Below are 104,034 nucleotides of genomic sequence, written 5' to 3' on the forward strand. Positions count from 1 at the left end.
CGCGTGGTCGGCCTGGTGGTCGAGATCCCCGGGCGCCGTCGCGTCTTCGTGTCGATCGGCCGGGTCACCAGCATCGGCAGCGGCCAGATCATCACCACCGGGCTCATCAACGTGCGCCGCTTCGAGCAGCGGGGCGGCGAGGTCCGCGTCATCGCCGAGCTCCTCGGCCGCCGGGTGAGCTTCGTGGACGGCTCCGGTGACGCGGTCGTCGAGGACGTCGCGATCGAGGAGGCCGCTCCCGGCGAGTGGGAGCTCGCGCAGCTCTTCGTCCGCCGGCCCAAGACCAGCCCCTCCCCCTTCGCCAAGGGCGCGACCGCCTTCGCCGGCTGGCGCGAGGTCCGCGAGAGCGTCTCGACCGAGGCCCAGTCCGCCGAGCAGTACGTCGCCAGCCTCTCCGAGCTCAAGCCCGCCGACCTCGCCAGCACCCTCCTCGACCTGCCGCAGCAGCGGATGCTCGAGGTCGCCGGCGAGCTCTCGGACGACCGCCTCGCGGACGTGCTCGAGGAGATGCCCGAGAGCGAGCAGGTCGAGATCCTCGGCCGGCTGGACGACGACCGTGCCGCCGACGTGCTCGACCAGATGCAGCCGGACGACGCGGCCGACCTGATCGCGCAGCTCTCGGAGGAGCGCGGCGAGGCGCTCCTGGAGCTGATGGAGCCCGAGGAGGCGGACGACGTCCGCATGCTCCTCACCTACGCTCCGGAGTCCGCCGGCGGTCTGATGACGACGGAGCCGATCATCGTCTCCTCCGAGGCGACCGTCGCCGAGGGGCTCGCCCTCATCCGCCGCCACGAGCTCGCCCCGGCCCTCGGGGCCGCCGTCTGCGTCACGCTGCCCCCCTACGAGCCGCCGACCGGCCGCTTCCTCGGGATGGTGCACTTCCAGCGGATGCTCCGCTACCCGCCGCACGAGCGCCTCGGCACCCTGCTCGACCAGAGCATGGACCCGATCACGCCCGAGACCTCGGCGGCCGAGGTCGCCCGGATCCTGGCCAGCTACAACCTCGTCTCGGTGCCGGTCGTCGACGCGTCCCACCGCCTCGTCGGCGTGGTGACCATCGACGACGTCCTCGACTACCTCCTCCCCGACGACTGGCGCAGCCACGGCGACGACGACGAACCGAGGAAGCCGGTGACGACGGCGACGCAGGGCGTCCCGCTCGTGCCGCCGGCACCCGCGGCGACAGGCAGGACACGACGGGGACGGAGGGGCGCGCGTGGCTAGGGACAGCAAGCAGGACCGGCGCCTGGACGCCCCGAAGGGGCTGCGCACCCGCGTCCTCTCGCGGCGGAACCGCCCGAGCAGCGACCGCTTCGGCCGGCTGACCGAGTCGTTCGCCCGCGGGATGGGCACGCCGTGGTTCCTGGTCGGGATGACGATCTTCTGCGTCTTCTGGCTGATGTTCAACACCTACGGGCCCGCGGACGCGCGCTTCGACTCGCAGGCCCTCGGCTTCACCGTGCTGACGCTGATCCTCTCGCTGCAGGCCTCCTACGCGGCGCCGCTGCTGCTGCTCGCGCAGAACCGCCAGGACGACCGCGACCGCGTGCAGATCGAGCAGGACCGGCAGCGGGCCGAGCGCAACCTCGCGGACACCGAGTACCTCGCGCGCGAGGTCGTGGCCCTGCGCCTGGCGATCCGCGACATGGCGAGCAAGGACTTCATCCGCTCGGAGCTGCGCGGCCTGCTCGAGGAGCTCGAGAAGGATCGGGCGCAGGCGCCCGAGCGGCGTGATGCCTGACGTCGCCGCGACCGAGACCGCCGTCAGGGCGGCTCTCGCGCGCGTCGTCGATCCGGAGATCCGGAAGCCCATCACCGAGCTCGACATGCTCGAGTCGGTCGAGGCGGCCGTCGACGGCGCGGTCCGCGTCGCGATCCGACTGACCATCGTCGGCTGCCCCGCCGCCTCCGCGATCGAGCGCGACGTCCGCGAGGCCGCGGCCTCGGCTCCCGGAGTCACGGCCGTCGACGTCGTGGTCGGAGTCATGACGCCGGCGCAGCGCACCGCCCTCACCGAGCGCCTCCAGGGCGGCCGCCGGAGCATGCCCTTCGGCCCGGACTCGCTCACTCGCGTCTACGCGGTCACCAGCGGCAAGGGCGGTGTCGGCAAGTCGACCGTCACCGCCAACCTCGCGGTCGCCCTCGCCCAGCGGGGGCTCGCGGTCGGCCTGGTGGACGCCGACGTGCACGGCTTCTCCATCCCCGGCCTGCTCGGGCTGATGCACGACGGGCGCGTCGCGGGGCCCACCCGCGTCGGCGAGCTGATGCTGCCGCCGGTGGCGCACGGCGTGAAGGTCATCTCGATCGGGATGTTCCTCGAGGGCGACACCCGAGGGGCCGCCGTCTCGTGGCGCGGGCCCATGCTGCACCGCACGATCTCCCAGTTCCTCACCGACGTGTACTTCGGCGACCTCGACGTGCTCCTGCTCGATCTGCCTCCGGGGACGGGGGACGTGGCGATCTCGATCGGGCAGCTGCTCCCGCACGCGGAGGTGCTGATCGTCACCACTCCGCAGCCGGCGGCCGCCGACGTGGCCGAGCGCAGCGGGGCGCTCGCCCGCCAGTCGGGTCAGCGCATCATCGGAGTGGTCGAGAACATGTCCGGGCTCCCCCAGCCCGACGGCTCGGTACTGGAGCTCTTCGGCAGCGGAGGCGGAGCCGAGGTCGCGCGTCGGCTCACCACGGCGGGCGACGAGGTGCCGCTGCTCGCGTCGCTGCCGATCTCCGTGGCGCTGCGGGCGCGGGGCGACGAGGGCGTGCCCGTCGTCGTCGGCGATCCGGAGGATCCTGCTGCCCGGGCGATCGACGCCCTGGCGGCGACGCTCGCCGCGCGGCCGCGAGGACTGACCGGCCGTCGGCTCCCGCTCGCCGTCGGCTGACTCCTCCGCACCCCTTCGTTCGGGCGGCGTCGGTCGAGACGCCTTCCCGGTGCTCCTCGCGGAGCAGGGGTCAGGTGGCTTCGGAGTCGATCGGCGGCGGAGCGACGCTCGAGAGCGTTCCGGACGAGACGGAGCGCTGCATCGTCGTGTAGTAGCTGTCCTGCGCCGAGCCGGTTCCGCCCGGCACGACCGGAGCGGCGACAGCGGTGGGCGGCTTCACCGTGGGGGCCGGATCGTCCTCGAGCAGGGCGTCGCGGATGATGCGGCGGGGATCGTACTGACGCGGGTCGAGCTTCTTCCAGTCGACGTCGTTGAACTCGTCGCCCATCTCGTCCTTGACGCGCTCCCTGGCCTGCGTGGCGAATCCGCGCACCTTGCGCACGAGCTGCCCGAGCTGGGCGGCGTAGTGCGGGAGGCGGTCGGGACCCAGCACGAAGACGGCGATGACCCCGATGATGAGGAGCTTGTCGAACGTCAGACCGAACACGAGGACAACACTAACCCGCCGCGCCTCCCTCGCGGAGCCCGCGCGCCACCGTACCCTGACGATGCCCGGGCGCGATCCGCCCGGTGCACCGATCAGAGGAGCGCCCCCGTGTCCGACAAGGATGCCAACTGGAAGTACGCCGAGGACGCGGTCGTCGAGTCGGAGGCCATCGCCTCGGCCCGCCGGCTCTCGGTCGAACTGGGCATCGACGCCGTCTCCCCCTCCATCGGCGCGCAGGCCGCGCTGGTCGCCGCGGCGGCCCGCGCGACCTCCATCATCGAGATCGGCACCGGCACCGGAGTGAGCGGCCTGTGGCTGCTCGACGGCGCCCCCGAGGCCATGCTCACCTCGATCGACTCCGAGGCGGTGCATCAGCAGCACGCGCGCGCGCAGTTCCACGAGGCGGGCATCTCGCCCAACCGGCTCCGGCTCATCCCGGGCCGCGCCCTCGAGGTGCTGCCGCGGATGAACGAGAACTCCTACGACATCGTCTTCGTCGACGGCGATCCGCTGCAGGTCATCGAGAACGTCGAGCACGCGCTGCGGCTCGTCCGCCCGGGCGGGACGGTCCTCGTCCCCCACGCGCTGTGGCGCGGACGCGTGGCCAACCCCGCTCAGCGCGACGAGATCGCGACCGCGTTCCGCACGCTGGTGGCCGAGGTCTGCGCCTCCCCCGCCGTGGTCAGCGTGCTCTCGCCGATCGGCGACGGCCTGCTGCAGGCCAACAAGCGCCGCGCCTGACGAGCGCTGCTCCCCCGAGACAGACGGAACGCCCGCCGCACGGTGTGCGACGGGCGTTCACGACGGTGCGGATCAGGCGGGAGACACCACCGACGCGAGCGCGTCGTGCAGCTCTTTCGCCTCTGCATCGTTGACCGAGACGACGAGGCGTCCGCCTCCTTCGAGCGGAACGCGCACGACGATGAGTCGGCCCTCCTTAACAGCCTCCATCGGTCCGTCTCCGGTCCTCGGCTTCATGGCCGCCATAGAGTTCCCCTTTCGTGACGTATCCCTCTATTATCGTGCATCCGCGGGGGTGATCCGAACCGCGCCCGGAAGTCGGGCGTCAGCCGATCACGGCGGAGACCAGTCGCCCGGGGTGAACACCCAGCACAGGAGCACCCAGACGATCTGCCCGACGATCGATGCGGCCACCACGAACACCCTCAGGAGGGTCGACCGCGGCACCGCGAGCGCCCCGGCCAGCGGGAACATCGGCATCAGGATGCGGAACGTGCTCGACTGCGGGTAGAAGAACGCGAAGAGGTAGATCGCGTAGCCGCCGACCCAGAGCCGCGAGAAGACGTCGAGGCTGCGCGTGGCCCGCGAGAACAGGATCGCCAGGAATCCGAGCACCACCACGACGGTGATGCCCATCCCCGTGATCGGCGAGCCGAACCAGAGGCCTCCCCACCAGCCTCCGCCGGCGAACCAGGAGGTGAACGGGATGAGCTCGCCCTCGCCGATGAAGACGCTGCGCCAGGCGAGCTCGGTGTCGGTGTATGCGGTGAAGGAGCCGGTGACCGCCCAGGCGATGAGAAGCCAGGCGAAGCCGACCGCGAGGGACCAGACCGTGAGGGACACCGTGAAGGCGAACTCCCGGCGGGCGAACGGCTCGGTGCCGCGCACGTGGCGCCAGACGCGGTAGAGGAAGTAGAGGCCCGTCATCGCCGCGATCGCGAGACCGCTCGGGCGCAGGAGCCCCACGACCAGCACGACGGGGAACGTCCAGATCCACTTGCGGCGCACCAGCAGGAGGAGCAGCACGGCCGTCAGGAGGATGCCGCCGGACTCCGCGTAGCCGATCTGCAGGATCGGCGACGTCGGAGCGACGCAGAAGAAGACGATCCCCATCAGCGCCTGGCCCTCGCTGAGCGAGACGCGGAACAGCCGGTAGATCACCAGGCACGCGGCTGCACTGCAGACCAGGGCGACGAGCACGGCCGCGTTCGCCCAGTCGAGCCCGGTGATGTTCATCAGGCCGCGGACGGTGAACGGGTAGACGGGCATGAACGCCCAGGGGTTCTGCTCGACGGCTCCGGACGGCGAGAGCGGCAGGACCGACGGGTACCCCGTCATCCCGATCCGCTCGTACCAGCCGCCGTCCCACGTCGTCGCGAACCGGACGTAGGTGTCGCGGAGTCCCGTCCACTCGACGCCCTGACGCACGGCGCCGACCCGGAGCATGATCACGGTCGTGACGACCCGGGACACGGCGAAGACCAGGAGCACCTGGATCCACCACGGGATCCTCCGGAGCACGGACCAGCGGGAGCGGGGCGGGGAGGCGCCCTCCGTCTCCGGCGCGATCGCGGTGGCGCTCACGCGAGCGGCCCGCGGTCCGTCGAGGAGGCGGAGGGAGTCGTCAGCGGGGGGCGGGCGGGAGTCGCCGCGGCTCGCCGGCGTGTCGGCCGAAGGAGGGGCGACGCGTGTCGCGGCTCACCGGCTGGCGTGAGGGGAGACATTCCGACGAGCATACCCGCGCGGGAGTCGGGAGTCCCCGGAGGGGCACCGCGCCGGCTGCACGCGCGGAGCGATCACGGCGGAGTCCAGTCCGATCCGGCGACGGCCCAGCACAGCGAGATCCAGACGATCTGGCCGCCGATCCCGAGCAGGACCAGCGCGACGCGGAAGACCGGCGAGCGCGGGACCGCCAGCGCTCCGACGAGCGGGAACATCGGGCCCAGCAGCCGGAAGGTGCTCGACTGCGGGAAGAAGAAGGCCAGCAGGTAGACGCCGTACCCGGCGACCCAGGCCCGGCTGAAGAGATCCAGCCTCCGCGTCCACGGTGCGGCGAGGACGCCGACGAACGCCGCCAGCAGGAGCATCACCAGCACGACGCCCACGGCCGGAGCCCCGAACCACCACGAGCCCCACCAGGCGCCGCCCTGGAACCACGGGGTCAGCGGGAGCAGCTCCTGGTAGCCGATGTAGACCGCGCGCCAGGCCAGCTCGGTGTCGGTGTACGCGGTCATCGACCCGGTGACGGCCCACGCCACGGCGGGCCAGAGGAAGCCGACCACGAGCCCCCACGCCGTCAGCCCCAGGGCCGGCAGCCACTCCGACCGCGGGAACGGCTCCGTGCGGCGCCGGACGGACCGGTAGACGACGTAGAGGCCGAGCGCGGCGGCGAAGGCGAGCCCGCTCGGCCGCGTCAGGCCCAGCAGCAGCACCACCGGCACGACCGCGAGCCAGCGGCGCCGCACCAGGAGGAGGAGCGTGATCGCGGTCAGGAGCATCGCCATCGACTCCGCGTAGGCGAGCTGCATCAGCGGCGAAGTCGGCGCCACGCAGAACAGCAGCACCGCCGTCAGCGACTGCGACTCGCCGAGGGAGTGCCGGAAGAGGCGATACAGGACGAGGCAGGTGCCGGCTCCGCAGAGCACGGAGACGGTGACGGCCGCCGGAGCCCAGGTGAGGCCCGTGACCGCCATCAGCACCTTCACGACACCGGGATAGAGAGGCATGAACGCCCAGGCGTTCTCCCCCACGTGCCCGTCCTGCGTGATCGGCAGGAAGCCGGGGTAGCCGGTGGCCGCGATGATCTCGTACCAGCGGCCGTCCCACATCGACGCGAACGCCGAGTAGGACGGGGAGGGCCCGGTCCACGGGTTCGCGAGCTGGTGCGCAGCGAACTGCAGCAGGATCACGGTCGTGATCACACGGGTCGCGACGTACACCAGGAGGACCCGCGCCCACCACGGGACCAGGCGCAGGCGGAGGCGGACGGGGACGGCCGTGGCGGTCGCGCTCACGAGGACGCTGTCAGCCAGCGACGCAGGCTCTCGGCGCACTCGGTGATCTCGTGCACCGCCACGCGCTCGTCGTCGGCGTGGGCGCGGAGCGGATCGCCGGGCCCGTAGTTGACCGCGGGGATGCCCAGGGCGGAGAACCGGGCGACGTCCGTCCAGCCGTACTTCGGCTTCGCCTCCGCTCCGACGGCCGCGAGGAAGGCCTGAGCGAGAGGCGCGTCCAGGCCCGGGCGGGCCCCCTCGGCCAGATCGTCCACCGTCACCTCGAAGCCCTCGAACAGCTCCTGCAGGTGGGCGAGCGCCTCCTCCCCGGAGCGGTCGGGCGCGAAGCGGTAGTTCACCTGCACCGTGCAGAGGTCGGGGATCACGTTGCCCGCGACCCCGGCGGTGATCCGGACGGCGTTGACACCCTCCCGGTACACCAGCCCCTCGACCTCGACCTCGCGCGGCTCGTAGGCGGCGAGGCGGTCCAGGACGGGTGCGGCGGCGTGGATCGCGTTCTCGCCGACCCAGCTGCGGGCGGAGTGGGCTCGGACGCCGCGGGTCACCACGTCGACCCGCAGGGTTCCGTTGCAGCCGCCCTCCACAGCGCCGCTCGTCGGCTCGCCGAGGACGGCGAAATCGGCGGAGAAGAGATCGGGGCGGTGGCGGGAGAGGCGGCCCAGTCCGTTGAGGTCCGCCGCCACCTCCTCGTTGTCGTACCACATCCAGGTGATGTCGACGGCCGGATCGGTGAGCTCGGCGGCGAGGACGAGCTGCACGGCCACTCCCGCCTTCATGTCGACGGTCCCGCGGCCGACGAGGTGCTCGACGCCGTCGATCGTCTCGGCGACGACCGGCAGGTTGCCGTTCACCGGCACGGTGTCGAGGTGCCCGGCGATCACGACACGCTGCGCGAGACCGAGATTCGTGCGCGCCACGACGGTGTGACCGTCGCGGATCACCTCGAGGTGGTCGTACTGCTCGAGCGCCCACTGCACCGCGTCCGCGATCTCGAGCTCATCGCCCGAGACGGACGGGATGTCGCAGAGGATCCGCGTCAGGGCGACCGGATCGGTGCGCAGATCGAGCGGAGGGGCGGTGGTCGCATCGGCCATGCGCCCCAGGGTAGCGGCCGCACGCTCCGCGCTACCCTGATCGGCATGACCCTCGAGCACTCCGCAGACTCCTCCGCGCCCGCCTCCGCCTGGGGATACGGGCTCGCCACCGTGGCCGCCGACGGCACCGTCCTCGACACCTGGTTCCCGGAGCCGCGCCTCGGCACCATCCCGGCGGGCCGCGACCCCTGGATCGTGCCGGCGGAGTTCGAGGAGCAGGCCGGCGAGGATCCGCGCCGCGAGGTCCGGATCGACGTGGTCACGCTGCAGATCGACGTGCAGGCGCCGCCCGCCTCCACGTCCGACGCCTACCTGCGTCTGCACCTGCTCTCGCACCTCCTGGTCCGCCCGAACGAGGTGAACCTGGACGGCGTCTTCGCCCACCTGCCGAACGTGGTGTGGACGAACGCCGGTCCGGTCTCGCCGGAGTCGTTCACCCGCCTGCGCCCCTCGCTCCGCCGCCACGGCATCCAGGCCACCGGGATCGACAAGTTCCCGCGGCTGACCGACTACGTCACCCCCGCGAAGGTGCGCATCGCGGACACCTCGCGCGTCCGGCTCGGGGCGCACCTGGCGCCCGGCACCACGGTCATGCACGAGGGCTTCGTCAACTTCAACGCCGGGACCCTCGGCAGCTCGATGGTCGAGGGGCGCATCTCGCAGGGCGTCGTGGTCGGCGACGGCTCGGACATCGGCGGCGGCGCCTCCATCATGGGCACTCTCTCGGGCGGAGGAGTGCAGCGCGTCTCGATCGGCGCGCGGGCGCTGCTGGGTGCGAACTCGGGCATCGGCATCTCCCTCGGCGACGACACCGTCGTCGAGGCCGGCCTCTACGTGACCGCCGGCACCAAGGTGGTCGTGGTCGGCGGAGCGCCGCACGCCGACGGCGCCCCGCAGACCGTGAAGGCCGTGCAGCTCTCGGGCGTGCCGAACCTGCTCTTCCGTCGCAACTCCCTCACCGGCGCCGTCGAGGTCCTCCCCCGCACCGGCGCCGGCATCGAGCTGAACGCCGCCCTGCACGCCTGACCCCGCCGGCGCGCGCCCGCCCGGCCACCCTGCAGGTCGACACCTTGCCGGTCGAGCAGCCGCCCCAGGCGCCCTTGCTGGTCGAGTAGCCGCCCCAGGCGGCGTATCGAGACCCACCCCCACCCCCACGCTCACTCGGAACCCTTGCTGGTCGAGTAGCCGCCGCAGGCGGCGTATCGAGACCCACCAATAAGCCGCCATTCGGTCGAGCATCGCCCTGAGCGGCGTATCGCCGTCTCCCACGCAGCGCGAGACGATCACTCCGCCTCATCGACCGGCGCCCGGGGCTCGAACCGCTTCTTCGCTGCACGACGCAACGCGGTGTAGTCGCCACGCATCAGGGCCTCCCGCTTGGCCCTGCTCCAGTTCTGGATCCGCTTCTCCCACCAGAACGCCTCGGCGATGTTCTCGAACTCCTCGTGCCAGAGGAGCCGGACCGGGAGTCGGGAGCGAGTGTAGGCAGCCCCGAGGCCCATCATGTGGGCGTCGACACGGTGGGCGAGAGTGCGAGTGCTTCCGACGTAGTAGCTGCCATCGGAGCATTCCGGGATGTAGACGGAAGGCATGAGCCCGAGCATGGCGATCGAGGTCGCCCACGTCCGTGTCTTCGGCGCCGATCGGGGAGAGGACGCAGGAGAGCGCGCCTGTGGAGGAGGTCTCGATACGTCCGCTGCGCGGACTACTCGACCAGCAAGGGACGGATCTGGTCCAGGCGGGAGCGGACGGGACCTCGCGAACAGCACGGACGCGAGGTCTCGATACGTCCGCTGCGCGGACTACTCGACCAGCAAAGGGCTGACAAGGTCCAGGCGGGAGCGGACGGGACCTCGCGAACAGGACGGACGCGAGGTCTCGATACGCGGTCAGCGGTCGGTCGGCCAGTGGCGCTCGGGCGAGCCCATGTAGAGCTGCTGCGGGCGGCCGATCTTGGTCTGCTTGTCGGTGTTCATCTCGCGCCAGTGCGCGATCCAGCCGGGCAGGCGGCCGATCGCGAAGAGCACGGTGAACATCCGGGTCGGGAAGCCCATCGCCTTGTAGATGACGCCCGTGTAGAAGTCGACGTTCGGGTAGAGGCGCCGCTCCTTGAAGTAGTCGTCCTCGAGCGCGAGGGCCTCGAGCTCCATCGCGATGTCGAGCAGCGGGTCCTTCACGCCGAGGGCCTGCAGGACCTCCGAGGCGCTCTCCTTGACCAGCTTCGCGCGCGGGTCGTAGTTCTTGTACACCCGGTGGCCGAAGCCCATCAGGCGCACGCCCTCCTCCTTGTTCTTCACCCGCTCGACGAAGGTCGACACGCTCTCGCCCGACTCGCGGATCCGGCCGAGCATGGTGAGCACCGCCTCGTTCGCTCCGCCGTGCAGCGGGCCGAACAGGGCGTTGATGCCGGCCGACACGGAGGCGTAGAGGTTCGCCTCGGTGGAGCCGACGAGGCGGACGGTCGACGTCGACGCGTTCTGCTCGTGGTCCTCGTGGAGGATCAGGAGGCGGTCGAGCGCCTTCGAGAGCACCGGGTCGACCTGGTACTGCTCGGCCATCGTGCCGAAGTTGAGGCGGAGGAAGTTGTCGACGAAGCTCAGCGAGTTGTCCGGGTAGAGGAACGCCTGGCCGATCGCCTTCTTGTGGGCGTACGCCGCCATCACGGGCAGCTTCGCCAGGAGGCGGATGGTGGTGAGCTCCACCGCCTCCGGGTCCTTCGGGTTGGAGCTGTCCTCGTAGTACGTCGACAGGGCCGACACTCCGGCCGAGAGCACCGACATGGGGTGCGCGCTGTGCGGGAGCGCGTCGAAGAAGCGCTTGAGGTCCTCGTGGAGGAGCGTGTGGCGGCGGATCCGCTCGTCGAAGCCCGCGAGCTCGTCGGCGGTCGGCAGCTCGCCGTAGATGAGGAGCCAGGCCACCTCGAGGTAGGTCGCACTGGTGGCCACCTCCTCGATCGGGTAGCCGCGGTAGCGGAGGATCCCCTGGTCGCCGTCGATGTAGGTGATCTGCGACTTGGTGGCCGCCGTGTTCACGAAGCCGTAGTCGAGCGACATGAGACCGGTCTGCTTCGACAGCGTCGAGAAGTCGATGCTCGAGGAGCCGTCGACGCTCCGCAGGACCGGGAAGTCCGCGGTGCGGTCGCCGAAGGTGAGCGTGACCTTCTCGGGGAGCTCCTGCTCCGCCGGCGCGGGAGGCGGCGTCGTGGCGCTCCCGGTCGCGGACTCCGTGGAGCCCACCGTCGCGGTTCCGTCGCTCTGCGTGCCGGATTCGGTCACAACGCCTCCCAGGTCGTCGCGGTCGCACCCCGGAAGCGCTCGCGCGGAGCGGGCGGCGCCGGGTCTGGATCGTGGTGCAGCCGGGGCCTCGCGAGGCGCCGTCGACCGAACCACATACAGCCTATGGGCAAAGCGGGGGCACTGTGACATCGCCCAGCGCTGGGCCCGGGGCCTTGTCGGAACCCGCCAGGATCGGGTGCGTCGAGCGCCTCAGAGGCCGCCGGACAGGCGCTCGACGGCCGCGTCGATCCGCTCGTCGGAGGCCGTCAGCGAGAGGCGGACGTGCTCGGGGAAGCCGTCGCCGTAGAAGACGCCGGGGCCCGCGAGGACGCCGAGGCGGGCGAGCCGGTCGATGGACTCCCAGGCCGGGCGGCCCTCGGTCGCCCACAGGTAGAGGCCGGCCTCGCTGCGGTCGATCCGGAAGCCCGCGGACTCGAGGGCGGGCCGGAGGCGGTCGCGGCGGGAGCGGTAGCGCTCCTTCTGCGCGGCGACGTGCTCGTCGTCGGCGAGGGCGACGATCATCGCCTCCTGCAGCGGACCGGGCACGATCATGCCCGCGTGCTTGCGGACGGTCACCAGGCGCGCGATCAGGGACGCGTCCCCGGCGACGAAGGCGGCGCGGTAGCCGGCGAGGTTCGACTGCTTGCTCAGCGAGTAGACGCCGAGGACCCCGGTGCGGTCCTCGCCCACGACGCGCGGGTCGAGGACGCTCGGGATCGGCTCGTCGGCCCAGCGGCCGTCCCAGCCGAGCTCGGCGTAGCACTCGTCCCCGGCGATCACGGCACCCAGCTCACGGGCCCGGGCGACGGCGCGCTGCAGGGCGGGCACGTCGAGCACGGCGCCGTCGGGGTTGCCGGGAGAGTTGAGCCAGACCAGGCGGGTCGTCCCGGGCCACTCGGCGGGGTCGTCGGAGGCGAGCGCCCCGGCCCCGGCGATCGCCGCGCCCATCGCGTACGTCGGGTAGGCGGCGCGCGGATGCACGACCACGTCCCCCTCCCCGAGCCCGAGGAGGAAGGGCAGCCAGGCGACGAGCTCTTTGGAGCCGATCGTCGGCAGGACCTCGTCGACCCCGAGGCCCTCGACCCCGCGGCGCCGCGCGTACCAGGCGGCGATCGCCTCGCGCAGAGCGGGGGTGCCCACGGTCGTGGGGTACGCGTGCGAGTCCGTCGCGCGGGCGAGCGCATCGCGGATGGGAGCGGGTGTCGGGTCCACCGGCGAGCCGATCGACAGGTCGACGATCCCGCCGGGGTGCTCCGCCGCGGTGCGGGCGAAGGGCGCCATCAGGTCCCAGGGGTAGTCGGGCAGCGCTCCGAGAGCCACGGGAGCGGCCTCAGTGGCTCTGCGGAGGCAGCGCCGCGACGACCGGGTGGTCCTTCGCGATCACCCCGACCTTGGCGGCTCCGCCCGGGGAGCCGATCTCGTCGAAGAACTCGACGTTGGCCTTGTAGTAGTCGGACCACTCCTCGGGGAGGTCGTCCTCGTAGTAGATCGCCTCCACGGGGCAGACCGGCTCGCAGGCACCGCAGTCGACGCACTCGTCCGGGTGGATGTAGAGCGAGCGCTCGCCTTCGTAGATGCAGTCGACCGGGCACTCGTCGATGCAGGCGCGGTCTTTGACATCGACGCACGGAAGTGCGATCACGTAGGTCACGGTGCTCCAGGTCCCTTCGAACAGTGTCTCTATCGTACGGGGGCCGACGGGGCGTCGGCGTCCGCGGGACGCGGGGCGGCGGCGGGAGCGGCCGCCCGCAGCCGCGGCCAGGCGATCACGACCAGGGCGATGAGGGCGGGCAGGAAGGTCCAGGCCACGCCGAGGCCGTTCGCCGGGACGAGGACGGAGCCGCCGGTGCTGCGCAGGGCGAGCAGCCCGATCGTCCCGAGCAGGCCCATCGCGGTGCAGAACGCGACGAACCGGTCGACGAGCACGAGGCGCAGCCCGAGCAGGAGCAGCAGCACCCCGGCGAGGGAGGCGGCCAGGCCGACGGGGAGGACGACTCCGCCGACCTGCACGGTGCTCTGGTGGGCGACCGTCGTGATCGCTCCGACCACCGCGCCGACCGCGACTCCGGCGACGCCCGAGAGCACGCGCGACCCGAGCGTCGGGTGCTCCTCCGGCAGCGGCGTCGGACGGCCCGCCTGCGCGACCGGGCGGAAGCGCTCGATGCGGCCGATGGGGAACGGCGGGCCGCTGGAGAGCCGCGCCTCGTCGCCGTGGACCACCAGCTGCGTCGCGTGCGCCTCGTGAGCGGCTCGCTTGCGGGCGTGGTCCTCCGCTGTCAGCTCGATCACGACGTCGCCGGGCAGGGGCGGCGCAGCTTCGGGCAGCACCGCGAGGAAGCGCAGTCCCAGCAGCTCGGCGGCGCGCTCGGCGACCCGGGCCGTGCGGACGTGGTCGGGGTGGCCGTAGCCGCCGCCCGCGTCGTAGGAGAGCACGACTCCCGCGTCGACCTGGCGGAGGACGGCGACGAGATCGGCCACCTCCTCGTCCTCGGACGCGGCGGTGAAGGAGGCGGGATCCACCGGCTCGAGCGGCACCGGGACGCGGCCGGGCCCCCACTGCATGCCGGAGTCCCGGTACACGCGCGGGGCGAGACCGGGGGCGCGGGCGCCCGCCTCGCCGAGGAAGCGGTGGTCGGCGACGCCGAGGGCCGTGAGCGCGACGACGAGCTCGGTCGTGCGGTGCGCGGCCAGCTCGGCCGAGCCCTCGAGCGGAGCGAGGTCCTCGGGGATGACCTCGCCGCACTCGCCCCGCGTGGCGGTGACGACGGTGACGGAGGCGCCCTTCGCCACCAGTCGCGCCAGGGTCCCGCCCATGGTGATCGTCTCGTCGTCGGGGTGGGCGTGCACCGCCACCACCCGCTCCGCTGCTGCGTCCCGGCCCGCGTCCACTCTCCGCCTCTCGTCCTGCGCGGCCTCCGCTGCGGGCGCTTCTGGACAGCGACCGGGCAGCGGACTACAGTCGACCCGGGTTAGGCAAGGCTTACCGAACAACGGGGCCTCGCCGACCGGATCGACTCGGGGCGGGAGTCGCCCCCTCCTCGTCCACCATCGACCAAGAGAACACGCGTGCTCGCAAACTACCTCATCGGCCTCCGCGAAGGCCTCGAAGCCGGCCTCGTCGTCGGCATCCTCGTGGCCTACCTGACCAAGCTCGGCCGGCGCGACGTGCTGCCGCGGCTGTGGACCGGCATCGCCGCCGCGATCGCGATCTCGCTCGTGACCGGTGCGATCCTCACCTGGGGCCCCTCGACCCTGTCGTTCCAGGCCCAGGAACTCATCGGCGGCGGCCTCTCGATCCTCGCGGTCGGCCTGGTCACGTGGATGATCTTCTGGATGGGCGCGAACGCCCGCAGCCTCAAGGGCGACCTCGAGTCCCGGCTCGACGGCGCCGTCGCAGGGTCGGCTCTCGGGATCGTGGTCCTCGGCTTCATCAGCGTCGGCCGCGAGGGCATCGAGACGGCGCTCTTCGTCTGGGCGAGCGTGTCCTCGAGCAGTGCGGGGTCGGGATCCAGCGCCTGGGTCGGCACGATCGGCGCACTGCTGGGCATCCTCAGCTCGGTGGTCATCGCGTACCTGATCTTCCGGGGCTTCGTCCGGATCGACCTCGGGCGCTTCTTCACCTGGACGGGCGGCTTCCTCATCCTGGTCGCGGCCGGCGTCCTCTCCTACGGCGTCGGCGACCTGCAGGAGGCGTCGCTCCTGCCCGGCTGGGGGACCCCGCTGTTCTCGCTCGGCCCGATCCTCCCGCCGCCCGTGACCGCCGTGGTCGGCGGCCTCTTCAACTACACGCCCGAGCCGACCGCGCTGCAGTTCACCGCCTGGCTGCTCTACCTCGTCGTCGTCGGCGCCCTGTTCGTCCGCCAGGTCCGCCTGCGCGGCCCGCGACGGGGCAGCGCGGCCCCGATCGCCGCTCCCGCTCCCACCTCCGTCTGACCCGCTCCGGCCCCGCCGGCGCACTCGCCCCGATCCAGGAGAAGCATGTCCTCGCGCGCTCGTCCCACCCTCCCCCGCGTCACCCTCGGCCTCGCCGGCGCCGGCGCCCTGGCGCTGATCCTCACGGGCTGCGTGCCGAACACCCCCGCGTCCTCCTCCTCCGCCGCGCTCGACGTCGCGATCAGCGACGACGCCTGCGAGGTGTCGACGGCGACCGCCGAGGCGGGAGCGGTGACGTTCTCGCTGACCAACGGCGGCTCGGACGTCAACGAGTTCGAGATCCTGGCCGAGGACAAGCTGCGGATCGTGGGCGAGAAGGAGAACGTGACCCCGGGCCAGAACGTCTCCTACGTCGCTCAGCTCGAGCCGGGCACCTACTACACCGCCTGCAAGTTCCAGCAGGTGGGCGCCCCGGTCGGGCTGAGCGAGTTCACCGTCACCGGTGAGGCCACCGCGCAGTCGGCGGACGAGAAGGCGGCGACGGAGGCGGCGGTCACCAACTACGTGGCGTACGTGAAGTCGCAGGTGGGCGAGCTGCTCCCCGCGGTCGCCGAGTTCGCGCAGGCCTACGAGGCCGGCGACGACGAGTCGGCGCGCGGCCTGTTCGCGTCGACCCGCGTCTTCTACGAGCGGATCGAGCCGACCGCGGAGGCGTTCGGCGACCTCGACCCGCGCATCGACTACCGCGAGGTCGACGCGGTCGCCGAGGGCCTGGACTGGACCGGCTTCCACCGCATCGAGAAGGACCTGTGGGCCCCCGCGGACGGTGCGCTCAACTCCGACGGCACGAGCGCGCTCCTCGACTGGGCGCCCTCCACCCCCGAGCAGCGCACGCAGTTCGGCCAGGGCCTCGTCGACGACGTGCAGAGCCTGGCCGACCTCGTGAACGCCCCCGGCTTCACCGTGTCGGTGGGCGACATCTCCAACGGCGCCATCGGCCTGCTCGACGAGGTCGCGGCCGGGAAGATCACGGGCGAGGAGGACTGGTGGTCGAGCACCGACCTCACGGACTTCGCGGCCAACGTCCAGGGCGCGGAGGTGGCGTTCGGCAACGTCGAGCCGATCGCGACCGCCAGCGGCGACGAGGGCGCCGACCTCACCGGGCGGATCACGCAGCGCTTCTCGGAGCTCGACGCTCTGCTCGCCCAGTACGGCTCGATCGACTCCGGCTTCGCCGCGTACTCCACCCTCACCGCGGATCAGAAGAAGGAGCTCTCGGACGCGGTCAACGCCCTCTCGGAGCCGCTCTCGCAGCTGACGCACACGGTGCTCGGCGTCGAGGAGCCGGCCGCGTAGTGGACGCCGCGCAGCACGAGGGAGCCCTGCCCGCGGATCCGGAGCAGTCCGCCGACGAGCCCCGCCGCCTCTCGCGGCGCGGGCTGCTCGGCCTCGTCTCGGCGGGGACCGCCGGACTGGCCGCCGGAGTGGGCGGCACGGTGGCCGTCACCTCCTCCGCGAGCGCGACGGCCTCCTCCGCCACGCGCACCGTGCCGTTCTTCGGCGCGAACCAGGCGGGGATCACCACCGCCGCGCAGGACCGGCTGCACTTCGCCGCGTTCGACGTCGCCGCGGGTACCACGCGCGAGGACCTCGTCGAGCTCCTGAAGGACTGGACGCTCGCCGCCTCGCGGATGACCCAGGGCCTCGAGGTCGGCGAGACCGGCGCGGTGGACGGGCCGGACACGGCTCCCCCGGAGGACACCGGGGAGGCGCTCGGGCTCGACGCCGCGTCCCTCACCGTCACGGTCGGCTTCGGACCCACACTCTTCACGGACGAGTCCGGCGCTGACCGCTTCGGCCTCGCCGACCGCCGGCCTCCGGAGCTGCAGGCCCTGCCCCGCTTCCGCGGCGACGCGCTCGTCCCCTCGGCCGGCGGCGGCGACCTCTGCATCCAGGCCTGCGCGGACGACCCCCAGGTCGCCGTGCACGCCATCCGCAATCTGAGCCGGATCGCGTTCGGCCGGGCCTCGCTCCGCTGGTCGCAGCTCGGGTTCGGCCGCACCTCCTCGACGTCCACCGCCCAGGCGACTCCGCGCAACCTCTTCGGCTTCAAGGACGGCACGGCGAACGTGAAGTCCGAGGAGGCCGACGCGGTCCAGGAGCACGTCTGGGTCCCGTCCTCCGACGGCCCCGCGTGGATGGTCGGCGGCAGCTACCTGGTCGCGCGGAAGATCCGGATGATCATCGAGACCTGGGACCGCAGCCAGCTGGGCGAGCAGGAGCGGGTCATCGGCCGCAGCAAGGGGTCCGGCGCGCCGCTCTCGGGCGGCACGGAGTCCACCGAGCCCGACTTCGCGGCCGCCGGCGCCACCGGTGCCCCGCTGATCGATCAGGAGTCGCACGTGCGCCTCGCGCACCCGAGCGCGAACGACGGGGTGCGGCTCCTGCGGCGCGGCTACAACTTCGTCGACGGCAACGACGAGCTCGGACGCCTGAACGCGGGACTGTTCTTCCTCTCGTTCCAGCGCTCCCCCGAGCAGTTCGTCACCGTGCAGCGGAACCTCGCGACGGATGCACTGAACGAGTACGTGAAGCACGTCGGCTCGGCCGTGTTCGCCGTGCCGCCCGGCGCCCGCGACGAGAGCGACTTCCTCGGCTCCGGCCTCTTCGCCTGATCCCTGAGAGGACCCGCACTCCGTCCCAGGATCCGGCGGGCGCACTCCACGGAGCGCCGAAGCCTGCGCCCGTAGCGTCGCCGGCGATGTCCGGGAACAGTGCGAGAAGCGGCCTGACCAAGCGCGAGCGCCAGGAGCTCGCCCGAGCGCAGGCGCGGGAGCGCCGCGAAGCAGAGAGGCGCCGGCGGCGTCGGAACCGGCTGCTCGGGCAGGGCGGAGCGGTCGTCGGGCTCCTCGCGGTCGTGGCCCTGGTCTGCTGGAACGTCTGGTCGCAGCAGGAGGTCGCGAGCGCCGGCCCGGCGAACATGCTCAGCGACGGCATCGTCCTCGCGGGCGACGGCTCGGCCGTGACGGCGACGACGACCGCGGCGCTCGCTCCGGGGGCCTCCCCCGTCCCGACCGACGAGAGCGCCACGCGGGCGGGCGGAGTCGTCGCCGTCGACCTCTACGTCGACTACCTCTGCCCGTACTGCGGGCAGTTCGAGAAGGCGAACGCCGAACAGCTGCAGTCGTGGCTGACGAAGGGGGCGATCACGCTCGAGATCCACCCGGTGGCGATCCTCGACTCCTCCTCGGCCGGCTCCGAGTACTCCAGCCGGGCCGCGAACGCCGCGGCGTGCGTCGCCGACGAGGATCCGGACCGCTTCCTCGCCGTGAACGCGGCGCTCTTCGCGCAGCAGCCGGCGGAGGGGACGACGGGCCTCGACGACGACGCTCTGCGGGCGCTGGTGACCGGAGCGGGGGTCGCCGACGACGACGTCCTCGCCTGCATGACGGCGGGCGAGTTCCGGCCCTGGGTCACGGCCGCGACGGAGCGGGCCACCTCGCTCCCCCTCGCGAACTCCTCCCTTCCGATGCTCCAGTCGACGCCGACCGTGCTGGTGAACGGCGAGCAGTACACGGGGAAGCCGGACGACGCGGCGGCGTTCGTCTCCTTCGTCACCTCGACGCTCGAGGCGGAGTCCGCGACTCCCTCTCCCTCTCCGAGCCCGGCGGGCTGATCCGACCCGCAGGGAGGAGATCCTGCGGCATGCCTGCGGCACGCGCTGCAGGACCGCGCGGAGACGACGAGACCGGCCGGAGCATCGCTCCGGCCGGTCTCGTCGTGGGCGGGCGCCGAGGCGCCCGGGGCTCAGCCCTGCTTCTTGAGGCGGCTCGTCATGCGCGCGCGGGCGTTCGCGTCGAGCTCCACCTTGCGGATGCGGACGACCTCGGGGGTGACCTCGACGCACTCGTCCTCGCGGGCGAACTCGAGGCACTCCTCGAGCGTCAGCTGACGCGACGGCGTCATCGACTCGAAGGTGTCGGAGGTGGACTGACGCATGTTGGTCAGCTTCTTCTCCTTGGTGATGTTGACGTCCATGTCGTCGTTGCGCGAGTTCTCGCCGATCACCATGCCCTCGTAGACCTCCTCGGTGGGGTTCACGAAGAAGGTCATCCGCTCCTGGAGCGCGATGATGGCGAACGGGGTCACGACGCCGTTGCGGTCCGCGACGATCGACCCGTTGTTGCGGGTGACGATCGCGCCCGCCCACGGCTCGTAGCCGTGCAGGATCGCGTTCGCGATGCCGGTGCCGCGCGTGGTGGTGAGGAACTCGGTGCGGAAGCCGATCAGGCCGCGCGACGGGACGATGAACTCCATGCGGACCCAGCCGGTGCCGTGGTTCGACATGCCGTCCATGCGGCCCTTGCGGGCGGCGAGGAGCTGCGTGATCGCGCCGAGGTACTCCTCCGGCGCGTCGATCGTGAGGTGCTCGAAGGGCTCGTGCGTCTTACCGTCGACCTGACGGGTGACCACCTGGGGCTTGCCGACGGTCAGCTCGTAGCCCTCGCGGCGCATCTGCTCGACGAGGATGGCCAGCGCGAGCTCGCCGCGGCCCTGGACCTCCCACGAGTCGGGGCGTCCGATGTCGACGATCTTGAGCGACACGTTTCCGATGAGCTCGCGGTCGAGGCGGTCCTTGACCATGCGCGCCGTGAGCTTGTGGCCCTTGACCTTGCCGACGAGCGGCGAGGTGTTGGTGCCGATGGTCATCGAGATCGCCGGGTCGTCGACCGTGATGGCCGGCAGCGGGCGGATGTCCTCGGGGTCGGCGATGGTCTCGCCGATGGTGATCTCGGGGAAGCCCGCGATCGCGACGATGTCGCCGGGGCCCGCGGACTCGGCCGGGTAGCGGTCGAGCGCCTTGGTGATCAGCAGCTCGGTGATGCGAGCGTTGGTGTGGGTGCCGTCGTGGTGGACCCAGGCGACCGTCTGCCCCTTCTTGATCGTGCCGTTGAAGACGCGGAGGAGGGCGAGGCGGCCGAGGAACGGCGACGCGTCGAGGTTGGTGACGTGGGCCTGGAGGGGCGCGTCGTCGTCGTAGGTCGGCGCCGGGATGTGCTTGAGGATCGCCTCGAACAGCGGCTCCAGGTCCTCGGCGTCCGGCAGCGTGCCGTCCTCGGGCTTGTTCGCCGAGGCGCGGCCGGCCTTGCCGGAGGCGTAGACCACGGGGACGTCGAGGATCGCGTCGAGGTCGAGGTCCGGCACGTCGTCGGCCATGTCGGAGGCGAGGCCGAGGAGCAGGTCCTGGCTCTCGGCGACGACCTCGTCGATGCGCGCGTCGGGGCGGTCGGTCTTGTTGACCAGCAGGATGACGGGGAGCTTCGCCTCGAGCGCCTTGCGCAGCACGAAGCGGGTCTGGGGCAGCGGGCCCTCGGACGCGTCGACGAGGAGGCAGACGCCGTCGACCATCGACAGGCCGCGCTCGACCTCGCCTCCGAAGTCGGCGTGGCCCGGGGTGTCGATGACGTTGATGGTGATGGGACCGTCGCTCGCGTGCTTGCCGCTGTACGAGACAGCGGTGTTCTTCGCGAGGATCGTGATGCCCTTCTCGCGCTCGAGCTCGTTGGAGTCCATCGCGCGCTCGTCCACGTGGGCGTGCGCGTCGAAGGAGTTCGTCTGCTTGAGCATGGCGTCGACCAGCGTGGTCTTGCCATGGTCGACGTGGGCGACGATCGCGACGTTGCGCAGGTCGGAGCGGGTGGCACTTGCCATGGATACGGACTCGTCTCGTGTTCTCGTGCAAAAGGGGGACCATCCATCGTACCGCAGCGAGGCGTCCGCACGGCGAAGGGCCCCGGATCCCCGCTCCGGAGGGCTCCGAGGAGCGCTCCAGGCGGGGCCGGGGCCCTGGTGACCGTCGGTCAGACCGCGAACTCGATGCCGGCGCCGGGGATGGCGTCGAGCAGCTCGCGGGTGTACTCCTGCTGCGGCGAGTCGAACACGGTGTCCGTCGGCGCGTGCTCGACGATCCGGCCCTTCTGCATCACGCAGACGTCGTCGGCGATCACGCGGACCACCGCCAGGTCGTGCGTGATGAACAGGTAGGTGAGCCCGAGCTCGGCCTGCAGATCGGCGAGGAGGCGGAGGATCTGCGCCTGGACGAGGACGTCCAGAGCCGACACCGCCTCGTCGAGCACCACGATCTCCGGCTTCAGCGCGAGCGCGCGGGCGATCGCCACGCGCTGGCGCTGGCCGCCGGAGAGCTCGTTCGGGTACCGGCTCGCGATCACGCGCGGGAGGGACACCTGGTCGAGCAGCTCGAGGACGCGCTCGCGCTGCGACGTCCGGTCGCCGACCTTGTGCACCCGCAGCGGCTCCGAGATGGTGTTGCCGATGTTGTGCAGCGGGTCGAGCGAGCCGTACGGGTCCTGGAACACCGGCTGCATGGAGCGCCGGAGCGCCAGCATGTCGCGGCCCTTGAGCTTCTCGGTCCGGCGGCCGGCGATCGAGATCGCACCGGAGGTCGCCGTCTCGAGGCCCAGCACCAGGCGGGCGATGGTCGACTTGCCCGAGCCGGACTCGCCCACGAGCGCCGTGGTGGTGCCCTTCGGGATCGAGAACGACACGTTGTCGACGGCCGTGAAGTCCTCGGCCTTCAGGCCGCCGCGGCGGATCTTGAAGACCTTGGTGAGGCCGTCGACCTCGATCATCGGCGCGCCGGAGGCGACGGCGCCGGCGTGGTGCGCGGCACCCGCGCCGACCAGGTCGACCTCGCGGACGGCCTCCGACTCGCCGGGGACCGACTCCACGGCCCGCCCGGCCGTCGACTGGATGCGGCGCGACGCGAGGCTGGGCGCCGCCGCGATCAGGCGCTGCGTGTAGGGGTGCTGCGGGTTCTGCAGCACCTCCACCGACGCGCCGGACTCGACGATGCGGCCCTTGTACATGACGATGAGCTTCTCGGCGCGCTCGGCGGCGAGGCCCAGGTCGTGCGTGATGAAGAGCAGCGCGGTGCCGTCGGTCTTCGTCAGCGTCTCGAGGTGGTCGAGGATCCGGCGCTGGACCGTGACGTCGAGCGCCGAGGTGGGCTCGTCGGCGATCAGCAGCTGGGGAGCCGCGGCCAGGCCGATGCCGATCAGCACGCGCTGGCGCATGCCGCCGGAGAACTGGTGCGGGAACTGCTTGAGGCGCTTCTCCGCGTCGGCGAGGCCCGCGTTCTGCAGGACCTCGATCGCCTTGGCGCGCACCTCCTTGCGACCGGTCGCCAGGCCGTTGGCCTTGATGGTCTCCTCGACCTGGAAGCCGACCGACCACACGGGGTTGAGGTTCGACATCGGGTCCTGCGGGACGTAGCCGATGCGGCGGCCCCGGATGTCCTCGAGCTCGGTCCTCGTGGCCTTCGCGAGGTCCTTGCCGTCGAAGAGCACGGAGCCGGCGGTGACCTGGCCGGTGCCGGGGAGCAGGCCGATGATCGCGGCGGCGGTCGTCGACTTGCCGGAGCCCGACTCCCCCACGATCGCGACGGTCTGGCCGTGCTCGATCGTGAGGCTCACGCCGCGGAGGGCGGGGACCAGTCCGCTGCCGGTCTGGAAGCCGACCTCGAGGTCGGTGACCTCGAGCAGCGGCCCCCGCGGTGCGTTCGGTGTCGTGGCGGTCATCGGAGGGCCCTCGCCTTCGGGTCGAGCGCGTCGCGGAGCGACTCGCCGAGGAGGATGAAGCTCAGCACCGTGACCGTCAGGGCGATCGACGGGTAGATCAGCGTCTGCGGGTTGGTGCGCAGGTCGCGCTGGGCCTGGCTGATGTCGTTGCCCCACGACATGACCGAGCCGGGCAGGCCGACGCCGAGGAACGACAGCGTCGCCTCCGCGGTGATGGCCGCGCCGAGCGAGATCGTCGTGACGACGATGACGGGGGCGATCGAGTTCGGCAGCACGTGCCGGAACAGGATCGCCATGCGCGAGAGGCCCGTCGCGGTGGCGGCGCCGACGAAGTCGGACTGCTTCACGCGGAGGACCTCGGAGCGCAGGACGCGCGCCGTCGTCGGCCACGCGAACGCGCCGATCGCCAGGGCGATGACGAACACGTTCCGGTGGGCCGAGAAGACGGACATGATGACGACCGCGGCGAGGATGTAGGGGATCGAGAAGAAGATGTCGCCGAGGCGCATGATCACGGTGTCGACCCAGCCGCCGAAGAAGCCGGCCAGCGCGCCGCCGATGACGCCGGACACCGTCGTGATCACGATCACGATGAGGCCGACGGTCAGCGACGTGGACGTGCCGTGGATGATCCGCGAGAACACGTCGCAGCCCTGCTTGGTGTAGCCGAGCACGCTGCCGTCGCCGGGGCCCTGGTTGCTGAACGAGAGCGCGCACTGGCGGGGGTCCACCGAGGTGAACAGGCCCGGGAACAGTGCGACGGCGATGATGACGAGGATCAGGACGCCCGAGATCCAGAACATGGGGCGCTTGCGCAGGTCGCGCCACGCGTCGGTCCAGAGGTTGCTGGGCTTCTCGTCGAGGCTGACGGCGTCGACCGACGCGATCGGCGTCTCCTCGAGCGGGGCCACGAAGTGGTCGATGCGGCGGGACTTCTGCACGCCGCCGGTGGACTCATTTGGCATAGCGGATCCTCGGGTCGAGTACGGCGTAGAGCAGGTCGACGAGGATGTTCACCACGAGGTAGAACAGCACCATGACCGTGACGAAGGAGACGACGGTCGGCCGCTCCCCTCGGATGATCGCCTGATAGAGCGTGTTCCCGACTCCGGGAACGTTGAAGATGCCCTCGGTCACGGTCGCGCCGACGATCAGGAGGCCGAAGTCGGCTCCGAACTGCGTCGTGACCGGGATGAGCGAGTTGCGCAGGACGTGCACGGGGATGACGCGGCGTCGCGAGAGCCCCTTGCTGTACGCGGTGCGCACGAAGTCCGAGCCGGCCGTCTCGATGACCGAGCCGCGCGTGAGGCGGATGGCGGAGGCGACGACGAACAGGGCGAGCACGATCGCGGGCAGCAGCAGCCTCTGGAACGACGCGTCGGCTCCGACGGTCGGGGGGAACCACCCCAGCTGGATCGCGAAGAAGGACTGCGCGATGAAGCAGAGCACGAAGATCGGCACCGAGACGAGCAGGAGGCTGACGACCAGCGCGCTCGCGTCGAAGAAGCTGCCCTTGCGCAGGCCGCTGATGAGGCCGATGGTCAGCGCGACGACGATCTCGATGACGATCGCCATCATGGCCAGCGTCAGAGTGACCGGGAAGGTGCGGGCGAGGATCTCGTTGACGGACTGGCCGGAGAACGAGATGCCGAAGTCGCCGCGGACGACGCCTCCCAGGTAGTACAGGTACTGGACGAAGAAGGGCTCGTTCAGGTGGTACTGCTCCTCGAGGCGGGCGAGGAGCGCGGGGCTCGGCGTCTTGTCGCCGAAGAGCGACAGGAGCGGGTTCCCCGGCATGGAGAAGACCATGAAGTAGATGAGGAACGTGGTGCCGATGAGCACGGGGACGGCTTGCAGGATGCGTCGGACGATGTAGGCGAGCATGTCAGCCCAGCCGGTTCCGGAGTCGCATGGATGGGGACCTCATTCGATTGTGACCGAAACAGGGCGCTCCGCCCGTGCCGTGACCGGGTGGCCGACGGCACGGGCGAAGCGCCCCAGTGGTTCGAGCTTAGTTCTTGGTGATCTCGTAGTAGAGCGGCACCGAGTTCCAGCCGAACTCGACGTTCGACACGCCCTCGCCGTAGCCGCCGGTCACGTTCGCGTACCACAGGGGCAGCGAAGGGAGGTCCTGCAGGAGGATCTCCTGGGCCTGCTGGAACGTCTTGTTCGCAGCGTCGGCGTCGGCGTCCGACAGGCCCTGCTGGAGCAGGGTGTCGAACTCGGGGTTGGAGTAGTCGCCGTCGTTGGACGAGGCGCCGGTCACGTAGAGCGGTCCGAGGAAGTTGTAGAGGCTCGGGTAGTCGGCCTGCCATCCGGTGCGGAACGCGGTCTCGATCGAGCGGTCGACGATCTTGGTGCGCGCCTCGGCGAAGGTCGGGTACGCGTCGCCCTCGGCGTCGATGCCCAGCGTGTTCTTGATCGAGTTGGTCACCGCGTCGACCCAGCCCTGGTGGCCGCCGTCAGCGTTGTAGGCGATCTTGAAGGTGCCGTCCCAGGGGCTGATCGCGTCGGCCTGAGCCCACAGCGCCTTGGCCTCGTCGGGGTTGTACTCGAGCACGTCCGCGCCGGAGAGGGCGTCGCTGTAGCCGTCGATCACCGGGGAGGTGAAGTCGGAGGCCGGGGTGCGGGTGCCCTCGAAGATCACGTCGGTGATCTCCTTGCGGTCGAAGGACATCGAGATCGCCTGGCGGCGGAGCTTGCCCTCCTCGCCGTCGAAGTGCGGGAGACGGCCCGGGATGGTGAAGGACTGGAACACGGCCGAGGGCTGATTCACGGCGCGGTCGCCGAGGTCGCTCTCGAAGGTGCCGAAGGCGGAGTCCGGGATCTGGTCGATCACGTCGACGTTGCCGCCGAGGAGGTCGGCGTAGGAGGCGTCCTGCGTGGCGTAGAAGACGATCTTCAGGCCGCCGTTCTGGGCCTCGCGGGGGCCGGTGTACTCGTCGTTCTTGACGAGCTCGATCTGGACGTCGTGCTGCCACGCGTCGTCGCCGTCGAGCTTGTACGGGCCGTTGCCGATCGGGTTCTCACCGAAGGCGGCCATGTCGTCGAACGCGGCGGCCGGCAGCGGGTAGTACGCCGAGTAGCCGAGGCTGATCGGGAAGTCCGACTGCGGGGACTTGAGCGCCACGGTGAAGGTGGTGTCGTCCACGGCCTTGAGGCCGGTGAGCTCGCTGTCCTCGGTGTCGCTGAAGCCCTCGAAGTTCGAGAAGAACGACGCGCTGAGCTGGTTGTTCGACAGCTTGGCGCCGTAGTTCCACGCATCGATGAACGAGCTGGAGGTGACCGGGTCGCCGTTGGTGAAGGTCAGGCCCGACTTGATCGTGATGGTGTAGTTCTGCGCGTCGTCCGACTCGATGGACTCGGCGACGTCGTTCTCGGGGGCGCCCTTGGCGTCGTAGTAGACCAGGCCCGCGAAGATCTCGTCGAGGATCTTGCCGCCGCCCACCTCGTTGGTGTTCGTCGGGATCAGCGGGTTCTGCGGCTCGGAGCCGTTCGTGGAGATGATCGCGGCGGCGTCGCCTCCCGATGCACCTCCGCCCGAGTCGTTCGAGCTGCTGCAGCCGGCCAGGACCAGCGTGCTCGCGGCGACGAGCGCCAGAGCCCCGAATCCGTAACGTCTGATGTTCACTATTCCTCCAGTGGTGTGGGGGCGCGCGAGAAGTGGTTTCCCTGACGCGTGGAGTGCCGTGCGCGTGGCGACGGCGGCGGCGCACGAGACTGGTGGCCGTCGCGCGGATGCCTGGAACGAGACTATGTATTCGCTCGCTATCTGCACAAAAGCATGTGGCAACCGTTACACAGCGGTAACCGGGAGGTGGAATCCTTGCGTCGTTCTGCACGAAACGTGCGCACAGGGCGGCCACCGCGCAACACATCGACTTCAGAGGAGACGCACGAAGTGTCCACCGACCTGTCAGGATCCGCGGTCTCGCCGCGCCGGATCCGCGTCGAGATCCTGCTGGTCCTCGGGCTCTCGCTGGGCGCCTCCGCGGTCTACTCGGTGGTCTCGATCGCCAACCGGCTCACCCGCTCGACCGCCCTGGCCGACCAGACCGCGACGATCAACGGCGCCCTCAGCGACCGCCCGGGCTTCGACCTCGTGTACCAGCTGCTCGCGCTCTTCTTCGATCTCGTGCCGGTCGCCCTCTGCGCGTTCCTGCTCTGGCAGAGCACGGGCCGGCCGCTCGGGCGGCTGGGACTCGACCTGCGACGGCCCCTGGCGGACCTGGGGACCGGGACGATCCTGGCGGTGGCGATCGGCGCGCCGGGCATCGCCCTCTACGCCGTCGGCCGCGCGCTGGGGATCACCGTGGCGGTAGTGGCCTCCCCGCTCGACGCGTACTGGTGGACGGTGCCGGTGCTCGTGCTGTCCGCGATCCGCGCGGGGGTGCAGGAGGAGGTCGTCGTGATCGGCTACCTCTACGCGCGGCTCGGCGACCTGGGCTGGGGCCGGTGGCGGATCCTCGTGACCAGCGCACTGCTGCGGGGCAGCTACCACCTGTACCAGGGCATCGGGCCCTTCATCGGGAACGTGGTCATGGGAGTGGTGTTCGGGCTGTTCTACCAGCGCTTCGGCCGGACGCTGCCGCTCGTGATCGCCCACTCGATCATCGACATCGTCTCGTTCGTCGGCTACCCGCTCGCCGTCGCCCTCTGGCCCGAGCTGTTCGCGCCGCCGTCCCCGCAGACGTGACCTCGGACTGTTCGCAACCGAGGTCAGGAGGCACAGGCGCGCCCCTCGCGGCCCGTGGCGCCGATCCCACCTCGATCACGGACGGTCTGCAGGCCGGAGAGCCGACCAGAGGTGCTCGCGACGTCGGACGAGACCACGGATGACCGCCTCGGTCCGGTCCCAGGAGCCGATGATCTGACGAGTCGCCGGAGGCAGAGGTAGCCCTGCGCCGCGAGCTCGAGGCTGCGCCTGTAGTCCTCCTCCAGCTGGTGCGAACCGGAGTGGAAAGCGCGCCCGTCCGGCTCGAGCACGAGTCGGTCTCCGAGGACGACGTCGACCCGCCCGACCCGCGGGACATCGACCTGCGACCGCACGCGGACGCGCAGTCGGCGTCTGCACCGGCGGACCCTCGTCTCGAGTCCGGACTGCGCACGCGGCTCGATCTCGTCGAACACCCATCGCTTCCCGGCCGGGGCGAGAGCGCGAAGCCCGAGGAGATCGTCGAGATCGACGGTTCCGAAGTTCACGGCGCTGTCGAACGTCATCAGCGCGTCCTCCCCGTCGACGCACGCGAGCAGGTGCAGCAGAGAGGAGCGGAGTCCGTCGAGGGAGGAGGTCTCGTGCCCGCACCCCTCCCACCGGCGCCAGTGGAGCCGGACGCCGTTGCCCCCTCGACGCTCGGAGGCGTGTGGCGGGCCGGCGACGTGCAGCTGCTCCGACTCGAGGACCCAGAGGCCGCGGGAGGAGAGCGCGGAGGCGCACGTGAGCACGCCACCCGCAGCGACGGCGCGGCGCTGGGCGGACGGAACGGCCGGAAGGGCGTACCACCCGCGCCTAAGCCGCAGGACCGCGCCGCGCTCGACGGCGGCCCTCAGCTGCCGCGGCGTGACGCCCGCACGTCGGAGCTGCTCGCTCGTCGCGACTCCGTCGAGCCCTGCCAGCACCTGCACCACGCGTTCCACACGGTCAGGCTCCCTCGCGCATCGGAGTCGCCGTGCGCCGTTCCCGCCGGATCGGGATAACGGCGCCCCGCTGCGCGCCTGTGAGGGACCGACGGTGTCCGCAACCGAGGGTGCGAGAGCCGAGGACGGGCTCCAGGCTCCGTTCCTGCTCTCTCACCCTCGGTCGCGACGAGCGCGTGCGGGCGGATCAGGCGAAGGCCTCGATGGGCGGGCAGGCGCAGACGAGGTTGCGGTCGCCGTAGGCCTGGTCGATCCGGCGGACCGGCGGCCAGTACTTGCCGCGCACCAGCGAGCGGACCGGGTAGACGGCCTCCTCGCGGCTGTAGGGGTGCGTCCACTCCTCGGCCGTCAGGCACTCGGCCGTGTGCGGGGCACCGCGCAGCGGGTTGTCGTCCACCGGCCACTCCCCCGCGCCGACCCGGTCGGCCTCCCGCTTGACCCCGATCATCGCGTCGATGAAGCGGTCGATCTCGGCGAGGTCCTCGCTCTCCGTCGGCTCGACCATCAGGGTCCCGGCGACGGGGAAGCTCATGGTCGGCGCGTGGAAGCCGTAGTCGACGAGGCGCTTGGCGACGTCGTCCACGGTCACTCCGGTCGCCGCGGTCAGCGGGCGGATGTCGAGGATGCACTCGTGCGCGACGAGCCCGTTGTCCCCCGTGTAGAGCACCGGGTAGTGCTCGCGCAGGCGCGCGGCGACGTAGTTGGCCGAGAGGACGGCCGCCCCGGTCGCGGCCCGCAGGCCCTCCTCGCCCATCATCCGGGCGTACGCCCACGAGATCGGCAGGATGCCGGGGCTGCCGTAGGGCGCCGCCGACACCGGCGCGCCGCCGTGGACGATCCGCTCGCCCTTCGTGCCCACGCCGTGCTCGAGCCGCTGCGCGAGCGGGTGGCCGGGCAGGAACGGCGCGAGGTGCGCCTTCGCGGCGACGGGCCCGACGCCGGGACCGCCTCCGCCGTGCGGGATGCAGAACGTCTTGTGCAGGTTGAGGTGCGAGACGTCGCCGCCGAAGTCGCCGAAGCGGGCGAAGCCGAGGAGCGCGTTGAGGTTCGCGCCGTCCACGTACACCTGTCCGCCGGCCTCGTGGACGAGGCGGCAGATCTCGGCGACCTCGTGCTCGTAGACGCCGTGGGTCGACGGGTAGGTGATCATCAGCGCGGCGAGGGAGCCCGCGTGCTCGGCGATCTTCGCCCGGAGGTCGTCCAGGTCGACGTTGCCGAGCTCGTCGCAGGCCACGACGACGACGCGCATGCCGGCGAGGACCGCGCTCGCGGCGTTGGTGCCGTGTGCGCTCGAGGGGATCAGGCAGACCGTGCGGTCCTCGTCGCCGTTGGAGCGGTGCCAGCCGCGGATCGCCAGCAGGCCCGCGAGCTCGCCCTGCGAGCCGGCGTTGGGCTGGAGCGACACGGAGTCGTAGCCGGTGAGGTGGGCGAGCCACCCCTCCAGCTGGTCGATCAGCGCCAGCGATCCCTGCACGTCCGCCTCGGGGGCGAACGGGTGCAGATCCGCGAACTCGGGCCAGCTGACCGCCTCCATCTCGGTGGCGGCGTTGAGCTTCATGGTGCAGGAGCCGAGCGGGATCATGCCGCGGTCGAGCGCGTAGTCCGAGTCGGCGAGGCGCTTGAGGTAGCGCATCATCGAGGTCTCGCTGTGGTGGCTGCTGAAGACCGGATGCACGAGGAAGGGCGTGCGGCGGTCGAGCTCGGCGGGGATGCTCCGCGCGGAGCCGCCGAGGAAGCCGAACGACGAGTCCAGCTGCCCGACGGCGGTCGCGACGGCGATCACCTCGAGGTCGGTGACCGTCTCGTCGATCGAGACCGAGACCGTGTCGGCGTCGACCAGGCGCACGTCGAAGCCGGCCTCGCGGGCGCGGGCGACCGCCGCCTCCGCGCCGCCGGGCACGACGACCGAGACGGTGTCGAAGAAGTCGGCGTGCCGGAGGGAGTGGCCCCGGTCGAGGAGGAGGCGCGCGAGGAGCGCGGCCCGGCCGTGCACGCGCTCGGCGATCGCGGCGAGCCCGTCCGGCCCGTGGTAGACCGCGTACATCGCGGCCATGACGGCCAGCAGGACCTGGGCGGTGCAGATGTTCGAGGTCGCCTTCTCGCGGCGGATGTGCTGCTCGCGGGCCTGGAGGGACAGGCGGTAGGCGGGGTGGCCGTCCGCGTCCTGGCTGACGCCGACGAGGCGGCCGGGAAGCTGGCGCTCGAGTCCCTTGCGGACGGCGAGGTAGCCGGCGTGCGGTCCCCCGAAGCCCAGCGGGATGCCGAAGCGCTGCGTGGTGCCGACCGCGACGTCCGCGCCGAGCTCGCCCGGCGAGCGCACCAGGGTCAGCGCGAGCAGGTCGGCGGCGACGACCGCCAGCCCGCCGTGGGCCTTCACCGCGGCGAGCACGGCGGACGGGTCCCAGAGGTGCCCGGATGCGCCGGGGTACTGCACGAGGGCGCCGAAGCACTCCGGCACCTCCTCCGCGGCGGTGCGCGAGAGCGGGAGCTCGACGATGCGGATGCCGACGGCCTCCGCGCGGCCGCGGAGCAGCGCGAGGGTCTGCGGGAGGGCGTCGGAGTCGACGACGAAGACGTCGGTGCGCGCCTTCGAGGCGCGGCGGGTGAGCAGCATCGCCTCGACGACGGCGGTGCCCTCGTCCAGCATCGATGCGCCGGCCGTGTCGAGGCCGGTGAGGTCGGAGACCATCGTCTGGAAGTTGATCAGCGCCTCCAGGCGTCCCTGCGAGATCTCGGGCTGGTACGGCGTGTAGGCCGTGTACCAGCTGGGGTTCTCGAGCACGTTGCGCGTGATCACGGCGGGGGTGTGCGTGCCGTAGTAGCCGAGGCCGATCATCGGCCGTCGCACCGTGTTGCGCGCGGCGAGGGCGCGCAGCTCGGCGAGCGCCTCGGTCTCGGTGGCCGGAGCGGGCAGCACCCGCGGGAGGTCGCGGACCTGGATCGACTCGGGGACGGCGGCGGTGACGAGCTCCTCGACGGAGTCGTAGCCGAGAGCCGCGAGCATGGTGCGCTGCGCGTCGGCGTCGGTCCCGATGTGGCGGGACTCGAAGGCGCCGGGGGTCCTGGTGGCCGGCATCTACTCGCCGACCAGCTCGGTGTAGGCGGCGGCGTCGAGGAGGCCGTCGGGCAGGGCGTCGAAGCGGACCCGGATCAGCCACCCCTCGCCGAACGGGTCGGAGTTCACGAGCTCGGGGCTGTCGACGACGGCGGTGTTGGCCTCGAGGACCTCGCCGTCGACGGGGGCGAACAGCTCGCCCACCGACTTCGTCGACTCGATCTCGCCGACGACGCTGCCGCCCTCGACGCGGGCTCCCGCCTCGGGGAGCTCGACGAACACGACGTCGCCCAGCTTGTCGGCGGCATAGGCGGTGATGCCGACGGTCGCGACCTCACCGTCGACCCGGATCCACTCGTGGTCGGAGGTGTACTGCAGCTCGGTGGGCACGGCCATGTCAGTTCTTCTTTCTCGAGTAGAAGGGGAGCTCGGTGACGGTCATCGGGAGGCGCGTGCCGCGGATGTCGACGGCGAGCGCCGTCCCGGGCTGTGCGGAGGCGGGGGCGACGTAGGCCATCGCAATCGGAACGCCCAGGGTCGGCGAGAGGACGCCGCTGGTGACCACTCCCACCTCGTCGTCGCCGGAGAGGACGAGGTAGTCGGCGCGGGCGGCGCGGCGGCCCTCGCCGACGAGCCCGACGAGCACGGGAGCGTCTCCGGAGGGACCCTCCTCGCTCGCCGCGCGGCCGACGAAGTCGATCGGCTTCCCGAGGGCGACGACGCGGCCGAGGCCGGCCTGCGCGGGGAAGACGTCGCGGGAGAGCTCGTGGCCGTAGAGCGGCATGCCCGCCTCGAGGCGGAGGGTGTCGCGCGCCGCGAGGCCGGCGGGGACGAGGCCCGCCCCGGCGCCGGTCTCGGCGAGCGCCTGCCAGAGCGCGGGAGCGGAGTCGGGCGAGACGTAGATCTCGAAGCCGTCCTCGCCCGTGTACCCGGTGCGCGCGATCAGGATCGGGTGCGCCTCGAAGGTGGCGGGCACGGCGCGGTAGTACCGCAGCTCCGCGAGCAGCCGCGCGGCGTCGTCCGTGTCGAGCACCGACTCCGCTCCCCGCTCGGTCTCGACGGCGAGGCCCTGGACGTTCTGCAGGATCTCGAGCGAGCGCGGGCCCTGCAGCGCGATCAGGGCGACGTCGTCGCTCTCGTCGAACAGCTCGCACTCGAACATCGCGGTGCGGTCGCGGAGCGTCTCGACGACGATGTGACGGTTGGCCGCGTTCGCGACGACCATGAAGCGGTCCTCGCCCGTGCGGTAGACGACGAGGTCGTCGATCACACCGCCCGTGCGCTCCAGGAGGAGGGTGTACTTCGCGCGGCCCGCGGCGACGGCCGAGATGTCGCTCGCCAGCGCGTAGTCGAGGGCGTCGACCGCCTCGGGCCCGACGACGAGGATCTCGGCCATGTGCGAGAGGTCGAAGAGGCCGGCGGCGGTGCGCACGGCGTGGTGCTCGGCGAGGTCGCCGGAGTACCGGGCCGGCATCTGCCACCCCGCGAAGTCGGTGAAGGACGCGCCGGCGGCCACGTGCACGTCGTGCAGGGGCGAGTAGCGGGCTTCGGGGGCCGTCGTCGGGGTCTCGGACATGAGTTCTCCATTTCGTCGCAGTGCTGGACTCGCGCCGCGTTCGCGGCAGAGCACAGCAGTGCCGTGGGAACTCCCCCTCTGTCGTGGAGCCTGAGAGATTCGCGCCGCCCCGAGGGGTCGTGCGCTTTCACCATGGGCGGATCCGAGCGGATCGCTTTCCAGAGTGGCCAATTCGACGCGGTACAGAGACCTGAGAGATTGGCGGGGAGGCTTGCTCCTTCGGTGCCGACCGGAGTCGGCTCTCCCGCGTCGCGTATTGCGGCCCGGTATTCGGTTGTGCGGTCAGCCTAGCGGCGGGGCGGACTCGTCGCGGCGTGTCGCTCCTTCCGCTAGGTGTTCGGGTGGCGGTGACACTAAGGTGGCTGCAGCACTTACAGTCGGTGCGACTCTTAGTAGGGAGCACTGGATGCCGGACGTGCAGCTCGCCGTGTCGACGGTGATCTTCGCGCTGCGGCCGCACCCGGAGACCGGAGCGAGCACCGTCTGGATCCCCGTCGTCCGGCGCATCCGCGACCCGTTCGAGGGACTCTGGGCGCTGCCCGGCGGACCGCTGCATCCGGACGAGGACCTCGCCGAGTCGGCCCGCCGCACTCTCCGCGAGACCACGGGCCTGGCTCCGCGCTACCTCGAGCAGCTCTACGCCGTCGGCGGCACCGACCGCTCCCCCGGCGAGGACCGCGTCGTGTCGATCGTCTACTGGGCGCTCGTGCGCTCCGCCGAGGCCGACGAGGCCATCGTGGGAGAGAACGTCGCCTGGCTCTGCACCGATCTGCCGCTCGAGCTCGCCTTCGACCACGGCCTGATCGTCGACTACGCCCTCTGGCGCCTGCGCAACAAGATGGAGTACTCCCGCATCGCGCAGGCCTTCCTCGGCGGCGCCTTCACCCTGTCCCAGCTGCGGGAGGTCCACGAGGCCGTCCTGCAGAAGCCCCTCGACCCGGCCAACTTCCGCCGGACGATCGAGAGCTCCGGCACCGTGGTGCCCACCGGGGAGCGCCTGACGGGCACCCGCCACCGTCCCCCGCGCCTCTACCGCTACGACGAGTCGGCGGCGCTCGTCGACAACGGCCCGCTGCCCGTCTGAGCGCGCCGCCCGACTCCCCCACCCGCCTCACGAGGAGAACACCGTGACATCCGTCGACAGCACCATCCGGCTCATCGAGGGCGGCTCCGCGCCCGGCGCCACCTGCGCGCCCGAGCTCGCGGAGGCCCCCTGGTCGTTCGACCTCGGCCTGCCCGCGTACGGGCCCGGCGCCTCCCAGGCCGACCCGATCCCGGCCGACGCCCCGGTCCAGGGCCGTCTGCCGGAGGAGTACACCACGGCGAGCGCCGACGAGCTGCACCACCGCATCCTCGCGGCCAAGGAGACCCTCGGCGAGCGGGTCGTGGTGCTCGGCCACTTCTACCAGCGGGACGAGGTGGTGCAGTACGCCGACTACGTGGGCGACTCGTTCCAGCTGGCGAAGGCGGCGACGAGCCGGCCGGACGCCGAGGCGATCGTCTTCTGCGGCGTGCACTTCATGGCGGAGACCGCCGACATCCTCTCCGGACCGGAGCAGGCCGTGATCCTGCCGAACCTGGCGGCCGGCTGCTCGATGGCCGACATGGCCGACATCGACTCGGTGGAGGACGCGTGGGCCGAGCTCATCGAGCTCTACGGCACCGAGCCGGACGCCGACGGCCGCGTGCCGCTCGTCCCGGTCACGTACATGAACTCCTCCGCCGCGCTGAAGGCGTTCTGCGGACGCAACGGCGGCGTGGTCTGCACCTCCTCGAACGCGGCGACCGTGCTCGAGGACGCGTTCGCGCGCGGGCAGCGGGTGCTCTTCTTCCCCGATCAGCACCTCGGCCGCAACACCGCGAAGGCGATGGGCGTGCCGCTCGAGCGGATGCCGATGTGGAACCCGCGGAAGCCGCAGGGCGGCTCCGACACCGCGACGCTCCTGGACGCGCAGGTGATCCTCTGGCACGGCTTCTGCTCGGTGCACAAGCGCTTCACGACGGCCCAGATCGCGAAGGCGCGCGCCGAGCACCCGGGCGTGCGCGTGATCGTGCACCCGGAGTGCCCGATGGCGGTCGTCGACGCGGCCGACGAGTACGGCTCGACCGACTACATCGTGAAGGCGATCCAGGCGGCGCCCGCGGGATCGACCTTCGCGATCGGCACCGAGATCAACCTGGTGCAGCGCCTCGCCGTCCAGTACCCGCAGCACACGATCTTCTGCCTCGACGACGTGGTCTGCCCGTGCTCGACCATGTACCGCATCCACCCCGGCTACCTCGCCTGGGTGCTCGAGGGCCTGGTGGCGGGGACGGTGCTCAACCGCATCGAGGTCGCGGAGTCGGTGCAGGCCGAGGCGCGCATCGCCCTCGAGCGGATGCTCGCGGCCGTTCCGCCCGCCGGGCCGGCGGGGGTCTGACATGGCGCGGGTCGTCGTCGTCGGCAGCGGTGTCGCCGGGCTGGTCGCCGCGCTGACGGCCGAGCGCCGCCACGAGGTGCTGCTCGTCACCAAGGGCGCGCTCGCGGAGTCGTCGACGCTCGCCGCGCAGGGCGGGATCGCCGCGGTCACGGCGCCGGGCGACTCGGTGGCGCTGCACGTGGAGGACACGCTGTCCGCGGGCGCGGGCCTCGCCGTGCGCTCGGCGGTCGAGGTGCTCTGCGCCGAGGGGCCGGAGGCGGTCGCGGCGCTGCAGGAGTGGGGCGTCGGCTTCGACCACGAGGGCGGCGAGCTGGCACGGGGACTCGAGGGCGCCCACTCGCGTCCCCGGATCCTGCACGCCGGCGGTGACGCGACGGGCGCCGCGATCGAGGCCGCGCTCGTGGCGGCGGTGCGGGCCTCCTCCGTCGAGGTGCGCGAGCACGTCGCCCTGGTCGACCTGGTGAGGGAGGGCGGCTCGGTCACGGGCGCCGACGTCCTGCACGACGGCGTGCTCGAGCGCCTGGCGGCCGACGCGGTCGTGCTGGCCACCGGAGGCGCCGGGCAGCTGTACCGGTACACCACCAATCCGTCCGTCGCGACCGGGGACGGGCTCGCTGCGGCCCTGCGGGCGGGAGCGGAGACGGCGGATCTGGAGTTCTACCAGTTCCACCCGACCACACTCGCGCTGCCGGGCGGCTTCCTCGTCTCGGAGGCGGTGCGCGGCGAGGGCGCGGTGCTGCGGGACGCCGCGGGCGAGCGGTTCCTGACCGGCGTGCACCCCGAGGCCGAGCTGGCGCCGCGCGACGTCGTGGCGCGCGCGATCGCGGAGCGGATGCGGCTGCAGGGCGGACTGCCCGTGCACCTGGACGCCCGGGCGATCGACCCCGAGGTGCTGGCGCGGAGGTTCCCGACGATCTCGGCGGTGTGCCGCGAGAACGGGCTCTCGCTCGCCGACGACCTGCTGCCCGTGACTCCGGCCGCGCACTACTGGATGGGCGGGATCGCGACCGACCTGGACGGGCGCACGAGTCTTCCCGGACTGCTCGCGGTGGGCGAGGTCGCCTGCACCGGCGTCCACGGCGCGAACCGCCTCGCCTCCAACAGCCTGCTCGAGGGCGTCGTGTTCGCGCGCCGCGCGGCGCTCGCTCTCGACTCCCTCCCGTGGAGCGGCGGACCGGTCGCCCCTCCCCGCGCCGTCCTGCCGATGACGCTCGACCGCACCGCTCTGCAGGACGCGATGTGGGCGGGCGCCGGCCTCTCCCGGGACGCGGCGGGGCTCACGGCGGCGCGCGACGCGCTCGTCGCCTCCGCTTCTCCCGCTCCGCTCGGACTGCGGACGCTCGAGGACGCGAACCTGCGCACCTGCGCCCTCGCTCTGATCGACGCCGCGCTCGCGCGCACGCACTCCGTCGGCGCCCACCACCGCACCGACTCCCCCGACTCCGCGACGGCGAGCGCCGCCGCCCCCATCAGAGAGGCGGCCCTTCCGTGCTGACCCGCCAGAGCATCGACCGCGTCGTCACCCTCGCCCTCGAGGAGGACGCGCCCTGGGGAGACCTGACCTCCGACACCCTCCTCCCCGCGGACGCCACCGCGAGCGCCGCCCTGGTCGCCCGCGAGCCGGGCGTCTTCAGCGGCGGCGCCGTCCTGGTCGGCACGATGCGGCAGGTCGACTCCCGGATCCGCTGCTCGGTTCTCGTGGAGGACGGCGCTGTCTTCGAGGCCGGGCAGACCCTCGCCCGGATCGAGGGCCCCGCGGGCGGCGTGCTCCGCGGCGAGCGGGTCGCGCTCAACCTCGTGCAGCGGATGAGCGGCATCGCCACCCTGACGGCGCAGTACGTCGCCGCGGTGGCGGGGACCCGGGCCCGCATCGTCGACACCCGCAAGACCACGCCGGGCCTGCGCGCGCTCGAGAGGCACGCCGTGCGCAGCGGCGGCGGCCGCAACCACCGCTTCTCGCTCTCGGACGCGGTGCTGGCGAAGGACAACCACCTCGCGGTGCTCGCCGCGCGCGGGATCGACCTGACCGCGGCCCTGCGGGCGGCGCGCGCCACGATCCCCCACACGGCGCACCTCGAGGTCGAGGTCGACCGGCTCGACCAGATCGAGCCCGCGCTGGCGGGAGGCGCGGACACGATCATGCTCGACAACTTCACCCCCGAGCTGCTCCGGCAGGGCGTCGCCCTCATCGGCGGGCGGGCCGTGGTCGAGGCGAGCGGCGGCGTCGACCTCTCGACCGTGCGCGCGATCGCGGAGGCGGGGGTCGACGTGATCTCCGTCGGGGCGCTCACCCACAGCGTCCGCTCGCTCGACCTCGGCCTGGACATCGCGGTCGAGTGATCTACCTCGACCACGCCGCGACCTCGCCCGTGCGCCGCGAGGTGCTGGAGGCCATGTGGCCGTTCCTCACCGCGGAGTACGGCAACCCGTCGAGCAGCCACGCGCTCGGCGACGCCGCGGCGCGCGCGCTGGAGGCGGCCCGCGCTCAGGTGGCGCGCTTCCTCGGCGGCCGCGCCTCCGAGACGCTCTTCACCTCCGGCGGCACGGAGTCGATCAACACGGCGGTCAAGGGCCTCGCGCTGGGGGCGCCGCGCGGACGGCACCTGGTGATCTCGGCGCTCGAGCACGAGGCGACCGTGGAGTCGGCCGACCACCTCCGTCGCCTGCACGGCTTCGAGGTGTCGAGGGCCCCCGTCGACGCGACGGGCCTGCTCGACCTCGACGCGCTCGCCGCGCTGATCCGGCCGGACACCGCGCTGGTCTCGGTGCTCGCGGCGAGCAACGAGATCGGGACGGTGCAGGACGTGCCGGCGATCGCGTCGCTCTGCCGGTCGCGGGGCGTGCCGCTGCACGTGGACGCCGTCCAGGCCGCCGGCTGGCTGGACGTCGCGGGCTGGGGCGCCGACGCCGTCTCCGTCTCGGGCCACAAGCTCGGGGCGCCGAAGGGCGTGGGGGCGCTGCTGCTGCGCAGCCGGCTCCCGTTCGAGCCCCTGCTGCACGGCGGCGGCCAGGAGCGGGAGCGGCGCTCGGGCACCGAGAACGTGGCCTTCGCGGTCGCGCTCGGCACCGCGGTGCGCCTGCTCGACCCGGAGCGAGCGATGCGGGTCGGGGCGGTCCGGGACGCGTTCGCCGAGCGGGTCGCGGCTCTGGCGCCCCGGGCCGTGCCGCTGGGCTCCGCGGCGCACCGGCTCCCCTCGATCGCCGCGTACGCCGTCCCCGGGCGCAGCGGCGAGTCGACGCTCCTCGAGTTGGAGGAGCGCGGCGTCGTCGTCTCGAGCGGCTCGGCGTGCGCCGCCGGGCGCGACGAGCCCTCGCCCGCGCTGCTCGCCCTCGGTCTCGACCCCGACGTCGCCCGGACCGCCGTGCGGTTCAGCTTCGGCGACGGCGCCACGCTCGAGGAGGCCGAGACCGCGTCCTCCGCGCTCTCCGCGGTCCTCGCCTGAGACCTCTCGCAGCGGATCCCCGTCGATCGGGAATGTCCGGGGCGCCCGCCGCTGTTCTCCCTCCGTACCCCGCATCCGCGCCCGCGAGTCGAGCCGTCGATTCGCCCCTCACGCCGATCCCCCTCACGACCGGAGAACACCTGTGACCGAGCGCAGCACCCTTCCCGAGACGCGACGCGCCGCACCCGCCGCCGCCACGACCCTCGAGCCGCGCAGCCGCCTGGTCATCAGCCTCCTGCTGGTGTCGGCGTTCGTCGTGATCCTCAACGAGACGATCATGAGCGTGGCGCTGCCCGACCTCATGCGCGACTTCGACGTCGAGGCGCACGTGGGCCAGTGGCTCTCGACCGCCTTCATGCTCACGATGGCCGTCGTCATCCCGATCACGGGCTACCTGATCCAGCGGCTGCACACCCGCACGCTCTTCGCCGCCGCGATGATCCTCTTCAGCCTCGGCACGCTCACCGCCGCGCTCGCGCCGACGTTCGCCGTCCTGCTGGCGGCCCGCGTGGTGCAGGCCGGAGGCACGGCGATCATGATGCCGCTGCTGATGACGACCGTGATGACGCTGGTGCCGCCGGCGATCCGCGGCCGGATGATGGGCAACATCTCGATCGTCATCTCGGTGGCGCCGGCGGTCGGCCCGACGATCTCGGGCGTCATCCTCAACTTCCTCGGCTGGCGCTGGATGTTCTGGATCGTGCTCCCGATCGCGATCGGCGCGCTGCTCCTGGGCCTGCGCAAGGTCGAGAACGTCACCGAGCCGCGCTCCATCCCGATCGACTCGCTGTCGGTGGTCCTCTCGGTCTTCGGCTTCGGCGGCCTGGTCTACGGCCTGTCGAGCCTCGGCGAGGGCGGAGCCGCGGTCGTCGCGCCGTGGATCCCGTTCGTCGTCGCGGGCCTCGGCCTCGCGGGCTTCATCGCGCGCCAGCTCCTGCTGCAGCGCACCGACCGGGCCCTGCTGGACCTCCGGACCTTCTCCTCCGCCAACTTCACCATCGTCATCGCGATGATGGCGGTCAGCATGTCCGCGCTCTTCGGCACGCTGATCCTGCTGCCCCTCTACACGCAGAACGTGCTGGGCCTCACTCCGCTGGAGACCGGTCTGCTCCTGCTCCCCGGCGGCCTGCTGATGGGCCTGCTCGCGCCGTTCGTCGGCCGCGGGTACGACCGCTTCGGCCCGCGAGTGCTGCTCGTGCCCGGCTCGATCGTCGTCGCCGGCGCACTGTGGGGGTACACCCTGCTCGCGGCGGACTCGTCGCCCTGGTTCGTGCTCTCGCTGCACGTGACCCTCAGCCTGGGCCTCGCCTTCGTCTTCACGCCGCTGTTCACCGCCGGCCTCGGCTCGGTGCGCCCCGCGCTCTACTCGCACGGCAGCGCGATCATCGGCACCGTGCAGCAGCTGGGCGGCGCGGCCGGCACGGCGCTGTTCGTCACCGTCCTCTCGATCCGGTCGGCGGAGCTCGCGCAGGGCGGCGCCGACCAGGCCGCCTCCTACGCCGGCGGCATCCACTCCGCGTTCCTGTGGGGCGCGTCGATCGCGACCGTCGCGATCGTGGCCGCGTTCTTCGTCCGCCGCCCTGCGGAGTCGGACGCACCGCTCCCGATGGCGCACTGAGCCGGTCGGGCCGACCCCGCCTGTTCACCTCCGCGTCACCCCGCCTCCCTACGGTGTCGCCCCGGCCGCCGCGCAGACGGATCGCGCGGCCGGGACGGAGACGACAGTGACCGAGACCGCCGGACCCCAGGACGTGCTCGACGCCGGAGCCGCTACCCCTCCGGCGCGCACGCTGGTCGACGTCCTCCGCGACACCGCGGAGCGCCACCCGGACGCCTCCGCCCTGGAGGACCCGGCCGGAGCGCTCAGCTACCGGGAGCTGCTCGCCCGCACGGTGCAGCTCGCGGGCGAGCTCACCGCCGCCGGCGTCCGACGGGGCGACCGCGTCGGGATCCGCATGCCCAGCGGCTCCCGCGAGCTCTACCTCGCGATCCTGGCCGTCCTCGCCGCGGGCGCCGCCTACGTCCCGGTCGACGCGGACGATCCCGAGGAGCGGGCGCGCCTCGTCTTCGGCGAGGCCGCCGTCCGCGGCGTGATCACCGGCTCCGGCCGCTTCGAGCGCACCGGCGGTGACGAGCCGGCCGCGCGCCTGTTCACCGCGAGCGCGCCGCACCCGAGCACGGCGTCGATCCCGCTTCTGCAGCCGCCCTCGCTCGAGGACGACGCCTGGATCATCTTCACCTCCGGGTCCACCGGAACGCCCAAGGGCGTGGCGGTCAGCCACCGCTCCGCCGCCGCGTTCGTCGACGCCGAGGCGCGCCTGTTCCTCCAGGCGGAGCCGCTCGGCCCCGGGGACCGCGTGCTGGCCGGTCTCTCCGTCGCCTTCGACGCGTCCTGCGAGGAGATGTGGCTCGCCTGGCGGCACGGCGCCTGCCTCGTCCCGGCTCCCCGCTCGCTGGTCCGCAGCGGCATGGACCTCGGCCCGTGGCTGACCACGCACGGCATCACGGTGGTCTCGACGGTGCCGACGCTCGCCGCGCTCTGGCCTGCGGAGTCGCTCGAGAACGTCCGCCTGCTGATCTTCGGCGGCGAGGCGTGCCCTCCGGAGCTCGGCGACCGCCTGGCGGTCGAGGGTCGCGAGGTCTGGAACACGTACGGGCCGACCGAGGCGACCGTCGTCGCCTGCGCCGCGCCGCTCGGCGGCCCGCCCCCGGTGCGCATCGGCCTGCCCCTCGACGGCTGGCGGCTCGCGGTCGTCGACGCGGAGGGGCGGCGGGTCGGCGAGGGCGAGGTCGGCGAGCTGGTCATCGGCGGAGTCGGGCTCGCGCGCTACCTCGACCCGGTCAAGGACGCCGAGAAGTACGCTCCCGCGCCGCTCCTGGGCTGGGAGCGGGCCTACCGCTCCGGCGACCTGGTGCGCTTCGAGAGTGCCGGCCTGGTCTTCCAGGGGCGCGCGGACGACCAGGTGAAGCTCGGCGGACGGCGCATCGAGCTCGGCGAGGTCGAGGCCGCGCTGCAGGCGCTCCCCGGAGTCTCGGGGGCAGCGGCCGCGGTCCGCACCACGGCGGCCGGCAACCAGGTCCTCGTCGGCTACCTGGCCCTCGCCGGCGGGCGGGAGCTCGACCGGGACGCGGCGCTCGCCCGCCTGCGCGAGGAGCTGCCCGCGTCCCTCGTGCCGCTGCTGGCGGTGGTCGAGGAGCTGCCGACCCGCGTCTCCGGCAAGGTCGACCGTGCCGCCCTCCCCTGGCCGCTCGCCGTGGGCACGACCGAGGACGCCTCCCTCGACCCCGAGGAGGCGTGGCTCGCCGCCCTCTGGCGCGACGTGCTCGGCGTGCCGGTCGACGAGCGCGCGAACTTCTTCGACCTCGGCGGCGGCTCCCTCGCCGCCGCGCAGCTCGTGGCGCGCATCCGCGAGCGCGACCCGGAGTTCACCGTCGCCGACGTCTACGCCCACCCGCGCCTGGCGGCGATGGCCGCCGAGATCCAGGGCCGCTCGACCGAGGCCCCGGAGGCGTCCGCGCACCGGATCGCTCCGGTCCCGCTCCGGATGCGCGTGCTGCAGACCCTCCTCGGCGCGCCGCTGCTCGTGCTCGGCAGCGCCCGCTGGGTCACCGCGATCCTCACCGCCACCGCGGTGCTCGATCTGGTGCCCGGCTTCGGGTGGCTGCCCACCGCGCCGCTCGCGGCCCTGATCCCCGCGTTCGCGCTCTTCCTCACGCCGTTCGGGCGGATGGGGCTCACCGTCCTCGCCGCGCGCACCCTGCTGCGCGGGATCCGCGCCGGAGACCACCCGCGCGGCGGCCGCGTGCACCTGCGGCTCTGGCTGGCCGAGCAGATCGCGTTCCAGCTCAAGGCCGTGAGCCTGGCGGGCGCCCCCTGGGTCGCCTACTACGCCCGCGCGCTCGGCGCCCGGATCGCCGACGACGTCGATCTCCACTCCCTCCCTCCCCTGACCGGGATGCTGACGCTCGGGCGCGGCGCGGCGATCGAGCCCGAGGTCGACCTCTCCGGCTACTGGATCGACGGCGACGTGCTGCGCGTCGGCGCCGTCCGGATCGGCGCCGGCAGCACCGTGGGCGCGCGCAGCACGCTCCTCCCCGGCGCCCGGATCGGCAAGCACGCGCAGATCGAGCCGGGATCCGCCGTCTTCGGACGGGTGCCGGCCGGGCAGCGCTGGGGCGGCTCCCCCGCCCAGCGGCTCGGCAGGGCGAACGCCGGATTCCCCGCGGAGCGCCCGGCGCGCCGCCCGGGCTGGGTCTGGGCGTACGGAGCGTCCGCGGTCGGCCTCGCGGCGGTCCCGGTCCTCGCCCTCGCGGCCGGGCTCGCCGTCGTGGCCGCCGCCGTGCAGGGCTCCGCCGGCCTCGGCGCCGCGCTCGGGCCCGCTCTGGCCGCGCTCGTGCCCGCCGTCGCCGTCTCCGGAGTCGTCCTCGCCGCCCTCGTCGTCGTCCTGGTGCGCCTGCTCGGCCGGGGCGTCGAGCCCGGCACCCACCCCGTGCGCGGGCGGATCGGCTGGCAGGTCTGGTCGACGGAGCGGCTGCTCGACTCCGCGCGGGTCCTGCTCTTCCCGCTCTACTCGGGCCTGTTCACCCCGGTCTGGCTGCGGCTCCTCGGCGCGAAGGTCGGGCGCGACGTCGAGGCCTCGACGGTGCTGCTCCTGCCCGCCATGACGACCATCCGCGACGGCGCGTTCCTCGCCGACGACACCCTCGTCGCCTCCTACGCGCTCGGCGGCGGCTGGATGCGGCTCGCCCGCGCCGAGATCGGTGAGCGCGCGTTCCTCGGCAACTCCGGCATGGCCGCGCCCGGGCACACCGTTCCCGCCGGCGGACTCGTCGCAGTCCTCTCCTCCGCGCCCCGGAAGTCGAAGGCGGGCTCGTCGTGGCTGGGCTCGCCGCCCGTGCGGCTGCGACGGACCGTCGTCGAGGCGGAGTCCGCGCGCACCTTCCGCCCGGCCCGCCGGCTCCGCGCGGCCCGCATCGCGTGGGAGCTCGGCCGCTTCGTCCCGGTGGTCGTCTCGGTCGCGATCGGCCTCGGCGTGGTCGCGGGACTGCTGGCGCTGATCCAGACGCTCGGGGCGGTGCTCGCCGCGCTCGTCGGAGGCGTCGTGCTGCTGGCCGCCGGGGCGGTCGCCGCGGCCGTCTCCACCGCCGCGAAGTGGGTGCTGATCCAGCGCGTCGAACCGAGCGAGCAGCCGCTGTGGTCCTCGTTCGTCTGGCGGAGCGAGTTGGCCGACACGTTCACCGAGATGGTCGCCGCGCCGTGGTTCGCCCATGCCGCCGCGGGCACTCCGGCGCTGGTGTGGTGGCTGCGGAGCCTCGGCGCCCGGATCGGACGCGGCGTCTGGTGCGAGAGCTACTGGCTCCCCGAGGCCGATCTGATCTCGCTCGGCGACGGAGCGACCGTGAACCGGGGCTGCGTCGTGCAGACGCACCTGTTCCATGATCGAATCATGAGCATGGATCTCGTGAGCCTCGACGCCGGCGCCACCCTGGGCCCGCACAGCGTGATCCTCCCCGCCGCGCGGATCGCCGAGCACGGGACGGTCGGCCCGGCCTCGCTGGTCATGCGCGGGGAGCTCGTGCCCGCGGGCAGCCGCTGGAGCGGCAACCCGATCGGCCCGTGGCGCGAAGTGCGCGTCGCCGACTACCACGCGCCCGTCGCGTGAGCCCCGCGCTGACCGGGCTCGAGACCGCCGGCGACCCCTACGTCCCCGGCATCGGGAACACCGGATACCGCGTCGAGTCCTACGACCTCGACCTCGACTACCGCGTCGCCTCGAACCGCCTGGTCGGCCGGGCCGTGCTGAGGATCGTCGCGCTGCAGCCGCTCCGGCGGTTCTCGCTCGACCTCTCCCGGCTCCGCGTGGCCCGGGTCCGGATCGACGGGCGCCGCGTCCGCCACGAGCAGGCGCCGCACAAGCTGAGGGTGACCCCGGCCGAGCCGCTGGCCGCCGGCGAGAGCGTCGAGGTCGAGATCGAGTACAGCGGACACCCGGCGCCCCGCGCCAGCCACTGGGGCGAGCTCGGCTGGGAGGAGCTGGAGGACGGGGTGCTCGTCGCCTCGCAGCCCTCCGGCTCCTCCACCTGGTTCCCCTGCAACGACGACGTCGCCGAGAAGGCCCCGTACCGCCTCCGCGTCACCGCCGAGGAGGGCTACGCCGTGCTCGCGAACGGGGTGCTCGTCGACTCGAGCGCCCGCTCGGGCCGCCGCACCTGGCTCTACGAGCAGCGCGAGCCCAGCGCCGCCTACCTCGCCTCGGTGCAGATCGGCCGCTACGCGATCGAGGAGCGCGTGCTCGCCGGAGTCGCGGTGACCCTCGCCCGCCCCGCCGCCCTGGCCGCACGGGTCGCGCACGACTTCGCTCCGCTCGAGCGCATGCTCGCCCTGTTCACGCGGCTGTTCGGGCCCTACCCCTTCGCCCGCTACTGCGTCGTCGTCACGGCGGACGAGCTGGAGATCCCGCTCGAGGCGCAGGCGATGGCGGTGTTCGGCGCCAACCACGCCGACGGCCGCGGCGGCTCGGAGCGCCTGATCGCTCACGAGCTCGCGCACCAGTGGTTCGGCAACAGCGTGGGCATCGCCCGGTGGCGCCACATCTGGCTCAACGAGGGGTTCGCCTGCTACGCGGAGTGGCTGTGGTCGGAGGACTCGGGCCGCGCCACCGCCGACGCCTGCGCCCGCCGCCACCACGCGGTGCTGCGGGGTGCGGCGCAGGATCTCGTGCTCGCCGATCCGGGGCCGGTCGCGCTCTTCGACGACCGGGTCTACAAGCGCGGCGCGCTCACCCTGCACGCGCTGCGGCTCACCGTCGGCGATGAGCCCTTCCGCCGACTGCTGCGGGAGTGGACGTCCCGCTACGCCTCCGCCGCCGTCACCGACGAGGAGTTCCGCGAGCTCTGCACCGAGATCCTCGGCGAGGGAGTGGACGACCTGCTCGACGCGTGGCTCCTCGACGAGGAGCTGCCGCCGCTACCGCCCGGGCGCTGACACCAGCGAGTCCGCGAGCGCGTCGCCGTGCTCGCGCCGCCAGCCGATGATGGGCCCGGCGCCCGTGTCCCCCATCGGCCCGAGGGCGACGCTGACCCGCAGCGCGGGGTCCAGCTGCGGCTCGGCCAGCCGGAAGCGGACGCCGTCGATCCGCGCCTCCGCCGCGTGGTGCGACTCGTGCACGTGCACCCGGCGCGGGTCGAGCTCGAGCCCGCGGCCGTCCGCCTTCAGCGCGGCCTCGATCCGGGTCCAGTGCAGGACGGGGTCGGCGGGGCGCATCCCGCCGGTGGCGAAGGGCGCCCCCGCGATGCGCGTGATCCGCTCCCCGCGCTCAGGCGTGCCCAGCGTCGGCTCCACGTCGATGCCGACCGCACCGGCGCTGCTGGCCGCGACGACGACGGCGCCGGCGCAGTGCGCGATGCTCACCGACAGCAGCTCCAGCGCGGTCCCTCGTCCCTCCAGCCGTGGCCGGCCGTGCGCGCCCCCGCAGCGCGGGCAGCAGGCGACGACCCGGACCTCCGACGCACGCGTGCCCGTGAGCTCGGCCGCGAGCATCCGGAGCAGCACCCGCCCGAAGACGAAGCGCTCGGCCGCCGCCGCGGCGACCGTGCCGGCGTAGCGCTCGCGCTCCTCGTCGCTCAGCAGCGGAAGCAGCCGCTCGGCGTCCAGCGTCTGCTCGTCCAGCGCCAGCCAGCGCAGGTGCACCCCCGGCAGCTCCGCGCCGATCCCCGACTCCCCCATGTCCGTCCCCCCGGTCAGCTCGTCGCGGCGTGCTCGCCGCGCTCGTACACGTCGGCGGCCGATCCGACGATCAGCGGGTCAGGACCCAGCGGGCCCACGACCTCCTCGTCGCGTCCGTCGTAGTCGTAGAGGCTCAGCACGTAGCGCATGGCCTCGAGCCGGGCGCGCTTCTTGTCGTTGCTCTTCACGATGGTCCAGGGGGCGTCGGCGGTGTCGGTCGCCGCCATCATCGCCTCCTTGGCCGCGGTGTAGTCGCCCCACTTGTCGAGGGAGGCGAGGTCCATCGGCGAGAGCTTCCACTGGCGCACGGGGTCGATCATGCGGATCGTGAACCGGGTGCGCTGCTCCTCCGCCGAGACGGAGAACCACAGCTTCACCAGGTCGATGCCGTCGCCGACGAGCATCCGCTCGAACAGCGGCGTCTGCCGGATGAACTCGTCGTACTGGGCCGGCGTGCAGAAGCCCATCACGCGCTCCACGCCGGCGCGGTTGTACCAGGAGCGGTCGAAGAGGACGATCTCGCCGGCGGCCGGCAGGTGCGAGACGTAGCGCTGGAAGTACCACTGGCCCGCTTCGCGCTCGGTCGGCTTCTCGAGCGCGACGACGCGGGCTCCCCGCGGGTTGAGGTGCTCGGTGAAGCGCTTGATGGTGCCGCCCTTGCCCGCGGCGTCGCGCCCCTCGAACACGACCACGAGTCGGCGCCCGTGCTTCTTGATCCAGTTCTGCAGCTTCAGCAGCTCGATCTGGAGGAGGCGCTTGCCCGCCTCGTACTCCTCGCGCGACATCCGCTCGTCGTAGGGGTAGCCCTCGCGCCAGGTGTCGACCTGCGTGCCGTCGCGGTGCAGGAGCACCGGGTCGTCGTCGTCCTCGTCCAGCACGACGAGGTCCCGCGCATCGGCGGGTGTGAGCGTGCGGAGCAGCTCGGGAGTGGGACGGAGGGCGTCATCGGCGGTGTCGGGCACGGAGGGACGCTAGTGCGGCCGTGCGACGCTCCGGTGAACGGCGGGTATCCCCGCGTCTGCGGGGAGGTCGGTCGGACGGGCCGCCACGCCGATCGCGGTCCCGGCCGCCGGGTGCGCAGGCTGATCACGACGGCTGTCCGCAACCGAGGCTGCAGTGCTCGATCCGGGGCGTTTTCGCGAGAATCGACCGGCTCCGCCTCGTCTCGGGACGGCGTCAGCCGGTGAACGCCGCAGGAGGCAGGTCGGTCTCGCCGCCCTCGATCGCGTCGAGCAGCCGGTCGACCACGTCCTGCGGCGCCAGACCCGCGCCGAAGCGGGGCGCGTCTCCGGCGAGCGGGTGCCGGGACAGCTCGGTCTCGGTGTGGCCGGGACGCGCGTCGAGCAGAAGGACGCCCGCCCGCTTGTACTCGCGGGCCGAGGCCTTCACGAACGCGTGCAGTGCCGCCTTCGAGGCGGAGTACGCGGCGAGGCCCGCGGTCGGCGCCTCCGCCACCACGCCGCTGATGGTCAGCGCGAACGGCTCGCGTCCCTCGCCCGCCGACGCGACGAGCGACGGCAGCGCGGCGGTCAGCACCCGGATCGGCGCCAGAGCGTTCACCTCGACGAGCTCCTCCAGAACGGCCGGGTCGAGCTCGGCGGACGGCCCGAAGGCCACGACGCCCGCGGCCACGACGACGCCGTCGAGGCGCCCGTGCCGCTCGAGCACCTCGGCGACCACGCGCCGGGGCTCGTCCTCCCCGCGCAGATCGGCGACCAGGGGGGCGTCGCCGAGCGCTGCGGAGTCGCGGCCCGACCGCACCGCGACGGCACCGCGCGCCTCCAGCGCATCGGCCAGGAGGCTGCCGAGGCCGCCCGAGGCTCCGAGGACGAGGACGACGGCACCGTCGAGACGAGTCATGTGGCGAGCCTAGACGGGTGCGCTGTCGCGGATCAGCACTACCGTCCGCACCGCCGGACCCCTACCGTGAGGCGCATGACACGACTGCAGAGCCGTGCCGCGCTGCACGGCCTGCTCGAGGTCCTCGAAAATCCGGCCCCCATCACCCCCGGCCACGCCCGCCATCTCCGGATGCTCGTCCGGGAGATCCTGGAGCGGATCCCCGGCTCTCGGACGCACGAGTCCGGCGCCTGGTCCGGACCCTCCTCCGGCGAGCCCGCCGCCGCGTTCGCCCCCGAGGATCCCGCCGCGACGGACCCGGGTGTCTGACCCTCGCTCGTAGACTCGTTCGCCGGAGGAACGGGGGTCCGATGAACGAGGGTGCGCCGGCGGGCTGGTACCGCGACGAGGCCGATGCGGCGTCGATGCGCTGGTGGGACGGCAGGCGGTTCACCGGGGTGCGCCGCTCCGCGCAGGACGGTGACGCGGAGGTCCGGGACGCGCCCGCCGCCCCCGTCGCCGAGCGGGTCGTCTACCGCCTCCCGAACGCCGACGGCACCCCGAGCGTCGACGCCCTCGCCGAGGCCGAGCGGATCGAGGAGATCGCCGATCTGATCGACCGCACGCTCGAGCCCGGCGAGATCGACGAGCGGACCCTCGAGGTGGATCTGGTCCCCGAGCCCGACCACCCGACCGGCCTCGACGCCGTCTCGGTCCGGGCCGGCGGCCGCGTCCTCGGCTACCTGCCGAACGCCTCCGCCTACCGGGCCGCCCTCGACCGGGTCGTCGCGAGCGGAGCCGTGCCGGTCACGACCGCGCGCCTCCGGGTCGAGCGCGGCGAGGAGGGCCTGCGGGCCGTCCTCCGCATCGCCCTGGTCGCCCCCGAGCTGCTCGTGCCGCTCAACGAGCCGCCCGTCGAGCCCCACTCGATCCTCCCCTGGTCGCGGGGCCTGCCGGTCCTCCGCGAGGACGAGCACTTCGCCCGGCTGTCGACGGTGGTCCCGGCGAGCGGCCGAGGGCTCCTGCTGGTGACCCTGCACACCACCGGCGACCTCGTCGAGCTCCGCCTCGACGGCGAGCGGGTCGGCGAGCTCTCCCCGACGCTCTCCGCGGACTTCACCCCGACTCTCCGCCACCTCGCCGGCCTCGGCCTCACCGCCGCCGCCTACGCCTCCCTCCGCGGCTCCCCGCTGAAGGTCGAGCTCACTCTGCAGGCCGCGAAGGCGGCGGAGCTGCCCGCCGAGTGGGTCGACGGCCGCCCGGTCACGCTCCCCCGGCTCCTCCCGCCGGCCCGCACCTACTCGCTCCCGCCCGCGTACACGGCGCCGCTGCGTCCCACTCCTCGCAGCTCGGAGGCGGCCGCCCGCTCGGTCCGCCGGACCGTCGCCTGGGTGGTCGTCGGCGTCTGCACCCTCGTGGGGCTGTCGAGCTGGATCATCGGGGGCGTGCTGAACTGACGGGCGGTCGGACGACCGGGGACGTGTCCGACCTCGCCTCGCATCCCGGGGGTCGGTGGTCCCGCCCGTCCACGAGAGAGCGCCCGGCTCTCGGATCCGGAGATCCGAGAGGACCGGGCGCCTCGACCCCAGCGCGGCCGTCCTACACGTTGAAGCGGAACTCCACGACGTCGCCGTCCTGCATGACGTAGTCCTTGCCCTCGATGCGGGCCTTCCCCTTCGCGCGGGCCTCGGCGATGGAGCCGGTCTCGACGAGGTCGTCGAACGAGATGATCTCGGCCTTGATGAAGCCCTTCTGGAAGTCGGTGTGGATGACACCGGCGGCCTGGGGCGCGGTCCAGCCCTTCCCGATGGTCCAGGCGCGCGTCTCCTTCGGGCCGGCCGTGAGGTAGGTCTGGAGGCCCAGGGTGTCGAAGCCGATGGTGGCGAGCTGGTTGAGGCCCGACTCCGTCTGGCCGGTCGACTCGAGCATCTCGGCGGCGTCGGCCTCGTCGAGGTCGATCAGCTCGGACTCAATCTTGGCGTCGAGGAAGATCGCCTTCGCCGGCGCGACGAGAGCCGAGAGCTCGGCCTTGCGGGCGTCGTCGGTCAGCACGGCCTCGTCGACGTTGAAGACGTAGATGAAGGGCTTGGCGGTCAGCAGGCCCAGCTCGCGGATCGGCTCCAGGTCGATCGAGGAGGCCGACAGCGGCTTGCCCTGGTCGAGGAACTCGCGCGCCTTCTTCGCGGTCTCGACCACGATCGGCTCGATCTTCCTGCCCTTGAGCTCCTTCTCGTAGCGGGCCTCGGCCTTCTCGAGGGTCTGGAGGTCGGCGAGCACCAGCTCGGTGTTGATCGTCTCCATGTCGCTCGCGGCGTCGACCTTGCCGTCGACGTGGACGACGTTGGAGTCCTCGAAGCCGCGGATGACCTGCGCGATCGCGTCGGCCTCGCGGATGTTCGCGAGGAACTTGTTGCCCAGGCCCTCGCCCTCGGACGCGCCGCGGACGATGCCGGCGATGTCGACGAAGGAGACTGGCGCGGGGAGGATGCGCTCGGAGCCGAAGATCCCGGCGAGCACCTCGAGGCGGGAGTCGGGCAGGTTCACCACGCCCACGTTCGGCTCGATCGTCGCGAACGGGTAGTTCGCCGCGAGCACCGTGTTCTTGGTCAGTGCGTTGAAGAGCGTCGACTTGCCGACGTTGGGGAGACCGACGATTGCGATAGTGAGAGCCACGGGCATCCATCCTACGGCGTGGCGGCGGCGGGGCCGGGCGTGCGGGCGCGGGGGAACGGGAGCCGCCCGGCGCGTGGCCGCGGGTGCCCACGGCCTCCCCCGGGCGACGCGCGCGCGACGCTCCCGGCGGCGTCGGAGGTGCGTGAGAGGCTGGGGCGTGCCCATCGACTTCACCGCCATCGACTTCGAGACCGCCAACTCGCACGGAGCCTCCGCCTGCTCCGTCGGGCTCGTGAAGGTCCGCGACGGCCGCGTCGTCGACCGTGCCGGCTGGCTCATCCGCCCGCCGCTGGGGTACGACGACTTCCTCGAGTGGAACACCCGGATCCACGGGATCCGCAAGCACGACGTGCACGCCGCGGCCTCGTGGGTCGAGCAGTTCGCCGATCTGGCGGCCTTCGCCGGCGAGGACGTGTTCGTCGCGCACAACGCCGGCTTCGACATGGGCGTCATCCGCGCGGCCTGCGCCGCGACCTCCCTCGAGCACCCCGAGTACGACTACCTGTGCTCGCTGCAGCTCGCCCGCAAGACGTACGAGCTCGACTCCTACCGCCTCCCCGTCGTCGCCCTGGCCGCGGGCTTCGAGGACTTCCGCCACCACGACGCGTCGGCCGACGCCGAGGCCTGCGCCGCGATCGTCGTGCACGCGGCCCGGCGGCACGGCGCCGCGAGCATGGCCGAGCTCGGCGAGCTGGCCGGCGTCTCCGTGAAGCGCCTGCGCCCGAAGGCCCCCGTCGCCGCCTGACGTCCGCACGACGGGCCGGTCCGAGACGATTGGCTCAGCGACTCGCGACGCGGCTCGGGCTCTCCGACCACGATGGTGAGCGATGCGTTGGAGGACTGCTGTCCGGCCCAGCCTTTGAGGTCGCAGAAGCGGCGGCCGACTTCCGGATCCGCTGGGAATGCGGCGGAGCGACGGCAGCGGCCGGGGCAGCGTGATCCCTGCTGAGGACGAGTGACGCGCGCGAGCTCGATCCGCTGGGACGGGTGAGCGCGTGCGGGGCGTCGCGAACGGTCCTCATCGGAGCCGGATGGCGACCATTCGCGACCCATCGTCCGAACCAGGCGTCACGGACGGCCGTCGCTGGAAGCTGAAGGGGCCCCCAAGGCTCAGCCCTGCGGGTCGCCGAACCAGGTGCTGAAGATGCGCCAGAAGTTGCGGTTCCCGTAGGCGGAGCAGTCGTCACCCTCGCCGTAGAGGTTCTCGAGCGCCGCCGGATTCGGCTGGTACGGCGTGTAGTAGTAGAGGCCCGCCGTGGCCGCGTTGGCGATCGTCACCGGGGCGGTCCCGCACGACTCGTCCGGGGAGTAGCGGACGTCGCTGGCCGCGCCGACCGGGTACCAGTCGAAGCTGCTGTCCGGGTTCCGGTAGCGCTGGAACTGCCACGCCGCTCCGTACACCTGCGCGGCGAAGCCGTAGGAGTCCGTGTCGCAGTCGGCGGTGTCGGGGCAGCCGTAGCCCGTGGCACTGCGGAACTGCCGCTCGCTCGGCTCCGGATCGGTCACGAGCGACTGCTCCTTCTGCAGCAGCACCAGGAGGACGGCCGGATTCACGCCGCACGCGCCGGCGACCGAGGTGACGATCTCCGCGGCCGGGACGTCGCGTCCGGCGGGCAGCGCGTCGCACTGCTCGTCGGCCGTGATCGCCGCGGTGTCCTCGGCGTAGTCGCGCAGGCACGGCACCGGGCCGCCCGCGCAGTCGGGGACGCGGGCGTCCAGGAACGCCTGCACGGTGAGCGGTCCGAGCGCGTCGCCGTCGAAGAAGACCTCGTCGGAGATCAGGTCGCCCGGGTCGAAGTCGGCCGCGACGGGGCCCGGCTGGAGGAAGGTCCACATCCGGACGGTCTGCGGCTCGGACGGCACCGCGGCGAGGCGCGTGCCGTCGACGGAGCCTCCCAGCAGGAGCGCCACCAGCGCCGTGACGACGACGACCGCACCGCCCCGCCGGCGTCGGACGCCGGTCGGGGACGATGCGGTCGGGGTCATCCCTCCACGCTAGTGGCGGGCCCGCGGGTGATCAGCCGCAGGGGGTGAGGCGTGCGACGTCCTCCGAGAGGGTGGTGGGACCGCCGAGGAGGACGACCCGCTGCGCTCCCGACTTCGCGATGTCGGTCAGGACGGCGCGGGGCACGCAGTTCGTCGGCACGGCGAACAGCGGGCTGTTCGAGTATCCCGCCGCCGTGGCTCCGGCGAGGGCGTCGGGGAAGTTCTCGCCCGTCGCCAGGAACACGGTCTTGGCGCTCGAGAATGCGGCGCGGTTGAGCTGCTCCGAGGTGTCGTAGCGGTCGACCCCGCCGATGCGGGTGATCGTCGGCACCGGAAGCGAGTTCTTGATCCCCTCGCTCACCGACAGAGGGCTGCCCGCGATGGTGAGGTTCTGCACCTTGAGCTTCGAGAGGATGCTCGTCGTCACGGCGTCCGCCGTGCTCCCGGTGCCGTTGACCAGGACGACGGGAGCGTTCACCGAGCCGGCTGCCGCGCTCGCGCCGAGCGCGTCCGGGAACTTCTCCCCGGTCGCCAGCCAGGCGCGCGACGAGCCGCCCGAGAAGGCGTACTGGATGATCTTCCTCGAGGTGTCGTAGCGGTCGGTCCCGCCGAGCCGCTGGATCGCCGGGGTGTAGCCCTTGAGCTGGTCGTACACGCCCTTGCCGACGCTGAGCTCCGATCCGACGACGACGATCTTCGCGGGCTTGAGACGAGCGAGCTCGTCGCGGACGGGCTGCGACATGCCGTCGCGGTCGACCAGGAGCAGCGGGCCCTTCTGCTTGGCCGCGGCCGGGGCGGCGCTCAGCGCGTCGGGGAAGTTCGCGCCGGTCGCGATGTAGACGACGGGGACGTTCGGGCCGAAGACGGCCTTCGAGATCTCGACGGCGGTGCCCTGGCGGTCCGTGCCCGCCAGGCGCGAGACGTCGATCCCGGCCGACGTGCTCACGGTCGAGCAGCCGAGATCCTTCCGGCCGGGGCCTCGGGAGTCGCCCGAGCCGACCCAGCGGTTCCAGTCGACGGAGTCGGCGGAGACGCAGACCTGGTACGTGCCGGGTGCCGAGACGGGCGTGGTGGCGCCGAAGCCGTGGGCGCGGCCGGCGACGGGGTACTCGCCCGGGATGTCGCCGCGGTCGCCGTTCGCGGTCTGCGTGCGGACCGTCCGGGTGCCGTCGGGTCCGGTCACCGTGACCGTCGTGGTCAGCGCGGCCTGCTGCGTCGTCGGGTCGACGGCCCAGCCGGACACGCTCAGCGTGCTGCCCGAGATGCGCGGGGCGTCGACACGTCCCGCGGGGGCGATGCCGGCGTTGGCCAGGGTGCCGTTCGGGTTCCAGTCGCTGAAGAGGTACCAGAAGTTGATGTTGCCGTAGGTCGCGCAGGCCGAGTCGCCGGAGTTCGTGAGGGCGAAGTCGTTGGGCTGGTACGGCGTGTAGTAGTACAGATCGGCGGTCGCCTGGTTGCGGATCGTGACCGGTGAGGATCCGCACGCGGTGCTCGGGTAGTACTGGATGTTCCGGGTGGTTCCCGGAGCGAATGCGGTGAAGTTCGAGCCCGAGCCGGGCGGGTTGGCGTAGCGCTTGAACTGGCGGGCCGCGCTGTAGACCTGGGTGAAGAATCCGGCGGAGCCGGGGTCGCACGCGGCCGTGTCCGGGCAGTCGTAGCCGGTCGCCTTGGCGTAGTCCTCGGGGCTCGGCGACGTATCGGTGACGAGGCTCCGCTCCTTCTGCACGAGCACGACCAGGGCGAGCGGATTGATGCCGCAGGCCAGGCCCACGCGGGTGAAGATCGAGGCCGAGGACTCGCTGCCGGAGCCCTGGTAGGCGCTGCACATCGGGTCCGCCGCCTTGGACGGCGTCGCCTGCGAGAAGTCCTTCAGGCAGGGCGTGCCGCTGCCCGTGGTGCAGTCGTCGCCCTTGTCGTCCAGGAGCGACTGCACCTGGCTCCGGCTCAGCGCGTCCCCGTCGAAGAACTGGGCGTCGCTGACGATGAAACCCGCGCGGAAGCTCTTGGTCTGATCGGCGCTGTACTGCGTCGACTGGTCCGGGACGCCGAGGTCGGCGCGGTCGAGGGACGCGTCGAGAGCGCCGGTCTCGACCGAGAGGGTCGACGGCGCGTCCTCGGCGGCGGAGGCGGCGGTGATCGGGACGAGGGCGGTGCCGAGCCCGACGGCGAGAGCGAGCGCGGCCGTGAGCAGGCGCGATGAGCGGTGGTGATTCCCCATGATCGCGAAGTCTACGAGGCGGTCGCGGGGCGTCCTGGCCCTCGTTCGGTGGTCGTGGCGCGTCGACCGGTCGATGTCGGAGGTGCGTGGTGTCATCGGCGGCATGGATCTCTCCTTCGTCCTCGGCCTGGTGGTCGGCGCGCTCCTCGCGGGAGTCGTGGCCGTCCTCCTCGCCCGCTCCCGCACGCCCGACGCCGCCCTCGACCTCGCGACGGCCCGCGCGCGCGCGGAGGGCCTGGAGGAGCGCCACGAGGCCGTCGTCGAGCAGCACCGCGAGCACCTCGGCTCCGCCCGCGACCAGATCCGCGAGCTCCAGGAGCAGCTGCGCGTCGTCGCCGAGCGCGAGCGGCACGACGCGCGCATCCTGCAGACCCTCTCCCCCGTCGCCGAGAGCCTGCGCGGCATGCAGGAGGCGGTCGGCCGGCTCGAGCGCGAGCGCGCCGCCCAGTTCGGGGCGATCACCGAGCAGCTCGAGGGGCAGCGGGCCGCGGGCGAGCAGCTGCGCTCGACCACCGAGACCCTCGCCTCCGCGCTCCGCTCCACCACGAGCCGGGGAGCCTGGGGCGAGACGCAGCTGCGGAACGTCGTCGAGGCCGCGGGGCTCACCCAGCGGGTCGACTTCGACGTGCAGTTCGGCCTCGAGGGCGAGGCGGGCCGAGGCCGCGCCGACATGGTGGTCCGCCTGCCCGGCGGCAAGGCGATCGCGGTGGACGCCAAGGTGCCGTTCGACGCGTACCTCGAGGCGAGCGCGATCCCCGCGGGCGCCGGCGGCGAGGAGGAGGCGCGGCGCGCGGGGCTCCTGCGCGCGCACGTCCGCGCCCTCCGCGGGCACGTGGACGCGCTGGCCGCCCGCTCCTACTGGACCGGCCTCCCGGCGAGCCCCGAGTTCGTCATCGCGTTCGTGCCGAGCGAGCCGCTGCTCGCGAGCGCGCTCGACGCCGACCCGAGCCTGCTCGAGTACGCGTTCCGCAAGCGCGTCGCCCTCGCCTCGCCCGTGACGCTCTGGTCGGTGCTGAAGACCGTCGCGTACACCTGGCAGCAGGACGTGCTCACCGACGACGCCAAGCGCCTGCTCGACCTCGGCAAGACGCTCTACGCCCGTCTCGGCACCCTCGCCGACCACGCCGAGGGCCTGCGCCGCTCGCTCGAGAAGACGGTCGACTCCTACAACGCCTTCGCCGGCTCCCTCGAGAGCCGCGTGCTCGTCACGGCGCGCCAGTTCGACTCCCTCGACGAGTCGCGCGTCATCGCCCCGGTCGGAGGAGTCGCCTCCTCGCCGCGCCGCCTCACCGCCGTCGAGCTGCTCGCCGCGGAGGACGAGTCCGAGCGGAGCGCGTAGGGAGGCTCGGTCCGCCTCCGAGCCGAGACGCCGCGCGCAGTCGCCGAGGCGCCGTCAGCAGGGCGCCGTCTCAGCGGCGGAGCGGCGCCTCGGAGACACGGTGCCTGACTAGACCCACTTCTCCGCGAGGTGCTGGGCGGTCACGCGGCGGATGGTGCCCGAGCGGGAGCGCAGCACGATGGACTCCGTCGTGATGACGTGGCCCTCCTTGCGCACGCCCTTCACGAGTCCGCCGTTCGTCACTCCGGTCGCGACGAAGTAGGTGTTGTCGCTGCGGACGAGGTCGTTGGCGTGGAGCACGCGGTCGAGGTCGTGCCCGGCGTCGATGGCGCGCTGGCGCTCGTCGTCGTCCTTCGGACGGAGGATGCCCTGGATCACACCGCCGAGCGCCCGGATGGCGCACGCCGTGATGATGCCCTCGGGCGTGCCTCCGGTGCCGACGCACATGTCGAGGCGGGAGTCGTGGCGAGCCGCGTTGATGCCGCCCGCGACGTCGCCGTCGAGCAGGAGCCGCGTGCCGGCTCCTGCCGCGCGGATGTCCTCGATCAGCTGAGCGTGGCGGGGGCGGTCCAGCACCGCGATGCGCATCTCCTCGACGGGCTTGCGCTTCGCGCGGGCCAGGGCGCGGATGTTCTCGCCGATCGGGCGCTGGATGTCGATGATCCCGACGCCCTCGGGCCCGGTGACGATCTTCTCCATGTAGAACACGGCGGAGGGGTCGAACATCGCGCCGCGGTCGGCCACGGCGATCATCGAGAGCGCGTTCTGGCGCCCGGCGGCGGTCAGCGAGGTGCCGTCGATCGGGTCGACGGCGATGTCGGCGGCGGGCCCCGAGCCGTTGCCGACGTGCTCGCCGTTGAAGAGCATGGGAGCGTTGTCCTTCTCGCCCTCGCCGATCACGACGACGCCGTCGAAGTTCACGGTCCCGAGGAAGGTGCGCATGGCGTCGACCGCGGCGCCGTCGGCGGCGTTCTTGTCGCCCTTGCCGATGAAGGGCACGGCGCGGATCGCGGCGGCCTCGGTGGCGCGGACGAGCTCCATGCCGAGGTTGCGGTCGGGGTGGAGGTAGAGCGAGTCGTTGTCGATCACAGAGCGGAGTCCTTCGTCGTCGAGTTCGTGCACGTCGTCGCAGGACCCGCGGAGCGGATCCCCATCCCTGTCGGAAGCCTAGTCCAGGGCCCTCCACGGGCGGAGGGACCGCGGAGGGGCGCCTCGCTAGACTCGTCCGCGACGCGGGCCTCGCCCGACCCCCCCTCGTTCATCCGTCAAAGGAGATGCCATGCCCGTCGCTACCCCGGACCAGTACGCAGAGATGCTCGACAAGGCGAAGGCGGGCGGCTTCGCCTACCCGGCGTTCAACGTCTCGTCGTCGCAGACGATCAACGCGGTCCTCCAGGGCCTCACCGAGGCGGGCTCGGACGGCATCATCCAGGTCACCACCGGAGGCGCGGACTACTTCGCCGGCCACACGGTGAAGAACCGCGCGGCCGGCGCGATCGCCTTCGCGAAGTTCGCGACCGAGGTCGCCAAGAACTACCCGGTCACGGTCGCGCTCCACACCGACCACTGCCCGCAGAACGCGCTCGAGGGCTTCGTCTACCCGCTGATCGCCGCCTCCGAGGAGGAGGTCAAGGCCGGTCGTGAGCCGCTGTTCCAGTCGCACATGTGGGACGGCTCCGCGATCCCGCTCGACGAGAACCTCGCCATCGCGAAGGAGATCCTCCCGCGCGTCAAGAACATCAACGCCATCCTCGAGGTCGAGATCGGCGTCGTCGGCGGCGAGGAGGACGGCGTCTCGCACGACATCAACGAGCACCTCTACACCACGCTCGACGACGCGATCGCGACCGTCGAGGCCCTCGGCTTCGGCGAGCAGGGCCGCTACATGGCCGCGCTCACCTTCGGCAACGTCCACGGCGTCTACAAGCCGGGCAACGTCCGCCTGCGCCCGGAGCTGCTCCGCGAGATCCAGGACGGCCTGCAGGCGAAGTACGGCACCGGCGCGCTCCCCCTCGACCTCGTCTTCCACGGCGGGTCGGGCTCGACCGACGAGGAGATCGCCGAGGCGGTCCGCAACGGCGTCGTCAAGATGAACATCGACACCGACACGCAGTACGCGTTCAGCCGCTCCGTCGCGGACACCGTGCTGAAGAACTACGACGGCTTCCTCAAGGTCGACGGCGAGGTCGGCAACAAGAAGGTCTACGACCCGCGCTCGTGGGGCAAGATCGCCGAGACCGCCATGGCCGCGCGCGTCGCCGAGGCGACCCGTCAGCTCGGCTCGGCCGGGAACTCCGGGAAGTAGGGCACCACTCCGTGACGAACGCACACGATCAGCCGGGCGCCGGGCGTCCGGAGCCGCAGTACGGCGAGTACGCGCCGCCCGGCTGGTCGTGGCAGCCGCCGGAGGACGCCGTGGTCGTCCCCGACCCGCGGGGGTCGGAGACCGATCCGAGGCCCGCGACCGCTCCGGCCGCGAAGCCCGTCGCGCATCCCGTCGACCGCCTGCTCACGATCGTGCTGCTCGCGCTCGGCGTGTTCTTCGCCGTGCCGACGCTGCTCGATCCCTCGAGCTTCGCGACGACCCTCCAGGAGCTCTACCGCTCCCAGGGCATCGGCACCTACGCGTCGCCGGAGCTCGCGCGGATCCTCGGCGTCGTGGTGGCGCTCGCGCAGTCGCTGATCGTCGCCTTCGCGGTGTGGATCTCGATCCGTCGGCTCCGCGCCGGCAAGCGCGCCGTGCTCGTCCCGATCCTCGGGATCGCGGCGACCGTTCTGCTCTCCCTGATCGTCGCGGCGATCGCCATCCTGGGGGACCCGACGTTCGCGGAGTACGTCACGCGCATGTCGGGCTCGCAGGGCGGCGCGGGCACCGACGTCTAGCGTCGATCCCCGGTCGACCGGACACGGAAGAGGCCGCCGCTCCCGAGGGAGGGCGGCCTCTTCCGCGTCCGGGCCGGAACGCTCTAGGCGCCCGCTCCCGCGCTGATGCGTCCCCCGACGCCGCGGGCGTCGCGCTTGCCGGCGACGTCCTTGCGCAGCTCCTTGGGGAGCGAGAACATCAGGTCCTCCTCCGCGGTCTTGACCTCCTCGACGTCGCCGTACCCGGCGGCGGCGAGGTCGTCGAGGACCTCCTGGACGAGCACCTCGGGCACCGAGGCGCCGCTGGTGACGCCGACGGTGCGGATGCCCTCGAGCCACTCCTGCCTGATCTCGCTCGCGTAGTCGACCCGGTAGGCGGCCTTCGCGCCGTACTCGAGGGCGACCTCGACGAGGCGCACGGAGTTCGAGGAGTTCGCGGAGCCGACGACGATGACCAGCTCGGCGCCCGCGGCGACCTTCTTGATCGCGACCTGGCGGTTCTGGGTGGCGTAGCAGATGTCGTCGCTCGGCGGGTCCTGCAAGTTGGGGAAGCGCTCGCGGAGGCGGCGGACCGTCTCCATCGTCTCGTCGACCGAGAGCGTCGTCTGCGAGAGCCAGACGACCTTGTCCGGGTCCTTCACGACGATGTTCGGCACGTCGTCGGGGCTGCCGACGAGGGTGACGTGATCGGGGGCCTCGCCCGCGGTGCCCTCGACCTCCTCGTGGCCCTCGTGGCCGATGAGGAGGATCTCGAAGTCGTCGCGCGCGAAGCGGACGGCCTCGCGGTGCACCTTCGTCACCAGCGGGCAGGTCGCGTCGATCGCCTGGAGGTTCCGGTCGGCCGCCCCCTGGACGACGGCCGGCGAGACGCCGTGCGCGCTGAAGACGATGTGGGATCCCTCGGGCACCTCGTCGACCTCGTCGACGAAGATCGCGCCCTGGCTCTCGAGCGTGGAGACGACGTGCACGTTGTGCACGATCTGCTTGCGCACGTAGACGGGGGCACCGTAGTGCTCGATGGCCTTCTCGACGGCGACGACCGCGCGGTCGACTCCGGCGCAGTAGCCGCGGGGCGCGGCGAGGAGGACGCGCTTGCGGCCCTCGACGGGGACGTCGCGCAGACGCCCTGTGGCGCGGGGCATGCGCGGCATGGGCAGGCTGATCGGGACTTGGCTCACCCCCTGATTCTACGTGGTGCATCCTGTGCCCGGGCCGTCCCGGTGTCGGACCCGTCCCGTACCGTTGTCGTCGCGGGAGGGCACTCCCGCCTCCCCCGTCCCCCGAGCAGAGGCAGCGATGACCGACGCCCCACCCACCGCCGACGCCCCCTGGCCGGTCGGCCTGCTCGCGAGCAAGATCAAGGGCTGGATCGAGCGGCTCGGCACGGCGTGGGTCGAGGGCGAGATCACCCAGTGGGGCGCGTCCGGCGGCAACGTCTACGGGAAGCTCAAGGACCTGTCCGGAGACGCGACGGTCGGCTTCACCGTCTGGTCGTCGGTGCGGAGCCGCCTCCCGGCCGACCTCAAGCAGGGCGACCGGGTCATCGCGCTGGTGAAGCCCAACTACTGGGTCAAGGGCGGCACGCTCTCGATGCAGGTCTTCGAGATGCGCCACGTCGGCCTGGGCGATCTGCTCGAGAAGCTCGAGCGGCTCCGCCGGCAGCTCGCGTCGGAGGGCCTGTTCGACGCCTCCCGCAAGAAGCCGCTGCCGTTCCTCCCGCACGGTGTGGGCCTCATCACCGGCAAGGACTCGGACGCCGAGAAGGACGTGCTGCGGAACGCGCAGCTGCGCTGGCCGGCCGTGCGCTTCCGGGTCGTCCACTCGGCCGTGCAGGGCGACCGGACGGTCCCGGAGGTGCTCTCGGCGCTGCGGACCCTCGAGGCCGACGAGAGCATCGACGTGATCGTGATCGCCCGTGGAGGCGGCGACTTCCAGAACCTGCTCGGCTTCAGCGACGAGGCGCTCGTGCGCGCCGTCGCCGCCTGCTCCACTCCGGTCGTCAGCGCGATCGGCCACGAGGCCGACCGCCCGCTGCTCGACGACGTCGCCGACCTGCGCGCCTCCACTCCCACCGACGCCGCGAAGAGGGTCGTGCCCGACGTCTCCGACGAGCTGCTGCGGGTGCAGCAGGCCCGGCTGCGGATGACCGGCCGCGTGAGCGGGCTCGTCTCGCACGAGATCGACCGGCTCTCGCAGCTGCGCTCGCGGCCGGTGCTCGCCCAGCCGCACGTGCTGGTCGACCGGCACTCCGAGGAGCTGACCCGCTGGGTGGCGCGCGGCGCCGAGCTGGTGGACCGCCGCCTCGAACGCGCGCACCTCGAGGTCGAGCGCCTGCACGGCCACCTGCGGGCCCTCTCCCCGCAGCACACCCTCGACCGCGGCTACGCGATCGTCCAGAACGCGGCCGGTCACGTCGTCCGGGCGCCCGGCGACGCGCCGTCCGGCGGCGCGCTCGTCCTCACGCTCGCGGAGGGGGCCGTCGGCGCCCGCTCCGAGGGGCCCACCGGCGATCCCGCCGGCCGGTCCTGAGCCCGTCGCGCCACCCGTCCCCCTCAGCCCCGATCGATAGGATCAGACCCATGCCCGACTCCCCCGACGCCCCGGCGACCGACTCCGACGTCTCGGGATTCTCCTACGAGCAGGCGCGCGACGAGCTCGTCCGCGTCGTCTCCGAGCTCGAGCAGGGCAGCTCCACCCTCGAGCGCTCGCTCGCCCTCTGGGAGCGGGGCGAGGCCCTCGCCGCCCGCTGCGAGGAGTGGCTGATCGGAGCACGCGCCCGACTGGACGCGGCCCGCTCCGGAGGGGCGGCCGCCGGATGAGCCGCGGCAAGCCGGCGCGGGTCGTCGCCGAGCTCGGGCGCCCGGAGACCGCCGCCGAGACGGCCGCCCGCAAGGCCGAGAACTCCCGGCTCTACCGTCAGCGCAAGACGGTCAACAACCTCGTCTTCTCGCTGCTCGCGACCGTGGGCGCCGTGGCGCTCATCGTCCTGCTCGTCCCCCGCGGCGACACCGTGGAGCTCTCCTCGGTCGACGTCCCCCGCGTCGCCGCGCAGGTCCAGCTGGGCGAGGAGCAGACGCTCGCCGTGCCCTCCCTGCCCGAGGGCTGGAAGGCCAACGCGGCCGAGCTCCGCCGGGAGAACGGCACCGACTACTGGTATGTCGGCCTGATCACCCCGAAGGCGGGCTACATCGGCCTGAGCCAGGGGCTCGACGCGGACGCGGCCTGGGTCGCGACGCAGCTCGACCGCCGGGCGGCGACCGGCGTCGAGACGATCGACGGCCGCGACTGGACCGTCTACGACCACCGCGACTCCGGCGACGACACCGGCAACACGCCCTACGCACTCGAGACGACGGAGGGCTCCAGCACCTACCTCGTCTACGGCACGGCCCCGACGGACGAGATCCGCCGGGTCGTGGACGCCATCACCCCGCAGATCGGCCAGGAGGAGTCCCGATGAGTCTCGGAACCAGCAGCACCGTCCCCCGCGAGTCCCGCCCGCCGGCGTGGGTGTGGAAGGAGATGCTCCGCGGCAACCAGCGCTTCGTCGCCGGCGAGCCCCGCCACCCCCGCCAGGACGTCGAGCGCCGCGCCGAGCTCGCCGCCGCGCAGGCCCCGCTCGCCGCGCTCTTCGGCTGCAGCGACTCCCGCCTCGCGGCCGAGATCATCTTCGACCTGGGTCTCGGCGACCTCTTCGTCGTCCGCAACGCCGGCCAGGTGATCGCCGACTCCATCATCGGCTCGCTGGAGTACGGCGTCGCCGTCCTCGGCGTGAAGGTCCTGCTCGTGCTCGGCCACGACGAGTGCGGAGCGGTCCGGGCGGCGATCCAGTCGCAGGCGCCCGGCGCCGAGCGGCTCCCCCCGCACATCGAGCACCTGATCGAGCCGATCATCCCCGCGGTGCGCCGCCTCGTGGGCGCTCAGCCGGACGGCCGCGTCCTCGTCGACCCGTCGGCGACGGACGCGCTGGCCGTCGGCCGAGAGCACCTGCGCGACACGGTCGCCGAGCTGCTCCAGCGCTCCCCGCTGATCGCGGACGCGGTCGCGACCGGGCGGCTCGCCCTCGTGGGCGCCAACTACCGGCTCTCGGACGGCACCGTGATGTCCGATGTCGTGCTCGGCATCGATCCGCCCGAGCTCAGCCCCTACGTCTCCGAGCTGGAGCGCGACTCCGGCTCGGCCTCCTCCGCCGCCGCTCCGAGCGCGGTGGGATCGGATCCCGCGTGAGCGGCTCCGGACAGCACAGCACCAACCGATCAGACAAGGACGAACACAGCGTGGTGGATCACTCCCCGACCGACGACTCCGGCGACTTCCGCATCGAGCACGACACGATGGGCGAGGTGCGGGTCCCCCGCGACGCCCTCTACGCCGCGCAGACGCAGCGAGCGGTCGAGAACTTCCCGATCTCGGGGGCGGGCCTCGAGCCGGCCCAGATCGCGGCCCTCGCCCGCATCAAGAAGGCGGCGGCGCTGGCCAACGCCGAGCTGGGCGTGCTCGACGCCGACATCGCCACCGCCATCGCCGATGCGGCCGACCTCGTCGTCGGGGGCGGCTACGACGCGCACTTCCCGATCGACGTCTACCAGACCGGCTCGGGCACGTCCTCGAACATGAACATGAACGAGGTGCTGGGCTCACTGGCGACCACGGCCCTCGGCCGCACCGTGCACCCGAACGACCACGTCAACGCCTCGCAGTCCTCCAACGACGTGTTCCCCACCTCGGTCCACGTCGCCGTCACCGGCGCGCTGATCGAGTCGCTGATCCCGTCTCTCGAGCAGCTCGCCGAGTCGCTCGAGGTCAAGGCGGAGCAGTGGGCCGAGGTCGTCAAGGCCGGCCGCACGCACCTGATGGACGCCACCCCGGTCACGCTCGGCCAGGAGTTCGGCGGCTACGCCGCGCAGATCCGCCTCGGCATCGAGCGCGTGCAGTCGGCGCTCCCCCGCGTCGCCGAGGTCCCGCTCGGCGGCACCGCGGTCGGCACCGGGATCAACACCCCCGCCGGCTTCCCGCAGAAGGTCATCGCGCGCCTCGCGGAGGAGACGGGCCTGCCCGTCACCGAGGCCCGCAACCACTTCGAGGCCCAGGGCGCGCGGGACTCGCTGGTCGAGGCCTCCGGAGCGCTGCGCGTGCTCGCGGTGAGCCTGACCAAGATCAACAACGACCTCCGCTGGATGGGCTCCGGACCCAACACCGGCCTCGGAGAGCTGCGGATCCCCGACCTGCAGCCCGGATCCTCGATCATGCCCGGCAAGGTGAACCCGGTGATCCCGGAGGCCGTCCTCATGGTCTGCGCGCGCGTGATCGGCAACGACGCCACCATCGCCTGGGCCGGCGCCTCCGGCGCCTTCGAGCTCAACGTCGCGATCCCGGTCATGGGGACGGCGCTGCTGGAGTCGATCCGCCTGCTCTCGAACTCGGCCGTGCTGCTCGCCGACAAGACCGTCGACGGCCTCGAGGCCGACGTCGAGCACGCCCGCGCGCTCGCCGAGTCGTCGCCCTCGATCGTCACCCCGCTCAACAAGGTGATCGGCTACGAGGCCGCCGCCAAGGTCGCCAAGAACTCGGTGGCGAAGGGCATCACGGTCCGCGAGTCCGTCGTCGACCTCGGCTTCGTCGAGCGCGGCGAGGTGACGGAGGAGCAGCTCGACAGCGCCCTCGACGTCATGTCGATGACGCACCCCGGCTGAGTCCGGATCTCCGACGGCCCGTCCCTGCGCTCGGCGCGGGGGCGGGCCGTCAGAGCACCAGCCAGAACCCCGCGAGCAGGAACGGCCCGAACGCGACCCGCCCGCGGACGCGCAGCACGAGCACCCCCAGTCCGGCCATCGCGAAGCCGACGGCGGGCGCGGCGGCGACCTGCTCGGGTCCGAGAGCCGCGAGCGGCGGCGCGAGGGCCGCCTGGAGCTTCACGTCGCCGAGGCCCAGACCGCCCACCGCGTGCAGCAGGCCCAGGCACAGCACCGTCGCGAGGACGGCGAGAAGCGTCCCCTCCGTGGGCGCGAGTGCGGCTCCGACCGCCAGCAGCGGGAGCGTGATCGCGTTCGGGAGCCGGTGCCCGCGCACGTCCGCCAGCACCAGCGGCACGCTCGCGAGTGCCACCGGGACGAGGCCGGGCGCCCGATCGAGGTGCGGGGCGGCGACCAGGAGGAGCACCAGGGCGCCCAGGAGCATGGCGGCCCGGTCGAGCAGAGGTCCGCGGAGCATCCGCCGAGACTAGAGCGCACCGCCACGGGCGCGTCGGAGTTCTCCACAGGGCGGCCCGCCGGAGTGCTCAGGCAGCGGTGGGTCCGACCCCCGGCCTCAGTCGCGCGGAGGCAGCGGTCCCAGCAGGAGCGACGCCCAGGCACCGTGCGCCGACGCGTCGTCGGAGGGGTGGAACTGCCCGGCCAGCACGTCGCGGTAGAGGCGGCCGAGCTCCGACCTGCGCTGGTACGCCGAGCCGCCCGCGATCCGGACGGCGCTCTCGACCACGTGCAGCGCTCCCTCCGTAGTGCGGATCTTCACCCCGACCAGCGAGGGGAACCAGCGCGCACCGCGGTCGACGAGCGCGTCCACGTCGGCCGCCGCCGAGCGCAGGGGCGCCTCGAGCCCGTCGAGCAGCATCCCGGCCTCCGCGACCCGGTGCCGCACCTCGGAATCCTCCGCCAGGGGCCGCCCGCCCGCCCGGAGGGACGTCCGACGGCGCACGGAGGCGACGGCGAGCTCGAGCGCGCGCTGCGCGACACCGAGGTAGACCGAGGAGATCAGCAGCTCGAAGGCCGCGAAGACGGCGAAGACGAAGGGGTCGGCGGTCGGTCCGACGGGCAGCGAGCGGATCATCCGCTCGCGAGGGACGACGACGCCGTCGAGCACCGTCGTGCGGCTCTGGGTCGCCCGCATGCCGAGCGTGTCCCAGTCGTCGCGGACCTCGAGCCCGGCGACCGGCGCCTCCGGGCTCTCGCGGTGCACGAAGCCGTGCACGAGGCGCGGCTCCGTCCCGCTGTCGTCGCGGCCGAACACACCGAGGCGCGTCCATGCGGGCGCGAGGGAGGTGAAGACCTTCGTCCCGGTGAAGCGGTAGCCGCCGTCGCCGAGCGGCTCCGCCCGCGTCAGCGAGTCCGAGAGCACCAGGTCGTTGCCCGCCTCGCTGTTGCCGAAGGCGAAGACGTGGCCCGCCGCGGCGTCGACGAGCACCGTGCGGAGGGAGTCGTCGCCCCGCTCGAGCAGGAGCCGTGCGATCCCGGTCCACACCAGGTGCATGTTGACGGCGAGCGCGGTCGCGGGCGCGGCGGTCGCCAGGCGCGTCTGCTCGGCGGCCGCCAGCTCCAGGCCGAGGCCAGCACCGCCGAGCTCCTCGGGGACGAGCAGCGCCAGGTACCCGATCGAGCGCAGCTCCTCCAGGTCGTCCGCGCAGAACGCGTTGCGCTCGTCGTAGTCGGCCGCGCGGGTGCGGAAGCGCTCGAGGAGCGCGTCGTCGAGGATGCTCACCCGTCCACGCTACGCCCCGGTGCCCGGGAGGGACGCGTCCGGCCCCGGGATCCTCGGATCCCGCGGGCCGGACGCGCCGGGTGCCCGTCAGGCGAGCTCGTTCGACTCCAGCATCTCGGTGACCAGCGCGGCGATCGCGGAGCGCTCGGAACGGGTGAGCGTGACGTGCGCGAAGAGCGGGTGGCCCTTCAGCGTCTCGATCACGGAGGCGACCCCGTCGTGCCGGCCGACCCGGAGGTTGTCGCGCTGCGCCACGTCGTGGGTCAGCACCACCCGGGAGTTCTGGCCGACGCGCGAGAGCACCGTGAGCAGGACGTTCCGCTCCAGGGACTGCGCCTCGTCGACGATCACGAACGCGTCGTGCAGCGAGCGCCCGCGGATGTGCGTGAGCGGCAGCACCTCGAGCATCCCGCGTTCGATCACCTCGTCGAGCACGTTCTGCGACACCAGCGCCCCGAGCGTGTCGAAGACCGCCTGCGCCCAGGGGTTCATCTTCTCGGCCGCGTCGCCGGGCAGGAAGCCGAGGTCCTGGCCGCCCACCGCGTAGAGCGGCCGGAAGACCATGATCTTCTTGTGCTGGCGCTTCTCCAGCACCGCCTCCAGCCCTGCGCAGAGCGCCAGCGCCGACTTGCCGGTGCCGGCCCGGCCGCCGAGCGAGACGATGCCGACCTCCGGGTCGAGCAGCAGGTCGATCGCGAGCCGCTGCTCCGCCGAGCGCCCGTGCAGGCCGAACACGTCCTTGTCGCCACGGACCAGCGTGATCTGCCGCTTGCCGGTGACCCTCGCGAGAGCGGAGCCGCGGTCGGAGTGGACGACGAGTCCGGTGTTGACCGGGATGTCGGCCACGACGTCCGTGAAGAGCCGCTCGCGGTCGTAGAGCTCGCTCATCGCGTCGCCGCCGAGCGTCACATCGTCCATGCCGGTCCAGCCGGACTCCGGGGCCTGCTCGGCCAGGTACTCCTCCGCGGCGAGGCCGATGGAGGCGGCCTTCACACGCATCGGCATGTCCTTGGACACGACGGTGACCGCGGCGCCCTCGCTCTGCAGGTTGAGCGCGACGGCGAGGATCCTCGCGTCGTTGTCCCCCATCTGGAGCCCGCTCGGCAGCACCGACATGTTCGAGTGGTTGAGCTCGACCCGGAGAGTGCCGCCCCGGCCGACGGCGATGGGGAAGTCGAGGCGCTCGTGCTGCACGCGCAGCTCGTCGAGGCGGCGCAGGGCCTGCCGGGCGAAGTAGCCGATCTCGGGATCGTTGCGCTTGCCCTCGAGCTCGCTGATGACGACGATCGGCAGCACGACGGCGTGCTCGGCGAACCGGAACATCGAGGAGGGATCCGACAGGAGCACCGAGGTGTCCAGGACGTAGGTGCGGAGGAGCTGATCGGCCGGATCCGAGGAGCCGTGCTGGACACGGCGGTGGACGCCGCCCTGCGTCCCGGTCTGCGGATCCATGCCCTGGGGAACTGTCACGACGACTCTCCACACTCCGGGGGCCGGAGCCCCCGGCTCATGTCCTCGAGCCGGTCTCATCGGTGCGTGTCGTGCACCGCGCAGTGTCCCTTCGGCGTCTGCGCGATGTCGAGCCGTACTTCTGTGGCCGTCTCGACCAGGCGCTGTACCTGATGACTCGAACCTAACCCGGCGAATGACATCCGTGTGCTTCTCACCGCTACGAATGTGTAACCAGTGTGTGAACGCGCGGAATCGGGCCTAGTAGTCGATGCTCGTGGCCGACGAGATCAGGGCGGCGCGGAGCAGCGCGAGGGTCTCGTCGGTGGTGCCGGCGTGCGCGCTGAAGCGGACGGTGCTCGGACGCAGGCGCGCGGTGACCCCGTGCGCGGCGAGGGAGGCGGCCAGCGGGGCCAGCTCCTCCGGCTCCGGCTCGACGACCACGATGCCGGCGCGCTCGTGCTCGCCGCGGGAGCCCACGACCGCCAGCCCGAACTCGTCCGCCAGATCGACGATCGCGCTGACCCGCTCCGCCACGAGCGCGGCGATCGTCGGCTGCCCGACCGCGGCGACCTCCTCCAGCGCCGACGCGAGCCGGGCCTGGGCGATCGGGTCCGGGTTGCTGATGCTGAACGCGCGGGCGTCGCCGCGCGGCGGAGCGACCTCGTCCCACGGCTCCGCCTGCTCCGATCCGGTCCAGCCGGAGAGCACCGGCGTCAGCCGCGACAGCGCCCGCTCGCTGAGCGCGAGGAAGCCCGTCCCCCAGCCGGCGCGGAGCCACTTCTGGCCGCCGGTGACGACCACGTCCGCCAGCTCGTAGGGCGCGTCGACGACGCCGAAGCCCTGGATGGCGTCGAGGACGAGCATCCGGTCGCCGATCACGTCGCGGATCGCTGCGACGTCCGCGAGGTAGCCCGTGCGGGAGTCGACCAGGCTCACCGCGACGGTCGTCACGTCGTCCGTCAGCTGCTCGCGGACCGCCTCCGGCGTCACCCGACCCTGCTCGGTCCGCAGCCACCGGGGCTCCACCGAGCCGAGGGCCTGCGCTGAGCGCACCGCCGCGAACGGCAGGCTCGGGAACTCGGCGGCCGACAGCAGCACCGCGCCCGAGGCGCCGAACAGCGCGTGCAGGAGGCCGGTCGAGGTGTTGGGCTGGAAGACGACGCGGTCGGCGGGGACGCGCACGAGCACCGCCGCGGCCTCCCGAACGCGCTCGTCCTGCCGGAACAGCTCGTCGAGGGTGCCGCTGCGCGCGCGCACCAGCAGCTCGACGGCCGCCTCCTGCTCGGCGGCGACGGTCGCCGAGAGCGGGCCCACCCGGCCGAAGTCGAGGTACCCGGTCTCTTCGCCGAAGCCGGCGAGGTAGTCCTCGGTCGTGGTCGAGGTGGCCTCGTTCGAGCTCATGCCGGCCCTTCCGGTCGGTGGTGCGGCGGGAGCCGCGAGGTCAGCTGCCGAAGCGGCGGTGCCGTCCGGCGTAGTCGCGGAGCGCGCGGAGGAAGTCGACCTCGCGGATGTCGGGGCCGAGCGCCTCCATGAAGTAGAACTCGCTGTGCGCGCTCTGCCAGAGCATGAAGTCGGAGAGGCGCTGCTCCCCCGAGGTGCGGATGACCAGATCCGGGTCGGGCTGCCCGCTGGTGTACAGGTGCTCGCCGATGAGCTCCGGGGTCAGCAGGCCCGCGACGTCCTCGATGGAGGACCCGCGCTTGCCGTGCTCCTCCAGGATGCTCCGCACGGCCTGGGCGATCTCGTGCCGGCCGCCGTAGCCGACCGCGAGGTTGACGTGCAGGCCCGTGTGGGAAGCGGTGCGCGCCTCCGCCGTGTCGAGCGCGGCCACGAGCGACGGAGGGAGGCCCTCGTCGGAGCCGACGTGCTGCACGCGCCAGTCGGGCTGCTGGGAGACCTCCTCGGCGAGGTCGGCGATGATCTCGATCAGCTCGGTCAGCTCGCTGCTGTCCCGCCCGACGAGGTTGTCCTGCGAGAGCAGGTAGAGGGTGACGTGGCGCACGCCGAGCTCGTCGCACCACTGCAGGAACTCGTGCACCTTGGCGGCGCCGGCCCGGTGGCCGTGCGCGGCGGTCTCGAGGGCCCGCTGCCGCGCCCAGCGCCGGTTGCCGTCGATGATCATCGCGACGTGGTTCGGCAGGGAGTCGGGGGGAAGGCTCGAGCGGAGGCGCTTCTTGTAGACGCCGTAGAGGAGGTCCCTTCCCACAGGCAGTCTCGGCTTCGGCACAGTGACACGGTAGTCGACCCGGGGCGCTCCTCGAAGCCCGGCGACGCTCGGCGTCGGCCCGGGGCGGCGTCGTAGTCTGTCCGGCATGAGCCAGCGGCCGACGCCTCCCCCGTCCGATCCCCGCGCCCGCACCGTCCGCGCCGGCGACCCCGTCGGAGCGGACGGCCCCGACCTGCCCGCCCTCCCCCTCGTCGAGGACGCGATCGAGCACGACTCCTCGGCGGAGGTCCGGCCCACCTGGCGCGGCTGGATCCACGCCGGCCTCTTCCCGGTCGCGATCGTCGCCGGAGTGGTGCTGATCGTCGTCGCGGAGGGGACCGCGGCGAAGTGGGCGGCCGCGGTGTTCGCGACCACGTCGCTCCTGCTCTTCGGGAACTCCGCTCTGTACCACCGCTTCGACTGGAAGCCGCGGACGAAGATGATCCTCAAGCGGATCGACCACGCCAACATCTTCCTGCTGATCGCCGGCACCTACACGCCGCTGGCCGTGCTCGCCCTGCCGCCCGCGCAGGGCACGCTCCTGCTGGTCCTGGTCTGGGCGGGGGCGCTGCTCGGGATCGGCTTCCGCGTCTTCTGGATCGGGGCGCCGCGCTGGCTCTACGTGCCGCTCTACCTGCTGCTGGGCTGGGCGGCCGTGATGTACCTCGGTCCGCTCTTCGAGGCCAGCGCGATCATGATGGTGCTCGTCCTCGTCGGCGGGCTCTGCTACTCCGCGGGCGCCGTGATCTACGGCATCAAGAAGCCGAACCCGGTCCCGGGCGTCTTCGGTTTCCACGAGATCTTCCACGCGCTCACGGCCGTGGCGTTCCTCTGCCACTGGACGGCGGCGCTGATCGTCTCGCTCCACCCCGCCTACAACGCGTAGCGGGACCCGAGTCCACCGCGGCGGGCCGGGCTCAGCTCCCGCTGCGCTCCGCCTCCTCGGCGTCGAGCCGCTCCTTCACCTGCGCGGTGTAGGTGGTGCGCCGCACGCGTCGGACCATGTCGAGCGCGAGGAGGACGGCGGCGAGGGCGATCACGAGCATCGTGACGAAGCCGAAGAGGCCCGGCGTGACCGTGTCCTCGTTGAACTCGGGACCCGGAGTCGGCACCGTCGTGGAGGCGAGGACGACGGCCCGCTGGGCGCCCTCGAGCAGCCCGGCGATCACGCGCGCACCTCGTCGGCGACGACGACGCCGGAGCCGTCGGGCTCCGGCGAGACCGGGGCCTCCCCCGAGGGCTCGGGGTCGGGAGCGATCGGCGGGACGACCGCGGTCGGGCCCGGGGCGAGCTCGGCCAGGTCTAGACCGGCGAAGAGATCGGTCTCGGGCGTCGGCGCGTCGACCCGGCTCTCGACGAGCTGGAAGTCGTCGGTCGGCCAGGCGGCGTCGATCGCCTCGTGCGGGAGGAAGAAGAAGGCGTTGTCCGGAGCGACCTGGCTGGCGTGCGCGAGCAGGGCCGCATCGCGCCGGTCGTGGAAGCCGGAGATCACGACGCGCGTGGTCGCGAGGTACGGGGTGTCCTCGTTCCAGCGCTTCATCTCCTCGAAGACCGACAGGCGCGGGTCCTCCGGGTCGATCGAGCGCAGGTGCTCGGCGATCGCCCGCAGCTTCTGGCCGCTGAAGACGCGGTCGTAGTACAGCTTCGAGATCGACCACGGAGCGCCCGTGCCCCGGTACTCCTCGGCGAGGCCCGCCGCGCGGTACGCCTCGACGGCGACCCGGTGGGCGCGGATGTGGTCGGGGTGCGGGTAGCCGCCGTTCTCGTCGTAGCTGATGATCACGTGCGGCCGGAACCGGCGGACCAGGCGCACGAGCGGAGCGGCGGCGGTGGCGAGCGGCAGGCCCGCGAACGAGGCGGCGTCGACCTTCCCGTCCTCGGGCATCCCGGAGTCCACGAAGCCGAGCCAGGCGTGCTCGACGCCGAGCGCCTCGCGGGCGGCGGCCATCTCGTACCGGCGGAGGCCGCCGATGTCGCGCTCGGCGTGCGCGCGGGCCTCGAGGCCCTCGTTCAGCACGGAGCCGGCCTCGCCTCCGGTGCAGGAGACCACCATGACCTCGGCGCCTCGCGAGGCGTAGGCGGCCAGCGTCGCCGCGCCCTTGCTCGACTCGTCGTCCGGATGGGCGTGCACGGCGAGGAGGCGCGGAGTGTCCCGCACCTCCGAATCGACGGAGACCTCGACGGCCTGGGACACGATCGCTCGATTCCTCGGGGTTTAATGGGCTCGGCGCTCCCGTCCGCGAAGGACGCGCGCCACCCGTCCAGAGTAGACGCATCACCCAGGGAGTTCCGTGGCCGCCCGCACGTCCGAGAGCGTCGAGGGAGCCGCCGCGCCCGCGCTCGATCCGGACGCGGTCCGCGCCGCCGGATTCCTCGCCACCCGCTACGGCCGCACGACGCGCACCCGCCGCGGCAACAGCTGGCTCTTCGGCGGCGTCGCGCTCGCCTTCGTCGCCGTCTTCGCCGCCTGGGTGATCTGGGCCGGACTCGACGGAGCGCGCGGCGGAGTGGACGTCCAGGACACCGCGCACCAGGTCGTCGACGACCGCACCGTCACCGTCTCCTTCGACCTCACCGCGCCCGTCGGCCGCGAGGTCGCCTGCGCGGTCCAGGCCCTCAACGAGCAGTCCGCGGTCGTCGGCTGGCTGGTCGTGGAGTACCCCGCCTCGACGGAGCGCTTCCGCTCGTACACGGAGACGGTCCGCACCACCGAGCTGGCGAACACAGGTTTGATCTCCTCCTGCTGGCTCCCGTAGGCTTGCCCGAAGCCCTGACGGACTCGTCGGGGCCTCGCCATTCCCACCGCCGCCTGACGCCGGCCGTCCCCACCGCCGGACGCGGACACCTCCGCACGGTGCTGCCGGGCGCCGCGAGCGCGGCCCGCAGAGCAGGAGCCCACCATGGCCGACCAGTCACAGGTGACCTGGATGACCCAGGAGTCGTACGACCGTCTCGAGGCGGAGCTCACCGAGCTGTCCACCAACGGACGCGAGGAGATCGCCAAGCGCATCGAGGTCGCCCGCGAGGAGGGCGACCTGAAGGAGAACGGCGGCTACCACGCCGCGAAGGACGAGCAGGGCAAGATCGAGGCCCGCATCCGCCAGCTGACCTCCCTCCTCCGCGAGGCCGAGATCGGCACGCCCCCCGAGAGCCACGGAGTCGTCGAGGCCGGCACCATCATCACCGCCGAGATCGCCGGCGACGAGTCCCGCTTCCTCCTCGGCAACCGCGAGATGGCCGGCGAGAGCGACCTCGACGTCTACAGCCCCCAGAGCCCCCTCGGCTCGGCGATCATGGGCCTGAACGTCGGCGACACCGCCCGCTTCACGGCACCCAACGGGCGGGAGATCGAGGTCCGCGTCGCCAACGTCGAGACCTGGTCCGGCCACTGATCGCACGTCGCGGTGTTCTCCGCGGCGTTGTCGTCGGGCGCGATACCGCCGGTATCGCTTCCTCCTCCGCCTTGCGGAGAACACCGCGACGCACGATCAGCCCTCACCAGACAGGGGGACGCCGGCTCCGCGGCGTTGTCGTCGGGCGCGATACCGCCGGTATCGCTTCCTCCTCCGCCTTGCGGAGAACACCGCGACGCACGATCAGCCCTCACCAGACAGGGAGACGCCGGCTCCGCGGCGTTGTCGTCGGGCGCGATACCGCCGGTATCGCTTCCTCCTCCGCCTTGCGGAGAACACCGCGACGCACGATCAGCCCTCTCTGAACGGGAGCGGGGCGCCGGCTCCGCACCGACGACGTCGGGCACGACACCGCCGGTATCGGCTTCCTCCTCCGCCTGAGGGAGTTCACCGCGACGCACGCTCAGCCTCTCCGAGCAGAGGACGCCGGCCACGCGGGGGGACCGCGGACGCGGCGCCCGAGAGCGGTCAGTTGCGGGAGATGCGGGGGGCGTAGCCGGCGTCGGTGAGGACCTGGATGACGCGGTCGGCGTGCTCGGGGCCGCGGGTCTCGACGCTGATCTCGATCTCCACCTCGCTGATCTGCAGGCCCCGGCCGTGCCGGGTGTGCAGCACCTCGACCACGTTGGCGTTCGCCTCCGAGATGAGCTCCGCGATGCGCGACAGCTGCCCCGGACGATCCGGCAGCCCGATGCTCATCTTGAGGTAGCGCTCCGACGCGGCCAGGCCCCGGCTGATCACCCGCTCCATCATCAGCGGATCGATGTTTCCGCCCGAGAGGATCACCGCGGTCGCTCCGGCGTCGCGGATCTTCCCGGTCAGGATGGCCGCGATGCCCACCGCGCCCGCCGGCTCCACCACGAGCTTCGCCCGCTCCAGCAGCACCAGCAGAGCCCGGGCGATGTCGTCGTCCTCCACGGTGACGACCTCGTCCACCATCTCGCGGATGATCGCGAAGTTCAGCTGCCCCGGCTTCGCCACCGCGATGCCGTCGGCGATCGTCGGGGAGATCGTGATCGCGGTCGGCTCGCCGCTCGCGAGCGAGAGCGGATACGGTGCCGCATTCGCCGCCTGCACGCCGATGACGCGGAGCGTGCGCCCCTCCTCGGCCGCCTTCTGCTTGGCCGCCGACGCGACTCCGGCGATGAGGCCGCCTCCGCCGATGGGCACCACGATGGTCTCGACGGCGGGGGCCTGCTCGAGGATCTCGAGGCCGACCGTGCCCTGGCCGGTGATCACGTCGGGGTGGTCGTAGGGCGGCACGAAGACCGCGCCGGTGCGCTCGGCGAACTCCGCCGCCGCGGCGAGCGCCTCGTTGAAGATGTGGCCGCTCAGGACCACGTCCGCTCCGTAGTCGCGGGTGGCTGCGAGCTTGGGCAGCGCGACGCCGATCGGCATGAAGATCGTGGCCTTGATCCCCAGCTCCCGCGCCGCGTAGGCGACGCCCTGCGCGTGGTTGCCGGCCGAGGCCGCCACGACACCGCGGGCCCGCTCCTCCGGGGTGAGCCGCGACATCCGGAACACCGCTCCGCGGATCTTGTAGGAGCCGGTGCGCTGGAGGTTCTCGCACTTGAGGAACACGGGCGAGCCGAGGACCTGCGCGAGGAAGGTGCTCGTCTCCATGGGGGTGGCGGCGATGACGGGGGCGAGGACGGCGCGGGCCGCCTCGTACTCGTGGAGGGCGGGTCCGACGACGCGGCTAGTCTGCATTCTCTGCGGCAACTCTCTCGGGGGTTCGGGTCGGCGAGCGCCAGGCTCCGCTCGCCACGTACTTGACCATGACGTTGAGCGTGGCCACGACGGGCACCGCGAAGAAGGCTCCGGCGATGCCGCCGATGATCGAGCCTCCGGCCACCGCGAGCACGACGGCCAGCGGGTGGACCTTGACCGCCGATCCCATGATCAGCGGCTGCAGGATGTGGCCCTCGAGCTGCTGCACCGCCAGGACGACGATCAGCAGGAAGAGAGCGATCAGCGGCCCGTTGTAGACCAGCGCGATGAAGACGGCCAGCGCTCCCGTCACCACGGCGCCGATGACGGGCACGAAGGAGCCGAGGAAGACCAGCACGCCGATCGGGATCGCGAGCGGGACGCCGAGGAGGAAGGAGCCGAGGCCGATGCCGACCGCGTCGACGAACGCGACCAGGATCTGCACCTTCACGAAGTTCGTGAGCGTCACCCACCCGGCGCGACCGGCACCGTCGACGGCTCCGCGGGCGCGGCGCGGGAAGAGGCGGACGACCCAGCTCCAGATGTTCGGCCCGTCGATGAGGATGAACAGCGTCGAGAAGAGGGTGAGCAGCACGCCCGTCAGCAGGTGGCCGACGGTCGAGCCCACGCTGAGCGCCCCGCTGACCACCATCCCCGAGTCCTGCTGCAGGGCCGTGAGCGCCTGCTGCGCGTACTGGTTGATGTCGGTCTCGGTGAGGTGGAGCGGCGACTCGAGGAGGAAGGCCTTGAAGTCGTCGTAGGACTGCACGGTCTGCCGGCTGAGGTCGTCGAAGCCGGAGTAGACCTGGGTGACGACGAGGAACAGGAGCCCGCCGATCACCACGACGATCCCCAGCTCCGCCAGGACGACGGCGGCCCACTTGGGCCAGCGGTGCCGCTGGAGGAAGCTCGAGAACGGCACGAGCAGAGCGGCGATCACGATCGCGAGCAGGAGCGGGATGACGATCAGCCGCAGCTCGATGACGAGCAGCACGAGCACCGCGAGCGCCGCGACCACGACGAGGACGCGCCAGGCCCAGGCGCCCGCGATGCGCATCCCGTCGCTCACGAAGGCCGAATCGGCGACGGGAGCGGGCCGGGAGGGAGTGGCCGGGGCGACGGGCGCGACGGGCTGGACGGCGCGCGGGCCGGAGGTGCGGCGGGACCTGCCGAGTCTCATCTACCCAGACTAGGCCCCGGCGCATACCCCGCGCGGTATCCCCGGGGAGCGCTCATGCGGCGGCGCCGACCGCCGCCTGCTCCGGTGCCGGGCCGACCGCGACCGGGCGCCGCGCGGGCAGCACGCCGACCCGCTCCCCCGGCTCGAGGCGGTGCCCCGACGCGTGCTGGACGGTGACCTCCTCACCCGTCGACAGCCGGACGGTCGAGCGCCGCACCGGACCCAGGAAGCTCGAGGCGAGGACGACTCCGGGCAGGGAGTCGGGAGCGCCGTCGGCCACGACGGCGAGATCCTCGGGGCGGAGGAACACCGAGACGGGCCCGTCCGCCGCCGCCGCGTCGACGAGCGGCAGGCGCACGCCGAGCGCGAGGACCGATCCCGACGAGACCGTCCCCGCGACCACGGTCGAGAGGCCGACGAAGCGGGCCGTGAAAGCGGTCGCCGGGCGCGCGTAGAGGTCCTCCGGTGCGCCCAGCTGCTCGATCCGCCCGGCGTTCATCACCGCGACGCGGTCGGCGACGGCGAGCGCCTCCTCCTGGTCGTGCGTGACGAAGAACGTGGTGATGCCGATCTCGGACTGCAGGCGCTTGATCTCGTCGCGCAGCTGGACGCGGACCTTCGCGTCCAGGGCCGACAGGGGCTCGTCCAGCAGCAGCACCCGCGGCCGCGTGACGAGGGCGCGCGCGAGCGCCACCCGCTGCTGCTGGCCGCCGGAGAGCTCGTGCGCGTAGCGGTCGCCGAGGGCGCCGAGGCCCACGACCTCCAGCGCCTCCCCCGCGGCCGTTCGGCGCTCGCGCGCCCCGACTCCGCGGGTGCGCAGCCCGAACTCGACGTTCTCGCGCGCCCGCAGGTGCGGGAAGAGCGAGTACGACTGGAAGACCATGCCCATGTCGCGCTTCGCGACGGGGACGTGGGCCACGTCCTCCTCGTCGACGAGGATCCGCCCCGCGTCGATCCGCTCGAGACCGCTGAGAGCGCGCAGGGCGGTGGTCTTGCCGCAGCCGGAGGGGCCGAGCAGCGCGATGAACTCGCCCGGGGCCACGTCGAACGAGACGCCGTCGAGCGCCCGCGCGGAGCCGTAGTGCCGCTCCACGTCGACGAAGCGCACGCGGGCGCCGGGGAGAGTGGGAGCGGTCACGAGGAGCCTTTCCAGGAGCGCGCCCGGCCCGTCGGCAGGCCGATCCGCGCGAGGCGGCCGATCCCGAGCAGGAGGGCGAAGGCGAAGAGAAGGGAGAGCAGCGAGAAGATCACGGCGACGTAGGCGTCGGACTTCGACACCTGCACCAGGCCGGTCTGGAGAGTGGTGCGACTGAGGAGCGAGGCGATCGTGTACTCGCCGAGGACGACCGCGACGGTGATCAGCGCGGCCGCGACCAGGCCCCGGCGCAGGTTCGGCAGGAGGACCCTCCCGAGCACCGCGAGCGGGCCCGCGCCGAGCGAGCGGGCCGCCTCCGAGAGCGTCACGGCGTCGAGCCCGGCGAGGTCCGCCGCCACAGCGCGGTAGGCGTAGGGCAGGACCAGCACCCCGTAGGCGAGAGCGAGCGTCCACGGCGCGGAGCCGGCGACCCGGGTGACGACGGAGTAGACCGGCGCGAGGCCGACGACGAGGACGATGGCGGGCACGGTCAGCGGGAGCAGGCAGACCAGCTCCAGAGCCCGGCGCAGGCGCGGGAGCCGGATCTCGACGAGCAGCATCGTCGGCACCAGCAGGACCAGGACGATGAGGGCGGTGACGACGGCGAGGACCAGCGAGTTGCCGATCCCCTGGAACAGCGAGCGGTAGGCGCGCTCGTTCTCCGGGTCGAGGATCCCCGTCCAGTGCGAGAGGTCGTGGCCGCCGGCGCCGCGGAGCGTGAACTCCGCCATCGCGACGATCGGGACGGCGAAGACGAGCCCGGTGATCACGAGCACCGCCCAGGACAGGAGCCGCGCGGGCCTCATCGCTGCCACCGCCGGGCTCGGCGCTGCAGCAGCGCGTACCCGGACATCAGGACCACCATCACCGCGAGCATCCCGAGCGCGAGGGCGCCCGCGAGGTTCTCGCGGCCCAGCACCGTCTCGCTGACCAGCGCGGCGCGGATCTGCAGCGGCACGATCTGCGCGCCCTGGCTGATCAGCGCCGCCGCCGTGGCGAAGGACGAGAACGCGTTCGCGAACAGCAGCAGCACGCAGCCGAGGAACGACGGCGCGAGCACCGGGACGGCCACGTGCCGCCAGTAGCCGAGCCGGCCCCCGCCGAGCACCGCGTTGGCCTCGGCCCACTCCGGACGCAGGCCCTCGAGCGCGGGCAGGAACGTGAGCACCATCAGGGGCACCTGGAAGTAGAGGTAGGGCAGGACGAGCCCGGGCAGCTGGTAGAGCCACACGCCGTCGGCGTAGAGGTCGACGCCCGCTCCGGCGAGGAGGGTGGTCACCAGTCCCTGCACGCCGATCGTCGCGATGAACGCGAACGCGAGCATCACGCCGCCGAACTGCGCGAGGACGCTCGCCGCCGCATCGACGACGGTCCGGAGCGCCCCGCGCGGATCGGAGCCGAGCAGCGCCAGGCACACGACCGCGCCCAGCACCGCGCCGACGACGGCGGTGACGGCCGAGAGCCCGAGCGACGCGCCGAAGGCGGACACCACGACGGGATCCGCGAGCGCCAGCACGTTCGCCGTGGTGAAGCGGCCGTCTCCGTCCGCGAATCCGGTCGCCACCGCGAGGACCGTGGGAACGGCCAGGAACAGCAGGACGTAGAGCGCGAAGGGGGCGACGCCCAGCACGGCCGGGGCACCGCGCCGTCCCCGGGGCGCGGACGCCCCGGAGACGGCCTCGGCGGGAGCGGTGGTCACTGGATCGCCGCGGCCCACTTCTCGGCGAGGAGCGACGAGGCCGCCTCGGTCTGCTCCTCCGTGAACTGGACGAGGTCGGAGGGAGCGGCGCCGACGGCGTCGAGCGCGTCCTGGTCGACGGTGCCGGCCTCGGTCATCGCGGCCAGGCGCACCGGGTAGGCGCCGGCGGCGAGGTAGAGGTTCTGCGCAGCGTCGGAGTAGAGGTACTCCTGCCAGAGCCGGGCGGCCGCGGGGTGCGGAGCATCGGCGTTGACCGCCTGGTTGTAGTAGCTGCCGACGGCGGAGCCGGCGAGGACGGTCGTGGTCCACTCGCGGGTGCCCTCGTTCGCCTTCCCGGCGGCGAGGTTGTTGTAGCTCCAGTCGAAGACGACCGGGGTCTCGCCCGAGGCGATGGTCGCGTCGGTCGGGTCCAGCGGCAGGAAGTTGCCGGCGTCGTTCAGCTTCTCGAAGAAGTCGATCCCCGCCTGGACGTCGTCGGCGGAGCCCCCGGACTGGAGGGCCGCGAGCTGCACCGCGGCCGCCGCGGCTCCCGCCTGGGTCGGGTCGCCGTTGATCGCGACCGAGCCGCGGTAGTCGGCGCCGAGGAGGTCCTCGAGCGACGTGGGCGCGGGCACCGCGTCCGCGTCGAATCCGATCGACATCAGGCCGGTGTAGTCGTTGACCCAGAGGCCCGACTCCTCCTTGTTCCCCTCGGGGATGTCGTCCCACGACTCGACCTTGTACGGCGCGAACATGTCCGTGTTCGCCAGCGCGACGGCCGGCCCCAGGTCGAACACGTCGGGAGCGGTGTCCTGCCCGGCGAGGTTCTCGGCCGTGCTGATCTCCTCCGCGGAGGAGACGTCGGGGTCGGCGGAGTTCACGGTGATGCCGTACTCGTCCTCGAAGCCGCTGATCAGCTCGCCGTAGTTCGCCCAGGTGTCGGGCAGGGCGATGACGTTGAGCTCGCCCTCGGCCTTCGCGGCCTCGACCAGGGCGTCCAGCCCGCCGAGGTCCGCGGCGGACGTGGCGGACGCGGCGTCCGCGCCGCCGCCGTCGGACGAGGCGGTGGCGCCGCCGGAGCAGGCCGAGAGCGTGAAGACGAGGGCGGTGCCGGCGGCGGCGACCGCGGCGGTGCGCGACAGGCGCTGAATGGTCAAGGGTCCTCCAGGAGTCGGGTGGGCCGCCCCGGTGGGACGGCCTCGGGCACGGTAGGAGCGCCGCGAGTCGGCGAGGGAGCGCGGCGGTGAATGCCGGGAAAACGCCGGGGGCCGAATCGGGGACGGCGGTGTCGGGGGCGTTCGCTAGCGTGGGCGGACCATGACCGAGCAGCTCTCCCCCGCGCTGGCGCGCCGCATCGCCCTGGCGGCGCAGGGGTTCGGCGTCCCCCGGCCCTCCCGGGTCGACGCGCGCCGGGTGCGCGCCGCCGTGGACCGGATCCGCCCGCTCCAGCTCGACTCGGTGAACGTCTTCGAGCGGAGCCACTACCTGCCGCTGCTCGCGCGGCTCGGCCCCTACGACCGCTCCCTCCTCGACGCCGCGGCCTTCTCCCCGGACGGCCCCTACGTCGAGTACTGGGCCCATGAGGCCGCCCTCGTCCGCCGCGAGGACCTCCCGCTCTACCGCTGGCGGATGAAGCACTACCGCCGGGTCCGCCTGCCCGAGCACGAGGGCTGGGCCCACGAGAACCGCGCCACCCTCGACTGGCTCCGCGCCGCGCTCGCCGACGGTCCCCTCCGGGCCTCCGAGATCGAGCACGAGGCCAACGTCCGCACGGGCCCCTGGTGGGGCTGGTCCGACATCAAGCGCGGCCTCGAGGTCCTGTTCCGCTGGGGCGAGGTGGTGACGGCGGGGCGCACGCGCTTCGAGCGCTCCTACGGGCTCGCCGAGCGGCTCCTCCCGCGCGAGGTGCTCGACGCCGAGGTGCCCCTCCCCGACGCCGTCCGCGAGCTCGTGCGCAGGGCGGCGCGGGCCCACGGGATCGGCACCCTCGGCGATCTGGCCGACTACCACCGGCTGCTCCGGTCCCCCACCCGCGTCGCGATCGACGAGCTGGTCGAGGCGGGCGAGCTCGAGCCCGTCGAGGTGCGCGGCTGGGAGCGGGGCAGGAGGCCGGTGCCGCTCTGGCGCCACGTCGACTCCCGTCGTCCCCGCACGCTCCGGGCGGACGCACTCCTCTCGCCGTTCGACCCCGTGGTCTGGCACCGCCCGAGGGCGGAGCTGTTCTTCGGCTTCCACTACCGGATCGAGATCTACACCCCGGCCGAGCAGCGGGTCCACGGCTACTACGTCCTCCCCGTGCTCCTCGACGACGTGATCGCCGCCCGGGTCGACCTCAAGAGCGAGCGCAGGCGCCGAGTCCTCCTCGTGCAGGCCGCCTGGCTCGAGCCGGGGGCTCCGTCCGGCACGCCGGAGCGGCTCGCCGCACTGCTGGTCGAGGCGGCGGGCTGGCAGGGCCTCGACGCCATCGAGGTCGTCGGCCGCGGCGACCTCGCGGCAGCCCTCGCCGTCGCGCTGAGGAGGACCGCGTGAGCGCGCCCGGCGGCGTCCTGGCGCTCGCGCTCTCGGAGCGCTGCGTCGCCCATCTGCTCGAGCGCGGGACCGTCGTCGGGGTCGGCACGGGCGAGCTCGCCCACGCGGCCGGGGTCTCCCTCCGGACCTTCCACCGGTACCTCGGCAGCAAGGAGGACTGCGTGCGCCCGGTGCTCGCCGCCGCGATCGCGGCGATGGGACGCGCCCTCCTCGAGCGTCCGCCCGCCGAGCCGCTCAACGCGGCGCTCGGCCACGCCTTCGCCGCGGCGGCCTCCGGTCCCCAGCTCGACCGCACGCTCCGACTCATCCCCCTGCTCACCGAGACGTCGGCGATGCGCGCCGTCTGGGCCCAGTCCCTGCACGACGGCGAGGAGGCGCTGACGCCGTTCCTCGCGGAGCGGATGGGGCTCGGCCGCACCTCCCGGCACCGGGCGGCCGTGCTGGCCACCGTCGTCCTCGCCCTGGTCCGGCGAGCGCTGGTCGACGCGGCCGCGAGCGGCACCGACCCGGCGCCGGTCTTCGCCGAGTACCTGACGACCGTCGACGGCGGACCGCTCGCGGCTCCGACCGGCTGACGTCCCGTCCGGCGCGGTGACACGTGCACCGCGGCCCCGAGGCGTGATCCGGGCGGGGCGGCGATCGACGACGGGGCGGCTGCCGGAGGGACCCGCTAGAAGCGCGAGCCCATCTCGGAGAGGCGGGCGACGCGGTCCGCGATCGGAGGGTGGGTCGCGAAGAGGCGCGCGACCACTCCCGGCTTCGACGGGTCGGCGATCCACAGGTGCGCCATCGAGCTGTTCTGCCGCTGCATCGGGCGTCCCGCGGACTCGAGCTTGAGGAGGGCGCGGGCGAGGGCGTCGGGGTGGCGGGTCGTCAGCGCGCTCGTGGCATCGGCGAGGTACTCGCGCTGACGGGAGATCGAGAGCTGCACGACCGAGGCGACGATCGGCGCGAGGACCATCGACACCAGCCCGACGATCAGGAGCGCCGGGTTGCCCCCGCCGTTGCCGTTGCCGCCCCGCCCGAAGAAGGCCAGGCGGAGGAAGGCGTCCGAGAGGAAGCCCACCGCGACGACGAGACCGAACACGATCATCGAGACGCGGATGTCGTAGTTGCGGACGTGGCCCAGCTCGTGGGCCATCACGCCCTCCAGCTCGGCGTCGTCCATGATCGCGAGCAGGCCGGTCGTCGCGGCGACGACGGCGTGCTCGGGGTCGCGGCCGGTCGCGAACGCGTTCGGCGCCGGGTCGTCGATCAGGTAGACCTGCGGCATCGGGGTGCCCGTCGCGATCGAGAGGTTCTCGACGATCCGGTACAGTCTCGGCTCGTCCGCCTTCTCCACCGGAACGCCGCCGCTGAGCGCGACCGCCTGGCGAGCGGCGAAGAAGTACTGGAAGAACGCGTAGGCGGCGGCGATCACGAGCACCACCACGACGATCGTCGTGCTGCGGTAGACCGCTGCCGCCAGGGCGCCCAGGCCGCCGATGACCGCCAGGAAGAGGACGAGGATCAGGACCGTGTTGCGCTTGTTGCGGGCGATGGCGCTGTACACGGCGGCTGCCTAGAACTGGACGCGGGGGGGCTCCGAGATCGCGGCGAGATCGCCGACCTCGAAGAACTCGCGCTCCGAGAACCCGAGCCGGCGCGAGAAGAGCGTGTTCGGGAAGACCTTCACCTTGGTGTTCATCTCGCGCACGCCGCCGTTGTAGAAGCGCCGGGCCGACTGGATCTTGTCCTCGGTGTCGACCAGCTCGCCCTGCAGCTGGAGGAAGTTCTGGCTCGCCTGCAACTGCGGATACGCCTCCGCGACCGCGAAGATCGACTTCAGCGCACTCTGCATGTGGTCCTCGGCGACCGACGCCTCCGCCGGGCCCTGGGCCTGCAGCGTCTCAGCGCGCGCCTGCGTCACCGACTCGAAGACCTGCCGCTCGTGCGAGGCGTAGCCCTTCACGGAGTCGATCACGTTGGGGATCAGGTCCGCGCGGCGCTTCAGCTGGACGGTGATGTCGCTCCACGCCTCGTCCACGCGGACGTTGAGGGTGACCAGCGAGTTGTACGTCGCCCAGAGGTACACCCCGAAGATGACGACGAGCGCGACGACGACGATGAGCGGGACGAGCCATTCCATGCCGACCAGTGTAGGGACGGAGCGCTCCCCGGCACCTGTCGATGAGGCGCATTCGCAGGGGCGGGTCGGGCCTACTTGAGGGTCTTCTGCAGCAGGACGGTGCTGAGCCAGCGCTCGAACTTGAAGCCGACCCGGCCCATGCGGCCGACCTCGACGAATCCGAACTGCGCGTGCATCGCCAGCGAGGCCTCCGCGCCCTTGTCGGCGATGACGGCCATGATCTGCCGGATCCCCACCGCCTTCGCGCGCTCGAGGAGCTCGGTCATCAGCGCGCGGCCGAGGCCCTTCCCGGTGGAGGCCGCCCGCAGGTAGATCGAATTCTCCACGGTGAAGCGGTAGGCGCGCTTGGACGACCACGGCGACACCATCGCGTAGCCGAGGATCTGGCCCGACGGCGAGACGGCGACGATGAAGGGCAGCCCGAGCTTCTGGTTGCGGGAGAACTTCGTCCGCCACTCCTTCAGCGTCGAATCGTCCTCGTCGAAGGTCACCACCGTGTTGCGCACGTAGTGGTTGTAGATCTCGCGGATGTCCGGGAGGTCGGCGTCGCGGGCGTCGCGGATCTCGAACGAGAAGCCGGGCTCGGGAGGCGGCGCCTTCCGCAGGTGCGGCGGCAGGACGCGCCGGCTCTCGTACTCTTCCTCAAGCATCCGGCTCCCCTTCGGCTCCGCCCATCGATCCGGGCCAGCGTAGCCGCCCCAGGGGCGAGCGCCCGGTCACGCGAGAGCGCTCCAGTCGACCGGCTCCGCGCCGCGCTCCTCCAGGAGGGCGTTCGCGCGGCTGAACGGCCGGGAGCCGAAGAAGCCCCGCGAGGCCGACAGCGGGCTGGGGTGCGCGCTCTCGATCACTCCGGCCTCCCCCAGCATCGGGCGGAGCGACGCGGCGTCGCGGCCCCAGAGGATCGCGACGAGAGGCGAGTCCCGTGCGGCCAGGGTGCGGATCGCGTGCTCGGTGACCGCCTCCCAGCCCTTGCCGCGGTGCGAGGCGGGAGAGCCGGGGGCGACCGTGAGGACCCGGTTCAGCAGCATCACGCCGCTCGACGTCCAGCCGCTGAGGTCGCCGTGCTCGGGCGGCTCGACGCCGAGGTCGTCGCGGAGCTCGCGGTGGATGTTCTGCAGGCTCCTCGGCAGCGGGCGCACGTGGCGCTCGACTGCGAAGGACAGCCCGATCGGGTGCCCGGGTGTCGGGTACGGGTCCTGTCCGACGATGAGGACGCGCACGTCCGAGAGCGGGGCGGCGAAGGCGCGGAGCACGTCGCGGCCCGCCGGGAGGTAGGGCCGGCCGGCCGCGACCTCGCTGCGGAGGAAGTCGCCCATCGCGGCGATGTCCCCGGCGACCGGGGCGAGCGCCTCCGCCCAGCCCCGGTCGATCAGTCCCGAGGCGGCGAGCTCCGCGAGGTCCACCGGGTCAGGTCGCCGCGAGCGTCGCGACGACGACTCCGGCGTCGCTCCCGCTCACGCGCCACACCGAGCCGGCGCCGCCGACGCGGAGCGCGCCGGTGCCGACGATCAGCACAGTGGACTCGTCGAGCGCGACGCCGCCGTCGACCAGGCCCGCCTCGACGGCGGCGACCAGGCGGCCGAGGGTGCCCCACTGAGCGGCGTGCACGTCGACCGTCACGTCGATGAGGCCGATGCCCTCGAGCACCGTGACCTCGTCGAGCTCCTCCGCCGCGCCCTCCGGGGCCACGGCGACGCCGCCGATCCGGTGGCCGCCGACGAGGGCGCGGTCGGCCGCGACGGCGGCTCCCGCCGAGTAGCCGGCGTACGGCACACCGGAGGAGACGAGGTCGCGCAGGCGCGGGAAGCAGGCCTCGAGGGCGTCGCGGTAGGCCGGCGTCAGCCCTCCGCCGACGAAGACCCCGTCGACGTCGTCGAAGACCGCGGGATCGATCCGGCCGCCCTCCGGCTTCATCACGGCGAACGCGTCGAGCGGGCCGACCGTCGCGAGCAGTGCCGCGTAGCCGGCGTAGGCCTCGGGGCCGAGTCCGTCGTGGACGACGACGATCGCGATGCGCGGGCCCTCGATCCGGCCGGCGTCGACGGCGTGGGCGCGCGCCTCCGCGAGGAACGCCCCGTACAGCTGCTGGTCGTGCTCGACGCCGCCTCCGCCGCCGATCAGGTGGACGCTCACTCGTCGTCCTCGGCGAGGGCTCCGTCCACCGGGGGCAGGGCCGACCAGGGGAAGACGATCCAGCGCGGGGTGCGGCGCCAGAAGAAATCGGGTTCGAGGACCGTGCGCGGCTTCGTGTAGAGGGTCACGGTGCGCACCTCGGCGCCCATCGCGCGGATGAGCTTCACCGAGAGGGCGAGGGTGTGGCCGGAGTCGGAGACGTCGTCGACCAGGAGGATGCGCTTGCCGCGCACCGACGCCTCGTCGAGCAGCGGCGGCAGCACCACGGGCTCCGCCAGGCGCGCCTCGACGCCGGTGTAGAACTCGACGTTCAGCGCCCCGCAGCTCTTGATGCCGAGCGCGTAGGCCACGGCGCCCGCGAGCAGGAGACCGCCGCGCGCGATGGCGACGACCAGCTCCGGCCGGTAGCCCGACGCGACCACGTCGTCGGCCAGGTGCCGAGCGGCGTCGCCGAACTCGAGCCAGCCGAGCACCTCCTTCTCCGTGGCGGCGAGGAGGGCGGCGGAGTCGTCGGCGTCGGAAACCATGAGGGACAGGCTAGGCCGTCGCGGGCCTCCGCGTCACATCGGTCGGGTGCGCGGCGCCAGGGGCCCCTTCGCGACCTTGTGCGGGGCCGCCTGCGCGACCGGCTTGATGGTCACCAGGTCGAGGTTGACGTGCGCGGGGAGCTCCACCGAGGAGACGATCGCGGCGGCGACGTCCTCCGCGACCAGCGGGTCGGGGACCTCGGCGTAGACCGCGTCGGCGCGCTCCCGGTCGCCGCCGAAGCGGACCAGCGAGAACTCGTCCGTGTGCACCATCCCCGGCGCGATCTCGATCACGCGGATCGGCTCGCCGGCCAGCTCGAGCCGCAGCACGGCGACGAGCGCGTGCGCGGCGTGCTTGGCGGCGTTGTACCCGCCTCCGCCCTCGTAGGCGACGTGGCCGGCGATCGAGGTGACCGTCACGATGTCCGCGGAGGTCCCGCTCCCCCGGATCCCGGCGCGCAGCAGCGGGAGCAGCGCGCTGGTCACCAGCTTCACCGAGAGCACGTTGATCTCGAACATGCGGCGCCAGTCCTCGGGGTCGGACTTCTCGACCGAGTCGAGTCCGAGCGCGCCGCCCGCGTTGTTCACGAGCGCGTGCACGGGCCCGGAGGAGGCGAGGTGGTCGCGCAGCGCATCGACCTGGGCGGCGTCGGTGAGGTCGGCGGCGAAGTACCCGGCGCCGGTCTCGGCGGCGAGCGCCTCCAGCCGGTCGCGCCGGCGCGCGACGGCGACGACCTCCCAGCCGTGCTCGCGGAACAGGCGGACCGTGGCCGCCCCGATCCCTGAACTCGCTCCTGTCACGACAACGCGTCGATCCACGCCCGTCCCCTTCCGTCAAGCCTCGGACACCGTCGACGCCGTCGTCGCAGCCCAACGCTAGTCTGGCCGCGTGCCGCCCGCCGACCCGGTTCCCGCGACCGCCGGGACAGCCGTTGCCCCGAAGCGCCGCGTGCCCCTCTGGGACAACGCGCGCTTCGTCTGCGTGACCCTCGTCGTGATCGGGCACGGCGTCCAGCGGCTGACGGCCAACTCCGACACCTCGCTCATCGTCTACCTGACGATCTACGCCTTCCACATGCCGGCGTTCGCGATCATCTCGGGCTACTTCTCCAAGAGCGGCGCACCGAGTGCGCGCGCGATGCGGCGGGTGCTGACCGACATCCTCCTGCCCTACCTGATCATGGAGACGATCTGGACCCTGGTGCAGTTCCTGGTCGAGGGCAAGCAGGAGTTCAACCCCACGAAGCCGAGCTGGACGCTGTGGTTCCTGCTCGCGCTGGGGATCTTCCGCCTCGTCCTCCCCTACCTGGCGCTGCTGCGCTGGCCGCTGCTGATCAGCGTGGTGCTCGCGGTCGGGGTCAGCTACTACGACAACATCGACTCGACCTTCTCGCTCGCCCGCGCGATCGGGATCCTGCCCTTCTTCGTGTTCGGCTGGCGCCTGCGCGGCTTCGCCCCCGGCGGCCGCTCCGCCGTCGACCGCTGGCTCGCCCAGCCGCCGTCGCGGGTGCTCCTCGCCCGGATCCTCGCCGTCGTCCTCTTCGCGGTCACGGCGGTCGTCATGACCGTCAACATCGAGGCGTTCCGCGCGGCGGACCTGCGCTACTGGTTCTTCTACGACCGCCCCTACGACGCCCTCGGCGAGACCCAGTGGTGGGCCGGACTGGTGCGGCTGGCCCTGATGTCCGGGGCGGTCGTGCTCTCGCTCGCGCTGTTCGCGCTGGTGCCGCGCCGCCGCACCGCGCTCACGGCCTGGGGGCAGTCGACGATGTACGTCTACCTCCTCCACAGCTTCGTCCTCTATCCGCTGCGCGAGTCCGGGATCCTCTCGCGGACGGAGAGCACGCTCGCCCTCGTGCTGATGATCGTGTTCTGCGTCGCGGTCTCGGTCGCGCTCTCGCTGGGCTGGACCCGCACCGTCTTCCACCGGCTGGTCGAGCCCCGCGCAGCCTGGCTCTTCGCTCCGGCGGCCGATGAGAGGCCCCGGCGCCCGGACCGCGCCGACCCCACCGGCGCCAAGCGCGACCGGCAGCCCGAGCGGCGCTGACGGCCGTTACCCCGTGTGTCGGCGGTCCTGGCCGCCCGGCGGACCCCCGCGTACGCTCGTCGCGACGGAGAACGGCCCCGTCCCCGACCCCGACGATCCGATGGGAAGCACCATGACCGACTCCGAGAAGTGGCAGTTCGAGACCAAGCAGATCCACTCGGGAGCCGCGCCGGACCCGGTGACCAAGGCCCGCGCGACGCCGATCTACCAGACCACCTCCTACGTCTTCGACAACGCGGAGCACGCCCAGAACCTGTTCGCGCTGGCGGAGTTCGGGAACATCTACACCCGCATCCAGAACCCGACCCAGGCGGTCGTGGAGGAGCGGCTCACCGCCCTCGAGGGCGGCTCCGGCGCCCTGCTGCTCGCCTCGGGCCAGGCCGCCGAGACCGCGGCCGTGCTCAACATCGCCCAGGCCGGCGACCACATCGTCTCGTCGTCCTCGATCTACGGCGGCACCTACAATCTCTTCAAGTACACCCTCGCCAAGCTCGGCATCGAGACGACCTTCGTCGAGAACCAGGACGACCGCGAGGAGTGGCGCCGCGCCGTCCGCCCGAACACGAAGCTGTTCTTCGCCGAGACCGTCGGCAACCCCAAGATCAACATCCTCGACATCCGCACCGTGGCCGATGTCGCGCACGACGCGGGCGTGCCCCTGATCGTGGACAACACCATCGCGACGCCCTACCTCATCCGCCCCTTCGAGCACGGCGCGGACATCATCGTCCACTCGGCGACCAAGTTCCTCGGCGGCCACGGCACGGTCATCGGCGGCGCGATCGTCGACGGCGGCCGCTTCTCGTGGACGGCGAACGCCGAGCGCTTCCCCGGCCTCACCACGCCGGACGAGTCGTACCACGGCGCCGTCTACACCGCCGCGGTCGGCGACTCCCTCGCCTACATCATCAAGGCCCGCGTGCAGCTGCTGCGCGACCTCGGCGCCTCGATCGCCCCGGCGAGCGCCTGGCAGCTCATCCAGGGCATCGAGACCCTCTCGCTCCGGATCGAGCGCCACGTGCAGAACGCGCAGGAGATCGCGGAGCACCTCGAGAACCACTCCGACATCGCCTCGGTGAACTACTCGGGGCTGCCCACCTCGCCCTGGTACGCCGCGGCCAACCGCTACGCCCCGAAGGGCGTGGGCGCGGTGCTCTCGTTCGAGCTCAAGGGCGGAGTGGACGCCGGCCGGGCCTTCGTCGACTCGCTGGAGCTGTTCTCGCACCTGGCCAACATCGGCGACGTCCGCTCGCTGGTCATCCACCCGGCGTCGACCACCCACTCGCAGCTCTCGCCCGAGCAGCAGCTGACGGCCGGGGTCACTCCGGGCCTGGTGCGCCTGTCAGTGGGACTCGAGAACGTCGACGACCTCCGCGCCGACCTCGACCAGGCCCTCCGCGCCGCGCGCGCCGTCGTCGAGGCCTCCCGCGCGAACGCCTGAGGCCCCTCGGCGCCCTGACGGGGTCCCCGCCCGCGGGGACGCGTCAGGGCGCTCCGCGCTCGGGCGGAGGAATGCGGGAGCAGGGCGTAACAAACGGCTCCGCCCCGCGGCGCTCTGACACGATGGACAGCGCTATGGACTGGCAGCAGACTCTCGAGGACACGGTCCCGTCGGCGTTCGTCACCGAGCGCCAGCTCCTCTCGGTCATCGGCAAGCCGCCCGCCACCGGAGCCTGGCGCGACGGCGACCACCCGGGCGGGCGCCGCTTCGTCGACCTCGGCCCGTTCGACTTCGAGGCGGGCGGCCACCTCCCCCACGCCCGCATCGCCTACGAGAGCTGGGGCGCGCTGAACGAGCGCCGCGACAACGCCGTCCTCGTCCTGCACGCGCTGACCGGCGACTCCCACCTGCTCGGCCGCGGCGATCCCGGCCACGCGACGGACGGCTGGTGGTCGGGACTCGTCGGCCCCGGCCTCGTGATCGACACCGACCGCTTCTTCGTGGTCGCCCCGAACATGCTCGGCGGCTGCCAGGGCTCCACCGGGCCCGCGTCCCTCGCCCCCGACGGCCACGAGTGGGGTGCACGGTTCCCGTACACGAGCATCCGCGACCAGGTGCGGGCGCAGGCGCAGTTCAGCGACCTGCTCGGCGTCGAGCGCTGGCACACCGTCATCGGCGGCTCGATGGGCGGGATGCAGGCGCTGGAATGGGGGATCGACCACGCGGAGCGGGTCGCGCGCCTCGCGGTCCTGGCCGCTCCCCCGCGGGCCACGGCCGACCAGATCGCCCTCAACTTCGTGCAGCTCGAGGCGATCCGCAACGACGCGGCCTTCGCGGGCGGCGCCTACTACGACGCCGGCGACGGCCAGGGCCCGTACCACGGCCTCGCGCTCGCCCGCCGGATGGCTCTGCTCAACTACCGCAGCCCCTCCGAGCTCAACGACCGCTTCGAGCGGAGCTGGCAGTCGGGGCTCAGCCCGCTCGGCGGCGGCGGCCGCTTCGCGGTGGAGTCCTACCTCGACTTCCACGGCAACAAGTTCACCCGCCGCTTCGACGCGAACAGCTACATCACGCTGGTCGAGGCGATGAACTCGCACGACGTCGGCCGCGGCCGGGGCGGCGAGGCGGCGGCCCTCTCCCGGATCACCAGCCCGACCCTCGTCCTCGGCATCGACAGCGACCGGCTCTTCCCGGTCGAGGGGCAGCGGATCATCGCGGCGCACGCTCCGGGCGCCCTGGACGGCGAGGAGGTCGCGGTGATCACCTCGACGTTCGGCCACGACGGGTTCCTCATCGAGGACGACGCGGTCGGCGCGCACCTCGCCCGGCTGCTGGCGCATCCCGCGACGGCCTGACCCGCCCGACTCCGGCGCGGTTCGACGCCCCGAACCGCGCCCACCGGCCCGGCCAGTGGCTATCGTGAGACGGGGGCCAGCCCCGCGCCACGACCGGAGGGGGCCAGAGCGTGCCGATGATCCGCAGCGCCCGCGAGCGCGACCGGCTGCTGCGCCACTCCGCCTGCGGGATCGGCCTGCTCACGGAGGCGGGGGCGCTCGGCATGGCCCTCATCCCCGGGACGCTCCAGCCCGCCGCCGTGCCGTTCGCCGTCGCGCTGCTCCTGGGCATGATGGCCGCCCACGTCGAGCTCGCCCGGACGGGGCGCCGCAGCCGCGTGATCGCCGTGGCCGTCGGCGGCCTGCTGCTGGGCTGGGGCCTCGCGCTGGGGCTCGCTCCGGGCGCCGACTTCGCCGGGTTCGTCCTCGTCAACACCGCGAACGCCGTGACCGCGAGCATCGCCGTGGTCGTGACGACGTCCGCGCGCCGTCTGCTCCTGCTGCTGCCGGTGCTCCTCCCGAGCCTGATCCCGTCGGTGCTCGTCTCGAGCGGCACCATGATCCCCACCGTGGTCGTCCAGAGCCTGCTGCCCTGGGGCACGCTCTGCGGCTTCGCCCTCTGGATCAGCACCGCGGTCCCGCGAGTGGTGCGGCGGATCGACAGCATCGGCAACGCGCACCGCGTGGAGCGCCTGGCCAGCGAGACGGAGGCGCAGCGCCGGCAGGGCGCGCGGCTCCTGCACGACACGGTGCTGGCCACCCTCACGCTCCTCGCGCACTCGGGCCGCGGAGTGTCGGTCGAGGCACTCCGGCAGCAGGCGGCCCAGGACGCGCAGCTCCTGCGCCAGCTCCGGCTCGGCGGGACCCCCACGCCGAGCGCGTCCGGCTCGTACCAGCTGACCAGCGTCACCTCCGCCCCCGCGGCCAACACCCTCGAGACCGTCCGCAACCGCTTCGGCCGGATGGGGCTCGACGTGATCTGGCACGGCTCCGGCCAGGTGGCTCTCACCGGCGCGGCTCTCGACTCCTTCGTGCTCGCCCTGGCGGAGTGCCTCGAGAACGTGCGCCGCCACTCCGGCGTCGCCTCGGCCGACGTGACGATCACCGAGGACGAGACGACCGTCCGCGCGATGGTCACGGACGCGGGCGCGGGCTTCGACATCGCGACCGTCCCCGACACGAAACTCGGCTTCAAGGAGTCGGTGATCGCCCGGCTCGGCGACGTCGGCGGCCGCACCCGCCTGTTCAGCGCCCCCGGATCGGGGACGACCGTGGTGCTGGAGGTCCCCAAGTGAGCCCCGGACCCGAGTCGCGGGCCCCTCTCCTGGGACGCGTGACCGCCACGCACGGCCGCTCGTCCCGGTCGGCCCGCTCGGTCCGCCGCCAGCAGGAGGGGCTCGGCACCAACTACCTCGGCAGCGGGCTCAACGGCATCGCCGCCGCGATCCTCGCCTACGAGCTGCTGATCTTCCTCTCGACCTCTGCCCGCTACAGCGACCTCGCGCCCGCGGCGATCGCCTGGGTCCTCGTCGTCCTGGCCTTCGGATCCACCGTCCTCGCGATCCACCTCGGCGGACGCCGCCTGCCGCTCCCGGTCTACCTCTGCTTCCTCGTCGCCGTCGGAGCCGCCGTCGTGCTCGACCTGGTGGCCGTGACCGACTCCGGCGCGGCCCGCACCGTCCCCACCGCCGCGGTCGCGGGCGCCGTCGCGCACGCCGCCCTGATCGTCCACCGGCGCGGGATCGAGATCCTCGCGGTGAGCGCCCTCGTCGCGATCGCCGAGGTGATCGCGTTCCTCTCGATGGAGTCGGGCGGAGCGGGCGCGCTCTCGGTGCGCATCAGCGCCCTCGTGGTGACGATCGCGCCGGCCGTCGTCGTGGTCGTGATGATGCGCGGGTTCCGCCGGATGGTCCAGCTCGAGATCGACCGCGCCCTCGTGCAGAGCACCACGCTCGGCCCGCGGTACGCGGTGGGGATGCTCGCCTCGGAGGAGCTCGCACGGCTCGACCTCGCCGCCGAGCGCCTCCTCGCCGAGGTGGGCGACGGCTCGGTCCGGCTGCCCCTCGACGCCCAGCGCGCCGCCCACGCGACCTCGCTCGCCACCCAGCTCCGCCTCCACCTCATCGAGGGGCGGCGCGAGACCTGGCTGCACCACGCCGTGCTCGAGTCCGAGCTGCTCGCACCGCTCGTCGAGCTCGACGACCCGGACGGCACCGCCGGACTCCTCGGACACCAGCAGCGCGACGGGCTCCTCTCGGCCATCTGGCTGATCGCTGACAGCGCGACCGGGCTCGCCGTGGTCCTCCACGTCGAATCGGGCAGCCCCCGCGACCCCGGAGCCGCGACGTCCGCCCGAGGGCTGCTCGTGCCGATCACGCTCCACTCCTCAGGCGCGCCCTTGCGCGGCGTCGATCCTGCGACGTGGGAGGCTATCGCTCAGGTCGGCGTCTTCCGCGACACCTCGCGCGACGGGGAGCTCCGGATCGAGATCGACTGCCTGGTCGAGAATCCCGCCGACCGGTGAGCAGCCGCCGAGAGACCGCCGACGACCGCCGACCGAAGGACACCGATGACACCCACCGCTGACGCGAAGATCACTCTCGCGGTCGTGGACGACCACAAGATGCTCCTCGGGGCGCTCACGGAGTGGATCCGCGGAGCCGCCTCCGACATCCAGCTGGTGGCCGCGGTCGCCTCCTGGCCCGAGCTGCTCACGCACCCCGAGTTCCCCGTCGACGTCGTCCTCCTCGACCTCGACCTCAAGGACAACATCCCGATCTCGGTGAAGCTCTCGACCCTCAAGACCACCGGCGTGAAGACCGTGCTGATGAGCACCTACTCCGAGCCCGCCGTGGTCCGCGAGGCGCTCGCCTCCGGAGCCCTCGGCTACCTGGTGAAGACCGAGGACGCGGACATGATCGTCGAGGCGATCCGCGCGGCCAAGGACGGCCACTCCTACATCTCGCACGAGCTCGACATGGCGCTCTCCACCGGCGACTCCGACGGAGCCCCGAAGCTCAGCGCGCAGGAGCGCCGTGTGATGGCCCTCTACGGCGGCGGCGAGCCGGTGAAATCGGTCGCGTTCGAGCTGGGCATCTCGGAGGAGACGGCGAAGTCGTACCTCAAGCGGATCCGCGAGAAGTACCGCGTCGTCGGCATCGACGTCGGCACGAAGGTGGCTCTGCGCAAGCGCGCCATCCACGACGGGATCCTCATCGAGACGGACTGAGTCGTCTTCCGCGGCGGTCCCTGCCCGCCGCGGCGCGGTCGGCTCCACGAAGTGGTGCGTTCCGCAGAGCGGGGTGCGTCGCCCGGCATCGATCCGCTGGCACGCGGATCGCTGTCAGCGGGCTCTGCGAGGGCGCGGCGGTCCCTGCCCGCCGCGGCGCGGTCGGCCTCTCGACGTGGTGCGTTCCGCAGAGCGGGGTGCATCGCCCGGCATCGATCCGCTGCCCCGCGGATCGCTGTCAGCGGGCTCTGCGAGGGCGCGGCGGTCCCTGCCCGCCGCGGCGCGGTCGGCTCCACGACGTGGTGCGTTCCGCAGAGCGGGGTGCGTCGCCCGGCAGTGATCCGCTGGCACGCGGATCGCTGTCAGCGGGCTCTGCGAGGGCGCGGCGGTCCCTGCCCCACTGCGGGGCGCGCCTCCTTCATGCCGGTCGAGTAGCCGCGGGACGCGACGTGTCGAGACCCCGGACCACGTCCGTCAGGGGCCGAGGACGGCGACCGTCATGCCGGGGGCGACGGCGGGGGCGTCCATCGCGGCGAGGGCGTCGGGCAGGTCCTCGAAGGCGATGGTGCGGCCGACGGAGTCGGCCGGGCGCAGACGGCCGGCGACGATGTCGTCGAGGAGGGCGGTGTAGCCGCTCCGGGCGATACCGTGGCTGCCCAGCAGCTCCAGCTCCTGGGCGATGACCCGCCCGAGCGGGATCGCCGGTGCCGCGTCGGGGCCGAGGAGCAGACCCACCTGCACGTGCCGGCCCCGCGGACGCAGGGCGGCGATCGACGCCTCCGCCGTGACCCTGCTGCCGACGGCGTCGATCGCCAGATGCGCTCCTCCTCCGGTCGCCGCTCGGATCGCCTCGGCGGCGCCCTCGCCTCCGAGGACCGTCACCGCCCCGAGCGCGGCCGCGGCCTCCCGCGCCGGAGCGGAGACGTCCGACGCCACCACCCGGGCTCCGGCCGCGAGCGCGACGATCACCGCGGAGAGGCCCACCCCGCCGCAGCCCAGCACCGCGACCCACTCCCCCGGGGCGACCCGGCCGCGCTCGTGCAAGGCGTGGTACGAGGTCCCGAACCGGCAGCCGAGGCCGGCCGCCTCGACGAAGCCGACGGAGTCGGGCAGGCGCACCAGGTTCAGGTCCGCACCCGGCACGACCACCGCCTCGGCGAACGACCCGTCGAGCGTGAACCCCGGCTGCTGCTGGCGGAGGCACACCTGCGTCGCACCCTCCCGGCACTGCTCGCAGTCGCCGCAGGCGAACACGAACGGCGCCGTGACCCGGTCGCCGACGTCGAAGAGCGACACCTCGCCGCCCGTCGCGATCACCGTCCCGGCGAACTCGTGCCCGGGGATCTGCGGCAGGACGACCGAGTCGTCGTGCCCCTTCCACGCGTGCCAGTCGCTCCGGCAGACCCCGGTCGCCGCGACGCGGACGACGACGCCGTCGACGGGGCAGACGGGCTCCGGGACCTCGACGATCGCGGGGAGAGCGGAGAAGGACGAGTAGCTGACGGCGCGCATGCCGCGAGTCTTCCAGAGGCCCGGGCCGCGCCGCGGCTCACAGAGCGTCGACCGGGACGCCGTCGGTGTCCGGCCGGGCCGACTCGCGGTGGACCGGGTAGACCGTGCCGCGCGCGCGGTCGATCGCGATGCTGCCGAGAGCGAGCACGATGCCCGCCGCGGTCAGGCCGACGCCGACCCAGATGGGCGACAGGTAGCCGAGTCCGGCGGCGATCGTCAGGCCGCCGAGCGCGGCGCCCACCGAGTTGCCGATGTTGAGGGCGGAGTGGTTGAGCGCGGCCGCGATCGTCTGACTGTCCCGCGCCACGTCCATCAACCGGGTCTGGATCGCGGGCGACGCGGCCGCCGAGAAGCCCGCCGAGAGGAACGCGAACACCACCAGGCCGACGACCGACGAGGCCGACAGTGCGAGCCCGATCAGCGAGACGCCGACGCCGGCGAAGAACACCACCAGCGCCCGCCGCACGTCGCGGTCGGCGGCCCAGCCGCCGACGAGGTTGCCGACGGTCATCCCGAGGCCGATGACGACCAGGATCCACGGGACCGCGCCCAGCGGCAGACCCGTCACCTCGGTCGCGAGCGGCGAGATGTAGCTGTACATCGCGAAGAGTCCGCCGAAGCCGATGGCGCCGACGAGGAGGGTCATCCAGACCTGCAGGCGCCCGAACGCCCGCAGCTCGTTGCGAACGGTCGCCGCCGGATTCCCGGGCTGCGCGGGCACCAGCAGCTGGACGGCCACGACGGTCAGCGCGAAGAGCACCGCGACCACGAGGTAGGCGCTGCGCCAGCCGGCCACCTGCCCGACCCAGGTGATCGCGGGCACGCCGACGACGTTCGCGATCGTGAGCCCGGAGAGGACGAACGCGACTCCCTTGCCGCGCTTGCCGGGACCCATCAGGTCGGCGGCGACCAGGGAGGCGATGCCGAAGTAGGCGCCGTGCGGGAGCGCGGCGACGAAGCGCGCGGCGAGGACGAGCGGGAAGCTCGGCAGCAGCGCCGAGCCGATCGTCCCGACGGTGAAGGCGACCAGGAGGGTCAGGAGGAGCCTCTTGCGCGGCCAGCGCGCCGCGGCGGCGGCGATGGTGGGGGCGCCGACCACGACGCCGAGCGCGTAGGCCGAGATCAGCATCCCGGCCTGCGAGACGGCCTGCTCCTGGCTCGCGGCCCAGACCCCGGGGAGGAGGTCGGCGGCGAGCTGCGGGAGGAGCCCCATCGCGACGAACTCGGTCGAGCCGATGCCGAAGCCCCCCATCGCGAGGGCGAGCAGGGCGAGTCGGGTCCGAGCAGGCGAGAACGTCACCGGACAAGGCTACTCAGGATCGAGCGGATGTCGAATCGATTCGAGCCTTCCCGGGCGCGAGAGGTGGCGGCGGGAACCCGCTACTCCCCCAGCGCGTCGTTCAGCCGGGCGATCTTGCCGTCGATCTCGCCCGAGTAGCCGGGGCGGATGTCCGCCTTCAGGACGAGCGACACGCGCGTCCCGAACGCTCCGACGGCCTCCGTGGCGCGCTTGACGACGTCGAAGACCTCGTCCCACTCCCCCTCGATCTCGGTGAACATCGAGGTCGTCCGCGACGGAAGGCCGCTCTCGCGGACGATGCGGACGGCGGCGGCGACCGCGTCGTGGACGGACGCGTCGGGCGCCTCGCCCCCGGACGGTGCGACCGAGAATGCGACGAGCATGGGAGCCTCCTTGACTGCGCGTGCCGCGTGCCGGCCCCGCGCCCTCCGAGCCTACGAGCCCTGGGGCGCCAGGCGGGTCTCCCCGGTCAGCGACGACGCGGGAGTCGTGACGCCGGATGCGACGACCCGCGCCGTCCCCATCCGCCACAGCTCGCGCAGCAGCCAGCCGAGCAGCACCACGAGCAGGACGTTCCGCACCGTCAGCACGAGCACCATCCACCAGTGCGACCAGAGGAGGAAGAGGTAGAGGTACGGGTAGACCACCTGGGTCAGAGCAGCGGTGACGAGCGTCAGCTTGGCGGGCCGGTCGAACGCGCCGTCGCGGCACGCGATCAGCCCGGCGATGACGGGCGGCGCGAGCCACACGATGTACTGCGGCGAGAGCACCTTGTTGGTGTCGATGAACACGACCACGAAGGTCAGCGCGAGCAGCGGGAACAGCCTGGCGGGGTCCGCCCGACGGGCGAGAGCACGGGCACCCAGCAGGGCCACGCCGAGCATGGCCAGAGCGAGCAGCGGGGTCATCAGGCTCGCGGCGGTCTCGGTGCCGGGCCCGTGCATCTCGAAGGTGTTGATGTCGGCGGCGTAGTAGACGTAGCTCCCCGATCCCGGGAGGACCGACAGCCACATCCAGGGGGTGCTCACGACGGCCTCGATCTGGAGGCCCCGATCCGTCTGATCGGTGACGAAGCTGAAGACCTGGTCCCCGCCGCCGACGAGGACGACCGCGAGCACGATGATCACGGAGGCGACGGCGGGGACGAGGATCATCCGGAGTCGTCCGCGCAGGACCAGCACGGCGGCGGCGAGGATCGCGGCAGGCCACACCTTGATCCAGGTGGCGACGGTCAGCAGGAGTGCCGCGACGCCCGGACGGGTCGCCGCCCAGAGCATCCCGGCGATGGCCGGCGGCGCGGTGAAGGCGTCGATGCGGCCGATCGCGATCGGCCCGAGGAGGACGAGGAACAGCAGCCACCAGCGCGCCGCGGCGAGGCGCGGTGCCGACCGGCCGCGCAGCAGCAGGGCGAAGGCGGCGGCGTCGGCGATCGCGACGAGGACGAGCCACATCAGGTCGTAGCCGGCCGAGCCGAAGAGCCAGGAGGCGGCGATCGGGCCCCAGGCGAGGATCGGGTAGACCCAGCCCGTGTCGATCCCGGCGATGCCGCCGCCCTCGACGGCGGTCCTCATCCACTCCTTGTAGACGATGCTGACGTCGCCCATCGGCAGACCCGGAGCGAACAGCGCCAAGAGGGAGAGCACCACGTGCACCAGCGCGAAGGCGCCCCAGAGCACGGCGACGGAGTCGCGGTTCTCGCGCAGCCGCGCGAGGGGGCGGGAGGACGCTCGAGGAGGGGAGGACGGCACCGCGTCATTGTAGAGGGGCCGCTGAACGGGACCCTGGCAGCACCTGAGCCCGCCTGAGAGCGCCGCTCCCGTCGGGCATCAGCACCCCGGCGGGAGTCGGTACCCGGCGGACCCTCAGTGCCCGCGGATCCTCAGTGCCCGCGGATCCTCAGTACCCGGCGAACGCGTCGGTGCGGATCCGCTTCGCCCCGGCACCGCGCAGGGCGCCGCGGACCGAGTCGACGAACGACGGCGACCCGGAGACGTAGCCCACCCGCCGTCCGGCGTCGGGCACCGCGTCCGCGAGCAGCTCGGCGCTCAGTCGTCCGGTCACGTGCGACCACCCTGCAGGCAGCTCGGTCGGCGCCTCCTTCGAGCAGAGCACGACCCGGGCACCCGACTCCTGCAGCAGGTCGCGGTACGCGACGTCGGCGAGGCTCGGTGCGGCGACCACGACGACGACGTCGCGCCGCGGACCGTCGGCGAGCGAGCGCAGCTGGCTGGCGAACGGGGTGATCCCGATGCCGCCCGCCACCAGCAGCAGCGGCACGGAGGCGTCGTCCGGCAGGACGAAGTCGCCGCCGACGCTCGTCGCCCGGAGCGAGTCGCCGGGCTCCAGCGCGGCGAGGGCGCGCTTGAAGCTGCTCGCCTTCTCCGGCATCCGCAGGGCGATCGCGATCTCGCCGTCGGACGGAGCGGAGGAGACCGAGAAGGTGCGTCGGCTGCCCCGGCTGTCGGCGCGGTGCGGCAGGTCGAGCTCGAGCCACTGACCGGGCTCGAAGGTCAGCGGCGAGCGGGAGCGGAAGCGGTACTCCGCGATGCCCGGCGTCAGCACGCGGGTCGAGGCGAGCTCGAGCGTGTGCCGGCGGCGCTGGCGGAACGCGAAGGCGAAGGCGAGGGCGTTGCCGACCACGAGGCCCAGCTCCGGGGTGGCGGAGATCACGCCGACGTGGAACGGGACGCTCGCCACGAGCGCTGCGACGACCGCGATGATCAGCTGCTGCGAGCGGCGCGGCGCGAGCGTGAGCGGCTCCGTCAGCATGAAGGCGCCCGCGAAGACGAACGGGTAGGCCGTGAGGACCAGGGCCGCCGCGGCTCCGAGGTCCTGGCCGTTCTGCACTGCCTGCTGCACCGAGACTCCGCCCGCGACGAGCACGAAGACGGCGAAGACCGCCCAGCGGCGGACCCGCGCCACGATCAGGAGGGAGCCCACGACGACGAACGGCCAGATCGCGCCACTGGCGATCCACCAGGCTCCGGCGTTGAGTCCGGTGAAGCCGATGATCAGCACGGCGACCGCGGCCGGGTTGAAGAGGTGGCGGCCCCGCCAGGCGAGGACGTACTTGGACGCAGCGGCGATCGCGCCGACGAGCGCGATCACGGCGAGCCCCCGGGGATCCGCCGTCGGGAAGAGCAGGCAGGCGATCAGCAGACCGGTGACGAGCGAGGACTCCAGGTGCGCGCGGCTCCGGAACAGCCTCGCGAGGACCGCGCTGACCAGGGCCGTCGAGGCGACGGCGACCAGCGTCGTGCCGAGGATCTCGAGCGGCGTCGAGAAGATCAGGCCGGCTGCGGCGAAGCCGACGGCGACGAGCAGGAGCGCGGCGAGCGTCATCCAGACCAGCCGGTAGGTGGTGACGCGGCCGAGGGCGCGGTCGAAGGTGCCGATCATCGGAAGACCTCTCCGGGGAAGGAAGGCGAGTAGTGGAGGGTGCCGTCGCTGCGGACGCGGACGAACTCGAAGTCGAAGCGCTCGGCGAGGATCTCGGGCGGGCAGACGAACAGCGCTGTCGCGAGCCCGTCGGCGACGAGGGCCGTGTCGGCCACCGCCCAGGCGGCGACGATGCTCTCGACCGGAGCGCCGGTCCGCCCGTCGAGGACGTGGTGGAGGCCGCTGCCCCAGGCGCGGCGGTTGCTCGCCGAGCCGCAGAGCGCGCGCTCGCCGGGCACCGCCACTCCCAGTGCGCTGCTCGGGTCCCACGGGTGCTCGAGGCCGACCCGGACGGGTCCGGCTCCGATGCCCCGGAGGTCGCCGCTCGCGTCGACGAGGGCGGGCCCGGCTCCGGCGAGCTCCTCGAGGACGAGGTCGACGAGCTGGCCCTTGCCCGCAGCGCCGACGTCGACGACGGTGCCCGGCTCGACCCGCAGTCCCGCCGCCCCGCGACGGGCTGAGGCCCAGGAGGGAGCGGGGACCGCGGGTCCGCGCGGGACGAGGGTGTACGCGGAGTCGTAGCCGAGCTGCTCGAGCGGGCCGCCGACGAAGGGGGTGACCGCCCCGCCGGTCAGCTCGTCGAGGACGTCGTACAGCGCGAAGAGATCGACCGCCTCGTCGGGGAAGACGTGCTCGCCGCCGACCCGCAGCTGCGAGACGGCGGAGTCGTCGCGGAACCGCGACCAGGTGCGGTCGTACTCCGCGATCCGCGTCTCGACCCGCGCGCGGTGGGAGGGCCCGAGCCGCTCGGCGGTGTCGATCTGCCAGCCGGTGCCGATCGCGTCGAACCGCCATGCGTGGCCGAGGACCGTCGGGGCGTCAGGCCGTGGCATCGGCCTTGATGGTCTCGACGGCGTCGTTGAAGCCGCCGGAGGTGAGGGAGGACCCCGACACCTTGGAGACCTTCAGCTCGTCGAGCTGCTTGCCGACGACCTCGCCCGCGATGCCGCCCGCGAAGCGCGACTGGTACTGCTGGCCGGTGGGGTTCTCGGACTCCGGGGTCACGGTCACGTCGGTGACGACGCCGTCGGCGAGGGTCAGCGAGACGCCCACCGTCTCGTTCCCTCCGGGCGAGGTGTAGGCGCCCTCTGCCTCGTAGGTGCCGTCGGCGTAGCTGCTGCCGCTCGCGGCGGAGGACGCGGCGCCGGTGGCCTCGGGGGCGGAGCTGGTGGCGGTGCTCGGAGCGGTGGTGGTCGCCGCGTCGGCGGCGTCGCTCCCGGTCGTGGTGGTGCTGGAGCAGGCGGCGAGCGCGGCGAGGGTGCCGGCGCCGGCGAGGAGGGTCAGGGCGTAGCGGGCGGGAGTCGTGGTCTTCGCGGTCATGTCTGTTCTCCTGGTCAAGGCGGACGCGGCGGATCCGACGGTAGAGGTGCTCGCTTCGAGCAGCCGATGAGGCGGCGGTGCGGGGCCGGTGGGCCGGGCCGCGGGCGTCGCTTCCTCCAGGACAACGGCGGAGGTCCCGGTTCGGTTCAGGGCTCGTCCGACGGGCGTGTCAGCGCAGGAGTGCGGCGACCACTCCGGCCAGGTGCTCCGCGATGTCGAGCGCGGCGATCGGGCCGCCGGCGGAGGCGCTCCGTCCGGCCTCCGCGTGCAGGACGGCGGCCGCGGCGGCCAGGGGGGCGAGATCCTCCGCGGTCAGGGTCTCCCCGGCCGCCTCGGCGTCCGCGGCTCGACCGGCGAGGAGGGCGCCGAGCACCCCGCCGAGGACGTCGCCGCTGCCCGCGGTCGCCAGCCAGGGCGTGGATCCGGAGACCTCGAGCTCGACGGAGCCCGCGGCGACGTGCGTGGTCCCGCCCTTGAGGAGGACGCAGACTCCGAGGCGGTCCGCCGCCCGGCGCGCCCACTCCCTCGGGGCCTCCGCGATCGTCGCGGCGTCCGCGTCCAGGCCCGCTCGGCCGAGCACTCCGGCGAGCTCGCGGTAGTGCGGCGTGAGGACGACCGGGCCGGCGGCCTCGTCGATCAGGTCGAGCGCTCCCGCGTCGAGCACCACCGGGACTCCCGAGTGCAGCTGCTCGATCAGGGTGCGACGCTCCTCGTCGCTGCGGTCCTCGGCGCTGGTGCCGGAGCCGAGGAGCCAGGCCTGCACACGTCCCACCGCGGTCACGACCTCCGGCCGCCGGGCGAGCACCAGGCCCGAGGGCCGCTCCGGTCCGAGGTAGCGGACCATGCCGACTCCCGTCCGCACCGCCGCCTCGACGCCGAGCACCGCCGCACCCGGGTACCGCTCCGACCCGGTCGCGATCCCCAGCACTCCGCGCGTGTACTTGTCGTCGTCCTCCCGCGGCACCCTGATGCTCCGCGCCGCCTCCGCCGTCCCGACCCGCTCACCCATCCCGCCACCCTACGTCGCCCTCCGGACGCCCCGACGGTCCTCGGCCACGCATGGCGGTTCGACGCGATCGGCACCGGCTGGCAGATCGACACCGCCGAGCGGCTC

General features: G+C 72.7%; 95 protein-coding genes and 1 riboswitch (1 of these 96 only partly in view). Of the genes, 40 read left to right on the forward strand and 55 right to left on the reverse strand.

Features of this window, described 5'->3' with window-relative positions; translation table 11 throughout:
• The 3 genes in view from C5C24_RS00770 to C5C24_RS00780 are tightly spaced (each overlapping or abutting the next) and all read left to right on the forward strand, a layout consistent with a single transcriptional unit that may run on beyond the window.
• Nucleotides 1-1,224 carry the 3' portion of a magnesium transporter MgtE N-terminal domain-containing protein gene (locus tag C5C24_RS00770; RefSeq protein WP_104225554.1) on the forward strand. It extends 120 nt beyond the left edge of the window, so the window shows 1,224 of its 1,344 coding nt (coding positions 121-1,344); the start codon falls outside the window, past its left edge; its stop codon occupies nucleotides 1,222-1,224.
• The gene (locus tag C5C24_RS00775; RefSeq protein ID WP_104277239.1) at nucleotides 1,217-1,741 is read left to right on the forward strand and encodes a DUF1003 domain-containing protein; all 525 of its coding nucleotides are present in this window, start codon (nucleotides 1,217-1,219) and stop codon (nucleotides 1,739-1,741) included. Before C5C24_RS00770 ends, C5C24_RS00775 begins: the two co-directional genes overlap by 8 nt.
• Nucleotides 1,734-2,879, forward strand: coding sequence for an Mrp/NBP35 family ATP-binding protein (locus tag C5C24_RS00780; RefSeq protein ID WP_104304054.1), 1,146 nt, complete (start codon nucleotides 1,734-1,736; stop codon nucleotides 2,877-2,879). Before C5C24_RS00775 ends, C5C24_RS00780 begins: the two co-directional genes overlap by 8 nt.
• A gap of 70 nt (nucleotides 2,880-2,949) precedes the next feature.
• Here C5C24_RS00780 and C5C24_RS00785 read toward each other — a convergent pair whose 3' ends face one another.
• Nucleotides 2,950-3,366 (reverse strand): twin-arginine translocase TatA/TatE family subunit, encoded by a 417-nt coding sequence (locus tag C5C24_RS00785; protein WP_146076468.1) that lies wholly within the window; start codon nucleotides 3,364-3,366, stop codon nucleotides 2,950-2,952.
• Between the two features lie 108 nt (nucleotides 3,367-3,474).
• Here C5C24_RS00785 and C5C24_RS00790 point away from each other — a divergent pair, with 108 nt between their 5' ends.
• Nucleotides 3,475-4,107: an O-methyltransferase gene (locus tag C5C24_RS00790; protein ID WP_104222989.1), complete on the forward strand. Its 633-nt coding sequence runs from the start codon at nucleotides 3,475-3,477 to the stop codon at nucleotides 4,105-4,107.
• 72 nt (nucleotides 4,108-4,179) lie between these two features.
• Here the strand turns inward: C5C24_RS00790 and C5C24_RS00795 are convergent, their stop codons facing one another.
• The 4 genes from C5C24_RS00795 to dapE form a co-directional block, all read right to left on the reverse strand.
• On the reverse strand, nucleotides 4,180-4,353 hold the full coding sequence (locus tag C5C24_RS00795) for a DUF3117 domain-containing protein (RefSeq protein WP_068208299.1): 174 nt from the start codon (nucleotides 4,351-4,353) through the stop codon (nucleotides 4,180-4,182).
• 87 nt (nucleotides 4,354-4,440) lie between these two features.
• On the reverse strand, nucleotides 4,441-5,691 hold the full coding sequence (locus tag C5C24_RS00800) for a hypothetical protein (RefSeq protein ID WP_104304055.1): 1,251 nt from the start codon (nucleotides 5,689-5,691) through the stop codon (nucleotides 4,441-4,443).
• 212 nt (nucleotides 5,692-5,903) lie between these two features.
• Nucleotides 5,904-7,121, reverse strand: a complete 1,218-nt coding sequence (locus C5C24_RS00805) for a hypothetical protein (RefSeq protein WP_258064995.1) — start codon at nucleotides 7,119-7,121, stop codon at nucleotides 5,904-5,906.
• On the reverse strand, nucleotides 7,118-8,215 hold the full coding sequence (gene dapE / locus C5C24_RS00810) for a succinyl-diaminopimelate desuccinylase (RefSeq protein WP_104277235.1): 1,098 nt from the start codon (nucleotides 8,213-8,215) through the stop codon (nucleotides 7,118-7,120). Before dapE ends, C5C24_RS00805 begins: the two co-directional genes overlap by 4 nt.
• 45 nt (nucleotides 8,216-8,260) lie before the next feature.
• Between dapE and dapD the strand changes: the two genes are divergently transcribed.
• Nucleotides 8,261-9,241, forward strand: a complete 981-nt coding sequence (dapD, locus tag C5C24_RS00815; protein WP_104277234.1) for a 2,3,4,5-tetrahydropyridine-2,6-dicarboxylate N-succinyltransferase — start codon at nucleotides 8,261-8,263, stop codon at nucleotides 9,239-9,241.
• Between the two features lie 257 nt (nucleotides 9,242-9,498).
• Here dapD and C5C24_RS00820 read toward each other — a convergent pair whose 3' ends face one another.
• The 5 genes from C5C24_RS00820 to C5C24_RS00840 form a co-directional block, all read right to left on the reverse strand.
• Complete coding sequence (locus C5C24_RS00820; protein ID WP_219812804.1) at nucleotides 9,499-9,807, reverse strand: GIY-YIG nuclease family protein; 309 nt, start codon at nucleotides 9,805-9,807, stop codon at nucleotides 9,499-9,501.
• A 297-nt stretch (nucleotides 9,808-10,104) separates the two neighbouring features.
• Nucleotides 10,105-11,490, reverse strand: coding sequence for a citrate synthase (locus tag C5C24_RS00825; RefSeq protein WP_258064996.1), 1,386 nt, complete (start codon nucleotides 11,488-11,490; stop codon nucleotides 10,105-10,107).
• Nucleotides 11,491-11,700: 210 nt separating this feature from the next.
• Nucleotides 11,701-12,810, reverse strand: coding sequence for a succinyldiaminopimelate transaminase (gene dapC, locus C5C24_RS00830; RefSeq protein ID WP_104304057.1), 1,110 nt, complete (start codon nucleotides 12,808-12,810; stop codon nucleotides 11,701-11,703).
• A 10-nt stretch (nucleotides 12,811-12,820) separates the two neighbouring features.
• Entirely contained in the window at nucleotides 12,821-13,141 is a 321-nt protein-coding gene (gene fdxA / locus C5C24_RS00835; RefSeq protein WP_104277231.1) for a ferredoxin, read from the reverse strand.
• Nucleotides 13,142-13,170: 29 nt separating this feature from the next.
• Nucleotides 13,171-14,379, reverse strand: a complete 1,209-nt coding sequence (locus C5C24_RS00840) for a PIG-L family deacetylase (RefSeq protein WP_146082487.1) — start codon at nucleotides 14,377-14,379, stop codon at nucleotides 13,171-13,173.
• Nucleotides 14,380-14,556: 177 nt separating this feature from the next.
• Here C5C24_RS00840 and efeU point away from each other — a divergent pair, with 177 nt between their 5' ends.
• The 4 genes from efeU to C5C24_RS00860 all read left to right on the forward strand — a co-directional run bounded on the left by efeU (nucleotide 14,557) and on the right by C5C24_RS00860 (nucleotide 19,039).
• Complete coding sequence (gene efeU / locus C5C24_RS00845) at nucleotides 14,557-15,423, forward strand: iron uptake transporter permease EfeU (protein WP_104280877.1); 867 nt, start codon at nucleotides 14,557-14,559, stop codon at nucleotides 15,421-15,423.
• A gap of 45 nt (nucleotides 15,424-15,468) precedes the next feature.
• Entirely contained in the window at nucleotides 15,469-16,719 is a 1,251-nt protein-coding gene (efeO, locus tag C5C24_RS00850) for an iron uptake system protein EfeO (RefSeq protein WP_104280878.1), read from the forward strand.
• Nucleotides 16,719-18,038 carry an iron uptake transporter deferrochelatase/peroxidase subunit gene (gene efeB, locus C5C24_RS00855; RefSeq protein WP_374954065.1) on the forward strand — a complete coding sequence of 440 codons (1,320 nt, stop codon included), beginning with the start codon at nucleotides 16,719-16,721 and terminating at the stop codon, nucleotides 18,036-18,038. Before efeO ends, efeB begins: the two co-directional genes overlap by 1 nt.
• 86 nt (nucleotides 18,039-18,124) lie before the next feature.
• Nucleotides 18,125-19,039 carry a thioredoxin domain-containing protein gene (locus C5C24_RS00860; RefSeq protein WP_104304059.1) on the forward strand — a complete coding sequence of 305 codons (915 nt, stop codon included), beginning with the start codon at nucleotides 18,125-18,127 and terminating at the stop codon, nucleotides 19,037-19,039.
• A 131-nt stretch (nucleotides 19,040-19,170) separates the two neighbouring features.
• Here the strand turns inward: C5C24_RS00860 and typA are convergent, their stop codons facing one another.
• The 5 genes from typA to C5C24_RS00885 all read right to left on the reverse strand — a co-directional run bounded on the left by typA (nucleotide 19,171) and on the right by C5C24_RS00885 (nucleotide 26,592).
• Nucleotides 19,171-21,075, reverse strand: coding sequence for a translational GTPase TypA (gene typA, locus C5C24_RS00865; protein ID WP_104222978.1), 1,905 nt, complete (start codon nucleotides 21,073-21,075; stop codon nucleotides 19,171-19,173).
• Between the two features lie 149 nt (nucleotides 21,076-21,224).
• Nucleotides 21,225-22,961 (reverse strand): ABC transporter ATP-binding protein, encoded by a 1,737-nt coding sequence (locus C5C24_RS00870; RefSeq protein WP_104277226.1) that lies wholly within the window; start codon nucleotides 22,959-22,961, stop codon nucleotides 21,225-21,227.
• Nucleotides 22,958-23,926, reverse strand: coding sequence for an ABC transporter permease (locus tag C5C24_RS00875; protein WP_104277225.1), 969 nt, complete (start codon nucleotides 23,924-23,926; stop codon nucleotides 22,958-22,960). Before C5C24_RS00875 ends, C5C24_RS00870 begins: the two co-directional genes overlap by 4 nt.
• Nucleotides 23,916-24,845 carry an ABC transporter permease gene (locus C5C24_RS00880; protein WP_104222975.1) on the reverse strand — a complete coding sequence of 310 codons (930 nt, stop codon included), beginning with the start codon at nucleotides 24,843-24,845 and terminating at the stop codon, nucleotides 23,916-23,918. Before C5C24_RS00880 ends, C5C24_RS00875 begins: the two co-directional genes overlap by 11 nt.
• A gap of 127 nt (nucleotides 24,846-24,972) precedes the next feature.
• Nucleotides 24,973-26,592 (reverse strand): ABC transporter substrate-binding protein, encoded by a 1,620-nt coding sequence (locus C5C24_RS00885; RefSeq protein WP_104277224.1) that lies wholly within the window; start codon nucleotides 26,590-26,592, stop codon nucleotides 24,973-24,975.
• A gap of 270 nt (nucleotides 26,593-26,862) precedes the next feature.
• Here C5C24_RS00885 and C5C24_RS00890 point away from each other — a divergent pair, with 270 nt between their 5' ends.
• Nucleotides 26,863-27,657, forward strand: coding sequence for a CPBP family intramembrane glutamic endopeptidase (locus C5C24_RS00890; RefSeq protein WP_258064997.1), 795 nt, complete (start codon nucleotides 26,863-26,865; stop codon nucleotides 27,655-27,657).
• Between the two features lie 23 nt (nucleotides 27,658-27,680).
• Here the strand turns inward: C5C24_RS00890 and C5C24_RS00895 are convergent, their stop codons facing one another.
• The 4 genes from C5C24_RS00895 to gcvT all read right to left on the reverse strand — a co-directional run bounded on the left by C5C24_RS00895 (nucleotide 27,681) and on the right by gcvT (nucleotide 33,229).
• Nucleotides 27,681-28,598, reverse strand: coding sequence for a type IV toxin-antitoxin system AbiEi family antitoxin domain-containing protein (locus tag C5C24_RS00895; protein WP_104304060.1), 918 nt, complete (start codon nucleotides 28,596-28,598; stop codon nucleotides 27,681-27,683).
• 187 nt (nucleotides 28,599-28,785) lie between these two features.
• Entirely contained in the window at nucleotides 28,786-31,674 is a 2,889-nt protein-coding gene (gene gcvP / locus C5C24_RS00900) for an aminomethyl-transferring glycine dehydrogenase (protein WP_104304061.1), read from the reverse strand.
• A complete protein-coding gene (gcvH, locus tag C5C24_RS00905) occupies nucleotides 31,675-32,049 on the reverse strand; it encodes a glycine cleavage system protein GcvH (RefSeq protein ID WP_104277220.1) in 375 nt (124 codons plus the stop codon).
• A gap of 1 nt (nucleotide 32,050) precedes the next feature.
• A complete protein-coding gene (gcvT, locus tag C5C24_RS00910) occupies nucleotides 32,051-33,229 on the reverse strand; it encodes a glycine cleavage system aminomethyltransferase GcvT (protein ID WP_104304062.1) in 1,179 nt (392 codons plus the stop codon).
• 168 nt (nucleotides 33,230-33,397) lie between these two features.
• Nucleotides 33,398-33,486: riboswitch (glycine riboswitch) on the reverse strand.
• Nucleotides 33,487-33,635: 149 nt separating this feature from the next.
• Here gcvT and C5C24_RS00915 point away from each other — a divergent pair.
• The 8 genes from C5C24_RS00915 to C5C24_RS00950 all read left to right on the forward strand — a co-directional run bounded on the left by C5C24_RS00915 (nucleotide 33,636) and on the right by C5C24_RS00950 (nucleotide 46,077).
• Nucleotides 33,636-34,313: an NUDIX domain-containing protein gene (locus C5C24_RS00915; protein ID WP_104277218.1), complete on the forward strand. Its 678-nt coding sequence runs from the start codon at nucleotides 33,636-33,638 to the stop codon at nucleotides 34,311-34,313.
• Between the two features lie 43 nt (nucleotides 34,314-34,356).
• On the forward strand, nucleotides 34,357-35,649 hold the full coding sequence (gene nadA, locus C5C24_RS00920) for a quinolinate synthase NadA (RefSeq protein ID WP_104280885.1): 1,293 nt from the start codon (nucleotides 34,357-34,359) through the stop codon (nucleotides 35,647-35,649).
• Nucleotide 35,650: 1 nt separating this feature from the next.
• Nucleotides 35,651-37,144: an L-aspartate oxidase gene (nadB, locus tag C5C24_RS00925; protein ID WP_104304063.1), complete on the forward strand. Its 1,494-nt coding sequence runs from the start codon at nucleotides 35,651-35,653 to the stop codon at nucleotides 37,142-37,144.
• Nucleotides 37,138-37,989, forward strand: coding sequence for a carboxylating nicotinate-nucleotide diphosphorylase (gene nadC / locus C5C24_RS00930; protein WP_104304064.1), 852 nt, complete (start codon nucleotides 37,138-37,140; stop codon nucleotides 37,987-37,989). Before nadB ends, nadC begins: the two co-directional genes overlap by 7 nt.
• A complete protein-coding gene (locus tag C5C24_RS00935) occupies nucleotides 37,986-39,092 on the forward strand; it encodes a cysteine desulfurase family protein (protein ID WP_104304065.1) in 1,107 nt (368 codons plus the stop codon). The genes nadC and C5C24_RS00935 overlap by 4 nt, the downstream gene beginning before the upstream one ends.
• A gap of 142 nt (nucleotides 39,093-39,234) precedes the next feature.
• A complete protein-coding gene (locus C5C24_RS00940) occupies nucleotides 39,235-40,710 on the forward strand; it encodes a DHA2 family efflux MFS transporter permease subunit (RefSeq protein WP_104277213.1) in 1,476 nt (491 codons plus the stop codon).
• 106 nt (nucleotides 40,711-40,816) lie between these two features.
• Complete coding sequence (locus C5C24_RS00945; protein ID WP_104304066.1) at nucleotides 40,817-44,755, forward strand: Pls/PosA family non-ribosomal peptide synthetase; 3,939 nt, start codon at nucleotides 40,817-40,819, stop codon at nucleotides 44,753-44,755.
• Entirely contained in the window at nucleotides 44,752-46,077 is a 1,326-nt protein-coding gene (locus tag C5C24_RS00950; protein ID WP_181135449.1) for a M1 family metallopeptidase, read from the forward strand. Before C5C24_RS00945 ends, C5C24_RS00950 begins: the two co-directional genes overlap by 4 nt.
• Here C5C24_RS00950 and C5C24_RS00955 read toward each other — a convergent pair.
• The 3 genes from C5C24_RS00955 to C5C24_RS00965 form a co-directional block, all read right to left on the reverse strand.
• The gene (locus C5C24_RS00955; RefSeq protein WP_104304067.1) at nucleotides 46,060-46,818 is read right to left on the reverse strand and encodes a 4'-phosphopantetheinyl transferase superfamily protein; all 759 of its coding nucleotides are present in this window, start codon (nucleotides 46,816-46,818) and stop codon (nucleotides 46,060-46,062) included. The genes C5C24_RS00950 and C5C24_RS00955 overlap by 18 nt on opposite strands.
• A 14-nt stretch (nucleotides 46,819-46,832) precedes the next feature.
• On the reverse strand, nucleotides 46,833-47,693 hold the full coding sequence (gene ppk2, locus C5C24_RS00960; protein ID WP_258065001.1) for a polyphosphate kinase 2: 861 nt from the start codon (nucleotides 47,691-47,693) through the stop codon (nucleotides 46,833-46,835).
• 301 nt (nucleotides 47,694-47,994) lie between these two features.
• On the reverse strand, nucleotides 47,995-48,678 hold the full coding sequence (locus C5C24_RS00965; RefSeq protein ID WP_104277210.1) for an SDR family oxidoreductase: 684 nt from the start codon (nucleotides 48,676-48,678) through the stop codon (nucleotides 47,995-47,997).
• A 75-nt stretch (nucleotides 48,679-48,753) separates the two neighbouring features.
• On the opposite strand from C5C24_RS00965, the gene C5C24_RS00970 reads away from it, so the two are divergent.
• A complete protein-coding gene (locus C5C24_RS00970; protein WP_104280889.1) occupies nucleotides 48,754-48,987 on the forward strand; it encodes a hypothetical protein in 234 nt (77 codons plus the stop codon).
• Nucleotides 48,988-49,028: 41 nt separating this feature from the next.
• Entirely contained in the window at nucleotides 49,029-50,114 is a 1,086-nt protein-coding gene (locus C5C24_RS00975; RefSeq protein ID WP_104304068.1) for a DUF2510 domain-containing protein, read from the forward strand.
• 142 nt (nucleotides 50,115-50,256) lie between these two features.
• Here C5C24_RS00975 and ychF read toward each other — a convergent pair whose 3' ends face one another.
• A complete protein-coding gene (gene ychF, locus C5C24_RS00980) occupies nucleotides 50,257-51,330 on the reverse strand; it encodes a redox-regulated ATPase YchF (protein ID WP_104304102.1) in 1,074 nt (357 codons plus the stop codon).
• Nucleotides 51,331-51,487: 157 nt separating this feature from the next.
• Here ychF and C5C24_RS00985 point away from each other — a divergent pair, with 157 nt between their 5' ends.
• On the forward strand, nucleotides 51,488-52,075 hold the full coding sequence (locus tag C5C24_RS00985) for an exonuclease domain-containing protein (protein WP_104304069.1): 588 nt from the start codon (nucleotides 51,488-51,490) through the stop codon (nucleotides 52,073-52,075).
• Between the two features lie 365 nt (nucleotides 52,076-52,440).
• On the opposite strand, the gene C5C24_RS00990 is transcribed toward C5C24_RS00985, so the two are convergent.
• Both C5C24_RS00990 and C5C24_RS00995 read right to left on the reverse strand, forming a co-directional pair.
• Entirely contained in the window at nucleotides 52,441-53,316 is an 876-nt protein-coding gene (locus tag C5C24_RS00990) for a hemagglutinin (RefSeq protein ID WP_104304070.1), read from the reverse strand.
• 31 nt (nucleotides 53,317-53,347) lie between these two features.
• Complete coding sequence (locus C5C24_RS00995) at nucleotides 53,348-55,534, reverse strand: cell wall-binding repeat-containing protein (RefSeq protein ID WP_181135450.1); 2,187 nt, start codon at nucleotides 55,532-55,534, stop codon at nucleotides 53,348-53,350.
• A 103-nt stretch (nucleotides 55,535-55,637) separates the two neighbouring features.
• Here C5C24_RS00995 and C5C24_RS01000 point away from each other — a divergent pair, with 103 nt between their 5' ends.
• The gene (locus tag C5C24_RS01000; protein ID WP_181135451.1) at nucleotides 55,638-56,873 is read left to right on the forward strand and encodes a DNA recombination protein RmuC; all 1,236 of its coding nucleotides are present in this window, start codon (nucleotides 55,638-55,640) and stop codon (nucleotides 56,871-56,873) included.
• Between the two features lie 108 nt (nucleotides 56,874-56,981).
• On the opposite strand, the gene glpX is transcribed toward C5C24_RS01000, so the two are convergent.
• On the reverse strand, nucleotides 56,982-57,914 hold the full coding sequence (gene glpX, locus C5C24_RS01005; RefSeq protein ID WP_097165697.1) for a class II fructose-bisphosphatase: 933 nt from the start codon (nucleotides 57,912-57,914) through the stop codon (nucleotides 56,982-56,984).
• Nucleotides 57,915-58,152: 238 nt separating this feature from the next.
• Between glpX and fbaA the strand changes: the two genes are divergently transcribed.
• Nucleotides 58,153-59,178, forward strand: coding sequence for a class II fructose-bisphosphate aldolase (gene fbaA, locus C5C24_RS01010; RefSeq protein ID WP_104277204.1), 1,026 nt, complete (start codon nucleotides 58,153-58,155; stop codon nucleotides 59,176-59,178).
• Nucleotides 59,179-59,189: 11 nt separating this feature from the next.
• Nucleotides 59,190-59,756 (forward strand): DUF6264 family protein, encoded by a 567-nt coding sequence (locus C5C24_RS01015; protein ID WP_104280895.1) that lies wholly within the window; start codon nucleotides 59,190-59,192, stop codon nucleotides 59,754-59,756.
• Nucleotides 59,757-59,839: 83 nt separating this feature from the next.
• On the opposite strand, the gene C5C24_RS01020 is transcribed toward C5C24_RS01015, so the two are convergent.
• Nucleotides 59,840-60,886: a 4-hydroxy-3-methylbut-2-enyl diphosphate reductase gene (locus tag C5C24_RS01020; protein ID WP_104277202.1), complete on the reverse strand. Its 1,047-nt coding sequence runs from the start codon at nucleotides 60,884-60,886 to the stop codon at nucleotides 59,840-59,842.
• A gap of 145 nt (nucleotides 60,887-61,031) precedes the next feature.
• On the opposite strand from C5C24_RS01020, the gene xseA reads away from it, so the two are divergent.
• The 5 genes from xseA to C5C24_RS01045 are packed head-to-tail and all read left to right on the forward strand — an operon-like array spanning nucleotide 61,032 to nucleotide 65,428.
• Nucleotides 61,032-62,264, forward strand: coding sequence for an exodeoxyribonuclease VII large subunit (gene xseA, locus C5C24_RS01025; protein WP_104277201.1), 1,233 nt, complete (start codon nucleotides 61,032-61,034; stop codon nucleotides 62,262-62,264).
• Nucleotides 62,265-62,314: 50 nt separating this feature from the next.
• Nucleotides 62,315-62,554 carry an exodeoxyribonuclease VII small subunit gene (locus C5C24_RS01030; RefSeq protein ID WP_104224418.1) on the forward strand — a complete coding sequence of 80 codons (240 nt, stop codon included), beginning with the start codon at nucleotides 62,315-62,317 and terminating at the stop codon, nucleotides 62,552-62,554.
• Entirely contained in the window at nucleotides 62,551-63,195 is a 645-nt protein-coding gene (locus tag C5C24_RS01035; protein ID WP_104277200.1) for a DUF4245 domain-containing protein, read from the forward strand. Before C5C24_RS01030 ends, C5C24_RS01035 begins: the two co-directional genes overlap by 4 nt.
• Entirely contained in the window at nucleotides 63,192-63,962 is a 771-nt protein-coding gene (locus tag C5C24_RS01040) for a carbonic anhydrase (RefSeq protein ID WP_208543312.1), read from the forward strand. The genes C5C24_RS01035 and C5C24_RS01040 overlap by 4 nt, the downstream gene beginning before the upstream one ends.
• A 50-nt stretch (nucleotides 63,963-64,012) precedes the next feature.
• Nucleotides 64,013-65,428 (forward strand): aspartate ammonia-lyase, encoded by a 1,416-nt coding sequence (locus C5C24_RS01045; protein WP_104277199.1) that lies wholly within the window; start codon nucleotides 64,013-64,015, stop codon nucleotides 65,426-65,428.
• Between the two features lie 49 nt (nucleotides 65,429-65,477).
• On the opposite strand, the gene C5C24_RS01050 is transcribed toward C5C24_RS01045, so the two are convergent.
• From C5C24_RS01050 to C5C24_RS01070, 5 genes are all read right to left on the reverse strand, one after another.
• Entirely contained in the window at nucleotides 65,478-65,945 is a 468-nt protein-coding gene (locus tag C5C24_RS01050) for a prepilin peptidase (protein WP_104304073.1), read from the reverse strand.
• A gap of 96 nt (nucleotides 65,946-66,041) precedes the next feature.
• Nucleotides 66,042-67,208 carry an acyl-CoA dehydrogenase family protein gene (locus C5C24_RS01055; RefSeq protein WP_104304074.1) on the reverse strand — a complete coding sequence of 389 codons (1,167 nt, stop codon included), beginning with the start codon at nucleotides 67,206-67,208 and terminating at the stop codon, nucleotides 66,042-66,044.
• Nucleotides 67,209-67,295: 87 nt separating this feature from the next.
• Complete coding sequence (locus C5C24_RS01060) at nucleotides 67,296-68,660, reverse strand: PhoH family protein (RefSeq protein WP_104224423.1); 1,365 nt, start codon at nucleotides 68,658-68,660, stop codon at nucleotides 67,296-67,298.
• A 258-nt stretch (nucleotides 68,661-68,918) separates the two neighbouring features.
• Nucleotides 68,919-70,061: an aminotransferase class V-fold PLP-dependent enzyme gene (locus C5C24_RS01065; protein WP_104304075.1), complete on the reverse strand. Its 1,143-nt coding sequence runs from the start codon at nucleotides 70,059-70,061 to the stop codon at nucleotides 68,919-68,921.
• A 40-nt stretch (nucleotides 70,062-70,101) separates the two neighbouring features.
• Complete coding sequence (locus C5C24_RS01070; protein ID WP_308470806.1) at nucleotides 70,102-70,866, reverse strand: isoprenyl transferase; 765 nt, start codon at nucleotides 70,864-70,866, stop codon at nucleotides 70,102-70,104.
• Nucleotides 70,867-70,972: 106 nt separating this feature from the next.
• Between C5C24_RS01070 and C5C24_RS01075 the strand changes: the two genes are divergently transcribed.
• Nucleotides 70,973-71,752: a hemolysin III family protein gene (locus tag C5C24_RS01075; RefSeq protein WP_104280899.1), complete on the forward strand. Its 780-nt coding sequence runs from the start codon at nucleotides 70,973-70,975 to the stop codon at nucleotides 71,750-71,752.
• 31 nt (nucleotides 71,753-71,783) lie between these two features.
• Here the strand turns inward: C5C24_RS01075 and C5C24_RS01080 are convergent, their stop codons facing one another.
• Nucleotides 71,784-72,035 (reverse strand): hypothetical protein, encoded by a 252-nt coding sequence (locus C5C24_RS01080; protein WP_244248096.1) that lies wholly within the window; start codon nucleotides 72,033-72,035, stop codon nucleotides 71,784-71,786.
• The gene (mca, locus tag C5C24_RS01085) at nucleotides 72,032-73,060 is read right to left on the reverse strand and encodes a mycothiol conjugate amidase Mca (protein ID WP_308470807.1); all 1,029 of its coding nucleotides are present in this window, start codon (nucleotides 73,058-73,060) and stop codon (nucleotides 72,032-72,034) included. The genes C5C24_RS01080 and mca overlap by 4 nt, the downstream gene beginning before the upstream one ends.
• A 97-nt stretch (nucleotides 73,061-73,157) precedes the next feature.
• Here mca and C5C24_RS01090 point away from each other — a divergent pair, with 97 nt between their 5' ends.
• Nucleotides 73,158-73,622: a DUF4307 domain-containing protein gene (locus tag C5C24_RS01090; protein ID WP_104304076.1), complete on the forward strand. Its 465-nt coding sequence runs from the start codon at nucleotides 73,158-73,160 to the stop codon at nucleotides 73,620-73,622.
• Nucleotides 73,623-73,766: 144 nt separating this feature from the next.
• A complete protein-coding gene (gene greA / locus C5C24_RS01095) occupies nucleotides 73,767-74,258 on the forward strand; it encodes a transcription elongation factor GreA (RefSeq protein ID WP_104225519.1) in 492 nt (163 codons plus the stop codon).
• A 489-nt stretch (nucleotides 74,259-74,747) separates the two neighbouring features.
• On the opposite strand, the gene ilvA is transcribed toward greA, so the two are convergent.
• From ilvA to C5C24_RS01125, 6 genes are read right to left on the reverse strand one after another with little or no spacing between them, the layout of a single operon-like run.
• Entirely contained in the window at nucleotides 74,748-75,989 is a 1,242-nt protein-coding gene (gene ilvA, locus C5C24_RS01100) for a threonine ammonia-lyase (protein ID WP_104275265.1), read from the reverse strand.
• Nucleotides 75,979-77,169 (reverse strand): AI-2E family transporter, encoded by a 1,191-nt coding sequence (locus tag C5C24_RS01105; protein ID WP_104304077.1) that lies wholly within the window; start codon nucleotides 77,167-77,169, stop codon nucleotides 75,979-75,981. The genes ilvA and C5C24_RS01105 overlap by 11 nt, the downstream gene beginning before the upstream one ends.
• Before the next feature lie 52 nt (nucleotides 77,170-77,221).
• Nucleotides 77,222-78,307: an ABC transporter ATP-binding protein gene (locus tag C5C24_RS01110; protein WP_104280902.1), complete on the reverse strand. Its 1,086-nt coding sequence runs from the start codon at nucleotides 78,305-78,307 to the stop codon at nucleotides 77,222-77,224.
• A complete protein-coding gene (locus C5C24_RS01115) occupies nucleotides 78,304-79,110 on the reverse strand; it encodes an ABC transporter permease (RefSeq protein ID WP_104304105.1) in 807 nt (268 codons plus the stop codon). The genes C5C24_RS01110 and C5C24_RS01115 overlap by 4 nt, the downstream gene beginning before the upstream one ends.
• Nucleotides 79,107-80,003, reverse strand: coding sequence for an ABC transporter permease subunit (locus tag C5C24_RS01120; RefSeq protein WP_104304106.1), 897 nt, complete (start codon nucleotides 80,001-80,003; stop codon nucleotides 79,107-79,109). Before C5C24_RS01120 ends, C5C24_RS01115 begins: the two co-directional genes overlap by 4 nt.
• A complete protein-coding gene (locus C5C24_RS01125; protein WP_104304078.1) occupies nucleotides 80,000-81,139 on the reverse strand; it encodes an ABC transporter substrate-binding protein in 1,140 nt (379 codons plus the stop codon). The genes C5C24_RS01120 and C5C24_RS01125 overlap by 4 nt, the downstream gene beginning before the upstream one ends.
• A gap of 160 nt (nucleotides 81,140-81,299) precedes the next feature.
• On the opposite strand from C5C24_RS01125, the gene C5C24_RS01130 reads away from it, so the two are divergent.
• A complete protein-coding gene (locus tag C5C24_RS01130) occupies nucleotides 81,300-82,511 on the forward strand; it encodes a winged helix-turn-helix domain-containing protein (RefSeq protein WP_104304079.1) in 1,212 nt (403 codons plus the stop codon).
• Nucleotides 82,508-83,086: a TetR/AcrR family transcriptional regulator gene (locus C5C24_RS01135; RefSeq protein ID WP_104280905.1), complete on the forward strand. Its 579-nt coding sequence runs from the start codon at nucleotides 82,508-82,510 to the stop codon at nucleotides 83,084-83,086. Before C5C24_RS01130 ends, C5C24_RS01135 begins: the two co-directional genes overlap by 4 nt.
• Nucleotides 83,087-83,181: 95 nt before the next feature.
• On the opposite strand, the gene C5C24_RS01140 is transcribed toward C5C24_RS01135, so the two are convergent.
• The 7 genes from C5C24_RS01140 to C5C24_RS01170 all read right to left on the reverse strand — a co-directional run bounded on the left by C5C24_RS01140 (nucleotide 83,182) and on the right by C5C24_RS01170 (nucleotide 88,118).
• A complete protein-coding gene (locus C5C24_RS01140) occupies nucleotides 83,182-84,063 on the reverse strand; it encodes a M48 family metallopeptidase (RefSeq protein ID WP_104304080.1) in 882 nt (293 codons plus the stop codon).
• Nucleotides 84,064-84,072: 9 nt separating this feature from the next.
• The gene (locus C5C24_RS01145) at nucleotides 84,073-84,639 is read right to left on the reverse strand and encodes a LemA family protein (protein WP_104304081.1); all 567 of its coding nucleotides are present in this window, start codon (nucleotides 84,637-84,639) and stop codon (nucleotides 84,073-84,075) included.
• Between the two features lie 71 nt (nucleotides 84,640-84,710).
• On the reverse strand, nucleotides 84,711-85,289 hold the full coding sequence (locus tag C5C24_RS01150) for a GNAT family N-acetyltransferase (protein ID WP_104275272.1): 579 nt from the start codon (nucleotides 85,287-85,289) through the stop codon (nucleotides 84,711-84,713).
• Between the two features lie 66 nt (nucleotides 85,290-85,355).
• Complete coding sequence (locus tag C5C24_RS01155) at nucleotides 85,356-86,042, reverse strand: uracil-DNA glycosylase (protein ID WP_104304082.1); 687 nt, start codon at nucleotides 86,040-86,042, stop codon at nucleotides 85,356-85,358.
• 4 nt (nucleotides 86,043-86,046) lie between these two features.
• The gene (locus tag C5C24_RS01160) at nucleotides 86,047-86,772 is read right to left on the reverse strand and encodes a peptidase S51 (protein WP_104304083.1); all 726 of its coding nucleotides are present in this window, start codon (nucleotides 86,770-86,772) and stop codon (nucleotides 86,047-86,049) included.
• Nucleotides 86,769-87,299: a phosphoribosyltransferase gene (locus C5C24_RS01165; protein ID WP_104224441.1), complete on the reverse strand. Its 531-nt coding sequence runs from the start codon at nucleotides 87,297-87,299 to the stop codon at nucleotides 86,769-86,771. Before C5C24_RS01165 ends, C5C24_RS01160 begins: the two co-directional genes overlap by 4 nt.
• A 33-nt stretch (nucleotides 87,300-87,332) precedes the next feature.
• Nucleotides 87,333-88,118: an SDR family oxidoreductase gene (locus tag C5C24_RS01170; RefSeq protein WP_258064998.1), complete on the reverse strand. Its 786-nt coding sequence runs from the start codon at nucleotides 88,116-88,118 to the stop codon at nucleotides 87,333-87,335.
• Nucleotides 88,119-88,248: 130 nt separating this feature from the next.
• Between C5C24_RS01170 and C5C24_RS01175 the strand changes: the two genes are divergently transcribed.
• The 6 genes from C5C24_RS01175 to C5C24_RS01200 all read left to right on the forward strand — a co-directional run bounded on the left by C5C24_RS01175 (nucleotide 88,249) and on the right by C5C24_RS01200 (nucleotide 95,350).
• A complete protein-coding gene (locus C5C24_RS01175; protein WP_104304085.1) occupies nucleotides 88,249-89,346 on the forward strand; it encodes an acyltransferase family protein in 1,098 nt (365 codons plus the stop codon).
• A 112-nt stretch (nucleotides 89,347-89,458) separates the two neighbouring features.
• Complete coding sequence (locus tag C5C24_RS01180; RefSeq protein WP_104304107.1) at nucleotides 89,459-90,787, forward strand: bifunctional o-acetylhomoserine/o-acetylserine sulfhydrylase; 1,329 nt, start codon at nucleotides 89,459-89,461, stop codon at nucleotides 90,785-90,787.
• A 134-nt stretch (nucleotides 90,788-90,921) separates the two neighbouring features.
• On the forward strand, nucleotides 90,922-92,142 hold the full coding sequence (locus tag C5C24_RS01185; RefSeq protein WP_104275277.1) for a homoserine O-acetyltransferase: 1,221 nt from the start codon (nucleotides 90,922-90,924) through the stop codon (nucleotides 92,140-92,142).
• 116 nt (nucleotides 92,143-92,258) lie between these two features.
• Entirely contained in the window at nucleotides 92,259-93,416 is a 1,158-nt protein-coding gene (locus tag C5C24_RS01190; RefSeq protein ID WP_104275278.1) for a sensor histidine kinase, read from the forward strand.
• 38 nt (nucleotides 93,417-93,454) lie between these two features.
• Nucleotides 93,455-94,645 (forward strand): hypothetical protein, encoded by a 1,191-nt coding sequence (locus C5C24_RS01195; protein ID WP_146082488.1) that lies wholly within the window; start codon nucleotides 93,455-93,457, stop codon nucleotides 94,643-94,645.
• A gap of 45 nt (nucleotides 94,646-94,690) precedes the next feature.
• On the forward strand, nucleotides 94,691-95,350 hold the full coding sequence (locus C5C24_RS01200; protein ID WP_104224447.1) for a response regulator: 660 nt from the start codon (nucleotides 94,691-94,693) through the stop codon (nucleotides 95,348-95,350).
• A 474-nt stretch (nucleotides 95,351-95,824) separates the two neighbouring features.
• Here the strand turns inward: C5C24_RS01200 and C5C24_RS01205 are convergent, their stop codons facing one another.
• The 8 genes from C5C24_RS01205 to C5C24_RS01240 form a co-directional block, all read right to left on the reverse strand.
• Complete coding sequence (locus C5C24_RS01205; RefSeq protein WP_104304086.1) at nucleotides 95,825-96,862, reverse strand: alcohol dehydrogenase catalytic domain-containing protein; 1,038 nt, start codon at nucleotides 96,860-96,862, stop codon at nucleotides 95,825-95,827.
• Nucleotides 96,863-96,899: 37 nt separating this feature from the next.
• On the reverse strand, nucleotides 96,900-98,114 hold the full coding sequence (locus C5C24_RS01210) for an MFS transporter (RefSeq protein WP_104275408.1): 1,215 nt from the start codon (nucleotides 98,112-98,114) through the stop codon (nucleotides 96,900-96,902).
• A gap of 128 nt (nucleotides 98,115-98,242) precedes the next feature.
• Nucleotides 98,243-98,545, reverse strand: a complete 303-nt coding sequence (locus tag C5C24_RS01215; RefSeq protein ID WP_104224449.1) for a thiamine-binding protein — start codon at nucleotides 98,543-98,545, stop codon at nucleotides 98,243-98,245.
• 51 nt (nucleotides 98,546-98,596) lie between these two features.
• Nucleotides 98,597-99,910, reverse strand: coding sequence for a glycosyltransferase 87 family protein (locus C5C24_RS01220; protein WP_104275281.1), 1,314 nt, complete (start codon nucleotides 99,908-99,910; stop codon nucleotides 98,597-98,599).
• Between the two features lie 148 nt (nucleotides 99,911-100,058).
• Nucleotides 100,059-101,561, reverse strand: coding sequence for an oxidoreductase (locus C5C24_RS01225; protein ID WP_104275282.1), 1,503 nt, complete (start codon nucleotides 101,559-101,561; stop codon nucleotides 100,059-100,061).
• On the reverse strand, nucleotides 101,558-102,433 hold the full coding sequence (locus C5C24_RS01230) for an FAD:protein FMN transferase (protein ID WP_104304087.1): 876 nt from the start codon (nucleotides 102,431-102,433) through the stop codon (nucleotides 101,558-101,560). The genes C5C24_RS01225 and C5C24_RS01230 overlap by 4 nt, the downstream gene beginning before the upstream one ends.
• A complete protein-coding gene (locus C5C24_RS01235) occupies nucleotides 102,420-102,920 on the reverse strand; it encodes an FMN-binding protein (protein WP_104275284.1) in 501 nt (166 codons plus the stop codon). Before C5C24_RS01235 ends, C5C24_RS01230 begins: the two co-directional genes overlap by 14 nt.
• A 169-nt stretch (nucleotides 102,921-103,089) precedes the next feature.
• A complete protein-coding gene (locus tag C5C24_RS01240; protein ID WP_104304088.1) occupies nucleotides 103,090-103,929 on the reverse strand; it encodes an ADP/ATP-dependent (S)-NAD(P)H-hydrate dehydratase in 840 nt (279 codons plus the stop codon).
• Between the last annotated feature and the right edge of the window lie 105 nt (nucleotides 103,930-104,034).

Origin of the sequence: Rathayibacter sp. AY2B3 (assembly GCF_002931755.1) — a bacterium.
Lineage (GTDB): Bacteria > Actinomycetota > Actinomycetes > Actinomycetales > Microbacteriaceae > Rathayibacter.

Bases quoted from the DNA above. Each gene is read 5' to 3' on its own strand.
- C5C24_RS00780 (WP_104304054.1), top strand. From the start codon at position 1,734: ATGCCTGACGTCGCCGCGACCGAGACCGCCGTCAGGGCGGCTCTCGCG.
- C5C24_RS00795 (WP_068208299.1), bottom strand. From the start codon at position 4,353: ATGGCGGCCATGAAGCCGAGGACCGGAGACGGACCGATGGAGGCTGTT.
- dapE (WP_104277235.1), bottom strand. From the start codon at position 8,215: ATGGCCGATGCGACCACCGCCCCTCCGCTCGATCTGCGCACCGATCCG.
- dapD (WP_104277234.1), top strand. From the start codon at position 8,261: ATGACCCTCGAGCACTCCGCAGACTCCTCCGCGCCCGCCTCCGCCTGG.
- C5C24_RS00820 (WP_219812804.1), bottom strand. From the start codon at position 9,807: ATGCCTTCCGTCTACATCCCGGAATGCTCCGATGGCAGCTACTACGTC.
- efeO (WP_104280878.1), top strand. From the start codon at position 15,469: ATGTCCTCGCGCGCTCGTCCCACCCTCCCCCGCGTCACCCTCGGCCTC.
- C5C24_RS00860 (WP_104304059.1), top strand. From the start codon at position 18,125: ATGTCCGGGAACAGTGCGAGAAGCGGCCTGACCAAGCGCGAGCGCCAG.
- typA (WP_104222978.1), bottom strand. From the start codon at position 21,075: ATGGCAAGTGCCACCCGCTCCGACCTGCGCAACGTCGCGATCGTCGCC.
- C5C24_RS00870 (WP_104277226.1), bottom strand. From the start codon at position 22,961: ATGACCGCCACGACACCGAACGCACCGCGGGGGCCGCTGCTCGAGGTC.
- C5C24_RS00875 (WP_104277225.1), bottom strand. From the start codon at position 23,926: ATGCCAAATGAGTCCACCGGCGGCGTGCAGAAGTCCCGCCGCATCGAC.
- C5C24_RS00880 (WP_104222975.1), bottom strand. From the start codon at position 24,845: ATGCTCGCCTACATCGTCCGACGCATCCTGCAAGCCGTCCCCGTGCTC.
- gcvP (WP_104304061.1), bottom strand. From the start codon at position 31,674: ATGCCGGCCACCAGGACCCCCGGCGCCTTCGAGTCCCGCCACATCGGG.
- gcvH (WP_104277220.1), bottom strand. From the start codon at position 32,049: ATGGCCGTGCCCACCGAGCTGCAGTACACCTCCGACCACGAGTGGATC.
- gcvT (WP_104304062.1), bottom strand. From the start codon at position 33,229: ATGTCCGAGACCCCGACGACGGCCCCCGAAGCCCGCTACTCGCCCCTG.
- C5C24_RS00915 (WP_104277218.1), top strand. From the start codon at position 33,636: ATGCCGGACGTGCAGCTCGCCGTGTCGACGGTGATCTTCGCGCTGCGG.
- nadB (WP_104304063.1), top strand. From the start codon at position 35,651: ATGGCGCGGGTCGTCGTCGTCGGCAGCGGTGTCGCCGGGCTGGTCGCC.
- C5C24_RS00955 (WP_104304067.1), bottom strand. From the start codon at position 46,818: ATGGGGGAGTCGGGGATCGGCGCGGAGCTGCCGGGGGTGCACCTGCGC.
- C5C24_RS00965 (WP_104277210.1), bottom strand. From the start codon at position 48,678: ATGACTCGTCTCGACGGTGCCGTCGTCCTCGTCCTCGGAGCCTCGGGC.
- C5C24_RS00970 (WP_104280889.1), top strand. From the start codon at position 48,754: ATGACACGACTGCAGAGCCGTGCCGCGCTGCACGGCCTGCTCGAGGTC.
- C5C24_RS00975 (WP_104304068.1), top strand. From the start codon at position 49,029: ATGAACGAGGGTGCGCCGGCGGGCTGGTACCGCGACGAGGCCGATGCG.
- C5C24_RS00990 (WP_104304070.1), bottom strand. From the start codon at position 53,316: ATGACCCCGACCGCATCGTCCCCGACCGGCGTCCGACGCCGGCGGGGC.
- C5C24_RS00995 (WP_181135450.1), bottom strand. From the start codon at position 55,534: ATGGGGAATCACCACCGCTCATCGCGCCTGCTCACGGCCGCGCTCGCT.
- C5C24_RS01000 (WP_181135451.1), top strand. From the start codon at position 55,638: ATGGATCTCTCCTTCGTCCTCGGCCTGGTGGTCGGCGCGCTCCTCGCG.
- glpX (WP_097165697.1), bottom strand. From the start codon at position 57,914: ATGGAGCTCGTCCGCGCCACCGAGGCCGCCGCGATCCGCGCCGTGCCC.
- fbaA (WP_104277204.1), top strand. From the start codon at position 58,153: ATGCCCGTCGCTACCCCGGACCAGTACGCAGAGATGCTCGACAAGGCG.
- C5C24_RS01020 (WP_104277202.1), bottom strand. From the start codon at position 60,886: ATGCCGCGCATGCCCCGCGCCACAGGGCGTCTGCGCGACGTCCCCGTC.
- xseA (WP_104277201.1), top strand. From the start codon at position 61,032: ATGACCGACGCCCCACCCACCGCCGACGCCCCCTGGCCGGTCGGCCTG.
- C5C24_RS01030 (WP_104224418.1), top strand. From the start codon at position 62,315: ATGCCCGACTCCCCCGACGCCCCGGCGACCGACTCCGACGTCTCGGGA.
- C5C24_RS01035 (WP_104277200.1), top strand. From the start codon at position 62,551: ATGAGCCGCGGCAAGCCGGCGCGGGTCGTCGCCGAGCTCGGGCGCCCG.
- C5C24_RS01040 (WP_208543312.1), top strand. From the start codon at position 63,192: ATGAGTCTCGGAACCAGCAGCACCGTCCCCCGCGAGTCCCGCCCGCCG.
- C5C24_RS01050 (WP_104304073.1), bottom strand. From the start codon at position 65,945: ATGCTCCGCGGACCTCTGCTCGACCGGGCCGCCATGCTCCTGGGCGCC.
- C5C24_RS01060 (WP_104224423.1), bottom strand. From the start codon at position 68,660: ATGGATCCGCAGACCGGGACGCAGGGCGGCGTCCACCGCCGTGTCCAG.
- C5C24_RS01065 (WP_104304075.1), bottom strand. From the start codon at position 70,061: ATGAGCTCGAACGAGGCCACCTCGACCACGACCGAGGACTACCTCGCC.
- C5C24_RS01075 (WP_104280899.1), top strand. From the start codon at position 70,973: ATGAGCCAGCGGCCGACGCCTCCCCCGTCCGATCCCCGCGCCCGCACC.
- greA (WP_104225519.1), top strand. From the start codon at position 73,767: ATGGCCGACCAGTCACAGGTGACCTGGATGACCCAGGAGTCGTACGAC.
- ilvA (WP_104275265.1), bottom strand. From the start codon at position 75,989: ATGCAGACTAGCCGCGTCGTCGGACCCGCCCTCCACGAGTACGAGGCG.
- C5C24_RS01105 (WP_104304077.1), bottom strand. From the start codon at position 77,169: ATGAGACTCGGCAGGTCCCGCCGCACCTCCGGCCCGCGCGCCGTCCAG.
- C5C24_RS01115 (WP_104304105.1), bottom strand. From the start codon at position 79,110: ATGAGGCCCGCGCGGCTCCTGTCCTGGGCGGTGCTCGTGATCACCGGG.
- C5C24_RS01130 (WP_104304079.1), top strand. From the start codon at position 81,300: ATGACCGAGCAGCTCTCCCCCGCGCTGGCGCGCCGCATCGCCCTGGCG.
- C5C24_RS01145 (WP_104304081.1), bottom strand. From the start codon at position 84,639: ATGGAATGGCTCGTCCCGCTCATCGTCGTCGTCGCGCTCGTCGTCATC.
- C5C24_RS01150 (WP_104275272.1), bottom strand. From the start codon at position 85,289: ATGCTTGAGGAAGAGTACGAGAGCCGGCGCGTCCTGCCGCCGCACCTG.
- C5C24_RS01165 (WP_104224441.1), bottom strand. From the start codon at position 87,299: ATGGTTTCCGACGCCGACGACTCCGCCGCCCTCCTCGCCGCCACGGAG.
- C5C24_RS01180 (WP_104304107.1), top strand. From the start codon at position 89,459: ATGACCGACTCCGAGAAGTGGCAGTTCGAGACCAAGCAGATCCACTCG.
- C5C24_RS01185 (WP_104275277.1), top strand. From the start codon at position 90,922: ATGGACTGGCAGCAGACTCTCGAGGACACGGTCCCGTCGGCGTTCGTC.
- C5C24_RS01190 (WP_104275278.1), top strand. From the start codon at position 92,259: ATGATCCGCAGCGCCCGCGAGCGCGACCGGCTGCTGCGCCACTCCGCC.
- C5C24_RS01200 (WP_104224447.1), top strand. From the start codon at position 94,691: ATGACACCCACCGCTGACGCGAAGATCACTCTCGCGGTCGTGGACGAC.
- C5C24_RS01205 (WP_104304086.1), bottom strand. From the start codon at position 96,862: ATGCGCGCCGTCAGCTACTCGTCCTTCTCCGCTCTCCCCGCGATCGTC.
- C5C24_RS01210 (WP_104275408.1), bottom strand. From the start codon at position 98,114: ATGGGGGGCTTCGGCATCGGCTCGACCGAGTTCGTCGCGATGGGGCTC.
- C5C24_RS01215 (WP_104224449.1), bottom strand. From the start codon at position 98,545: ATGCTCGTCGCATTCTCGGTCGCACCGTCCGGGGGCGAGGCGCCCGAC.
- C5C24_RS01225 (WP_104275282.1), bottom strand. From the start codon at position 101,561: ATGATCGGCACCTTCGACCGCGCCCTCGGCCGCGTCACCACCTACCGG.
- C5C24_RS01230 (WP_104304087.1), bottom strand. From the start codon at position 102,433: ATGCCACGGCCTGACGCCCCGACGGTCCTCGGCCACGCATGGCGGTTC.
- C5C24_RS01235 (WP_104275284.1), bottom strand. From the start codon at position 102,920: ATGACCGCGAAGACCACGACTCCCGCCCGCTACGCCCTGACCCTCCTC.
- C5C24_RS01240 (WP_104304088.1), bottom strand. From the start codon at position 103,929: ATGGGTGAGCGGGTCGGGACGGCGGAGGCGGCGCGGAGCATCAGGGTG.